Source organism: Acinetobacter sp. NIPH 817, from assembly GCF_000368405.1.
Classification (GTDB): Bacteria; Pseudomonadota; Gammaproteobacteria; order Pseudomonadales; family Moraxellaceae; genus Acinetobacter.
Genome location: NZ_KB849418.1, coordinates 147,013 through 240,383, shown reverse-complemented (window position 1 = coordinate 240,383; position 93,371 = coordinate 147,013). Strand labels below are relative to the sequence as shown.

At 38.5% G+C, this 93,371-nt stretch carries 81 protein-coding genes, 2 tRNA genes and 2 pseudogenes; 35 read left to right on the top strand and 50 right to left on the bottom strand.

Annotated elements, in window-relative coordinates; translation table 11 throughout:
• The coding region (locus tag F968_RS01110) for a PT dipeptide repeat lipoprotein (RefSeq protein WP_004789385.1) at nucleotides 1-1,447 on the top strand (1,447 nt) is incomplete at its 5' end.
• 60 nt (nucleotides 1,448-1,507) lie between these two features.
• Here the strand turns inward: F968_RS01110 and F968_RS01105 are convergent.
• From F968_RS01105 to rplU, 7 genes are all read right to left on the bottom strand, one after another.
• A complete protein-coding gene (locus F968_RS01105) occupies nucleotides 1,508-1,981 on the bottom strand; it encodes a tRNA (cytidine(34)-2'-O)-methyltransferase (RefSeq protein WP_002116042.1) in 474 nt (157 codons plus the stop codon).
• A 43-nt stretch (nucleotides 1,982-2,024) separates the two neighbouring features.
• Nucleotides 2,025-3,398: a siroheme synthase CysG gene (gene cysG, locus F968_RS01100; protein ID WP_004789383.1), complete on the bottom strand. Its 1,374-nt coding sequence runs from the start codon at nucleotides 3,396-3,398 to the stop codon at nucleotides 2,025-2,027.
• 67 nt (nucleotides 3,399-3,465) lie between these two features.
• Nucleotides 3,466-4,737 carry a serine--tRNA ligase gene (serS, locus tag F968_RS01095; protein WP_004789381.1) on the bottom strand — a complete coding sequence of 424 codons (1,272 nt, stop codon included), beginning with the start codon at nucleotides 4,735-4,737 and terminating at the stop codon, nucleotides 3,466-3,468.
• Nucleotides 4,738-4,855: 118 nt separating this feature from the next.
• The gene (locus tag F968_RS01090; RefSeq protein ID WP_004789380.1) at nucleotides 4,856-5,656 is read right to left on the bottom strand and encodes an RsiV family protein; all 801 of its coding nucleotides are present in this window, start codon (nucleotides 5,654-5,656) and stop codon (nucleotides 4,856-4,858) included.
• 114 nt (nucleotides 5,657-5,770) lie between these two features.
• Complete coding sequence (gene lolA / locus F968_RS01085; protein ID WP_004789378.1) at nucleotides 5,771-6,466, bottom strand: outer membrane lipoprotein periplasmic chaperone LolA; 696 nt, start codon at nucleotides 6,464-6,466, stop codon at nucleotides 5,771-5,773.
• A 241-nt stretch (nucleotides 6,467-6,707) separates the two neighbouring features.
• Nucleotides 6,708-6,965 (bottom strand): 50S ribosomal protein L27, encoded by a 258-nt coding sequence (gene rpmA, locus F968_RS01080; protein WP_002116037.1) that lies wholly within the window; start codon nucleotides 6,963-6,965, stop codon nucleotides 6,708-6,710.
• A gap of 18 nt (nucleotides 6,966-6,983) precedes the next feature.
• The gene (gene rplU, locus F968_RS01075; protein WP_004639133.1) at nucleotides 6,984-7,295 is read right to left on the bottom strand and encodes a 50S ribosomal protein L21; all 312 of its coding nucleotides are present in this window, start codon (nucleotides 7,293-7,295) and stop codon (nucleotides 6,984-6,986) included.
• Nucleotides 7,296-7,738: 443 nt separating this feature from the next.
• Between rplU and sdsA the strand changes: the two genes are divergently transcribed.
• From sdsA to F968_RS01035, 8 genes are all read left to right on the top strand, one after another.
• Nucleotides 7,739-8,716 carry an All-trans-nonaprenyl-diphosphate synthase gene (gene sdsA, locus F968_RS01070; protein WP_004789377.1) on the top strand — a complete coding sequence of 326 codons (978 nt, stop codon included), beginning with the start codon at nucleotides 7,739-7,741 and terminating at the stop codon, nucleotides 8,714-8,716.
• A gap of 14 nt (nucleotides 8,717-8,730) precedes the next feature.
• A complete protein-coding gene (locus tag F968_RS01065; protein WP_004789376.1) occupies nucleotides 8,731-10,791 on the top strand; it encodes a site-specific recombinase in 2,061 nt (686 codons plus the stop codon).
• Nucleotides 10,792-10,977: 186 nt separating this feature from the next.
• A complete protein-coding gene (locus F968_RS01060) occupies nucleotides 10,978-11,604 on the top strand; it encodes a phosphatase PAP2 family protein (RefSeq protein WP_004789375.1) in 627 nt (208 codons plus the stop codon).
• Nucleotides 11,605-11,627: 23 nt separating this feature from the next.
• Entirely contained in the window at nucleotides 11,628-12,875 is a 1,248-nt protein-coding gene (adeI, locus tag F968_RS01055) for a multidrug efflux RND transporter periplasmic adaptor subunit AdeI (RefSeq protein WP_004789373.1), read from the top strand.
• 12 nt (nucleotides 12,876-12,887) lie between these two features.
• Nucleotides 12,888-16,064 (top strand): multidrug efflux RND transporter permease subunit AdeJ, encoded by a 3,177-nt coding sequence (gene adeJ / locus F968_RS01050; protein ID WP_004789370.1) that lies wholly within the window; start codon nucleotides 12,888-12,890, stop codon nucleotides 16,062-16,064.
• Complete coding sequence (gene adeK, locus F968_RS01045; RefSeq protein WP_004789369.1) at nucleotides 16,064-17,518, top strand: multidrug efflux RND transporter outer membrane channel subunit AdeK; 1,455 nt, start codon at nucleotides 16,064-16,066, stop codon at nucleotides 17,516-17,518. The genes adeJ and adeK overlap by 1 nt, the downstream gene beginning before the upstream one ends.
• 109 nt (nucleotides 17,519-17,627) lie before the next feature.
• Complete coding sequence (locus F968_RS01040; RefSeq protein ID WP_004789368.1) at nucleotides 17,628-17,978, top strand: YbjQ family protein; 351 nt, start codon at nucleotides 17,628-17,630, stop codon at nucleotides 17,976-17,978.
• A 7-nt stretch (nucleotides 17,979-17,985) separates the two neighbouring features.
• Nucleotides 17,986-18,420: a YbjQ family protein gene (locus F968_RS01035; RefSeq protein WP_004789366.1), complete on the top strand. Its 435-nt coding sequence runs from the start codon at nucleotides 17,986-17,988 to the stop codon at nucleotides 18,418-18,420.
• Here the strand turns inward: F968_RS01035 and F968_RS01030 are convergent.
• Genes F968_RS01030 through F968_RS01020 form a run of 3 tightly spaced genes read right to left on the bottom strand, consistent with a single transcriptional unit; the run spans nucleotide 18,417 to nucleotide 20,410 of the window.
• Nucleotides 18,417-18,851, bottom strand: a complete 435-nt coding sequence (locus F968_RS01030) for a nuclear transport factor 2 family protein (protein WP_004789364.1) — start codon at nucleotides 18,849-18,851, stop codon at nucleotides 18,417-18,419. The two genes, F968_RS01035 and F968_RS01030, sit on opposite strands and share 4 nt — an antisense overlap.
• Nucleotides 18,852-18,904: 53 nt before the next feature.
• Nucleotides 18,905-19,711 (bottom strand): SDR family NAD(P)-dependent oxidoreductase, encoded by an 807-nt coding sequence (locus F968_RS01025; RefSeq protein WP_004789363.1) that lies wholly within the window; start codon nucleotides 19,709-19,711, stop codon nucleotides 18,905-18,907.
• A gap of 27 nt (nucleotides 19,712-19,738) precedes the next feature.
• The gene (locus F968_RS01020; protein ID WP_004789361.1) at nucleotides 19,739-20,410 is read right to left on the bottom strand and encodes a hypothetical protein; all 672 of its coding nucleotides are present in this window, start codon (nucleotides 20,408-20,410) and stop codon (nucleotides 19,739-19,741) included.
• A gap of 196 nt (nucleotides 20,411-20,606) precedes the next feature.
• Between F968_RS01020 and F968_RS01015 the strand changes: the two genes are divergently transcribed.
• Nucleotides 20,607-23,504, top strand: a complete 2,898-nt coding sequence (locus tag F968_RS01015) for a valine--tRNA ligase (protein ID WP_004789358.1) — start codon at nucleotides 20,607-20,609, stop codon at nucleotides 23,502-23,504.
• Nucleotides 23,505-23,826: 322 nt separating this feature from the next.
• Here F968_RS01015 and F968_RS01010 read toward each other — a convergent pair whose 3' ends face one another.
• The 3 genes from F968_RS01010 to F968_RS01000 form a co-directional block, all read right to left on the bottom strand.
• Entirely contained in the window at nucleotides 23,827-24,228 is a 402-nt protein-coding gene (locus F968_RS01010; RefSeq protein ID WP_034596031.1) for a hypothetical protein, read from the bottom strand.
• A gap of 202 nt (nucleotides 24,229-24,430) precedes the next feature.
• A complete protein-coding gene (locus F968_RS01005) occupies nucleotides 24,431-25,447 on the bottom strand; it encodes a hypothetical protein (RefSeq protein ID WP_004789355.1) in 1,017 nt (338 codons plus the stop codon).
• Between the two features lie 125 nt (nucleotides 25,448-25,572).
• Entirely contained in the window at nucleotides 25,573-26,478 is a 906-nt protein-coding gene (locus F968_RS01000; RefSeq protein ID WP_004789353.1) for an AEC family transporter, read from the bottom strand.
• 120 nt (nucleotides 26,479-26,598) lie between these two features.
• Here F968_RS01000 and F968_RS00995 point away from each other — a divergent pair, with 120 nt between their 5' ends.
• Together F968_RS00995 and F968_RS00990 are read left to right on the top strand one after the other, a co-directional pair.
• Nucleotides 26,599-27,483: a LysR family transcriptional regulator gene (locus tag F968_RS00995; RefSeq protein WP_004789352.1), complete on the top strand. Its 885-nt coding sequence runs from the start codon at nucleotides 26,599-26,601 to the stop codon at nucleotides 27,481-27,483.
• Nucleotides 27,484-27,785: 302 nt separating this feature from the next.
• A complete protein-coding gene (locus F968_RS00990; protein WP_004789350.1) occupies nucleotides 27,786-28,973 on the top strand; it encodes an ammonium transporter in 1,188 nt (395 codons plus the stop codon).
• Between the two features lie 139 nt (nucleotides 28,974-29,112).
• On the opposite strand, the pseudogene F968_RS20180 reads toward F968_RS00990, so the two are convergent.
• Nucleotides 29,113-29,193: pseudogene (locus tag F968_RS20180) on the bottom strand (hypothetical protein); the annotation flags it as partial.
• A gap of 79 nt (nucleotides 29,194-29,272) precedes the next feature.
• Between F968_RS20180 and F968_RS00985 the strand changes: the two are divergent.
• Nucleotides 29,273-29,981 (top strand): annotated as a pseudogene (locus tag F968_RS00985) (phosphatase PAP2 family protein).
• Nucleotide 29,982: 1 nt separating this feature from the next.
• Here the strand turns inward: F968_RS00985 and F968_RS00980 are convergent.
• From F968_RS00980 to F968_RS00955, 6 genes are all read right to left on the bottom strand, one after another.
• A complete protein-coding gene (locus tag F968_RS00980; RefSeq protein WP_004789348.1) occupies nucleotides 29,983-31,317 on the bottom strand; it encodes a two-component system sensor histidine kinase PmrB in 1,335 nt (444 codons plus the stop codon).
• A 30-nt stretch (nucleotides 31,318-31,347) separates the two neighbouring features.
• Entirely contained in the window at nucleotides 31,348-32,016 is a 669-nt protein-coding gene (locus F968_RS00975; RefSeq protein WP_004789346.1) for a DNA-binding response regulator PmrA, read from the bottom strand.
• Between the two features lie 14 nt (nucleotides 32,017-32,030).
• Nucleotides 32,031-33,680, bottom strand: a complete 1,650-nt coding sequence (locus F968_RS00970) for a phosphoethanolamine transferase (protein ID WP_004789345.1) — start codon at nucleotides 33,678-33,680, stop codon at nucleotides 32,031-32,033.
• Between the two features lie 180 nt (nucleotides 33,681-33,860).
• A complete protein-coding gene (locus tag F968_RS00965) occupies nucleotides 33,861-35,186 on the bottom strand; it encodes a DcaP family trimeric outer membrane transporter (protein WP_004789344.1) in 1,326 nt (441 codons plus the stop codon).
• A 272-nt stretch (nucleotides 35,187-35,458) separates the two neighbouring features.
• The gene (locus tag F968_RS00960) at nucleotides 35,459-35,650 is read right to left on the bottom strand and encodes a hypothetical protein (RefSeq protein WP_034591627.1); all 192 of its coding nucleotides are present in this window, start codon (nucleotides 35,648-35,650) and stop codon (nucleotides 35,459-35,461) included.
• A gap of 73 nt (nucleotides 35,651-35,723) precedes the next feature.
• On the bottom strand, nucleotides 35,724-36,983 hold the full coding sequence (locus tag F968_RS00955) for an MFS transporter (protein WP_004789343.1): 1,260 nt from the start codon (nucleotides 36,981-36,983) through the stop codon (nucleotides 35,724-35,726).
• 128 nt (nucleotides 36,984-37,111) lie between these two features.
• Here F968_RS00955 and F968_RS00950 point away from each other — a divergent pair, with 128 nt between their 5' ends.
• The 4 genes from F968_RS00950 (at nucleotide 37,112) to F968_RS00935 (ending at nucleotide 40,170) form a co-directional block, all read left to right on the top strand.
• Complete coding sequence (locus F968_RS00950) at nucleotides 37,112-37,738, top strand: lysophospholipid acyltransferase family protein (RefSeq protein ID WP_004789342.1); 627 nt, start codon at nucleotides 37,112-37,114, stop codon at nucleotides 37,736-37,738.
• A 66-nt stretch (nucleotides 37,739-37,804) separates the two neighbouring features.
• The gene (locus F968_RS00945; RefSeq protein ID WP_034596030.1) at nucleotides 37,805-38,722 is read left to right on the top strand and encodes a patatin-like phospholipase family protein; all 918 of its coding nucleotides are present in this window, start codon (nucleotides 37,805-37,807) and stop codon (nucleotides 38,720-38,722) included.
• A 104-nt stretch (nucleotides 38,723-38,826) separates the two neighbouring features.
• The gene (locus tag F968_RS00940; protein WP_004789340.1) at nucleotides 38,827-39,288 is read left to right on the top strand and encodes an NfeD family protein; all 462 of its coding nucleotides are present in this window, start codon (nucleotides 38,827-38,829) and stop codon (nucleotides 39,286-39,288) included.
• Nucleotides 39,289-39,315: 27 nt separating this feature from the next.
• Nucleotides 39,316-40,170 (top strand): SPFH domain-containing protein, encoded by an 855-nt coding sequence (locus F968_RS00935; protein ID WP_004789339.1) that lies wholly within the window; start codon nucleotides 39,316-39,318, stop codon nucleotides 40,168-40,170.
• 63 nt (nucleotides 40,171-40,233) lie between these two features.
• Here F968_RS00935 and F968_RS00930 read toward each other — a convergent pair whose 3' ends face one another.
• From F968_RS00930 to prpF, 3 genes are all read right to left on the bottom strand, one after another.
• Complete coding sequence (locus F968_RS00930) at nucleotides 40,234-40,602, bottom strand: MmcQ/YjbR family DNA-binding protein (protein ID WP_004789338.1); 369 nt, start codon at nucleotides 40,600-40,602, stop codon at nucleotides 40,234-40,236.
• Between the two features lie 59 nt (nucleotides 40,603-40,661).
• A complete protein-coding gene (locus F968_RS00925; protein WP_004789337.1) occupies nucleotides 40,662-41,573 on the bottom strand; it encodes a polyprenyl synthetase family protein in 912 nt (303 codons plus the stop codon).
• 162 nt (nucleotides 41,574-41,735) lie between these two features.
• Nucleotides 41,736-42,923 (bottom strand): 2-methylaconitate cis-trans isomerase PrpF, encoded by a 1,188-nt coding sequence (prpF, locus tag F968_RS00920; protein WP_004789336.1) that lies wholly within the window; start codon nucleotides 42,921-42,923, stop codon nucleotides 41,736-41,738.
• A 378-nt stretch (nucleotides 42,924-43,301) separates the two neighbouring features.
• On the opposite strand from prpF, the gene F968_RS00915 reads away from it, so the two are divergent.
• The gene (locus F968_RS00915) at nucleotides 43,302-44,681 is read left to right on the top strand and encodes an amino acid permease (RefSeq protein ID WP_004789335.1); all 1,380 of its coding nucleotides are present in this window, start codon (nucleotides 43,302-43,304) and stop codon (nucleotides 44,679-44,681) included.
• A 101-nt stretch (nucleotides 44,682-44,782) separates the two neighbouring features.
• On the opposite strand, the gene F968_RS00910 is transcribed toward F968_RS00915, so the two are convergent.
• Nucleotides 44,783-45,037 carry a TIGR03643 family protein gene (locus F968_RS00910; RefSeq protein WP_003655360.1) on the bottom strand — a complete coding sequence of 85 codons (255 nt, stop codon included), beginning with the start codon at nucleotides 45,035-45,037 and terminating at the stop codon, nucleotides 44,783-44,785.
• Nucleotides 45,038-45,347: 310 nt separating this feature from the next.
• Between F968_RS00910 and F968_RS00905 the strand changes: the two genes are divergently transcribed.
• Nucleotides 45,348-45,420, top strand: a tRNA-Arg gene (locus F968_RS00905).
• Between the two features lie 620 nt (nucleotides 45,421-46,040).
• Here F968_RS00905 and F968_RS00900 read toward each other — a convergent pair.
• The 7 genes from F968_RS00900 to F968_RS00870 all read right to left on the bottom strand — a co-directional run bounded on the left by F968_RS00900 (nucleotide 46,041) and on the right by F968_RS00870 (nucleotide 55,852).
• Nucleotides 46,041-46,337: a hypothetical protein gene (locus tag F968_RS00900; RefSeq protein WP_034596049.1), complete on the bottom strand. Its 297-nt coding sequence runs from the start codon at nucleotides 46,335-46,337 to the stop codon at nucleotides 46,041-46,043.
• Nucleotides 46,338-46,372: 35 nt separating this feature from the next.
• Nucleotides 46,373-51,175, bottom strand: coding sequence for an RHS repeat-associated core domain-containing protein (locus F968_RS00895; RefSeq protein WP_004789332.1), 4,803 nt, complete (start codon nucleotides 51,173-51,175; stop codon nucleotides 46,373-46,375).
• Nucleotides 51,176-51,281: 106 nt separating this feature from the next.
• On the bottom strand, nucleotides 51,282-51,524 hold the full coding sequence (locus F968_RS00890) for a hypothetical protein (protein ID WP_004789331.1): 243 nt from the start codon (nucleotides 51,522-51,524) through the stop codon (nucleotides 51,282-51,284).
• Nucleotides 51,525-51,852: 328 nt separating this feature from the next.
• On the bottom strand, nucleotides 51,853-52,728 hold the full coding sequence (gene hchA / locus F968_RS00885) for a glyoxalase III HchA (RefSeq protein WP_004789330.1): 876 nt from the start codon (nucleotides 52,726-52,728) through the stop codon (nucleotides 51,853-51,855).
• 208 nt (nucleotides 52,729-52,936) lie between these two features.
• The gene (locus tag F968_RS00880; protein ID WP_081399424.1) at nucleotides 52,937-53,947 is read right to left on the bottom strand and encodes an NAD(P)H-quinone oxidoreductase; all 1,011 of its coding nucleotides are present in this window, start codon (nucleotides 53,945-53,947) and stop codon (nucleotides 52,937-52,939) included.
• Between the two features lie 32 nt (nucleotides 53,948-53,979).
• Complete coding sequence (locus tag F968_RS00875) at nucleotides 53,980-54,876, bottom strand: AraC family transcriptional regulator (protein WP_004789328.1); 897 nt, start codon at nucleotides 54,874-54,876, stop codon at nucleotides 53,980-53,982.
• A gap of 157 nt (nucleotides 54,877-55,033) precedes the next feature.
• A complete protein-coding gene (locus F968_RS00870; protein WP_004789327.1) occupies nucleotides 55,034-55,852 on the bottom strand; it encodes an undecaprenyl-diphosphate phosphatase in 819 nt (272 codons plus the stop codon).
• Between the two features lie 349 nt (nucleotides 55,853-56,201).
• Between F968_RS00870 and F968_RS00865 the strand changes: the two genes are divergently transcribed.
• Nucleotides 56,202-57,002, top strand: a complete 801-nt coding sequence (locus F968_RS00865; RefSeq protein WP_004789326.1) for a PaaX family transcriptional regulator C-terminal domain-containing protein — start codon at nucleotides 56,202-56,204, stop codon at nucleotides 57,000-57,002.
• A 105-nt stretch (nucleotides 57,003-57,107) separates the two neighbouring features.
• A complete protein-coding gene (locus F968_RS00860; protein WP_004789325.1) occupies nucleotides 57,108-58,100 on the top strand; it encodes a fatty acid desaturase family protein in 993 nt (330 codons plus the stop codon).
• 42 nt (nucleotides 58,101-58,142) lie between these two features.
• Here F968_RS00860 and F968_RS00855 read toward each other — a convergent pair whose 3' ends face one another.
• Complete coding sequence (locus F968_RS00855) at nucleotides 58,143-59,168, bottom strand: AraC family transcriptional regulator (RefSeq protein ID WP_004789324.1); 1,026 nt, start codon at nucleotides 59,166-59,168, stop codon at nucleotides 58,143-58,145.
• A 157-nt stretch (nucleotides 59,169-59,325) separates the two neighbouring features.
• On the opposite strand from F968_RS00855, the gene F968_RS00850 reads away from it, so the two are divergent.
• Complete coding sequence (locus F968_RS00850) at nucleotides 59,326-60,024, top strand: NAD(P)H-dependent oxidoreductase (protein WP_004789323.1); 699 nt, start codon at nucleotides 59,326-59,328, stop codon at nucleotides 60,022-60,024.
• A 598-nt stretch (nucleotides 60,025-60,622) separates the two neighbouring features.
• Nucleotides 60,623-62,053 (top strand): OmpP1/FadL family transporter, encoded by a 1,431-nt coding sequence (locus tag F968_RS00845; RefSeq protein ID WP_004789322.1) that lies wholly within the window; start codon nucleotides 60,623-60,625, stop codon nucleotides 62,051-62,053.
• A 58-nt stretch (nucleotides 62,054-62,111) separates the two neighbouring features.
• Here the strand turns inward: F968_RS00845 and thrH are convergent, their stop codons facing one another.
• The gene (gene thrH, locus F968_RS00840) at nucleotides 62,112-62,729 is read right to left on the bottom strand and encodes a bifunctional phosphoserine phosphatase/homoserine phosphotransferase ThrH (protein ID WP_003655338.1); all 618 of its coding nucleotides are present in this window, start codon (nucleotides 62,727-62,729) and stop codon (nucleotides 62,112-62,114) included.
• Nucleotides 62,730-62,913: 184 nt separating this feature from the next.
• On the opposite strand from thrH, the gene F968_RS00835 reads away from it, so the two are divergent.
• Together F968_RS00835 and F968_RS00830 are read left to right on the top strand one after the other, a co-directional pair.
• Entirely contained in the window at nucleotides 62,914-63,648 is a 735-nt protein-coding gene (locus F968_RS00835; protein ID WP_004789321.1) for a phosphoadenylyl-sulfate reductase, read from the top strand.
• A 171-nt stretch (nucleotides 63,649-63,819) separates the two neighbouring features.
• A complete protein-coding gene (locus F968_RS00830) occupies nucleotides 63,820-65,205 on the top strand; it encodes a WS/DGAT/MGAT family O-acyltransferase (RefSeq protein WP_004789320.1) in 1,386 nt (461 codons plus the stop codon).
• A 26-nt stretch (nucleotides 65,206-65,231) separates the two neighbouring features.
• Here the strand turns inward: F968_RS00830 and F968_RS19485 are convergent, their stop codons facing one another.
• From F968_RS19485 to F968_RS00805, 6 genes are all read right to left on the bottom strand, one after another.
• A complete protein-coding gene (locus F968_RS19485) occupies nucleotides 65,232-65,405 on the bottom strand; it encodes a PA1571 family protein (protein ID WP_002116397.1) in 174 nt (57 codons plus the stop codon).
• A 139-nt stretch (nucleotides 65,406-65,544) separates the two neighbouring features.
• Complete coding sequence (gene rng, locus F968_RS00825; protein ID WP_004789319.1) at nucleotides 65,545-66,999, bottom strand: ribonuclease G; 1,455 nt, start codon at nucleotides 66,997-66,999, stop codon at nucleotides 65,545-65,547.
• Nucleotides 67,000-67,106: 107 nt separating this feature from the next.
• Entirely contained in the window at nucleotides 67,107-67,667 is a 561-nt protein-coding gene (locus F968_RS00820) for a Maf-like protein (RefSeq protein ID WP_004789318.1), read from the bottom strand.
• On the bottom strand, nucleotides 67,655-68,146 hold the full coding sequence (gene mreD / locus F968_RS00815) for a rod shape-determining protein MreD (RefSeq protein WP_004789317.1): 492 nt from the start codon (nucleotides 68,144-68,146) through the stop codon (nucleotides 67,655-67,657). Before mreD ends, F968_RS00820 begins: the two co-directional genes overlap by 13 nt.
• Nucleotides 68,133-68,990, bottom strand: coding sequence for a rod shape-determining protein MreC (gene mreC / locus F968_RS00810; RefSeq protein ID WP_004789316.1), 858 nt, complete (start codon nucleotides 68,988-68,990; stop codon nucleotides 68,133-68,135). The genes mreD and mreC overlap by 14 nt, the downstream gene beginning before the upstream one ends.
• 16 nt (nucleotides 68,991-69,006) lie before the next feature.
• On the bottom strand, nucleotides 69,007-70,047 hold the full coding sequence (locus F968_RS00805; RefSeq protein WP_004789315.1) for a rod shape-determining protein: 1,041 nt from the start codon (nucleotides 70,045-70,047) through the stop codon (nucleotides 69,007-69,009).
• 133 nt (nucleotides 70,048-70,180) lie between these two features.
• Here F968_RS00805 and gatC point away from each other — a divergent pair, with 133 nt between their 5' ends.
• The 4 genes from gatC (at nucleotide 70,181) to F968_RS00785 (ending at nucleotide 74,243) form a co-directional block, all read left to right on the top strand.
• Nucleotides 70,181-70,495, top strand: a complete 315-nt coding sequence (gene gatC, locus F968_RS00800; RefSeq protein ID WP_004789314.1) for an Asp-tRNA(Asn)/Glu-tRNA(Gln) amidotransferase subunit GatC — start codon at nucleotides 70,181-70,183, stop codon at nucleotides 70,493-70,495.
• Between the two features lie 53 nt (nucleotides 70,496-70,548).
• The gene (gene gatA, locus F968_RS00795; RefSeq protein ID WP_004789313.1) at nucleotides 70,549-72,027 is read left to right on the top strand and encodes an Asp-tRNA(Asn)/Glu-tRNA(Gln) amidotransferase subunit GatA; all 1,479 of its coding nucleotides are present in this window, start codon (nucleotides 70,549-70,551) and stop codon (nucleotides 72,025-72,027) included.
• Nucleotides 72,027-73,496: an Asp-tRNA(Asn)/Glu-tRNA(Gln) amidotransferase subunit GatB gene (gatB, locus tag F968_RS00790; protein ID WP_004789312.1), complete on the top strand. Its 1,470-nt coding sequence runs from the start codon at nucleotides 72,027-72,029 to the stop codon at nucleotides 73,494-73,496. Before gatA ends, gatB begins: the two co-directional genes overlap by 1 nt.
• A gap of 168 nt (nucleotides 73,497-73,664) precedes the next feature.
• Nucleotides 73,665-74,243: a DJ-1/PfpI family protein gene (locus F968_RS00785; RefSeq protein ID WP_004789311.1), complete on the top strand. Its 579-nt coding sequence runs from the start codon at nucleotides 73,665-73,667 to the stop codon at nucleotides 74,241-74,243.
• 80 nt (nucleotides 74,244-74,323) lie between these two features.
• Here the strand turns inward: F968_RS00785 and F968_RS00780 are convergent, their stop codons facing one another.
• The 3 genes from F968_RS00780 to F968_RS00770 form a co-directional block, all read right to left on the bottom strand.
• Nucleotides 74,324-74,842, bottom strand: a complete 519-nt coding sequence (locus tag F968_RS00780) for a hypothetical protein (protein ID WP_004789310.1) — start codon at nucleotides 74,840-74,842, stop codon at nucleotides 74,324-74,326.
• 110 nt (nucleotides 74,843-74,952) lie between these two features.
• On the bottom strand, nucleotides 74,953-75,696 hold the full coding sequence (locus F968_RS00775) for a hypothetical protein (RefSeq protein WP_034596046.1): 744 nt from the start codon (nucleotides 75,694-75,696) through the stop codon (nucleotides 74,953-74,955).
• A gap of 63 nt (nucleotides 75,697-75,759) precedes the next feature.
• Entirely contained in the window at nucleotides 75,760-76,824 is a 1,065-nt protein-coding gene (locus F968_RS00770) for a DUF1176 domain-containing protein (protein ID WP_004789308.1), read from the bottom strand.
• Nucleotides 76,825-76,945: 121 nt separating this feature from the next.
• On the opposite strand from F968_RS00770, the gene F968_RS00765 reads away from it, so the two are divergent.
• On the top strand, nucleotides 76,946-77,695 hold the full coding sequence (locus F968_RS00765) for a DUF4850 domain-containing protein (protein ID WP_004789307.1): 750 nt from the start codon (nucleotides 76,946-76,948) through the stop codon (nucleotides 77,693-77,695).
• A gap of 39 nt (nucleotides 77,696-77,734) precedes the next feature.
• On the opposite strand, the gene sbmA is transcribed toward F968_RS00765, so the two are convergent.
• From sbmA to F968_RS00740, 6 genes are all read right to left on the bottom strand, one after another.
• Nucleotides 77,735-78,931: a peptide antibiotic transporter SbmA gene (sbmA, locus tag F968_RS00760; RefSeq protein ID WP_004789306.1), complete on the bottom strand. Its 1,197-nt coding sequence runs from the start codon at nucleotides 78,929-78,931 to the stop codon at nucleotides 77,735-77,737.
• Nucleotides 78,932-79,168: 237 nt separating this feature from the next.
• Nucleotides 79,169-80,404: a threonine ammonia-lyase gene (locus tag F968_RS00755; protein WP_004789305.1), complete on the bottom strand. Its 1,236-nt coding sequence runs from the start codon at nucleotides 80,402-80,404 to the stop codon at nucleotides 79,169-79,171.
• A gap of 204 nt (nucleotides 80,405-80,608) precedes the next feature.
• Nucleotides 80,609-81,583 (bottom strand): patatin-like phospholipase family protein, encoded by a 975-nt coding sequence (locus F968_RS00750; protein WP_004789304.1) that lies wholly within the window; start codon nucleotides 81,581-81,583, stop codon nucleotides 80,609-80,611.
• Between the two features lie 168 nt (nucleotides 81,584-81,751).
• A complete protein-coding gene (locus tag F968_RS00745) occupies nucleotides 81,752-83,227 on the bottom strand; it encodes an alanine/glycine:cation symporter family protein (protein ID WP_004789302.1) in 1,476 nt (491 codons plus the stop codon).
• Nucleotides 83,228-83,326: 99 nt separating this feature from the next.
• Nucleotides 83,327-83,494: a hypothetical protein gene (locus F968_RS20175; RefSeq protein ID WP_116772752.1), complete on the bottom strand. Its 168-nt coding sequence runs from the start codon at nucleotides 83,492-83,494 to the stop codon at nucleotides 83,327-83,329.
• A gap of 157 nt (nucleotides 83,495-83,651) precedes the next feature.
• Nucleotides 83,652-83,855 (bottom strand): hypothetical protein, encoded by a 204-nt coding sequence (locus F968_RS00740; protein WP_004789301.1) that lies wholly within the window; start codon nucleotides 83,853-83,855, stop codon nucleotides 83,652-83,654.
• 508 nt (nucleotides 83,856-84,363) lie between these two features.
• Between F968_RS00740 and F968_RS00735 the strand changes: the two genes are divergently transcribed.
• Nucleotides 84,364-85,071: a nitroreductase gene (locus F968_RS00735; RefSeq protein WP_004789299.1), complete on the top strand. Its 708-nt coding sequence runs from the start codon at nucleotides 84,364-84,366 to the stop codon at nucleotides 85,069-85,071.
• Nucleotides 85,072-85,096: 25 nt separating this feature from the next.
• Here the strand turns inward: F968_RS00735 and F968_RS00730 are convergent, their stop codons facing one another.
• Nucleotides 85,097-86,311, bottom strand: a complete 1,215-nt coding sequence (locus F968_RS00730) for a multidrug effflux MFS transporter (RefSeq protein ID WP_004789297.1) — start codon at nucleotides 86,309-86,311, stop codon at nucleotides 85,097-85,099.
• Between the two features lie 127 nt (nucleotides 86,312-86,438).
• Between F968_RS00730 and yccS the strand changes: the two genes are divergently transcribed.
• From yccS to F968_RS00710, 4 genes are all read left to right on the top strand, one after another.
• Nucleotides 86,439-88,613 carry a YccS family putative transporter gene (gene yccS / locus F968_RS00725; RefSeq protein WP_034596023.1) on the top strand — a complete coding sequence of 725 codons (2,175 nt, stop codon included), beginning with the start codon at nucleotides 86,439-86,441 and terminating at the stop codon, nucleotides 88,611-88,613.
• 100 nt (nucleotides 88,614-88,713) lie between these two features.
• Nucleotides 88,714-89,289: an SdpI family protein gene (locus F968_RS00720; protein WP_004789292.1), complete on the top strand. Its 576-nt coding sequence runs from the start codon at nucleotides 88,714-88,716 to the stop codon at nucleotides 89,287-89,289.
• Nucleotides 89,290-89,444: 155 nt separating this feature from the next.
• Complete coding sequence (locus F968_RS00715; protein WP_004789289.1) at nucleotides 89,445-92,027, top strand: PepSY domain-containing protein; 2,583 nt, start codon at nucleotides 89,445-89,447, stop codon at nucleotides 92,025-92,027.
• A 114-nt stretch (nucleotides 92,028-92,141) separates the two neighbouring features.
• Complete coding sequence (locus F968_RS00710; protein WP_004789287.1) at nucleotides 92,142-92,927, top strand: YdcF family protein; 786 nt, start codon at nucleotides 92,142-92,144, stop codon at nucleotides 92,925-92,927.
• 367 nt (nucleotides 92,928-93,294) lie between these two features.
• On the opposite strand, the gene F968_RS00705 is transcribed toward F968_RS00710, so the two are convergent.
• Nucleotides 93,295-93,370 (bottom strand) — tRNA-Val (locus F968_RS00705).
• Between the last annotated feature and the right edge of the window lies 1 nt (nucleotide 93,371).

The following is a 93,371-nucleotide window of genomic DNA, read 5'->3' as shown; positions in this document are numbered from 1 at the left end:
ACCAACACCAACACCAACACCAACACCAACACCAACACCAACACCAACACCAACACCAACACCAACACCAACACCAACAAGTGTAGCGGATCGCTTTGTTGGAAGTTGGTTAGCGGGTAAAGGAGCTTGTATTAACGGCTCTGCTCTAAAAATGAACGTCATTAAGGTTTCTGATAACAGCGTTCGATTTACCAGTGAAACAGTACGTTATGAGAATGAATCGAACTGTACAGGTAACATTGTTGCAAGTTACCGCCAAGCTGAAGATTTTAGTCTGGTTTCAAATATTGGAGCACCACAGACTATACAAACCTCAAGCTATAACAAAGTAGATTGGCAGCTTGTAGTAGCTGGAGAATTAGAGCAAAAACAGCCAGCTATTCTAGGGTTTAAAAATGCAAACCAATTCTGTCTAGTTCCTACAGATGAACCGAATGCGATACATAATTATTTGCAGCAAGCAAACTTTGATCTCATAAATACTTGCTTCACAAAAACAACACCACCAGCAAGCATGCAAAAGCCGACACAAGTATTGGCAACAGCAAGTTATAGACTAGGAGATAATAAGGAATCTTGGGCAGATCTATTAACCCAACTTAATGACCAAGGACGTCAAGGCTATGCCCTTCTCACACCATCTGTAAGTTTAGATAATCCTGACGGCAGTTTTGCCCTATATAAAAACTTATATGTTAAAAACAATAAGTCTGCTGATACATACACCTATAAGACAGTTGATGTTAAAACGAACTCGGTAGCAAACCGTTATTTACTATGGGTGAATGAGCTAAATAAACAAGGTAGCTTAGGCTATATATATAAACTCTCATTTGGAGAAGTTACATCTAATACAGATAAATATCTATTTGTGAAAAATGATAAGAAACCAGCAACTTATACTTATTCTAATCGATTCTTAACCAATACCTCTCGCACAACAATTTTAAATGCCTTCAACGAACTTGGTGCACAAGGTTGTAAACTCATTTACGCAAACACCTCGTTCACTAATAATGGCACAACGAATGGAACCTTCTATGTACCTACTTGCGTAAATAGCAGTACACATAACGGAACCTATGCGTATCGTTATTTTGAAGTTCCGCGACATATTCCGTTTAACAAGGAAGATGCAATAAAACTTGAAAAACTTCTTAAAGAGCAGGCAGCTGAAGGTTATAGACTGGTTGATGCAAACAATAATCTAGGCTTCTTTAATATTGATGGTTATCTATTTGAGCGTGATAGTGAAAATACGGGACCTATTGAATACAAAGTATTTATTGAAGATGCTGCATCCGAAACAGATGAGCCATATCTCGTTGAAAATCGAATTCAAGACCAAGGTAAATTAGGTTGGTTCTTTGCAGTTCGACTTGGATCGGTCTATACCAACTCACCAACAAATTATGATTTAGCAAGTGGTGTTGTTTTCCCTAAATAAGACATCTAAAAACAAATAAGGCCACAACTGTGGCCTTATTCTTACTTAAAATTAGATAACTTATCCTAAATTTTTAAACCCCTGCTGACGCCATGCCTCATAAACAATCACTGCGGTTGCATTAGATAAATTTAAACTTCTTGAGTTTTCAGCCATTGGCAAACGGATCCACTGTTCTTGTGGAAACATTAAGCGGACATGCTCAGGCAAGCCACGTGTTTCTGGCCCCATCAGTAAAGCCACAGGCCGATTCAAATCGACTGTATGTGGAGTTGCAGAACCTTTAGTGGTGAGTGGAAAAACATGCTCAACACCTTTCGCTTTTAAGTCTGCAAGGCACAGTTCAATGTTGTCCCAAATCTGCATACGTGCCCATTCATGATAATCAAGGCCTGCTCGCTTGAGCTTTTTATCATCTAGCTCGAAACCCAAAGGTTTGACTAAATGTAACTGTGCGCCCGTATTAGCACATAAACGAATGATATTGCCTGTATTGGCAGGAATTTCAGGCTCGTATAGAACAACATGAATCACAAATTTTCTCGACTTTAATAACCAGCAATAAATTCAGATGAACTTATTGCCATTTTAACTGTTCACGTAAACTCACCACTTCACCAATAATGGTTAAAGTCGGCGCCACGATATGATGTTCAGACACTTTAGTTGCAATATCAGCTAATGTTCCAACAATAACTTTCTGTTCTGGTGTGGTTCCTTTAGAAATTAAAGCCACCGGCATATTGGCACGCTGACCATGAGCAATAAGTTGCTCACAAATGCGTTCTAAACCAACTAACCCCATGTAGAGGACTAAAGTTTGATTTTCATAAACCAGTTCATTCCAAGGGAGTTCAGGTGAACCTTCCTTTAAATGTCCAGTCAAGAAACGTACACTTTGCGCATAATCACGATGAGTTAATGGAATCCCTGCATAAGCTGAACAACCTGATGCTGCTGTTATGCCCGGTACAACTTGGAAAGTGACATTCGCCTCAACCAGCTCTTGAATCTCTTCACCACCACGCCCAAAGATAAATGGATCACCACCCTTTAGACGACAAACACGCTTTCCTTTTTGAGCATATTCAACCAATAAAGCATTGATACCATCTTGGGGAACAGAGTGATTTGAACGGGCTTTACCAACATAAATTTTGGTCGCATCACGACGGCAAAGTTCTAAAATTGGTGCAGACACCAAACGATCATAAATCACCACATCTGCTTGTTGCATAAGACGCAATGCTTTTAGTGTCAGTAGCTCAGGATCGCCGGGTCCAGCCCCTACCAAATAAACCTCACCTTTAGGTGCAGTCCATTCTGTTAAGGCTTGCTGAATCAAATCATTTGCAACTTCTAAATTATCATTAAAAACTTGTTCTTTTAATGGGCTAGCATAGAGGTTTTCCCAAAAGATTCGACGCTCATCGGGGTTAGTAATCTTTTCTTTTACTTGCTTACGCCATTGACCAGAAAACTCAGCCAATTTACCCATGCCATGTGGAACAATCGTTTCGATTTGAGTACGAAGTTGTCTAGATAAAACTGGCGATGCGCCATTTGAGGCAACAGAAATGATCAATGGAGAACGATCAATAATCGCTGGAACCATAAAACGGCAGTGTGGAATATCATCGACACTATTTACCAGTAAATTACGCGCTTCACATTGTTCAAAAACAGCTTTGTTTACTTGCGCATCATTAGTGGCAGCAATAACTAATCTGTAAGGAGTATTTAAAAAAACTTCGGCAAAAGTCTCAGCAAAGTACTGCCCTCCAGTTGCCTGAATCAACGATAAAAGCTGATCTTCAATTGCTGGAGCAATAATATCAATTACTGCTCCAGCTTTGGCTAAAAGATTTGCTTTGCGCAAAGCGATATGCCCACCACCCACAATCAGACAACGTTGCTGTTGCAACTTTAAAGAGATTGGAAAAATATCCACCTTAAACCTCTACATTAATCATCTGATTTGGATTAAGCAAAAACCGTGCACAATTTAGATGCAAAGCTTAGTCAATAAATGTTAAACCACCCATATATGGGCGTAATACTTCTGGAATCTCGATAGAACCATCTTCACGTTGATAATTTTCCATTACAGCAAGCAAAGTACGTCCAACTGCAAGACCGGAACCATTTAGTGTATGCACCAATTCGGTCTTCTTTTGATCCATTCTGTAGCGTGCTTTCATGCGGCGTGCTTGAAAATCACCCATATTAGAGCAACTTGAGATTTCACGGTAAGTATTTTGGCTTGGAACCCAAACTTCTAAGTCGTAAGTTTTAGTCGCACCGAAGCCCATATCACCACCACAGAGCAAAATTTTGCGATATGGCAAGCCAAGTGCCTGCAAAATGCCCTCGGCATGTGCAGTAAGTTCTTCAAGTGCCTGCATAGAAGTTTCAGGTTTAACGATTTGCACCATCTCAACTTTATCAAACTGATGCTGACGAATTAAACCACGTGTATCGCGACCATAAGAACCAGCTTCACTACGGAAACACGGTGTATGCGCTGCATATTTTAATGGCAAGCGTTCGGTATCAATAATCTCATCACGAACGAAGTTAGTAACAGGAACTTCTGCTGTAGGGATGAGGTAATATTCTTTTTCGCCTTGAAGTTTGAACAAATCTTCTTCAAATTTTGGTAATTGACCAGTACCACGAAGTGAATCAGCATTTACCAAATAAGGCACATAAGCTTCTGTATAGCCATTCTTTAAAGTATGGGTATCAAGCATGAACTGCGTTAAAGCACGTTGTAGGCGCGCTAAAGAACCTTTCAACACACTAAAACGTGAACCAGTCAGTTTAGTCGCAGTTTCAAACTCTAAACCGCCCATCCACTCACCTAAATCAGTATGATCTTTGATTTCAAAATCAAACTGACGAGGCGTACCCCATTTTGAAATTTCAACGTTATCATCTTCATCTTTACCAGCAGGAACAGACTCATCTGGTAAGTTAGGAATGCTAAGCGCTTTTTGTTCAATCTCATTTTGGAGCTCTGACAAAGCTACTTCAGCAGCTTTGATTTCATCACCAATCGCCTGCATACGCGCCATGATTTCAGAAGCATCACCACCGGATTTTTTAATCTGACCCACTTGTTTTGCACCGGCATTACGTTCTGCCTGCAATTTTTCAGTTTTTGATTGCAAGTCTTTACGGCGAGTTTCTAAAGAAGCCCATTCTTGAACATCTAATTGAACACCACGTTTTGCCAAAGCCGCATTAACAGCTTCAATATTATTTCTGAGTAACTTAGGGTCGATCATAATCAATCATAATATGGGTAAAAAACTGGCTATAGTGTAAGGCCTTCACACTAAAAAATATAGTGATCATCTTCATAACGAATAGCTTTCACACAATTGTTAGAATAGATCACCTATTTTAGAACTTATAGTTTGGCACGCTCGGTAAATACTCAGGTTTAATGAATTTACTCGCTTCAAAATACGGCAACGTTAATTCAGACATTCCTTCAGCATAAGAAGCCAACTCATAAATTGGATAGACAAAAACAATCCCATTTGCGCCATAGTAGAAATTATCACTTAATTGAAGTTTTTCACGATTGATATTGTGCTCTTGAAGCCAATTTGTATTTGCATCATAAAGGGCATCAACCAACTGTTTTTCAACATCTGGTTGAATAAGTTCAGCAACAGTAATGTGCTTCTTATTTAATAAGTCAAAATTTACAAATTCTTGATGAGACATGCCGTGTGCAGCACCAGCTGAGTACGAATAAGTCTGTAATGCAAAGGTGGCAAGATTATAGTTTTGCCCTAAATAACGAACATAGATTGCACTTTGACTTGAACTTGGTTCACCTTCAGGTACTTCAACTGGTTGATCAGCTAAATTTGCAAAAGCATTCGGATCTGCTTTCTTTATACGATTGGTGAAGTAATCATTAATCCATTTTTGATTGGTCTGTACTGTTTGAAAATCATACTCAGTACAACCATCTTCTAAGCAAACTTTTGATTTCGGCAATTTTACTGGGATTACTTTTGCCTGAATTACAGGAACAGCAGCCTCTTTTGTTTCTTTAACTTTGGCACTTGAAGCGGCTTGCTCCTCTTTAGCTGCCGACTTTGGTTGGCAACCACTCACAATTGCCATTGCAGCCATTAATGGAAGAATACAAATAATTTTTTTATCGTAAAGTCGCATAATAATCCCCATGAATTTACCTCTATCACTATACAAAGCGTCCGATCGAGGTGGGGTTAAAAAATGTATCTATTTCTCTTATATAAAAAAGCTACCGTGAAAGGTAGCTTTTTTTAGAAGGACTAATTATTGGTCAATAACATCTGTGCCTTTTGGCGGCGTAAAGTTAAAGACAGATGCTGGAATTGAAGCATTTACTTTAACATTCTTAAAGCGTACATAGGTGGTTTGACCTAATGAGTCTTGTAATACCATAAGTGTAGGTGCTTTATTTGCTCCAAAGCTAATCGTTAAGCTTTGGAATGCCCCATCTTCTTTTTTAGGGAATAATGTGAAATAAAGTTTAGATTTATCGGGTTGTGTTACACGATAAGACTTCATGATTTGGTTGGTATTACCAGAGAGTAATAATGCTGGTGTATCTGCAACCTGATCATCTAAGCTTTGGCGAACCGCTTGTTGTAAATCTGGATCATAGATCCAAACTGTTTTTCCGCTCGTTACAATAGTTTGTTTAGCAGGACTTACTGTTTCCCAATAAAATTTCCCCGGACGCTCAACTTTCATTGAGCCTTTAAATGTCTGGTTCATATGCTGTGCACTTAAACTCTTTTTCTGTGCCACAGTTTTTGTATTAGCTTTAGTTGTTTGTTCAAAGTCGGCAGTCAAACGCTGTAAACCTGATAACTGATTAACCAGGTTCCCAATTGCCTGTTGCTCCGGTGCTGCTACAGGCGCAGCAAACACTGTAGTACTCATTACAGGAGCAAGCACAGACGCGCTGAGTGTAATAGCACACATAGTTTTACGAAGCATATTCATGTCATCACCTTTTTAGTTGCTGTAAGACAACTTGCCATCTTCCAAAGTTATGAAACTTAGCAAGCTCTTAATTCAAGACTCATATTAACCGACAAACTCTGTGCTAATCATTGAGAAAATAAGATATTTTGTTATGTTATTCATGTTGTTTGTAGAATTTCATTCATCATGATGAAGATACACAAGATTAAATTCCATAAAAAAAGCCCACAAAATGTGGGCTTTTTTTTGAAGCTAAAACTTATACAGTTTCAACTTTTACGTAGCGACGGCCAAATTGACCTTTCACTTCGAATTTTACTACGCCGTCAGCAGTAGCAAATAAAGTATGGTCACGGCCCATACCAACATTTGCACCAGCGTGGAACTCAGTACCACGTTGACGAACGATGATGTTACCAGCAGTTACAGCTTGACCGCCGTAAACTTTAACACCTAACATTTTTGGGTTTGAATCACGACCGTTCTTCGTCGATCCACCGGCTTTTTTAGTTGCCATGTCTCTTACTCCTCGTGATTAGCCTGAAATACCAGTAATTTTCAACTCAGTGAACCATTGACGGTGACCTTGTTGTTTACGGTAGTGTTTACGACGACGCATTTTGATAATGCGGATTTTGTCGTGACGACCATGGCCAACCACTTCTGCAGTTACTTTAGCGCCAGCTACAACTGGAGCACCGATTTGAATGCTGTCACCGTTTACAACCATCAATACATCATCAAATGTAATAGTCGCGCCAGATTCAGCTTTCAATAATTCAACTTTAAGGGTTTCACCCTCAACTACACGGTGCTGTTTACCACCGCTTTGGATTACTGCGTACATAATGTACTCCAATGAGCCCGTGTCGACGTGCCGATAAGGGATATATCGATCTTAAAACGCTCGCCACTGGGGTTATATAAGGCGACAGATTTTAAGTGAAATTTGATCAAACGACAAGTATTTTCTATTTATCAGTGACTCCTATTCCCCTCTTTTTACAAAATCAACAGACAGCTTAGATTGGAATTTAGCAGTTTTCATTGATTCTGAATGAAAATTAAAATACAGTTCCAGACACAAATTGCGACAAGAACAAGTTGTATTAATGCTGATGTCATTAAATTTATTGTTTTGCCGGAAATATCATGTTTTGCTTAAATAAAGAACAAAGAACGCATAAAGACAATAGAAATGATTAATATCAGCCACTTGTTTACCTGTGCAACACACCTTTAATTGATACACTAACGCCACTTATCTACCAATACGGGGTTTTTCTTCATATGGTCATCGATTTCAAGCAAGACATTCTTGCGCCTGTTGCCTCAGACTTTGCTGCGATGGATCACTTGATTAATGAAGGAATTAGCTCAAAAGTCGGTTTAGTCATGTCTGTCAGCAAGCATGTTGTTGAAGCTGGCGGAAAGCGTATGCGCCCAATCATGTGTTTACTTGCAGCCCGTGCTTGTGGTTTAGATAACATGCAAAACGCACAACGTTTAGCTGCAATCATTGAAATGTTGCATACCGCGACATTGGTCCATGATGATGTGGTAGATGAATCTGGCCTTCGACGTGGTCGACCTACAGCAAATGCGACATGGAATAATCAGACCGCTGTATTAGTCGGTGACTTCCTGATTGCCCGTGCGTTTGATTTACTGGTCGATTTAAATAACATGACTTTATTGAAAGACTTTTCAACAGGTACATGTGAAATTGCTGAAGGTGAAGTATTACAACTTCAATCACAGCATCAACCCGATACAACCGAAGAAACATATTTAAAAATTATTCACGGTAAAACATCTCGCCTGTTTGAACTCGCTACAGAAGGCGCTGCTATTCTGGCTGGACAAGAGGCGTATCGTGAACCATTAAGATTGTTTGCAGGTCATTTTGGTAATGCATTCCAAATTATTGATGATATTTTAGACTACACTTCAGATGCTGAAACATTAGGTAAAAATATTGGTGATGATTTAATGGAAGGTAAGCCAACTTTACCGTTAATTTCTGCATTAGCACACTCAACAGGTGAAGAGCATGCGATTATTCGTCGCAGTATCGCCACTGGTGGAGTAGACCAATTATCTCAGGTCATCGAAATTGTACAAAAGTCTGGTGCTTTAGATTATTGCAACCAACGTGCCCAAGAAGAAACAGAAGCAGCACTGCAAGCTTTATCAAACCTACCCGATACACCGTATCGTCAGGCATTGATTAACTTAACTCAGCTTGCGTTACATCGAATACAATAGATATTATTTTGCCTATGCATGTAAATTTTTCAGAACTTTTTTTAAAAATAGAGAAGCAGCTTGAGGATCCTCAAGCTGTCATTGATGAAAATCTACTGATTGAACTCGTCAATGTCGTTCGCCCATCCGATCCAGAGGATACGGATGAAATTAAGAACAAAATACAGGCTTTAATTGAAAGTCTTTTACGCACACCTACAGCACCCTTTGTATTACAAACTTTCTTATTACGTTTGATTAATCGCTATAAGCAAGTCAGCTTATATGCGGACAGCGGGATTTTGTCTTTAGATGGTTTCTGGAACCAGCTTGGACAAAGACTCGGAGCACATTTTTTACCGCTAATCGAAGACTCAAGCCAACTCAAAATATTAATTGGAAAAATTTTCTATTTAGAAAGTGACAAAATCTGGCTCAATAATATTGCTGATGAAGATTGGTCAAATTTATTTAGTCTTATTGGGCAAAGCCAAAGTAATGTCGATGAAAAGTTAGTCATTCAAAATGAAATGATTAAAGCCATCACTGTCTTATCCTATCGAATTAGTGGAATTGGTCTTTATCCCGAATTTATTAATGCTCAACCAGAATTAACGGAATATGAATCCCCGTTTCTAGTTCAGAATCGTGAAATTATTGAATTTATAGAAAAATATAAAAAACAAGAACTTTCTGATCATGAGATTGCAGTTATTGCTCCTCCCGATGCATCACAAGCATTTGTTATGTTGGAACAATGTCGGGATGTGGTGTTAAAGATTCGCCGTGCTACTAAAAGAATTGGTGTAAGTTTAAGTTTGACTTATTTGTTGTCATTACTTGAGCAATGTCTTGATCGTATTGAATTATTACTTTATTTGGTTGTAGATAATACTCACGGAAAGTATGTTTCGTTAGGGCACCTTATTTCCGATTTAACCAAGGCGCACTATAGTGAAAAAAGTGTTCGCTCTTTACTCAGCACAACCAGTGAACTTATTGCCTTTCAAGTGACTGAAAATGCCAGCCGAACAGGTGAACATTATGTAAGTACTGATACCAAAGGCTTTTGGGGCATGTATAAAGCTGCTGCTGGAGCAGGCGTCATTATTGCCTTTATGGCATCTTTAAAAATTCTTGCAGCACGAATGACCATGGCTCCGCTCATGCAAGCCTTTACATTCAGTATGAATTATTCTCTAGGTTTTATTCTGATTCATGTTCTGCACTTTACTGTTGCTACCAAGCAACCCGCAATGACGGCGGCGGCTCTTGCTGCAACAGTGCAGCAGCGTAGAGGTTCTAAAACAGCTCAGATTGCAGAGTTAGCAGCGCTTATTATTAATATTATCCGAACTCAATTTATTGCTATTTTAGGCAATATTTCGATTGCGATTCCTACTGCCGCACTCATTACTTTTGCTTGGCAGTTTTATCTTGATGAACCGTTATTAACCCATACTAAAGCAACGTATTTGTTGCACAGCCTAAATCCATTCACTTCCTTAGCAATTCCCCATGCAGCAATTGCCGGAGTTTGCTTATTTTTGTCGGGTCTCATTGCTGGCTACTTTGACAACATGGCTGTTTACCGAAAAGTCGGTCCACGCCTAAGAGCGCATCGCCGCTTAGCAAACTGGTTTGGGCAAGATCGCCTCAACCGTTTTGCTGATTATATTGAACGTAACTTAGGAGCGTTAGCGGGTAACTTCTTATTCGGGATTATGTTAGGAAGTATGGGTACCATAGGGTTTATTTTAGGTTTACCTTTAGATATCCGTCATATTGCTTTTGCTTCGGCTAACTTTATCCAAGGTTTAATGACTATTAACGGCAGCCCAGACATCGGACTGATTATCGTGTCCTTTCTAGGCGTGCTATGTATTGGTCTCACTAACTTATTTGTTAGTTTCACCTTAACGATTATTGTGGCTCTACGTGCACGTCGTGTTCGCTTCGAACAATGGAAACCTTTAGCCAAACTCGTTATGACCCATTTCCTGACTCGCCCAAGCGATTTTTTCTGGCCCCCAAAACAGCCGCTAGAACTTGAAGAAAATACGACTACAAATAACGGAAAAAAAGCAGACCACTAAGAATTTTGCTTTGTACACAAAATGTGATTTTCGTCAATTTTGTTGTGATTGTTTTTCCAAATGTTAAAAAATTTTCAAAATGAATTTACGATGATCTATCAGGCTTGAAAAAAAGTGTACTGGCAAGTACACTTTTAGCGGCTTTCAGTAGTGGACACTGCTTGAATAAGCAAAGGTATTTTTTATATGCCCTATTTGTTGCTTTTTATTGGTTGTATTTTTTTAGGATTAGGTGTTCTTGGTCTTTTTGTACCAAGACTTCAGTCTTTGGATCTTCTCAGCGTTCAAATATTGAGTGAATATCGTTCAGATTATCTTAACTCTATTACGATCTTCCTAGCACGGATAGGTGGTATGCCTTTTGTACTTTTTTTATCCTTTCTGGTGTGTATATATCAGGCATGGTATAAAAAATATATTACTGTTATTTTCATTAGCGTGGGAGTTCTTGGCAGTATCACCATGGGTTGGCTGCTCAAGTGGTGTGTTGATCGCCCAAGACCCCCACAGGTATATCATATTGTCGAAAGTTACGGTGCATCGTTCCCAAGTGCACACAGTGTTTATGCATCAACACTGGCTTGTCTGGCAATGATAATGTTATGCCATAAGCCCAACATTAACTCTCCTTATATCATTTTGATTTCTTGCCTTTGGTTTATCTGCATGGGGCTTTCAAGAATATATGCTGGAGTTCATTTTCCAACAGATGTACTCGCCGGTTGGGGCATAGGTTTTATTTGGATTGCACTGCTTTGGCTCTGGTTATTACAAACACAAAGTAGGTTAAGTAAAAAACAAATATATTTTTAGATTTTATCTAACGAGGTGGAACAATGATGTCGGCTAAGCTTTGGGCTCCTGCCCTTACTGCTTGCGCATTAGCAACAAGTATCGCGCTTGTTGGTTGTGGCAAAGGCTCCGATGAGAAACAGCAAGCTGCTGCTGCTCAGAAAATGCCGCCTGCTGAGGTAGGTGTTATTGTTGCTCAACCACAAAGTGTTGAACAAAGCGTTGAGCTTTCTGGCCGTACTTCAGCATATCAAATTTCTGAAGTTCGTCCTCAAACAAGTGGTGTAATTTTAAAACGCTTGTTTGCTGAAGGAAGTTATGTGCGTGAAGGTCAGGCTCTTTATGAACTGGACTCTCGAACAAACCGTGCAACGCTTGAAAATGCAAAAGCATCTCTTTTACAACAACAGGCAAATCTAGCTTCACTACGTACCAAGCTAAACCGTTATAAGCAACTTGTTTCGAGTAATGCTGTATCTAAACAAGAATATGACGACTTACTTGGTCAGGTTAATGTTGCTGAAGCACAAGTTTCTGCTGCGAAAGCTCAAGTAACGAATGCAAATGTAGATCTTGGTTATTCTACAATCCGCTCACCAATTTCTGGTCAATCTGGACGTTCTTCTGTAACAGCTGGTGCTTTAGTTACAGCAAACCAAACTGATCCTTTAGTGACGATTCAACAGTTAGATCCAATCTATGTTGATATTAACCAGTCTAGTGCCGAGTTATTACGTTTACGCCAACAACTCAGCAAAGGCAGTTTAAACAACAGTAACAACACGAAAGTGAAGTTGAAGCTTGAAGATGGTTCGACTTATCCAATCGAAGGACAACTTGCTTTCTCTGATGCTTCTGTAAATCAGGATACAGGAACGATTACTTTACGTGCCGTATTCTCGAACCCGAACCATCTGTTACTTCCAGGTATGTATACAACTGCGCAGATTGTTCAAGGTGTAGTTCCAAATGCTTATCTGATTCCTCAAGCCGCAATTACGCGTTTACCGACAGGTCAAGCTGTAGCAATGCTTGTTAATGCTAAAGGCGCTGTTGAGAGTCGTCCTGTTGAAACCTCTGGTGTTCAAGGACAAAACTGGATTGTGACTAATGGTCTCAAAGCTGGTGAAAAAGTGATTGTTGATGGTGTTGCCAAAGTTAAAGAAGGGCAAGAAGTGTCAGCAAAACCTTACCAAGCTCAACCAGCGAATCCTCAAGGTGCAGCTCCAAATGCTACAAAACCGGCTCAATCAGGTAAACCTCAAGCAGAACAGAAAGCATCTAATGCATAAGGGGTAGATTGAATGGCACAATTTTTTATTCATCGCCCCATTTTTGCGTGGGTGATTGCATTAGTCATTATGTTGGCGGGTATTCTCACGCTAACTAAAATGCCTATTGCACAGTATCCGACGATTGCACCACCGACAGTTACAATTGCTGCAACTTATCCTGGTGCATCGGCTGAGACTGTTGAAAATACTGTAACCCAGATCATTGAACAACAAATGAATGGTCTAGATGGTTTACGTTATATTTCATCTAACAGTGCGGGTAACGGTCAAGCTTCTATTCAATTAAACTTTGAACAAGGTATTGATCCGGATATTGCACAGGTTCAGGTTCAAAACAAACTGCAATCTGCAACTGCGCTTTTGCCTGAAGACGTTCAACGCCAAGGTGTGACGGTTACTAAATCTGGTGCAAGCTTCTTGCAAGTTATTGCATTCTATTCACCAGACAATACCCTGTCAGACTCAGACATTAAAGATTACGTAAACTCGTCAATTAAAGAACCACTTAGCCGTGTTGCTGGTGTTGGTGAGGTACAAGTCTTTGGTGGTTCATACGCAATGCGTATCTGGCTCGACCCTGCAAAACTTACCAACTATCAGTTAACACCAAGTGATATTGCGACTGCTTTACAAGCGCAAAACTCACAAGTTGCTGTAGGTCAGTTAGGTGGTGCACCAGCGGTTCAAGGTCAAGTGCTTAACGCAACAGTAAATGCGCAAAGCTTGTTACAAACACCTGAACAATTTAAAAATATCTTCTTAAAGAACACAGCATCAGGTGCTGAGGTTCGTTTAAAAGATGTTGCTCGTGTAGAGTTAGGTTCTGATAACTACCAGTTCGATTCGAAGTTTAATGGTAAACCTGCTGGCGGTCTCGCAATTAAAATTGCAACTGGTGCTAACGCACTTGACACCGCTGACGCTGTTGAACACCGTTTAGCAGAATTACGTAAGAACTATCCAACAGGTCTTGCAGATAAACTGGCTTATGACACGACTCCATTTATTCGTCTTTCAATTGAAAGTGTTGTACACACATTAATTGAAGCGGTAATTTTAGTGTTCATTGTTATGTTCTTGTTCTTGCAGAACTGGCGTGCAACGATTATTCCAACACTTGCTGTGCCTGTTGTTGTATTAGGTACATTTGCTGTTATTAATATCTTTGGTTTCTCAATTAACACCTTAACCATGTTCGCTATGGTATTGGCAATTGGTCTTCTGGTCGATGATGCCATTGTTGTAGTAGAAAACGTTGAGCGTGTGATGAGTGAAGAGCATACCGATCCGGTGACGGCAACTTCACGATCAATGCAACAGATTTCTGGTGCCTTAATTGGTATCACAAGCGTATTGACAGCGGTATTCGTACCAATGGCATTCTTTGGTGGTACAACAGGTGTGATTTACCGTCAATTCTCGATTACCCTTGTAACAGCAATGGTTCTATCGTTAATTGTAGCGTTAACCTTTACCCCTGCACTTTGTGCAACCATTTTAAAACAGCATGATCCTAACAAAGAACCAAGCAATAATATTTTTGCTCGTTTCTTCAGAGGATTTAACAACGGTTTTGACCGCATGTCGCATAGCTACCAAAATGGTGTTAGCCGCATGCTTAAAGGCAAAATCTTCTCTGGCGTACTTTACGCTGTAGTGATTGGCCTACTAGTGTTCTTGTTCCAGAAACTCCCATCTTCATTCTTACCAGAAGAAGATCAGGGTGTGGTTATGACACTTGTTCAATTACCACCAAACGCAACGCTTGACCGTACAGGTAAAGTGATTGACACCATGACAAACTTCTTCATGAATGAAAAAGATACTGTGGAATCTATTTTCACCGTTTCGGGCTTCTCATTCACGGGTGTTGGTCAAAATGCTGGTATTGGCTTCGTTAAGTTGAAAGACTGGAGTGAACGTACTTCACCAGAGTCTCAAATCGGTGCTTTAATTCAGCGCGGTATGGCATTAAACATGATCGTCAAAGACGCATCTTACATTATGCCATTACAGCTTCCTGCAATGCCTGAACTCGGTGTAACAGCTGGATTTAACTTGCAACTTAAAGATTCAAGTGGTCAAGGCCATGAGAAACTTATTGCAGCGCGTAATACGATCTTAGGTTTGGCTTCACAAGATAAACGTCTTGTAGGGGTACGTCCTAATGGTCAAGAAGATACACCTCAGTATCAAATTAATGTAGATCAGGCTCAAGCTGGTGCTATGGGCGTTAGCATTGCTGACATTAACAACACTATGCGTATTGCATGGGGTGGTTCATACATTAACGACTTCGTTGACCGTGGTCGTGTGAAAAAAGTTTATGTTCAAGGTGATGCGGGTAGCCGTATGATGCCTGAAGACTTAAACAAGTGGTATGTGCGTAATAGCAAAGGCGAAATGGTACCGTTCTCTGCATTTGCTACTGGCGAATGGACATATGGTTCTCCACGTCTTGAACGTTATAACGGCGTGTCATCGGTTAACATTCAAGGTACACCTGCACCTGGCGTAAGCTCTGGTGACTCTATGAAAGCCATGGAAGAAATTATTGCGAAGTTACCATCTATGGGCTTACAAGGTTTCGACTATGAATGGACAGGTTTATCACTTGAAGAACGTGAGTCTGGTGCTCAAGCTCCATTCTTATATGCGCTTTCATTGTTAATCGTTTTCCTTTGCTTAGCTGCATTGTACGAAAGCTGGTCTATTCCGTTCTCGGTTTTACTTGTAGTACCACTTGGTATTATTGGTGCAATCGTATTGACTTACTTGGGTATGATTATTAAAGGAGATCCAAATCTCTCAAATAACATTTACTTCCAGGTAGCGATGATCGCGGTCATTGGTCTTTCTGCAAAAAATGCGATCTTGATTGTTGAGTTCGCAAAAGAGTTGCAGGAAAAAGGTGAAGACCTACTTGAGGCAACATTACATGCTTCAAAAATGCGTTTACGTCCAATTATCATGACTACCCTTGCCTTCGGTTTCGGTGTACTTCCACTTGCCCTTTCAACAGGTGCCGGTGCAGGAAGTCAGCACTCAGTCGGTTTCGGTGTACTCGGTGGCGTACTCAGTGCAACGTTCTTAGGTATCTTCTTTATCCCTGTATTCTATGTGTGGATTCGTAGTATCTTTAAGTACAAACCAAAAACCATAAACACTCAGGAGCATAAATCGTGATGCAAAAAGTATGGTCTATTTCAGGTCGTAGCATTGCGGTATCTGCACTTGCGCTTGCTTTGTCAGCTTGTCAAAGCATGCGCGGCCCAGAACCAGTCGTGAAAACCGATATTCCAGAAAGCTATGCATATAACAGCGCTTCTGGTACGTCTATTGCTGAACAGGGTTACAAACAGTTCTTTGCTGACTCTCGTTTGCTCGGAGTGATTGATTTGGCGCTTGCCAACAACCGCGACTTACGTACAGCAACGCTCAATATTGAACGTGCCCAACAGCAATATCGAATTACGCAAAACAACCAGCTTCCAACAATCGGAGCAAGTGGTAGTGCAATTCGTCAGGTTTCTCAAAGCCGTGATCCGAATAACCCCTACTCTACTTATCAAGTAGGTTTGGGTGTAACTGCCTATGAACTCGATTTTTGGGGCCGTGTACGTAGCTTAAAAGATGCTGCACTAGATAGTTATCTTTCGACGCAAAGTGCACGTGATTCGACTCAAATCAGTCTGATCAGCCAAGTTGCTCAAGCATGGTTAAACTATTCTTTCGCAACAGCGAATTTAAGACTTGCAGAGCAAACGCTTAAAGCACAACAAGACTCTTACAATCTCAACAAAAAACGTTTTGATGTGGGCATCGACAGTGAAGTTCCACTACGTCAGGCACAGATTTCTGTAGAAACTGCGCGTAATGATGTAGCGAACTACAAAACACAGATTGCTCAAGCACAAAACTTGTTGAACTTGTTAGTAGGCCAATCAGTTCCACAAAACTTGTTGCCAAACCAACCTGTAAAACGCATTACTCAACAAAATGTATATACAGCTGGTTTACCGAGTGACTTGCTTAACAACCGTCCAGATGTAAAAGCTGCCGAATATAACTTAAGCGCCGCTGGTGCGAATATTGGTGCTGCAAAAGCACGTTTATTCCCAACCATTAGCTTAACGGGTTCTGCAGGTTATGCATCAACTGACTTAAGTGATCTATTTAAGTCTGGTGGTTTTGTTTGGTCAATTGGTCCAAGCTTAGACTTACCAATCTTTGACTGGGGCACGCGTCGTGCCAATGTGAAAATTTCTGAAACCGATCAGAAAATTGCATTATCTGATTATGAAAAATCAGTTCAGTCTGCGTTCCGTGAAGTTAATGATGCGCTTGCAACTCGTGCCAATATTGGTGAGCGTTTAACAGCTCAACAACGTCTAGTAGAAGCGACTAATCGCAACTACACACTGTCAAATGCCCGCTTCCGTGCTGGTATTGATAGCTACTTGACGGTTCTTGATGCACAGCGTTCATCTTATTCAGCAGAACAAGGTTTATTGTTGCTTCAACAAGCTAACTTAAACAACCAAATCGAGTTATACAAAACTCTAGGTGGTGGTTTAAAAGCAAATACTTCAGATACAGTGGTTAATCAACCATCAAGTGCTGAACTTAAAAAGCAATAAGTTTTAAATCACTTAATTTATAAAAGCTCACTTCGGTGGGCTTTTTTATTGCATCTGATGTGAATATTTTTTATCTTGAAACTTTAAGAATTTAGATTGATAAAAAACAATGTTACTGAGTAATTTAGAAAGTGTTCCGGGCCACCAGATTGTAAAGCAACTTGATGTTGTTTATGGAAGTACCGTCCGTAGTAAGCATGTTGGCCGTGATTTGATGGCAAGTTTAAAAAATATTGTAGGTGGTGAACTTACAGGTTATACCGAATTATTAGAAGAATCCCGCCAAGAAGCGATGGATCGTATGATTGCCAAAGCTCAGCAACTTGGTGCGAATGCAATTGTTGGTATTCGGTTTTCAACTTCAAATATTGCCCAAGGTGCTTCTGAATTATTCGTATATGGTACGGCTGTGGTTGTTCAACCTCAAGCACCCCATCTACCAGATCCATTTAGTGCATAGGTAGAAAATGGACAATCTTATTTTTCAGCTTATTATTTTTCTGATTCTTTTCAGTATTGGTTGGGGTTTTGGCCGCCATATTGAGCGAAAACATTTGAAAGAACTTCAAGAAAAAGAACAGCAATTTGCCCATATCAGAATTGATACCAATCGTTTTGCAACGAGTGATCAGCTAGGTCATTTGATTAGTAGTAATGTCGTGATTTCTCATGACTACTTTAAATATGTATTGGCATCCATTAAGAATGTTTTGGGCGGAAGACTGACCAGTTATGAAAGTGTAGTTGAGCGTGCTCGCCGTGAAGCCATTGTTCGCTTAAAACAACAAGCACATACCGCAGGAGCTAACCATATTATGGGAGTTCGGCTGAGTACAACAGAACTTGGTATGCAAGGTGGCATGGTTGAAGTATTTGCTTATGGTACAGCAATAAAAGACTAGCACTGCCCCATAGCGGAAAAATGAATGCGCGGATTGCCAATATTTTTAGTTAAGTGTTGGCAAATTCCGGTAATTTTCCAACTCTCTTGTTGTTTTGCCAAAGTAAAATAATAACGACCAAATGAATGAAAATAATCATTTTCCGAAAAACGATAAATTTGATAATTACATTCTAACCATGCTTGATCTTGTTCAATACGAATCAGAGGATTACTCAAATTGTGCTGTAGCCGTAAATGCGATAAAGCTTGTTGCCGAGAACCTTTATATTCATGACAAGACACGACACACAAAGGCTCTCCCCTAAACTGGAAATAGTCCACCTCAAGTTGATCTGCCAATAACTCATCAAAAGCGTCCCAATTTTTCTGGTCAAAGACCAATTGAAAACGCGTAATGACGTCTAAAATACGGTGATAATCTTGATCCATGGTGAACCTTCTATGCGGGTTTTCCACCAATTTAGCACGGCAAAATCACTTTTTTATTTTACTTTTGTTTTCCGAATCATTTTATAAAGAAGTTTTGGTGACATGCGAGAAACCATCACACCTAGTTTTTCTTTCGCTCCACCAACAATAATATATTCTTGCCCCTGCATTAATGCTTTTACAGATTGCTCTGCAAATACATCTGCCTCTAAACCATTCTCGATAGCCTCATCTTGATGACCTTGAGGTTGCCCAGCACCATTTAGCGCATTGAACGAAACGTTAGTTTTTACAAAACCAGGGAAAATAACTGAAACTTCGACACCTTGATCGGAGACTTCAGCACGTAAACTATTTGCCCACATATGAATTGCCGCTTTAGCAGCCGAATAACTTGCACGGTACTGAGTCCCTAATAAACCCGCTACACTCGACACAAATACAACTCGGCCAGACTTTTGTTTTAGCATGGTCGGCAGCACAGTTTTGGTTAATGCCACTTGAGAGAAATAGTCGACTTCCATAATGGCCCGTTCGGTTGCCATTGTCGTGTCTTTAATTAAAGCACGTTGGCTTAAGCCAGCATTATTGATGAGCCAATCAATACGGCCTTTCGCTTTTAAAATCTGCTTATAAGCTTCGTTTACTTGCTTTTCATCAGTAATATCAGCAACCACTGACAAATGACGGTCAGCGTTTAACAAACCAACACGAACTTCTTCTAATTCTTCAAAACGACGCGAGGTCAAAATTACTTCGGCCCCTTGCAAAGCCAACTCACCTGCTAAGGCCTTACCCAAACCAGAAGATGCACCCGTAATCCATACCACTTTATTTTGCAAAGTATCAAGTTTGGCCATGCTTTATGTTCCTATTATCTTTTTAAATTATGCTGCTTGATGCATGAAGGCCAAAAAGTGGTTTATATAATGAGTTGCTGTGGTCTGATCGACCTGTGTACCTAACTTTTCCAAACGTTTATAGCCTAAATGCGTCGTCATGTTGATCACTCCGTTAAGAGTTTTATCGACAACTAAATTAAATTTTAAACGCTTTTTAGGCTCACGTACTAGGCTTGTTACGCCTAAATCTACAATTTGTATTAAGGTTTCAAAAGCCGCTGTAATACTTTGCATATTACCGTCACAAATTTGCTGCGTAAGGTTTTGAGCTTGTTGTACGAGTTGTAGGGTAACTGGGTAAGTAATATAAACTTGTTGGCCCTGTTCTTTCATTAGAGATGTCATGTAATCAACTAAAGGTAAAAGACGCTCATTTCCAAAAAATGAAACTGACCAAGGCATATATTTTCGAAAAGTCTCTAAAACTTGCTGAACCACTTTTTCAGACTCAGCTTGTTGTTTTGGCGACATGGTTGAACTTCCTGACTGTAAAAGCACAGAAAAAACCTGCTCAATAATTTCACAAGAAAGGTCAGACAACACATCCCCTAAGGGTTTTGCCTGACTTTGACTTACCCCATCATGCAATTTCTGCCGAATGGTCTCGAATTGGGTATAAGTTGAATCGGAAATTTTCAAAAAAACTTCATAACTCATGAGCAACATCCTTTTTCAATTCGTTTGTAATTTTTGTGCCGTGTGTCTACACGATTAAATTGTGATCCATCTTTCATAAATCTACCGTTTTTTGAAAAAAATACAAAACCGTTTATCTGTTTTCAGCACATTAATTTCGAGGCATTTTTTTGCTACAATAGGTGCAATTTTTTATGCATATTCGATCTAAGCTACTATGACTGACGCTCAAACCGCTCAAAATATTGCGACCACATACGATCCAACCGAGATCGAAAAGAAGTGGTACCAAACGTGGGAAGAACAAGGTTACTTCAAACCTTCTGGTCACGGTGAATCATTCTGTATCATGATTCCACCACCAAACGTCACAGGTAGTTTGCACATGGGCCATGGCTTTAACAATGCCATTATGGATGCCCTCACCCGTTATAACCGTATGATGGGTAAAAACACTTTGTGGCAACCGGGTACTGACCATGCTGGTATTGCAACGCAAATGGTTGTTGAGCGTCAACTTGGCTTACAAGGTGTGACTCGTCATGACTTGGGGCGTGATAAGTTCATCGAAAAAGTTTGGGAATGGAAAGAACAATCTGGCGGCACAATTACGAAACAAATTCGTCGCTTAGGTTCATCTGTAGACTGGTCACGTGAACGCTTCACGATGGACGAAGGTTTATCAAACGCAGTTAAAGAAGTATTCGTTCGTTTGCACGAAGACGGTTTAATTTACCGTGGTAAGCGTCTTGTAAACTGGGACCCTAAACTTCAAACTGCTCTTTCTGACCTTGAAGTAGAAAGCAAAGAAGAAAAAGGCTCACTTTGGCACTTTAAATATTTCTTTGAAGACAAATCAGTTAAAACTCAAGATGGCAAAGACTATTTAGTCGTTGCAACAACTCGTCCTGAAACTCTACTTGGTGATACTGCAGTTGCTGTTCACCCTGAAGATGAGCGTTATGCACACCTTGTTGGTAAAAACATTGTATTGCCAATTACTGGTCGTTTAATCCCGATCGTTGCTGACGACTACGTTGAAAAAGACTTCGGTACTGGCTGTGTAAAAATCACGCCTGCTCACGACTTCAATGACTATGACCTAGGTAAACGTAATAGCTTGCCAATCATTAATATCTTCAACAAAAATGCCGAAGTTTTAGGCGAGTTTGAATATATTGCAAAAGCTGGCGAACAAATTTCTAAAACTATTACTGCACCTGCGGAATATGCTGGTTTAGAGCGTTTTGAAGCACGTAAAAAATTAGTTGCTCAAGCTGAAGCTGAAGGCTGGTTAGATCAAATCCAACCGTATGACTTAAAAGCGCCACGTGGCGACCGTTCAGGCGTGATCATTGAGCCATTATTGACTGACCAATGGTACGTAAAAATTGCGCCGCTTGCTGAACCTGCAATTGAAGCAGTTCAAGATGGCCGTATTAAGTTTGTTCCAGAGCAGTACAGCAACATGTACATGGCGTGGATGCGTGACATTCAAGACTGGTGTATTTCACGTCAGCTTTGGTGGGGTCACCGTATTCCAGCTTGGTACGATGCAAATGGCAACATCTATGTTGGCCGTAACGAAGAAGAAGTCCGCGCGAAAAATAACATCGCTGCTGACGTTGAACTTAAACAAGACGAAGACGTTCTTGATACATGGTTCTCATCTGCACTTTGGACTTTCTCAACTTTGGGTTGGACTGGCGACGACAAAAAAGATGAACTAAATGATTTCTTAAAAACCTTCCACCCAACAGATGTGCTGGTGACTGGTTTTGACATCATTTTCTTCTGGGTTGCCCGCATGATCATGATGACCCTACACTTCATGAAAAATGAAGATGGTTCATCGCAAGTTCCATTTAAGACTGTTTACGTTCACGGTTTGGTACGTGATGGTGAAGGTCAAAAAATGTCGAAGTCTAAAGGTAACGTACTTGACCCATTAGACTTGATTGACGGTATTGATTTAGAAAGCTTAGTTGCAAAACGTACGACTGGCCTAATGAACCCGAAAGATGCTGCGAAGATTGAAAAATCAACGCGTAAAGAGTTCCCAGAAGGCATTAATGCTTATGGTACTGACGCAGTTCGTTTCACGTTCTGTGCGCTTGCAAACACGGGGCGTGACATCAAGTTCGACTTAAAACGTGTTGAAGGTTACCGTAACTTCTGTAACAAAATCTGGAACGCGACTCGTTTCGTTCTCATGAATGTTGAAGGTCAAACTGTTGGTACCGACGCTCGCCCTGATCTATGGGAACTTCCAGAACAATGGATTATGAGCCGTCTGCAAAAAGCAGAAGCTGCTGTACATCAAGCGTTCGCAACGTATCGTTTAGACCTTGCTGCTCAAGCGATTTACGACTTTATCTGGAATGAATACTGTGACTGGTACGTTGAGTTAACTAAACCAGTTTTAAACGATGCAGAAGTTTCAGAAGAGCGTAAAGCTGAAGTACGCCGTGTATTGCTTGCTGTAATGGAAGCTTCTTTACGTTTGGCTCATCCGCTTATGCCGTATTTGACAGAAGAAATCTGGCAGACGCTTGCACCAATGCTTGGTCAAGGCGGCCCAACGATTATGACTGCTCAGTACCCTATTCCTGAGCAAGCAAAAATCAATGAACAAGCTGAAGCAGATATGCAATGGCTTCAAGGTTTGATTGGTGCGGTACGTAACATTCGTGGTGAATTAGGCTTAGGTAATGCGCGCTTGTTGCCAGTATTACTTCAAAACACATCTGACGCTGAACGTGAACAAATCATTCGTATTGAAGCATTGTTCAAAGCATTGGCTAAAGTTGAAAGCATTGAGTTCTTGAATAAAGACCAAGAACCGCCTCTGTCTTGCTCTAGCGTTGTTAGTCATGCATCGGTATTTGTACCAATGAAAGGCTTAATTGACCCTAAAGCTGAGCTTGCTCGTTTGCAAAAAGACTTGGATAAAATCCAAAAGCAACACAACCAAATCGCGGGCAAACTTGCAAACGAAGGCTTTGTTTCTAAAGCACCAGCGGCTGTTGTTGAAGGTGAAAAAGCGAAGCTTGCTGAGTTTGCTGCTCAGTTAGAGAAAGTTAAAGCGAATATGGAGCAGATTGCTGCGCTTTAATGCAGTAATTTGTTTCAAAAAATCCCCTCAAATGAGGGGATTTTTTTATTTCCAATATGTTTGGATAATTTCTTTTATCCAATTAAATATAGGAACTATCAATACCACTAACATTTGCTGCCAATATCGCGGACTTTTTGGTTGCTCGTTAATAATGATGATTGAATGAGGTTTAGCAATCTTAGTTCTTTTTTTAGCTTTTGACTTTTTACGCCTAGCCATAAATTCTTTACCTTATAAATAGAATTTTGGACTACACGTTTGAGTTTTAATGATATGTCCCAAACGTGTAAATGAATACAGTTTGGTCATAACTAAAGTCTCAAGCAGAAATAGAGAGATTTTTTTGAATGGAAAAACTACGAGTGGTTATAAAAATAATTGGTAAAAATATTAATAGAAATAATTTAAGAATTAATAAAAGTATACCTGCACTTAATGCACGTTTTTCTAAATTTTTAAGACATACAACCAAGGCTGACTTTGCAATATCTTGTTTAATTTCAGACTCGAAATCAAAATAAGATAAAAGTTCAATTCGTCTAGAATATTTCGAATAAATTTGGTTGCTTAGGTATTCTCGATCTTCAAAAGCCCTAAAACTCCGATCTAAAATATGTGATAAAACTTCTAAGTGCGATAAAACGTCTAAGTAATGTTTTAAAGATCGAACTGGTACACCATCCCTAGCCTGTTTAAGCTGATGGCTTTCTTTCTCTTTCAATCTAGTACTTCTATAAGAAATCCAAGATTGTCTGAAACTTATAGCTCTTTCCAAGTTTAATATTCTCCAAGTTTAAAAAAATTAAAGTTAAAGTATAAACTCCCTATATTGTTATCAGGTTAAACAATAAATACTATATATAGGAAAATCAATTTTCAAAATTATACATGGAATCTCTTCCACTCTACCTGAGAGAGTTAAACTAAAGCACCCCATGCTCCAACAACATCTCCACCCCACTTACCTTTTTCATATGCTTTAAACGCTCCTTTTCCCATTTCACCTGCTGCTTTAACTCAGCACAATCAGCATCGACAGCTTTATAAACATCACTAATATGCACATGCTCTGCTTTCACATTCTTGGCTAACTGAAAAGAATCTAAAATCTCAGCTATTTGACTTTCAAGCTGCTGACTTTGTGCATCTAAAGCAAGTTTATAAAACCGCAACTGCTCGGCAGATAATTCTTTAGCACCTAGCCCTTTATTCTGCTCAAGCTGTAGCTGGAGTTTGAGTAAATAAAACAAATCCTGTTTTTCATAGGCCTGACTTGCTTGTTGGAACAACTCAGTTTTTTCTTCTTTTTTGGTTTCATCTTGCTCACGGTCTGGGTGAATCATCGCGGCAATTTTTAAATAAACTGTTTTAAGTGACTGCGCTGCCATTTGCTCAGCTTGTTCACGTTTCTGTTGCTGTCTTTCCTGTTTGGCTTGCTCCCGCGCTTGTTGTTGCTCGGCTGCATATTGTTCAAAGTCTTCTTCTAACTTTAAACTTTGATCAGCACTTTCTTCATATCCAAATTCTATTGGTTGAGCTTTTTTATTCTTTCTTGCTGACTCTTGTACATGTTGCTGATAAAAGGTATCGATTTGCTTCACCAACTCTAACTGTTCAGCAGAAAGCATTTTGGAGCGCTTCAACATTTGTGCAAGCTGAGCAATTTTTTCATCTAGTTGTTGCATATCCGCTTTGGAAAAATCATGGCTATGCAACATATTCCAGAGTTGCTCTAGCTGCTGAAATAGCACTTCATGTAAATCGCTATACACAGGCATCAGTTTTTGACGTATGTGCTGTTGAATCTCAGCTTGCGCATTTTGCCATGTGCTAAGGCTAACTTTTTGCTGCTCTATTTTATCAATCAGGCGATTAAGTTTTTTCTGCTGTGCAGACGGCTCAGACCTTTGCTGTAAGCTCACTTTGAGATCAAAGGACATACTCATCCACCTGAAAAAGAAAAAGTGTAGCAATAATCAGATAAGGAAGGTAGCAAAGCATTCTTTAAGTCAGAATCGGCTTATTAATTTTTAGAAAATAGAAGGTGACTTATCTAAGTTATAACCTAAGAGATCCACCAAATCACTAATGGCAAGGTCACGGCAGCACATAAAGTTTGAAAGCTAATCACGGCTGCCATGAGTTGGCTGTCGCCACCCAAAACCTTAGTTAAAATGTATGAAGCAGAGGCTGTCGGTAGTGCAAAGAAAATCACTAAAATTTGTGTTTGTAGGCTTGGTAAACCAAACCACATGCAGATCATATAAGCCAAGGCAGGCACTGCTAAAAGTCGTGCAAAAGTGTCTGCCGCCAATATCACAATGTCTTTTTTAATTTGCATAAACTGTAAAGCTGCACCCACACATAACAGACCCAGTGGCAAACTCGACACTGAAAAAAGCTTAATAAAGCTAGAAAATCCTTCCCAAATCGGGATGTGAAGTGCATTGACTGCCGCTCCCACCACACACGATGCAATTAACGGGTTTTTAAGGAGCGCAATCAAAACAGGTTTAATTGCCATGTGTTCTTTAGAGGTTAAAGCAAGTACCGAAATAACGTTCACAAGTGGAATGCAAAGCGCCAATAAAATCGCCAGTATTGCCATTCCTTCACTTTTAAAAAGCGAAGTCACTAAAGCCAAACCAATATAAGTATTAAAGCGAACCATACTTTGTACGTGTACACCAAAGCGTGCGGGCGGTATGTGCCAAAACACGCGAAGTAGGTACAAGAAAATGGTGACTGCCAAAACCACAATCAACATGGCAATAATGGCTGTACTCAAGCTTTGTAAGTCAATTTTCGCAGTCGATAGCGTACTAAAAAGCAAAGCGGGAAATAAAATATAGTAATTGAGCTTCTCTGCCCCAGCCCAAAACTCATCGCTAAAAAAACGATATTTTTTAAACAGGTATCCCGATGCAATTAATGCAACTAAGGGAAAAAGAGATAAAACAATGCTATTCATTTCTTTACTCGAGTTTGGTTGAAGGGCTTGCTATTTTTTGGCAATTCCTTTGGCTTACTCATATATTAAAGATAATGAAAACTCATGATAAAATGAGTTTTTACTCATAATAAGTACAACATGACATTTACCCAGCTTGAAATTTTCGCACTTATTGCTGAACTAAAAAGCTTTACTGCTACAGCAGAAAAGCTGGGAATTTCACAGTCGGCAGTTTCTCATGCGCTTAAGTCATTAGAACAACAATGGGGGATTAACCTCATTTCAAGAACTCAAAGTGATATTGAGCTGACTACAACAGGTCAGCAGTTACTCACTCATGTAAAAGAGCTATTGAGTATTTCCAATACATTAGAAAAAGAAGTGGCTGCGATCCATGGATTAAATGAAGGCACATTACATATCGGATCTTTTGGGGCTTCATCATCCATTTATCTATTGCCTGAAATTTTAGAAGCCTTTCGGCAGCGCTACCCTAAAATCGAAATTTATATTGATGAAGGTGAAGATAAAGAAGTTGCCCAGTGGTTATTGGAACGGCGCATCGAGGTTGGTTTTTTGATTATGCCAGATGAGCGATTCGATACATTCCCCTTAATTGAAGACCGTTTTGTTGCCCTAATTCCAAATGGTTACCCACTCGCAGAGCAGCTTTACATTGATCCAGCACAGCTAGAAAACTGCCCTTTTATTATGACGATGGCTGGTAGTCGACATCAGGTCGAATTAATTTTAAAAAACTTTAATGTAAAACCAGACATCAAATTTTATGTGTCACAAATTTTAAGTATCGTCAGCATGGTTCACAATCAATTAGGGGTGTCCATTGTGTCTGATATGGTCATCACCAAAGAGTTACTCTCACTTTATCCAAATGTAGTTAAGCGCCCTTTTAAACCGAACCTTAAACGTTCTATTGGTCTTGCAGTAAAAAACAAAAAACATATCAGTCCAGCCGTAAAGGCATTTATTGAAGTCGCACAATCAGTTTGGTCAGATCATTAAGAATATGAACGATTCTTTTTAAACTTTAATAACGAACTCTTTCAGGTCAATTTATCAGCACATTAGATGACTTGTAACGTAAAAAGCGCCATAAATGTCCCATGCTGACCAAATCGGCGCACCATTTATCGCCAAAAACCACTTTTCTAATTCAAATTGGTGCACTTATTGCATATTCACTTTTATGCAATTGAGTTTGTTTCGACAAACTTAGGTTTTTAGATTCCTTAAATCTATTTTGGTGCAATTTACAGACCCAGATTTGTTCCAAAATGGAATTTAGCACTTTTTTCGAGCATGCTATGCAAAATGTAGATCTATTTTTCTTATTACTTGGTGCAGTTTTGGTTCTTGCCATGCACGCAGGTTTTGCATTCTTGGAACTTGGTACGGTTCGCCATAAAAATCAGGTGAACGCACTAAGTAAAATTCTGACTGACTTTGCCCTCTCTGCAATCGCATATTTCTTTGTTGGCTACTACATTTCTTATGGCCAGCATTTTTTCCACGATGGCACAAGCCTCGCGAGTGATCATGGCTACAACCTCATGCGTTGTTTCTTTTTACTCACATTTGCTGCGGCAATTCCTGCCATTATTTCGGGTGGTATTGCTGAACGTGCAAAAATGCGTTCACAAGCGATTGCAACACTCGCTTTAGTTGCGCTGGTTTATCCATTTTTCGAAGGGATGGTCTGGAATGGCAACTACGGTCTGCAAAAGTGGTTAGAAACCACCTTTGGTGCAGCTTTTCATGACTTTGCCGGTTCAGTCGTGGTACATGCGATGGGTGGTTGGATTGCACTTGCTGCCGTGATTTTATTGGGTGCACGTTCTGGTCGTTATAAGAAGGATGGTCGTGTAAGTGCTCATCCGCCATCTTCTATTCCATTTTTGGCGCTTGGTTCATGGATTTTAATTGTAGGCTGGTTTGGCTTTAACGTGATGAGTGCGCAACGTGTTGATGCAATTTCTGGTCTGGTTGCCATTAACTCGCTCATGGCAATGGTCGGCGGCACCATTACAGCAAATGCGATTGGGAAAAATGACCCTGGTTTCTTACACAACGGCCCACTTGCAGGCTTAGTTGCAATCTGTGCGGGTTCTGACATTGTTCATCCAGTCAGTGCGCTTGTGATTGGTGGTGCAGCTGGTGCAATGTTTGTGTACCTATTTACCTACACACAAAACAAGCTCAAGGTTGATGATGTGTTGGGTGTATGGCCTTTACATGGCGTATGCGGCGCATTTGGTGGTATTGCAGTGGGTTTATTTGGTCAAAAATGGCTTGGTGGTTTAGGCGGTGTATCTTTTGCTTCACAGCTCATTGGTACAGTACTTGCGATTGCTATTGCGCTCGCTGGCGGCTTTATTGTTTATGGTTTACTTAAAGCAACTATTGGCATTCGTTTATCTCAAGAAGATGAGTTTAGGGGTGCAGATTTATCCATTCACAAAATTTCTGCAAACTCTGAAGAAGGTATGTTTTAATTTTGTATAGGCACGACAGAGTCTTTTCTTCTGTAATAGCAAATAACATCAGTCAATTACGTTACTTTTGTTTCGGCATGAGTAGCGTCTAAAGCTACGCAAGACCAAAACCATTTCCATTCACAAAACCTGTTCCCTATTGATTACTATCCAAATAATTTGCAAAAACTTTAAACTTCTTATGCTCAACAGGTTGTGAATGGATATATCCATTCATCATTTTGATCACGAAATTAAATTTAGTTTAAGAACAATTTAAGTTTTATTTTATGTAATGCCTTCAACTCACATTTAAATTGATGTTGCATGGCAATGAATCAACAAAAACAATTTTTCCAACTTCAGCTTATTTTTCTTGTCCTTAGTTTTTTTATACTTTTATTCATATTTCCAGTGGGTGGGAACATTGATATGTACTTCATTCACCCTTGGATGGATTCAACGGGTCATTTCTTTAATCGAGACAATTGGTACCTTGTCAGGGTTAACCATGAAATCGTAAAACAAATTATAACCACTGTTTATGTCATATTTTTAAGTCTATGGATTGCATCATTCAAAGTAGAAAAATTGAAGCTTTATCGCTGGCAATATGGCTATATGTTTTTTGTGAGCATGATTGGTAGCGGTGTAGTTGGCCTATTAAAATCACAATCTGCTCACGCTTGCCCTTGGAATATGGTTCATCCGACTGCTTTAAGTTATGTGTGGGACTTTACCTCTACGCATGGTCATTGCTTTCCAGGTGGTCACGCAAGTGCAGGCTTTATTTTAATGACAGGCTTTTTTGTTTATCGCCTTGAACAGCCTAAACGTGCCTATTTTTATCTCATCGCTGGCATCATCTTAGGCTTTCTAATGGGCTGGGGACAAATGATGCGTGGCGCCCATTTCCTTAGTCACAATTTATGGACTGGCTGGGTCGTTTGGGCAGTGAATATCTTATTTTATAGAATTTGTGTTCACCGCTTTGAGTTTGAAAAACGAATCAAACAAGAACTTGCTTAAATCAAGTTCTTGCTTCATGAATATGTAGAGCTTTTGGCAGTTTAACTAAAACAGAGAGTCCGCCAAGCTCTAAGCTTCGATCGAGCGTCAAAGTTCCACCTAAACGCTGAGTCGCTCGGTCAACAATTGATAAACCTAAACCACTACCCACTTCTAGATGGTGGTGTACACGATAAAAACGTTTTAAAACTTTATCGTAATGTTCAGGGTCAATCCCTGCACCACTATCTTCAATTTGTATACACGCATCGCCATCTGTAGCAGTAAAGACTGAAATATTAATCATTCCTTCATGAGGCGTGTATTTGATTGCATTATCAATTAAGTTAAAAATAATTGAGTGTACTGTTGGCTCAATACTATGCATTTCAATCGGTTCGTTACGGACAAAACCTAGGTCAATATCTTTTTGCATAGCTAAATTAACCAGCTGTTCAACACAATTTAAAGCGACATCATTGAGTTGAAAAGTCTTCGTCGGTTCAATCACACTTAAAGAGACATCTTGCTTAGCCAAAGCCAAGAGCTGTGTGACCAAATGCTGAATACGTGCTAATCCTTTACTCAAATTTTGCAAAGACTCGTGTTCAGGAAGCTGACTGATTAGAATTTTCGTTTGCAAATTTAGAGCTGTAACTGGGGTTCGAAGTTCATGTGCAGCATCGGCAATAAACTGTTTCTGTTCCATTTGAGCCTTTGATATACGCTCAAATAAACGGTTCATTTCATCAATAGTTGGCAATAACTCTTGCGGGTAGTCCGCAACTTCAATAGGTGTCAGTTCTTCAGAATCACGATGAGTTAGTTCATTCTTAAAGTCATCTATTGGCTTTAGCCCTCGACGGATAATTGCTGCTAGAGCAAAAATCGCAAATGGCAAAATAATTAAATATGGAATGAACATACTTCCAGCAAGTTCCCAAGCAAAAGCTTCACGAACCCGCTCTTGTTGACTGACCTGAATCTGGTAATCTTTTAAAGGTAAAATATAAGTTCGCACTACACCTTGGCTGGTTTTATGTGAATAAAAACCAGCTTGTGTAACTGGTGCAACCAACAGATGTAAATGGTGAGATAAATGAGCCTGATCTTTATAAGCCCAAATATCTACAAATAGATCTTCTTCATGATAAGTCTTATGAAAATCAAACTTACTACTTACCGTTTTCAATGGATATTCAGCTGTTCGTTCTGCTAAATATTGCATTTGAGTATCTAAAATTTCATCAACTTCTTGAAGTGCAACCTTATAAGCACTAAAAATTAATATACAACCTAAGATGACACTGAAAATTGAGGTGCCCCAAATCAGTCGTTTTTTTAATGAATAATGCACTTTTATAAAGTTCCAAAATTGAAGCGAGGATTACCCTAAACGGTAACCCAACCCTCGAATAGTTCGAATAAAGTCTTTTCCAAGTTTAGCTCTCAAGTGATGCACATATACTTCAATCGTATTACTGGTCACTTCACTATCAAAATCATATAACTTATCTTCAAGATTTGCTTTAGAAAAGATTTTATTTGGGTGGCTCATTAAAGGAATAAGAATCGCCCATTCACGGTTCGACAAATCAATCCGCTGACCTTTAAAGGTTGCAATATGTTGTTCAACATTTAAAACCAGATCGCCATTTTGTAAAAGTTGCTCATGGTTCGTAAGCTGAGCTTCTACTCCTGTACGGCGCAATAGTGCATGAATACGGGCAAGTAACTCATCGAACTCGTATGGTTTAATTAAGTAATCATCTGCCCCGTGGTTTAATCCATCTACACGGTTTTGTAACTGGTCTCGTGCCGAAATAATTAAAACCGGAGTGACAGCTCTTTGACGGATTTGCTTTAAAACCTGCATGCCATCCATCATGGGCAAACCTAAGTCTAATAAAATGATATCAAACTTATTTTTGGCCAATTGAGCTAGACCATCTAAGCCATTATTGACCCACTCCACCTCAAATTGATGATATTGCAGCAACGTTATTGTTGACTCTGCAATCATAAAATCATCTTCAATCATCAAGATTTTTGTCATGTTCTAGGCTCGCTTTAATTCACATGGGCACAAGAGTGCAGCATATCCAGTTGAGGGTTGATGACCTGAGTTTTTACATCTAACAAACTTAATAAGCTTGGGAATAAATTATCCTGACTTAACTTTTGTTTCGTTTGTTGGCCTAAACAACTCACTTGTGCAAGATTGTGCTGCTTCCATTTATCAGAGAACCACATAATCATTGGTACATGTGTTTGTTGACTCGGTGCGATTGCATAAGGTGAACCATGTAAATATAAACCATGTTCACCAGTTGATTCACCATGATCAGATAAATACCATAAACCTGTTTGATATTTCGATACTTCTTTTAAATTATTAATCATCTGACTTAACACATGATCTGTATATACAATCGTGTCATCATAACTATTTAATAACTCTGTTTGAGAGCAGCCCTGTATCGCATTAGTATCACAAGTCGGTTTAAATGGTTGATATGCATCAGGTGCACGCTTGTAATAAGCTGGGCCATGACTTCCGACTTGATGTAAAACAATTAAACGTGGACGTGTATCTTCTTTAGGAATAGTGGCTAAATACTCATTTAAGCTATCAATTAAAATATCATCAAAGCATTCGCCATCTTTACACCATTTTTGCTTTAACTTTTCTGAAATTTGATATTGCTCAACCCGATCACATGCGCCTTTACAACCAGAATTGTTATCAATCCAAGTCACCTGATAACCCGCACGCTTTGCAATATCCAACAAGCCTTCACGATGACTTGCTAATTGCTCATCATAGTCAACACGTGGCATGCCAGAGAACATACATGGAACTGAAACAGCGGTTGCTGTACCACATGAACTTACTTGAGAAAAATTCAAAATATCTTGTTTAGAAAGCTCTGGATTCGTGTTTTTGGCATAACCATTGAGTGAAAAACTTTCCGCACGAGCTGTCTCACCAACAACCAGCACCATTAATTTAGGCAGGTTCTTTTGTACTGACTGGACCTGATGAGCATCTTCACCATATTTCACAAGAGGAAGATTTTTCTTAGGTGCCTTTTTATGATAATAAGACATTAAAGAAGAAATAGTGTTTTGAGGAGAAATCATGCCTTTTAAATCACGATGCTCTCTAAATATTGCTGCAAAATCCACATAATATGTAAAAAGCAGAATACCAACAATTGCAAAAGAAGCGATAATTGAACCGACTTTTTTCAACAATAAATGGGATACTTTTTCTCTTTTAAACTTTACTTGAGTAATTAAAATAATAGGTAAAACAACAAAGAAAACGGTCCAAAGTCCAAAGCGTAATGAAACTAAATCAGAAACTTCAGATACATCTGTTTGTATCATATTTTGAATCTGATCAGGCGAGATGATTACACCTAACGTATTTACAAAATAAGAGCTAAACCCACCAATAAAGACCAACAAAATTGCAAAAAGTTTGGCCGTCCATTTCCAGTTTAAAATTTGTAAAAGCGCATAATACGCAGCAACAACAATAATCACTGTAGCAGCTAAAAATAGAATAGCCTTTACTCCAAAATATGGAGTTAAAAGATGTACTTTGTTATAAAAACCAATATTTAAAACTGCACCTAACCAAATGGCTATAATGAAATTAAACATAAACAGTGAAATCTGTTTATTCTTTAAGGTAGAAAAAAAATTCAGCATCTTGGGGGAACTACAATCTTTTTATGATGCTTTACTGTAGAAATTGAAACTTAAAAATGACTTAAATAAAAAATGATCTAATACATAAATCTTAAAAAATACTTATTTCAAAATTTTTCCAACAAAAAGACGAGGTTAAGTTTAACCCCGTCTTTTTTGACTTTTAACTAGATATTGCTCTTAGAAACTATATTTAGCCATTAAACCAACACGGTTATCTTTGTAAGACTTACCATCAAATGTGTCACGCTTACCGTTAACGTATTCAACACCTAAATCAATTGGTTTAACTGGTGTATAAATCACGTTAAGCCATGCTTGTTGAACTTTTTCATTCCCTGCTGCATAGGCTTTAGCATAATCAGTACCATCATCAGCGAATTGAGCACCATATGCTAGTGTAGAACGTAAGTTAGGTAAGATCTTATATGTTCCACCCACTTGTACTGCTACAAATTTATTTTGCTCGATATCACCATCTACTACGGTATAAGCCTTGTTGCTACCATATAAATAATTACTATTACCTACCACATAAGATGCATCAGCAAAGAGTTTTAAAGGATCTGATACTTTAAAGTCAGTACCAACCGCAACACCCCAACCTGTTTGGTTGTCACTACCAGCTTTAGATTTATAGTTTTCAACTAATGCACGAGCTGAAGCAGAACCCTTACCATCTGCATAACCTTGAGTAATTTTAGCAGTTAATACTGGTAAGCTATATTTAATACTGTCATTTACCCAAGCACCATCTGCATCTTTTTTACCAGTGAGACCAGTGCTATCGCCTTTTTCAGCAGCTACAAACAATTGTGTTGTTGGTCCTAGTTTGTAGTTATAGCGTACTTGTGGAACGCGAGTAGTACCACCACCAATGTTTGTCGAGAAATCGATCATTTCTGGTGCATGATTAGCCAAGAAGTTTGAAGTCGTTTGACCAAATAACCAGTTATTATATGTTACATAAGCATGGCGAACACGCAATGAACCGTTTGAGTCTGTTGTGGAACCAGCAAAGTCGACTTCGAGTTTACCACCGACTTTGGCATCATTTACTGGAGCAGTAAAATCTAAACCAAGACGTGTTGTTTTAGCAGTTGCACGAATTTTATCAGTTGCTTCGCCTTTTGATTCAGCTACTTTACCAAAGTCGTTATCCGCACCTTCAATAATATAGTTAGCATCGCCACGAACAAAACCATATAGGTTCACATCAGCGCCAGCTTTAGATTTAAATCCTGCTAAAGGTGAAACTGGTGCAGCAACTGGTTGCGCCTTAACTTCAGCGAGTTGAACTTGTTGTTGTTGCTGTACTTGCTGCTGTTGTTGCTGCACTTGGCTTTGTTGTTGAATTAAAGCTTTTAAAGCCTCAACTTCTTTACGAAGCTGTTGAATTTCCGCTTTGTCGGAAGTCGCAGCATGTGCCCCACTCATCATTAAAGCTGTAACTGTAAGCGCTAAACTTTTAACAACGAAAGATTTACGATTAAGGAATAGATCCATCAAAAACTCCAAAAATATATTTTATGTTGCCTATCCATGCCAAGTTGATTTACGCCATTAAATTAAGGGGCTAAAAAATCAACTCTCCTCCACTTTGGTTACATTAATTTTATTACCGCAACCAAAACCAATTTCAACGTTATGCAAGACCAAAACCAATAACCAAAGACATAAAAAACATACTTTGACTTACAGATTTTTACCCTAACTTCATGTTGTAACGAATCCTACACAACTCTCTTATCTTATAGAATGATTAAATCGTTATTTCATTATTCTTTTTTAGACTTTAGGCTAATATCCAATCTACTTGAACATTTTTCTACCCATTTTAATTGATTCACATGATTTTTCTTGTTAACGAAATCCATTTTTACTCCAGTTAGCTTCCATTTGCTACCCAAACAAGATGGCACAATTAATAGAGCATTTAAATAGCTAAAAACATACATTTTTAGAAACATAGACAAAGGTAGTAGATAATGACTAGATCATTCCTTAATCGATATTAAATTTCTTTATTTCATTTAGTTAACATTATTTTTCTTGTAGTTTTGCATGTTTCCAGAGAGAAATAGGGAGCAAAGTAACAGTGCCAATAATGACAATAGCTATCAAATAATGGAAATAACCGAAAGCATCTCCAAACACACCACTCAAGCTATAAAGCCCCCCACTCACAGTCGCCATGACTGAAACCTGAAAGGTGAAATCTGTACCTGCATATTCTTTTCGACTGTAGTGCATGACTAAGGTCAACATCACCACCAACAACATTGCCGAGAATGCATCCTCTAAAGCATTGACTGTATAGATAGCCCAGACATTGAGTTGAATTTTCTGTTCGTAAGCATAAGCTAAATAGGCATAAGCCGCTAAACTCATGATTTTAAATACTGAAAAAATAATTAAAGTGGTAGGTCTAGAGAAGTATTTAAGCACTCCACCAGCTATTGCTGCCCCTGCCAGTGCTGCCACTGCACCGAGCATGGTGATATAAACGCCAATTTGAGTAAAACTTAGCCCCATATCGACCAGTAAAGGTTTAAGTAATGGTCCGGCTAAACCATCTGCTACTTTAAAAGTAATAAGTACAACTAACCAAGAACGAAGCTCTTTATTTTCAGAGAAATAACTCAAGTAGGCTTTAATTTTTATGACTAAATTTTGCTGGCTAGATTTAAGTTGATGAGCTGAATAAGCTGCATGTTTAGGTTCTTTAAATAATAAAACGGGTAAAGTATTTAAAAACACCAAGACCGCTAATAGTAAAAAAGTGGGTTGCCATGTTAACCAGTCTAAACACCAGAGTACGGCACCTCCCCCGACAATAAAACCGAGTCGGGAACCAATCACCTGAAATGTATTTCCCCAATGTTGTTGGTCATGCTGTAACAAATTGACGGCCAAAGCATCGGTCGCAATATCTTGTGTTGCTCCTGTTAAGTTCATTAAAAGAAGCGAAATAAAAAAGGCAAATAAATAAAGAGGCTGATCTAAAACCTGAACTGGGAAAAAAGACAAAATACACAGCACAGCTACCGTCAAAAACTGAGTAGGTAAAATCCAACTACGATAATGCCCCAAACGGGAAAGTGCATGTCGGTCAACCCAGGGCGCCCAAAAGATCTTAATTGACCAAGGCAACATTAATAGACCAAAAACACCAATATAAGCGAGTGACACACCTTGTGCCCTTAAAATAACAGGTAAAGCATGAGTCATAAAACCCACAGGTAGCCCTTGTGCCCAATATAAGGAAAATAGCAGAAGATAAAGATTTTGCTGCCGAAACATATATACCTACTTTTTATTTCTTTAATGAGGAATAACATCAAATGTCATGTTGTTCTTACATTTTGCCAATGAAGCATATATTTCAAAAGATTAAGATAAAACTAGGACAAGTTAAAATTTAAAAAAATATGGATCAACATTTCCCTAATTTACCTGATTTGGTACCCCAACGTGGTACTGCTTTAAGCCGGGCACTATTTAAAAAACTTTTTTTAGCGCAAGGTTGGACAATTGAAGGCGAAGTTCCTAATTTTCCAAAAGCAGTCGCGATTATCTCGCCTCATACTTCAAATATTGATGGATGGTATGGGTTTCTCGCTATTTTCGGATTAGGCATTCAAATTACGGTATTAGGTAAAGATGCTCTATTTAAACCACCGTTTAAGCGAGCGTTAGACTGGGCTGGCGTTATTCCTGTTAAACGTGACACAGCCAATGGACTGACAGAACAAGTCGTCACCACAATTCAAAAATATGACAAGATCTGGATTGGGATGGCGCCCGAAGGCACACGTAAAAAAGCAAAAAAAATGAAAAGTGGTTTTTACCATATTGCCGCAAAAGCCAATATTCCCATTGTGATGTTTTCTTTTGATTATGACCGTAAGACGATTCACTGCTTAGGTCACTTAGACCCAAGTGGTAACTATGATGAAGATCTCGCCAAGATTTTTGAGCGTTATAAAGGAAAAATTTCACCTAAAAATCACAATTGGCTTGCCGAACCTTTACAAAATCTAGTGAAAAAAACCTAGCAAAAATTGAGCGAATCTGGTCTTATGGCCCTTCTTAATTTATCTCGACATAGATTATTTTTAAAGATGAAAATTGCTCAATTTGCCAGTATTGGATTTATCTCTCTAGCACTCTTTGGCTGTGATAAATTTAGCAAAACACCAACGCCGACTACCTCAATTAAAGCCCGTGAACCTGTAATTGCGCTTGCTTTAGGTGGCGGTGGAGCAAAAGGATTTTCACATATTGGTGTGATCAAGGTTTTAGAGTCTCATGGAATTAAGCCTAAAATTGTAACGGGTACTAGTGCCGGTAGCTTTGTGGGAAGTATCTACGCAAGTGGACAAACACCTTATCAATTGCAAAGTCTGGCTCTGAAATTACAAGAGTCTGATATCCGTGATTTAACGCTTAACCGTCAAGGCATTATTCTCGGGCAAAAGTTACAAGACTACGTTAACCGTAATGTTGGCAATAAACCGATTGAGAAATTCCCAATCCGTTTTGCGGCTGTGGCAACTCGTCTTGATAATGGTCAAAAGGCAGACTTTATTAAAGGTAATGCAGGCCAAGCAGTACGCGCCTCTTGCAGTATTCCAAATGTGTTTGTACCAGCAACTATTGGTAATCAAAAATATGTAGATGGCGGATTGGTGAGTCCAATTCCTGTTAAAACAGCTCGTGATATGGGTGCAGATATTGTGATTGCCGTTGATATTTCAGCGCGTCCAGCAGGTAATCGCCCAGCCAATATGTGGGGATTATTAGATCAAACCATTAACATTATGGGCCAACAAAGTATTAATGAAGAACTCAAGCAAGCCAATGTTGTGATTCAGCCTAAAGTGGGTCATTTAGGTACACTTGACCTCAAATCAAGTAATCAGGCAATTTTGGAAGGTGAAAAAGCTGCTCAAGCTCAAATTCGCCAAATTGAAACTGCAATTGCAACTTTCAAAAAATCTCCAGCAGCATTTAAGCCCGCGCCACGTTCTAAATTCTAATTGAAGTGGTTTTTTTCTATCCACATTTCCTATCATCTGCTACAGTGGTAAAAGTGATATTAGTCACTTTTACCCATCATAAAGATATATAAAAGAGCAGATTTATGGAGTTTGTTGTACAACCTTGGCACTGGTTTGTATTGGGTATCTTACTTATTCTTTCTGAACTGATTCTACCTGCCTTTGCCGCACTCTGGTTTGGTATTGCCGCCATTATGGTGTGCATTCTCTATTGGTTATTTCCAGATATTAGCCTCACAACACAAATTGTATTGTGGATAATACTATCAGTGCTATGCACCATTCTTTGGTTCAAATTTATTAAACCCTTATCGATTGATAAAACTAAAGCGGGATTACCCCGTGAAGCAACGATTGGTCAAATTGGAATGGTGATTCAAACTGGTCTAGACCATGATCAAATTATTGTTCGTTTTCCAATGCCTATTTTAGGGGCCGATGAGTGGAATTGTCGGAGCACCACTCCTGTTAAAGTGGGCGATCGAGTTAGAGTTATTGATATTTCGGGTAATGACTTAATTGTTCAAACCCACGGTACTTCATAAACATTAAAGATAAAGAGAGGGTATTTTATGCCAGTCGGTACTATTATTGTTTTAGCCTTTTTGGCTTTTGTTGCTGTTACCATTTTTAAAGGGGTCCGTATTGTTCCTCAGGGCTATAAATGGATTGTTCAGCGTTTAGGTAAGTACCATTCTACGCTAAATCCAGGGCTTAATTTTGTTATTCCCTATGTAGATGAAGTGGCTTATAAAATTACCACGAAAGATATTGTGCTCGATATTCCATCACAGGAAGTCATTACACGTGATAACGCTGTATTGCTTATGAATGCTGTAGCCTATATTAATTTAACTACACCGGAAAAAGCAGTATATGGTATTGAAAACTATACATGGGCTATTCAAAACCTTGTACAAACCTCATTACGTTCTATTGTTGGTGAAATGGATCTAGATGATGCATTGTCTTCACGCGATCATATTAAAGCTAAATTAAAAGCCGCTATTTCTGATGATATTTCGGATTGGGGCATCACCTTAAAAACAGTTGAAATTCAGGACATCCAACCTTCTCATACCATGCAAGCTGCTATGGAAGAACAGGCTGCTGCAGAACGTCAACGTCGTGCGGCTGTCACTAAAGCAGATGGTGAAAAACAGGCTGCTATTTTAAGTGCAGAAGGTCGTTTAGAAGCATCACGTCGTGACGCAGAAGCTCAAGTTGTTTTAGCTGAAGCATCTCAAAAAGCGATTTCAATGGTGACCAGCGCAGTCGGTGATAAAGAGATTCCAGTTGCTTACCTTTTGGGTGAACAATATGTTAAAGCAATGCAAGATATGGCGAAATCAAGTAATGCCAAAACTGTGGTTTTACCTGCCGATGTCTTGAATACAATTCGCGGTATTATGGGAAAGCATAATTAATTTCATTACTTCAAATAAGTAATTGAAATCAAAACGGTGACTACAATGTCGCCGTTTTTTATATTATTGGTTTTTTAATCTTTTCTGATCTTTCAACGGTAGCTTCTTTACGACCAAATCATAAGAATCATGAATTAAGTCTTGAAGTAAATCGCTTGTTAAATTCCTATGCGGCGTAATCGAAATCCAGTGTTTTTTATTCATGTGATAACCCGGAATAATAAATGAATAAAGCTCCTGATATTCCTGACTTTTATAAGGGTCACATTTGACATTAATCATTTTGACGCCTGCCACTTCCGTTGTCAGGATGAATATTTTTTCTAAGATTTTAAAAACTTCATACTCTGGCCCAAATGGGTGGGCCTGTTGGCTGAATGGAAGATTTCTCGCAATTTCAATTGCTTTTTGATGGAGTTGGTCACCATTCATTCTTATCTCCTTTATTCATTGAATATGAATATAAGCAGGATTATTGATTTAATTTTTTATTAGTTGGTACGTGCTAAAAGGAATTGTGAGATATCAACCAATTCTTTTGCATTGTCACCAAAATGAGCTAAGGCTTCAAAAGCTTGATCATGCAATTCTTTAGCATAAATCTGTGCTTGCTCAAGCCCCATTAAAGCTGGGTATGTTGATTTTTGAACTTGCTCATCTTTACCAGCAGTTTTACCCAAAGCTTCAGTACTCGAAGTAATATCGAGAATATCGTCTAATACTTGAAAAGCCAGTCCAATGGTCTGCCCATATTGGCGCAATTTTGGAATTGCTTGATCTGTTCCAGAGAAAATAGTGACTGCACCCATCATAATTGCAGCCTGAATAAGCGCACCAGTTTTATTACGATGGATATTTTCAAGTTCGTCTTGAGTAATTTGCTTGCCTTCAGATTGTAAATCTAAAACCTGTCCAGAGACCATTTTAGAAGTAGCTGTAGCTAAAATCTGAATTTGTTTTAATACAATTGCAGCATCGGTGCCCTGCCCTTGCTCATCGAACAAACGACTACCTAAAACCTCAAAAGCCATTGATTGTAATATGTCACCTGCAAGTAAAGCAGTATCTTCGCCAAATGCAACATGACACGTCGGTTGACCACGACGAAGCAAATCATTGTCCATACAAGGCAAGTCATCGTGCGCTAGCGAATAACAATGAATTAACTCTACAGCAACCGCCGCACGACGAGCCGCCGCAAAATTTGGATTTGGCTGTAAAGAAGCAGTGGCATAACACAAAGCTGGACGCACACGTTTTCCACCAAGCATGACTGCATGGTGTACTGCACTTTTTAAAGGCTCTGGAATTGAGAACGCGGCCAGTGTCGTCAATAAGTCTTGTTGAATACGTTGTTGAGCTTGTTTTAAAACATCCGCATTAACTTGAGAGAGTGATGACACAGTCGCCTCGATAAAATCAGTAGAGAAATTTTATTGAATGTAATGAAGCATTCATGCGCTACATCATACACGATTCACTGTGAAAAGTGGGTGATGAGTTTTTGAAGGCAAACGTAAAAAAGCCTCTACATGATTGAGAGGCTTTTTCTTATTTAACGACTTTTAGAAGCTGTCACCTTGGACGCGTACCCAACCTTCCATTAACACACGTGCACTACGGCTCATAATGGCTTTTTTAACGACCCATTGATCGTTAATAAGTTCCGCTTGAGCCCCAACACGTAATGTTCCAGATGGATGACCAAAACGTACCGCTTCACGCTCACCACCGCCCGCAGCTAAATTTACTAAAGTACCCGGAATAGCGGCTGCCGTGCCAATCGCCACGGCCGCTGTTCCCATCATGGCATGATGTAGTTTACCCATCGACAAAGCACGGACTAGTAAATCGACATCAGTCTCTGAAACTGACTTACCACTTGAAGCAGTGTAGTTTTTCGGTTTAGAAACAAAAGCAATTTTTGGTGTGTGCTGACGTGCAGCCGCTTCTGAAATATCTTTAATTAAACCCATCTGTACCGCACCATACGCACGAATTTTTTCAAAACGTGCCAGTGCAGCTGCATCACTATTAATATGATCTTGTAATTCAGTACCTTGATAACCCAAATCTTCTGCATTTAAGAAAATGGTTGGAATTCCGGCATTAATAAAAGTCGCTTGGAAACGACCAATATCAGGAACATCTAATTCATCAACAATATTCCCTGTAGGGAACATATCACCGCCTTCTTCCCCATCATCGGCTGGGTCTAAAAACTCAATTTGAACTTCAGCGGCAGGAAATGTCACCCCATCCAGCTCGAAATCACCAGTTTCTTGAACTTGACCACTGGTGATAGGTACATGCGCAATAATGGTTTTTTGAATATTTTTTTGCCAGATTCGAACAGTACATAGGCCATTTTCCGGAATACGATCTGCATCTACCAAGCCATTTGAAATCGCAAAAGAACCAACCGCAGCAGTCAAATTACCGCAGTTACCACTCCAGTCTACAAAAGCCTGATCAATTGAAACCTGACCAAACAAATAATCAACATCATGATCTGGCTGAGTACTTTTAGCGAGAATAACTGTTTTGCTGGTACTCGAAGTGGCTCCGCCCATCCCATCAATTTGTTTTCCATAAGGGTCTGGGCTACCAATGACACGTAGTAAGAGCTGATCTCTTGCTTGTCCTGCAACTTGGGCTTTTTCTGGCAAATCATCAAGCTTAAAAAAGACACCTTTACTGGTTCCACCACGCATATAAGTTGCTGGAATTTTAATTTGCGGTACTGAGCTCATATCAACTGTTATCCTTACTATTATGTTCTTCTATATCAAAACAAGCATTCTTGTTTACCCTTCTCTGCATCTTAAATTGTTTTAAGGCCAAGAGATAGCAATCTGCTTTATACATCAATCGTATTGACGCGAGCATATTTTGAGAATTTAGCAATATGCTTGCAATGACTTAATCTAAGCAAAATCTATGAAAAAAAGTCTATATGAAATTATATTTTTTAGAGCACTTTTCACTCTATATTGAAATATTAAAAGTAAACCAATGATTTTAAATATATTTTAACATTACTTTTCAGTCACAGCTTATTAATTTGTAGTCTAGGCTAAAATAACTCCATCTATTAGAATAATTTACTTATTCATTGTGAGTGAAGACCTTTGACCAACGAATCTTCTACACTGCAACGAGGACTAAAAAATCGACATATCCAATTAATTGCTATGGGTGGAGCAATTGGTACCGGATTATTTTTAGGCTCGGCGCAAGTGATTCAATCTGCGGGACCATCCATTATTTTAGGATATGCCATTGGCGGCTTAATCGCGTTTTTGATTATGCGTCACTTGGGAGAAATGATTGTTGAAGAACCTGTTGCAGGATCGTTCAGCCATTTTGCGTATAAATATTGGGGGAAATTTCCCGGATTTTTAACCGGATGGAACTATTGGATACTCTACGTTCTGGTGGCGATGAGTGAGCTCACCGCGGTAGCCAAATATATTAATTATTGGTGGCCTCATATTCCAGCGTGGACTTCTGTCTTATTTTTCTTTGTCGTAATTACGGCGATTAACTTAACCAACGTCAAATTTTATGGGGAGTCCGAATTCTGGCTCGCTATTATTAAAGTTGCTGCGGTTATCTCTATGATTGTGTTTGGGCTTTATTTGCTCTTTACAGCAGATGTAGGTTCAAGTATTTCATTTAGTAACCTTTGGTCTCATGGTGGATTTTTTCCAAATGGATTTAGCGGCCTGTTCTATATGTTGGCTTTCTTGATGTTCGCTTTTGGTGGTATTGAACTGATTGGTATGGCCGCAGCAGAAGCAAAAGATCCGAAAAAAACCATTCCAAAAGCAATTAACCAAGTCGTTTTCCGTATCTTGATTTTCTATATCGGTTCATTGGCAATCTTACTTTCATTAGTGCCATGGAACCAATTAGATCTTGGCGGTCTCGACAAAAGTCCATTTGTTATGATTTTTAGCCAAATGGGAATTGGTTGGGCTGCACACTTACTGAACTTTATTATCTTAACTGCTGCCCTCTCTGTTTATAACAGTGGGATGTTTGCAAATAGCCGTATGCTCTACAGTCTCGCTCAACAAGGGAATGCACCAAAAGTTTTTGCAAAAACCAATAAACAGGGGGTTCCTATTCCCGCTGTTCTGCTTTCTGCTTTATTAATCTTTGGTTGTGTTCTTTTAAACTACTTTGTACCTGAAGATGCCCTTGGACATCTTATGTATGTTGTGGTTGGTGCACTTGTTCTAAACTGGGCAATGATATCAATTACACATTTGAAGTATAGACGCTTTGTTAAGCACGCGAATATTAAGACATCTTTTCCAGCGTTATGGTCGCCATTTAGTAATTATTTAGTTTTAGCGTTTATTGCTGTGGTTCTCTATATTATGTGGACTCAAGGCTTTAAAGAGTCAGTAATGATGATCCCTATTTGGATTACGGCAATGCTCGTACTTTTTGACTATTTAAATCCTAAAAAGTTAGATTCCATTGAGAATCCTGAAGAATAAATAAATCTAAAAAGCCATTGTCTAGACAGTGGCTTTTTTATTCATCATTAGAAAATTACGCGTTGTAAGAATTAAAATTTCATCGACAATGAAACTAGACGTTATGCATATTTATACTGACGCGAACAGTAAGCTCGTTCAATTTCTGGTGAACGTAATTGCTGATGCTTGGTTTTACGCCCTGCCATACGTTTACGCCAAAGTTTAAAACTATTGGTTTTCAGGTTATATCTCATTAAACGAATAACTTCGCTTTCACTTAAGCCATATTCTCGCTCAATTGCTTCAAATGGAGTGCGATCTTCCCATGCCATTTCAATAATTCTAGATAAGTCCTGTTCATCAATTTTTTTCATGTTATGCCCTTTTGAATTATACGATAGCCAAATCTGATTTTTAACAAAGAACCTTCTAGGAATAACTTCACCTACCTGATTGCTTGCATCAAACCTTTTCGTGTTTTGCTTCAGATCATAGAAAGATCAACATGAATTTTTTGTGATTTTTTAGCTTTCTAAACTGTTTTTCTACAAGACATAAGTGTTCGAAACCATTGAATGATTCAACTTTATCTTTATTGCCCACTCTGGCAAAAGTTTTAATAACTAAAACGTAAAAAAGCCATTGCCTTCGCAATAGCTTTTTTGTTTATAATCATAAAATTATGCGCCCTTAGCTTAACTGGATAGAGCAGTTGCCTCCTAAGCGACCGACGTGGGTTCGAGTCCCGCAGGGCGCACATATAATCTAACAAATAGATATGCTAGCAATGATTATAGAAAAGGATCAATTAAAGTATCATATAGAACAAAGAGCTAAAAAGAATTACACACCATCTTCTATAAACCTCGCCTGTACTACTATTAACATCTATAGCAAATACAAAGGTAAAAGTTCCATTAAACCAAGCATATAAGCAAAAAAAAGTTGATGAAAATACAACCAAAACAGAAGATATAGACAAAACTTCTTTGATATATTGCAAAAATAATCCAAAAGCAGAAATTAATGTATATATCAAAAATATTGGAAATTTATATTTTGTATATATTAGAAGATAAGTCTCTTTCACTTCCTACCTCTTGTTCTTTTATTAGATTATTTTTATAGAAAAAGATAATAAATAAGATGTGCTAATTATATTTTCTATAAATTTTTCAATATTCCTTAAATTTACTTTTGGCAATACAACCATATTTTCATAAAAAAATATTGATTTGAGTTTAAATAATTTTCTATATTTTCAAAAAACACCCAACACAATCAACAATAAAAACCATTTAAAATACAGTTAATCATTATAAAAAAACCAACTAATCATTAATGATTAGTTGGTCAAGAAGATTATTCATCAAAAAATCAGAGTAATTCCCCAATCATTAAAACAAATAAAGATAAAAGAAAAACCACTAGTAATATACATCTTGCATATACCAGATGATCATCACTATCTTCTTTAACTTCTGGAATAAGTGGAAATCTATAATTTTTTAATACAAAAAAAATAACAAAGTAACCTGCAATAGTCGCAAGTACAAAATCAATTTTAAGTCCTCCCTTATAAAAGATAGCAATTAATAATGCCATCATCAATATTCCTAATATTAATAAAATATAATTCTTAACAGAAGAGTTATATATAAAAAATGATTTCATCATTGTAAATCTACTCCTAATTAAATCATTTAATTTTATTTACATCCTTTTTGCTTCCAGTCTGAATTAACACATTCATATGTTGCATCAATTGTTTTTCCCGTAACTTTATCAACATATAGACCATAAGCATCTATTACAAAACCCTTAACTTCTGGAATAGTAGTCATAAACTTTACTGCTCCTAATGATACTAGTGGAGGTACAGCTATACTGATAGCTTTTTGTGGGCCCGAAGCATTTTGATCCAGGAGAGTGCCATATGCACCAACCGCTCCCCCAATCGCGCCGATTTCGCCTGCTACAGGGAGACATATCACTGTAGATGCACATCCCAATGCGAATATATCTATAGCCGTACCAGCAGCCTGTAAATTTTCCGCTCTTTGTTGTATTTGAGCAGTATTTGGGTAAAAAGTACTATGATAATATTTTGATAATTGAGTTGTATCTTTAACACTTAAACTTTTTAGATAATTATCATTACTAACTTGATTAATAAGATTCGATGCCATTCTTTCAAATGATAATTGCGCTCTATTCAGATCTATATTGTTTAAATTATTAACAATTGAATTTCCCATCATAAAGTCATCCATTCGCGTCAATGATAACCCACTCGGATCAATATTCATCACTGGGTTACTACCTGCATATGCATATGGATTTAAGCCACCTTCTAACCCAATCGGGTCCGGTTCCATATAACGACCCAGCTCTGGGTTATAGAACCGGTTGTAGTTATAGAACTGGTTAGTGCCCACATCATAATATTGACCTGGGAAACGTAAGTTAAACGTGATTGATCCAGTCGGGTTACCTACACCAAATGCTGTTGAATCCCAACTCCATACCACCGCATGAGTTACGCCATCAACTAAACGTCTTGGAGTATTTTGAGCATCTGTAATGATGTAATAGATCTTGGTTGCCGCACCACTGCCATAAATCGCTGCTACTGGTTTATCACCCATCCATACATATTCTACCAATGCTCCAGTTTTGTCATATTCTCCAATTAAATGACTTTGTTCATCGTAGATGTATTGAGTCATTGTAGCCACAGCACCATTAACGACTTTATCCCTAAAACTACGTTCATTTTTATGGTTGTAGTTCATGAAATAATAATCTGTGCTTGAACGGTCTACTTTACGGCGACCTGCATAATCGTAAGTCGGTAAATAAGTACCATAACTTAGCTCACTGTTAGCAGTATGACTGAAAGTCTGCGCAACGCCTCCTTTTGTAAAACTCGCTAACTTATTTGTATTAGCTGTATAGGTATAGGCAGCACTAGCAGCAGGCTGCATGTGTTGTCCCGTAGCATTTAAAGTTAAACGATTGCCATTTTTGTCATAGGTATAGCTAATACTGTAAGTCGCTGCTGTACCTGTGGTACGGGTTTCGCTAAGTAAACGGTCTACAGCATCATAGGTGTAAGCATCTTTAGTTCCATTATTACGGGTAACTAGAGTAATACGCCCATCTTTATCATAAGCATAAGCTAATGAATAGTTGACTGCTGACGCATTATCTTTATTTGTTAAACTCGCTATAGAACCATCATTATTATAACTTTGAGTGTAACCCGCATTACCTGATGCTCCCCATTGCCAGCCCGTGACCCGGTTAGCTCCGTCATAGCTAATACTACGAACAAGCGCACTACCGTTTAAGTTAATACCCGTCAGCATTCCCGTTGTGCTATAGCTATAGGTAACACTACGACCAGATGGTAAGGTCATTGAAGTCAGTTTACCGCCCGTACTATAGCCATAATTAACATTGAGGGTATTACCAGGGGTATTGGCATAACGGTTAAATAACTGGTTAGTGGTACCTTTTTGGGTAACTCGGTCATATGCATCATATGTATATAATGTATCTACATCATAGCCTGTCACGCCAGTTGTAACTTTATCAAGACGACCATAACGGCTTTGGTCATAGGTGTAATTATTATTTACTTGATATTCACTGGCTGTAGTTCCACTATTTGCAGCACATACAAATGCCTTATAACGACCTAATTCATCTAGCGTGTTATAGTTACACTTACGTGGACCATGTAAACGTTGAATTAACTGATCTGCTTCGTTATAACTATAAGTCTTCGTTCCATAATCAGTGTTCACTTCTTGAGTTAATACATTACCATTGCGATAACTAAACGGGTTACTTCCTGCATTTAAAGCGTCTTTTGAAAGCACGATATTATCATTAACATCATAACCTTTTGTATCGATGTTACCGGAACCATCCGTATGACTTGTTACACGGTTAAGTACATCATAGCTCCATTTTTCAATCACACCTGCTGCAGTCGTAGTTTGAATAACATTACCATTATTATCATAAATAAAAGTAGTGTATTGACGTGTAGAATCACTGCCTTGTTGAGTTTTACTAATTCGCCCTTTGGTATCTAAATATTGATAACTTTCTGTAGCGACTAAGCCTGCACTGGTCACGCTTTTTTCACTCGCCACCGCTCCAATTGAATAGTAAGTTTTTTGAATACGGTTACCATTTGGTAATGTAATTTGAATTAATTGACCAGCTAGATCATATGCAAATTGTGTTACCTCGGCGTCTGGGTTTGTTTCACTGATTTTTTGCTTAAGAGTATTATAAGTATAAGAAGTTGTTTGACCTGTAATCGTACCTGTCGCTCCACCAACACCAGTAGTTTGGCTTTTTAATGTTCCATCAGCATTATAAATAAATTGGTTTACAAGGCCATTTGGATTTAAGTTTCGTTCAGGCTCACCAAATGTATTATATCCCAAATACTGAGTTACACGTGCAATACCATTAACTGTTTGAGTTTGACTCGCTAAATTACCGTAAACATCATAACTATAAGTAATTTTATCTGCTGTACCAGAGCGTGGCCCATCAACACTTAATAGGCGGCCAAAATGTTTACTTGTGGTCGTCTCATCATACGCGTAAGTAGTTACCTTACTTGTACTTCCAGTCTGACTTGAAGCCTGAGTTTGGGTAACAATCTGACCTCTTGGGTTAACTACATTAGTAATAGTAAGATTAGGTGTAACAACGCTCGTTGGAGTCAAAAATAAATTAACACCATTATTATTTAATAGCCCATAAGTGTATGTCGTTTTACGGCTTAACGTGGTGCCATCAGCATCAGTTATTCCCGTAATACGCGCTTGTGTATCATATTCATAACTCGTAGCGACATTATTGGCATCGGTAACTTTCACTAATCGACTACGATCTGTTTTAAACTCAGCGCTACTCACAGGTGTACCATTAGATGTTAAACATGGATAACCTGATGCTGTAATAGTCAAACTATTATCTGCATTTACTGTACTTTGAATAGAACTAGTTGCTGTGCTATTAGCAAGCTGTAACGTTAAATTAATTGTTTTAGCGTTATCATCATATACCGTAGTAAAGTCTTGAGCTGTTCCAGACGAAAGTGGTGTATAAGACCGTAGTGTAGTTTGTGCAGTTGAATAGCTTGTTCCATTCAACACATAATTTTGAGTTACATCCCATTGCCGTACGATTTGCCCAGAAGTATTTTTCACCTGTCTTAATACTGGATAATAATAACTTGAGTCTGCTGTCCTACCACGGCTTGCGACATATGCTTTAACCGGCCCCAACTCAGTCATCTCATTCACATAGCTGTAAGCTCCTGCAGCTGTAGAGTTTGAACTAATTAAAGCAAATACAGTTGTCGTCACCCCTGTACTTGGGACCTTTGATGTATAAGCTTTATAGTTAAAATTCGCAACTTGCGTGCCACCTTGAGCAGCCGTATAAGTAACTTTAGTTATTAACCGAGATTCATCAATAGTTTGGGTTGTACCTAAAGTTGCGTCATGGAATGTACGCTCAAATACTAATTTATTATTATATTGATCATTGACTTGAGTCAGGTTCATTTTACTATCATATTGTAAATTTAGAACACGACCTTGATCTTCAATTTTTGCTACTCGATACAATTCCATTGAAACTGTTGTAGTATTTTTTATATAAGGTGCAGTATTTGAAATAGCTATTGGATATAATCCATTAGTGTTCCATTGACTCGTAGTTGTTCTAAAATTACCATAATTATCAATATAGAGGTTTATACTACTAACAGAATCTTGAGCAGGTACTAAAGTATAAGAAGTATCAGTTATCGTATATTTCACACCATTTTTGACAATAATTAAATTATTTCCAACTCGACTCAGCTGATATTCTCCCAGATCTGAACTCCAAGGCAGCTGCGTAAGTGCTGTATTATTCATCTCTCTAATAGCATCAGCTGAATATAAACGAGTAAAACTGCCATTTTCTTCTTTAAACAACGTAGCAACACTTTCTCCAGGTAACCTAACTATAATTTCCTTAGCGGAGAAACTAGATGTAGTAATTGGATTATACGTAGTTAAATTATAAGAAATAGGATTAGATGACACCTGAGTTGCTGTAAATTGCTGAAACTCTTGAGTAACAGATTGAATATTTTGAACGAAAACATGAGCCTGATAGTTATCAGTCCACCCCAGAGAGCTTTCTTCAGGTTGAACAAATACCTGTGCAGCTGAAAGATTCTGGCGCAAAGGTGCCTTATAATTAAGACTAAAAGGTAAAGCTCCTGTAATTAAATTTTGTCCATAACTTATATCACCTGCCATTAAATCATAACCTACAGTACATGATTGAACTCCAGGTGAACGAGCAGCAGAATAGTTTTGTGCTACAATATCGGGCGCGGCGTAGGTCAGTTGACTTAACAAGCTCAACATCCCCCCTATACATAGCCATAGACTATGTATAAATATACTGGCTATTTTTTTCATACTTTAAATTTCCATTATTTTTTATAAATTTGTTATTCTCTAACAAAAGAAACTACTTTCTTTTCAGAGTTTTTTTAGGTTGATTATCCTTACTAATAGTCGAAAATTAATTTTGTTTATTAATTTGTTGAACTGACCCATCAGTTATCACTTTTCCTTCAGGTAAAGGTGATTTTTTTAACTGTTGTTGGCTTGCGAATTCAGCTTGTACCTTTGCATGTTCCTGTGCATATCCCACCATTGCATTATTTTGCGAAGTTTGCTCAGTTTCACAACCCGATATTATTAGTCCTCCTCCTGTAACAAATATTAAAAAAAATATTTTCAACACAGTGTTTTTCATAGACATTTTTATAAAATCCTCTTTTGCTTTTTTAACAAAGATATTCCTACATAGAAAGAACAGTCTTTCCACAAAAGATAACATTCTTGATCAATAAAGCAACATATGCCTCATATTTATTTTAATTATCAATTCCATAAAAGAGATTTAATTTAATAGAAATTAAATATATAATATTAATTTAAGTCACTTATTTTAATTAAATTATTTTTTAATAATAAAGATATTTTTAATATTTTCTTATTAATTATCGAATCATTTAGTAAAAAATATTTTTAATTTACATAAATTACAATAGGACTTAATAAAGCCCTATTTCGATAAAACAATATACTTAATCCTTCACTTCAGCCAACAATGTTTCAGCTGCAAGTTTTCCTAAATTATTAGAAGCAAGCGGACTATCACCAGTTAGCAATTTACGGTCTCTATGACATTGACCTGTAATGCCCTTATTTAAAATTTCTACACCGAGTTTTTCAAGGTTTTCACCAACTAGCCAAGGTAAAGCTCCAGGCATATAACCAATATCAATATTTGCTCCCTTATCTAATGAATCAGGAAATACACAAATTTGATAGCCTTTAAAAATATAGTTTTCTGGCTGTTCATCTACTGCCGCAGCAAGTAATGAAGCTGGACCATGGCATAATGTAATAATAAATTTATCTTGTTCAACCGCCCATTTAAGAACTTTCTTTACCTCAAGACTATGTGGAATTTTAGCTAATACGCCATGCCCACCCGGAATAAATACAGCCGCATATGGTGAGTTTTCCGCCACTGCATTTTCTAAAATATCAGTTAACTTTAATGGATTTTTTAATTTGTCTGCATATTTCTGAAAGGTATCTAATACAACTTGTTCTTGCTTTGGCATTGCCCACATTTCAAGTTTAGCAGGGTTCCCAGAAAGTGTCGCAACATCAATTTCAAAGCCTGCATTATCTAAATGAAACATTGGTAAAAGCATTTCTACAGGATGGTTGCCTGTTGAAAAGAACTTACCATTTTGCATCTGGATATAACGCTCATCGGTTGCAATCATTAAAACTTTTTTATTGCCCGTATACGGCGTTGAATAAGTCGTGCCATCGTAATCGGTTTTAGGAGCAGTATATTGACTCAGAGAATAAGGTGATGGGAAAAAGGCATTATCTTCAGCCAAATCTGGAGTAGGATTTTTATCATCAATATTTGCGGTATTCATTGTTACTATCCTTTTTCATCAGTATGGAAAGAAATAATAAAGTTGGAACCAATTGTTATTTCTTACTCAATTTATAGGTGAAGTCATGCAACTGGTGCAAACTGCCAATAGAATTTGGCAATTTTTATAGAGAAATAGGCATAATTTAGAATTATAAAATTCAGTTTAGGCGAACCTGTCGTTCGCCCAAACTTTAATGATTACAGCGTTACGCATTCATTTCTAAAACGATCTTTCCAATATGATCACCTTGCTCCATACATGCGTGAGCACTTTGTACATCTGAAAAAGCATACGTTTTATAGATTTGCGGTAAACATTTATCTTGTGCCAATAATGGCCATACATGCTCATGCAAAGATTGGGCAATCTCTGCTTTTTCTTGGCTATTACGTGCTCGCATCGTTGAACCCGTAATTGTGGCACGTTTTAAAATCAGTTTTTGTAAGTCAAATTCTTTTGCGATTCGACCACCCATAAAACCAATAATGACAAGTCGGCCATCACGTTTTAATAGATTTAAATTTTTCGTGAAATAAGAACCACCCACAATGTCCAAAATGACATCAACACCTTGATCTTGTGTATGTTTCAAAACTTCTTGCTCAAAATCTTGGGTTTTATAGTTAATTGCTGTCGTGAAACTAGAGAGTGCTTCAACTTTATCTTCACTACCAACGGTAGCAAAAGTTCTAATTCCTAAAGCGTGGCAAATCGCTAAAGCTGTGGTTCCAATACCACTTGCACCGCCATGAATTAGTGCGGTTTCATCTTTCTTTAAACGGCCGATATCAAACAGGTTTGCCCAAACCGTAAAGAATGTTTCCGGAATCGCAGCAGCTTGTGTAAAAGATAGATTTTCAGGAATTGGTAATACTTGAGTTGCAGTTACCGCGCAGTATTCCGCATAACCGCCGCCATTTGTTAGCGCACAAACTTTATCACCAACCTTGAATTGATCTACTTGGTCACCTACAGCAACCACAACACCAGCGACTTCAAGTCCGGGTATTTGAGTAACACCTTTAGGCATTGGATATAATCCCATACGTTGCAAAACGTCAGGACGGTTAATTCCAGCAGCCTTTACCTCAATTAAGACTTCATCTGCTTGAGGTACTGGGAGACTAGCATCTTGAACTTTTAGAACCTCAGGTCCACCAGGAGCCGTAATTTCAATAATTTTCATGGTTGTTGGAAGGGTCATATAATGCTCCATGTTTGATTTATATTTCAAAATACTAATCTACGTTAAATAATTGAGGACTTGGGAGGAACGCCAAACAGTCGCTTAAATTCTCGGCTAAATTGTGAAGCACTGACATAACCGACCTCATAGGCGGCTTCTGCTACACCCATTTTATTGCTCATGATCAATTCACGAGCCTTATGTAACCGAGTAATTTTGATGTACTGTAAGGGCGAATAATTCGTCACCTTTTTAAAAGTCTGATGAAAAAGCGAGATGCTCATGCCTGCTTGTTTCGCCAACTCTTGAACCGTTAAGTTATGATAATAATCACGCTGAATAATTTCACAAATGGTATAAATCACGCCATTTCGACTTGCTATAGCCGATAAACTCTCGACTAGATTGCCACCTGAAGCTTGCACCACACGATAAACCAATTCTCTTTTGACTTGCTCACCCAATATAAAAGTATCTTGTTTAGAGCGAAGTAAATTGAGCAATCTGAGAGCAACCTCTGAAATGGTGACATTCATGTCAATCACTCTAAGCCCGCAGCTTAATTTTAAATCTTCTGAATGAGCATCTTCAGTAACCACTTGTTGTTGTTTATCCATTTTAGTAATGAGATCAGTCATCATTTGTGGTTCAAATTTTATTGCAATCGCCAACATGGGTTCATTATTTTCAACAACAGTATCGCAATCAAAAGGTATTGCAATTGAGATGAATAAGCACTGCCCTTGTTGAAATTGAAAGATTTCTTTACCAATATATCCTCGCTTCAACCCCTGTATAACTAAAACAATTGAGGGTTCTTGCAGCACGGCAACAGGAGGTGTGGAATGATCTACACGCATCAAAGTAATGTTAGAGATAAAAGTAGGATAGAGTCCTTCTGCTGGAGCCAAGTGCAAAAATGCATCGACCAAATGTTCTGTAAGATGATTTTTCGGCATAATTTTATTGTGAGAAGTAATCTAATAATCAATATAACAATGAACCTAAAATGAAAACATCTGTCTTACGTTTACTTTGTATAAATAGGCAATTCAAATCAATTTTTAGGCATAAAAAAACCTAGAACATTCTAGGTTTTTCACTTCATCAGATTATTTAAGCCGATAAATTAAAGAACATTGCGGCAATCAAAATGATTACACCGAGTGCAATTCGATACCAAGCAAATACACGTAATGTATGGCGCTCTACAAACAGTACCAATGCTTTTACAACAAACAGCGCAGCAATAAAAGCAGCAACGAAACCTACCCCAATATTAATCATATTGTCTGAGGTGAGTACGTCAGCATTTTTAATCAAGTCAAAAGTTGCAGCACCCAACATGGTTGGCATCGCAAGGAAGAAAGAGAATTCTGTGGCAGCTTTACGTGATAAGCCCGCAAACATTCCACCCACAATTGTTGCGCCTGAACGTGAAGTACCCGGAATCATAGCTACACACTGAGCAAGACCTACTAAAAGCGCTTGTTTAAAAGTAATTTTAGTTGCATCCATTGTCTTATGCTCAAATTGTCTAGATTCAACCCAGAAAATGATAAGAGCACCGACAATCAAAGCAATCGCAACGACGATTGGGCTGAATAAAACACTCTTAATGAAGTCGACAGCTAAAACCCCAATAATAACTGCGGGGAAGAATGCAATAAGCACACTAATCGCAAAATGACGTGATTCTACATCGCCACTAAAGAATCCCTTAATCAAGTTAATAATTTTTTGACGGTATAACCAGCACACTGCCAAAATAGCACCTAACTGGATTACGACCTCAAATACACGACCGCCGTCTGAATGGAAATCGATAATATGACCAAATAAAATTAAATGGCCTGTACTCGAGATTGGTAAAAATTCAGTTAAGCCTTCGACAAAGCCTAAAAACAGTGCTTTTATAACTTCAAAATTTTCCATCACTTGCTCAAAAAGTTAATCACCAGAAAAGTCTAAAAATTTGTTTTATATCATGTACAAACCATAATTTTGGCTTAGTTCATGCCCAATATCAGATCATTTCTAGCATTTGTGGTTATTGCCCTTAGCAAAAGGCGGTTTATTTAAAGGGGAATAATGTATCACATCATCATGACAATCTTAGGTTAACTATCGTAAAAAGATGAACTTGGTTAAGAACTACAAAATTTCTAATTCTATAGCTAAAGATTTTTACGCCTATTGACCCTAAGAAATGATCTTAAAAAGACATTACAAAAACATGATATTATTTTTCTTACATGCAACTCATATCAAAAATTCTATCTGAATGAAAAATACCAAAATTAATGCACGTCATCTTATTATCGATTTATTTCTTTCCTCTGCTTACCCTCAACTTACCATTAAACAAATATTGATTGCCGCTAAACTTTTTAATATGAGTGACAACGGTATTCGTGTGGCTACGACTCGGCTATTAAATGAAGGCATGATAGAAAGCGTCGAGCGCGGTATTTATCAACTTTCGCCATCCACCAAAGACTGGGCAAAAGTCATTTTGAATCGTAAAAATGGCATTAAACAGACCAAAGAATGGCAACAGAATTATCTGGCAGTATTTACGGGGACATTGGGTCGTATTGATCGGACCGCTTTAAAAAAGAGAGAACATGCTTTAAGTCAATTTGGTTTTAGAGAGCTTGAAACTGGAATTTATATACGCCCAGATAATTTAGCGTATAGCTTTGAAAAAACATGTGAAGAACTCGTTTTAGCGGGTCTTGAAAATGAAGCCAAAATTTCTATTATTCAAAAATTTGACTCAAAAACAGTTTCGTTAATTCCTTCTTTATGGGATACGAAGCAGCTTGAAGAAAATTATGAGATGTATAGTCAAGATATCCAAGAATGGCTTTTGAATTATAAAAATTTACCCTTAAATGAGGCTGCTACTCAAGCTTTGTTATTAGGACGTGAAACAATTACCCTACTCATGAATGATCCTCTGTTACCCCCTCCATTTGTTGATGAAGATGCCCGCAATCAGTTTGCTCAAAATGTACAGCAGCTCGATTCGATTGGACAAAAGCTATGGCAAAAACTTTATGAAAATGAATTAGCCCATTAAAAGGCGATTTATTTTTTTACAAACAAATATTTCACTTTTTAAAATTTTATGATTATATTTGTAATATAAAAGATGAATGCCAAAATCTGATTTGGGAGAATAAAAATGAATGCACAAGTCAGTGTGACCGATCTCTTTAGCAGAGAAGAAATACATGAACTCACACAACCCTCAGATGCATATGGTGCTTGGGCTGTTGCAAGTACGTGGGCTGTTATTGGCGGAACATTTGCCAGTTTAATCATGATGTGGGATTACTTACCGAGCTGGGGTAAATTACTTGCTTGTATGCTTGCCTTAGCAATATTAGCTGGTCGCCAGTTATGCCTAGCGATTTTGATGCATGATGCATCGCATAAAAGCTTGTTCAAAAATAAAAAAATAAATGACTTTGTAGGTGAATGGCTATGCGCCCGTCCCATCTGGAATGATCTACAAAAATATCGCGTACACCATGTTCGTCATCATGCAAAAACGTCTACTCCAGATGACCCAGACCTTTCTTTAGTTTCTGGTTTTCCTGTAAGCAAGAAATCGCTTACTCGTAAATTCTTACGCGACTTAACAGGTATGACGGGATTAAAGTTTAGCTTTGGTCGAGTGTTAATGGATCTCGATTTAATGAAATGGACTGTTGCCAATGATCAAGTCTGGCTAGACCGAAGTAATAAAGACTTCGTTGACTATGCTAAAAGTCTTATAAAAAACAGTAGTGGAGCCATTGCAACCAATGTAGCACTCTATGGGGTTTTAAAAGCTTTTGGTCAACAACGGTTTTATTGGTTATGGCCTCTAGCTTATTTAACACCCTTCCCATTATTTTTAAGAATTCGCTCAATGGCCGAACACGCAGGGATGCAAACGAGCAATACCGCTTTAACTAATACCCGTACAACACGTGCAGGTTGGATTGCTAGAAGCTTTGTAGCCCCTATTCATGTCAATTACCACATGGAGCACCATTTAATGGCTTCGGTGCCCTACTTCAAATTGCCGCGCATGCATCGACTATTAAGAGACCGCGGTCATGTTCCGGCACCACCTAGCTATTTTGAAGTAATTGAATCACTATCATCTAAGCCAGAACAATCTACTTAATTAATTCATATGATAAATAAAAGGCCATAAATTTATGGCCTTTTAACTTAAAACATCCATCTTATGTTTGGTTTGGAAATATTTAGGCGTAACACCCATCCAGCGCTTAAATGCACGGGTAAAGTGAGAAGTCTCGGCATAACCCAGCATTAAAGCCACTTTTTCAATCGACATGTTATTTTGAGCTAAAAGTTTCTGAGCATGCTCTTTTTTCAGTGAGTCCACCAAAAAGGTAAAACTAGTGTGATCAAGAGCTAAATAGCGTTGCAGGGTTCGCTCTGACATATTCATGATTTGAGCAACTTGCCCAACTTTCAATGCCTTAATCTCCCCATTCAAAAGCAATTTTTCAGCAACTTCTTTGACTTGCCCTTTCCAGCCACTTTTTAACTTTAATTTCTCTATATCCCGCTTACATTGTGCATTTAACAACGGCGCTAGCATTGGGTCCGCCGTTAATACAGGTTGTGCTAAATACTCTTTTGGAAATATCCAGCGATTACACTTTTGATTAAATAAACAAGTGACCGCCAGTTGATGACTTATTTGGGAAAAACCTATCGGTTCTGGTATTTGTAATTCAACTTTTCCTAAATGAGAAAGTCCTGTTAATTTTTTTGCAATTTGAACAAAACCAACTAACAAAAAAATGTTGGCATTTGGACTCAACTGAAATGCATTGACGGGCTGATGAATTGACCAATATACATCATTATTTTCTTGTTTTAATTCTGGTTTAAAAACCTTACAACGTGAGCCAATGAACTGTTCAAGTATTTTCAGCGCTTCTCCTAAATTTGGAGAGACTATAGCAGCCATTCCGACTGAACCATAACAAGAGGCCGTCATGTTTAAAGCTAAATACCCAGCTAATGCTGGCTCTTTGCATAACTCAATCGCCCGTTCAATAAGCTCATTTAAGATGTTGAACTCAACATACCAATAAGGCTTTTTTAATTGGTCTAAAGCTATTCCACTTCCATCTAAAAGTTGCTCACCAGAGACACCCCATCGCTTAACAGTCTCGACTAATAAGTTAATATAAGTTCCGGGTAATTCTGGATTCATAAGCAACCCAATGAGCAAAATAAAATGGCGTGAAATGGTAAAAACTGTCAGTTCATGAACTATGCCATGCTTTTAAATTGATGCATAGTTATTCAAAACAAAATCTGCTGAATTGCACGAGACAGCACAATTTCTGAAAAAGAATACAGGTCGCCTTATGAACATTCTGATTGTCCATGCTCATCCAGAACCACAGTCTTTTACCACTGCTCTAAAAAGTACAGCCAAGCAAACCTTAGAAAAATTGGGGCACACAGTAGAGGTTTCAGATTTATATGCAATGCAATTTAACCCTGTTGCGTCCAAAGAGGATTTTTTGGAGCTTAACCAACCTGATTATTTTAACTACGCATTAGAGCAAAGAAATGCCAGCAAAAATCAACTTCTAGCTCCTGATATTCAAGCAGAAATTGAAAAAGTAAAAAAAGCTGATTTAGTTATTTTAAATTTCCCCCTTTATTGGACATCTGTTCCAGCAATTTTAAAGGGCTGGATTGATCGTGTTTTCGTCTCTGGACTTTTTTATGGGGGTAAGCGGTTTTATAACCATGGGGGAATGTCTGGAAAAAAAGCGATGTTATGCTTAACACTCGGTGGTAGAACACACATGTTTGGAGAGAACTCAATTCACGGCCCAATTGAAAATTATTTATCACCGATTCAACGTGGTACTTTGGCATATGCCGGTTTTGAAGTTTTACCACCATTCATTGCTTATCACGTACCTTATATTAGCCAAGAAGTACGAGAAACCCTTCTCGAAGACTATGAGATTTATCTCTCTCACTTGGACCAGATTGAACCACTAAAATTTCCTAAGCTTGAGCAATTTGATGAAAAATTATATCCACTCTAATGCTGTGTTTAAGCTCTAAAAATTAAATAGCCGAATTTAGCTTATTATTTTCGGTTATTTTCTTGCTCATAACTTTCAAAAAGAAATCCAAATACGTTCAAAAAATAGATCAAACGGTAAAAAAATTAAGCTAAACTTTTTTATAAAATTAAGAATATAAAAGTTAATCAATAATATACAGATGTAGAGAAACTAGACTTATCAACTAAAAATGACAACTATTACTCATTTCATAATCGATTAATTCATATTTTTACAAAAAAATCTTTGACCATTTTTCTTGGATTTGTGACAAAAATGTCACTAAAACAAACTTCTTTACTAATAGATTAAAAATATAAATATCAATCAATTAAAATAAATTACCAACGAAAATATTCCTTCATATTTCATTCATTATTGGCAATATTTGTATAAAAAGTGAGTACTCCTCAGTTCATATAACAGATTTACTCTTATTGTAATTATGCTATTTTTGTTACATGGAGTTATCAAAGCTTTTATAAGTTGTAATTAGAAGCTTTGAAGGCAACACAGTTTAAACGGTTTAACTCTGTTACTTTTAAAAAAATGTCTTGAAGTTCAAGGAAAGATTAAAATGAAATTAAAACATCTGAGCACTGCAATGATTTTAGCAACGCTGCCTGCAACTGGGGTTTTTGCAGCAGCATTGGATCGCTCTGGACAATCAATGTCTGCATTTTTGCAGCCTGGTAACTACTTTGAAGCTGGTATTTCTGTTTTAGACCCAGATGTAGCGGGTAAAGAAGCGGGTACAAGTGCGACTCGCCGTGATATTGGTGATATGGCTAATGATTATTACTTTCCAAGTGCGGCGTTAAAACTACAACTCAACGATAAATTCTCTTTCGGTCTACTCTATGACCAACCATTTGGTTCAGATTCAGAATATTCAGGCAACAACGTATTCGTTTCTCAACCTGGTACTGATACTGTTTTATCAGCAGCAGCTGTTGATGGAATCGTGACTAAAAAAGCAACAGAAGCGTTAGAGGCAAAGGGTATACCTGTTAACGACCAAACTTTGACTTTAGCAAAAGGACAAGTTTTAGCAAGTAAAGAGTTTCAAACGTTAGCTGGTGCTCTTGCTGCGGCAAACAACTATTTAGGGACTGGCGGAACCAAAGTTAAAGTTGATACACAAAACTTATCTTTTGTTTTTGGTTTCCAACCGACTCAAAACTTTAATTTCTACGCAGGTCCTGTATTACAAACTGTTAAAGGTAATGTAAGTTTACGAGGTCAAGCTTATAGCCTTTATAATGGTTATGATGCAAATATTAAAGAAACTACAGGTGCTGGTTGGCTAGCAGGTGCAGCCTATCAAATTCCTGAAATTGCACTTAAAGCATCTGTAACTTATCGATCTGAAATTGATCACAAAGTGAATATTAATGAAAGTTTATCTTTATTAAATTTCCCTGGTCTTACTTCAGTACTTGCTGGTTTAGATGTTCCTGCATCTAAACTTCAGGCTATTAACACAGAAGGCAAAACTACAATTACTACCCCTCAATCTGTAAACCTTGATTTCCAAACAGGTATCATGGCAAATACAGTCGCATTCGCCAATGTACGTTGGGTAAACTGGAAAGATTTCTCTATCCAACCATATAAATTTGGTAAAGTTTCAGAAGCTGTAGGCAATCTTGTTGGACGTCCAAATGGCTTTAACCTAGTTGAATATGCTGATGACCAATGGTCTGTTAATGCTGGTGTAGGCCGTAAACTTAACGATAAATGGGCGGGTAACGTTTCTGTAGGTTGGGACTCTGGCGCAGGTAACCCTGTAACTACTTTAGGTCCAACTGAAGGTTATTGGAACGTAGGCCTAGGTGTTCAATATAGTCCTACCCCTCAAACGTTTATTGCTGGCGGCGTAAAATATTTCTGGTTAGGTGATGCTAAAGCTCAAACTGGCGCACAAGCTGGTAGTGATCAATATGTTGCAGACTTTTCTGACAACAACGCAATCGCTTATGGTTTAAAACTTGGCTATAAATTCTAAGTTTCAAAACTATTCCGATAAAAAAGGCGCTCTAAGCGCCTTTTTTATTATTTATCTCTTATGCTGGAATGCTACGCTTTGAAACTGAACGGATTGCTTCTTTTAATGCATCATAGCCGTGGATTGCAGGGAATTGTGGGAACTCGGCAATTACATTTGCAGGTGCATCAAATAAGAAACCATGATCAGCTTCACCCAACATGGTTGTATCGTTATACGAATCGCCAGCTGCGATTACGCGGAAATTTAAGCCATGTAGTGCTTTAACAGACTCACGTTTTTGATCTGGTTGACGTAATTTATAAGCTGTAATCATTCCCTCTTCATCTGTCTCTAATTTATGACAGAAAATTGTTGGCCATCCTAATTGCTTCATTAATGGATGTGCAAACTCATAAAACGTATCTGACAAGATCACAAGTTGGAAATGTGTGCTCACCCATTCAACAAATTCTTTTGCACCAGGTAATGGCCCCATCTCGGCAATGACTTCTTGAATGTCATTTAAGCCTAAACCGTGTTGTTTTAAGATATTAAGGCGCTGAGTCATTAAAACATCATAATCCGGAATATCACGAGTTGTTGCTTCGAGTTCTTTGATCCCTGTTTTTTTAGCGAAATTGATCCAGATTTCAGGAACTAAAACCCCTTCAAGATCTAGGCATACGATTTCCATGAATGCTTCCAACGTTGGTTAAAAATTGCTGTATCATACCACTAAGATTTTCAGTTTTGCGTTGTTATTGATCAAATCAATTTTATTCATAAGGATCGAAATTAAAGTGCTAAGCACTTTATTCACTATCCATTAGAATATTTTTCATAACTCAATGAGCCCAAGCCTTTTGCCAGGAACACACATGACCGTTATTCCGACTATTGATATCGTAGATGCTCTTGCAGCCGAATATGCGACCAAAAGCCCGCGAGAAATTTTAGAGCTTGCCTTAAGCCAGCAAGGTGAAATCGCAATTTCTTTTTCGGGAGCAGAAGATGTTGTCTTAATTGATATTGCTTCACGTTTGGGTAAGCCCTTCCGTGTCTTTAGTCTCGACACTGGTCGTCTCCATGCCGAAACTTATCAGTTTATTGAAACTGTCCGTAAACACTACAATATCAATATCGAAATTTGTTTCCCTGAATCTGAAGCTGTTCAAAACATGGTAAACGAAAAAGGTTTATTCAGCTTTTTTACAGATGGGCACCAAGAATGTTGTGGTATCCGAAAAGTTCAGCCTTTGCGTAAAAAACTTGCGACTTTAGATGGCTGGATTACGGGCCAACGTAAAGATCAAAGCCCTGGTACACGTACAGAAATTCCAGTAGTACAAGCTGATGCAGGTTTCTCTGGTCCAGGTAAGCAACTCATTAAATATAATCCTTTAGCAAACTGGACAAGTGCTGAAGTATGGAGCTACATCCGTATGATGGAGATTCCATATAACCCTCTTCACGAACGTGGTTTTGTTTCTATTGGCTGTGAACCATGTACACGTGCTGTATTACCGAACCAACATGAGCGTGAAGGACGCTGGTGGTGGGAAGAAGCGACTCAAAAAGAGTGTGGATTACACGCAGGTAATATGAAAAAGTAATTTGTTATCAAAAAACCACTGCTAAATCAGTGGTTTTTTTTATGTCATGTTCCGTACACAAAGTCATATTTTATCTACTCTAAACGCTATATACTTAATTTTACGGTTCTATAATTCTAATAAGAGCTCAGATAAGGGCTTCTTAGAAAAATGCATGAGGCACAATGATTTATGCGTCCATTACACCCAATTGATTTCATTTTTCTGTCACTTGAAAAAAGACAGCAACCCATGCATGTCGGTGGATTATTTTTATTTGAAATTCCTGAAAATGCACCTGAAACATTTGTACATGATTTAGTTGAAGATATTAAACGCTCAAAAAGCATTCCTATTCCTCCGTTCAATAACCGTTTAAATGGCTTATTTTGGGATGAAGATGAAGAGTTCGATATCGATCATCACTTTCGCCACATTGCTCTGCCTCATCCTGGCCGTATTCGTGAACTTCTGGTTTATATTTCACAGCAACATAGTTCGTTAATTGATCGTGCTAAGCCTCTTTGGACTTGTGACATTATTGAAGGAATCGAAGGCAATCGCTTTGCCATGTATTTTAAAATCCATCATGCAATGGTCGACGGCGTTGCGGGTATGCGTTTGATTGAGAAATCACTTTCAAAGACACCAGAAGAAAAACACGTTGTTCCTTTATGGTGTGTTGAGAGCAAAAGAACTAAACGACTAAAAGTACCAACGCCAAGCACAAGTAAAATTAAGAGTATTTTAGGCGGTATTAAGTCTCAACTCGATATCGCTCCTAAAGTCATGCAAGAGCTATCTCAGACAATTTTTAAAGAAATGGGCAAAAATCCTGATTATGTTTCTACTTTTCAGGCGCCAGTGTCGATTTTGAACCAAAGAGTGAGTGCTTCACGTCGTTTTGCAGCCCAATCATTTGAACTGAGTCGTCTTAGAAAGATTTCAAAAGTGTTAGGCGTAACAATTAATGATGTTGTACTCGCAGTATGTTCTGGTGCTTTACGCGAATATTTGATTAGTCAAAATAGCTTACCTAAAAAACCACTTATTGCCATGGTTCCAGCTTCGTTACGCACCGATGACTCTGATATGAGTAACCGGATTACCATGATTTTGGCAAATTTAGGAACTCATAAAGACCAACCATTAGAACGTTTAGAAATCATTCGTCGCAGCATGCAAAATTCAAAGCAACGCTTTAGCCGCATGACTGCGAATGAAATTTTAAACTATAGTGCGGTTGTTTATGGTCCGGCAGGATTAAACATCATGTCAGGAATGCTTCCTAAGCGTCAGGCGTTCAATTTAGTCATTTCCAATGTACCAGGACCACGTGAGCCGCTTTATTGGAATGGCGCGAAATTAGACGCTCTCTACCCTGCTTCAATTGTCATGGATGGACAAGCACTAAACATTACTATGACGAGTTATTTAGATAAGCTTGAAGTTGGATTAACAGCTTGTCGAAATGCCTTGCCAAAAATGCAAAACCTTTTGACTCACTTAGAAGATGAGATTCAACGGTTTGAAGAAATTATTGTAGAGAAGCAGCTGAAACATCATTCAGCAAGTTAGAAAACTAAGGGGCTTAAATTGGCCCCTTATTTTTTGATTGTGCGGCACTGGTTAAGTAACTGATGACATACTGAACGAATCATTGCAGTTGTGATCGGTACTTCTTTACCTTGGTCATTCAACATATAGCAGCTATTTACTGGCGTGCTTTCTAAAACATGTTTAAGACCGTTGCTAATTAAGTTTTCACTTACATTCATGGGTTATACCTCTTATTGTTTGCTAAGACGTTAAATAGGGAGAACGTCTACGGCTACTGTATGTAAGTAGTATTTAAAATTCATGAATGAAAGTAAAATTTCAGTTGTAACAAGGATTAAGCGATATCTTGTTACAACTTTAACTTAAAATGATATCGTATTGCTCTTGCGTATATAAATTTTCGACTTGAAATTTAATGACACGGTTGATGAAATGCTCTAAATCTGCCACTGCTGGCGCTTCTGCTGTTAATAATCGGTCAATCACAGAAGGATGAGCAACAACAGTAAAGCCACTCGTTGACTCAAATGCACGGGTATATCGTAATATCTCACGAAATATTTCGTAACACACTGTCTCTGCTGTTTTGACAAAACCACGTCCTTGACAGGTTGGACATGACTCACACAGCAAATGTTCTAACGATTCACGTGTGCGTTTACGCGTCATTTCAACCAACCCAAGTTCTGACACTTGAGTAATTTTGGTCTTAGCGTGATCACGCTCAAGCATTTTTTCAAACTGACGCATCACCTCTTCACGGTGAATTGCCTCTTGCATGTCAATAAAATCAATAATGAGAATACCACCCAAATTACGCAGTCTAAGTTGACGCGCAATCACTTGAGTCGCTTCCATATTGGTTTTAAAAACGGTGTCTTCAAGACTACGACCACCGACATATGAACCCGTATTAACGTCAATCGTTGTCATGGCTTCAGTCTGATCGATCATCAGATAGCCGCCTGACTTCAAAGCTACGCGGGTTTGTAAGGCTTTTTGAATATCTTCTTCTACATTATAAAGATCAAATAGTGGTCGCTCGCCCGGATAATGAATGAGTCGACTCTGCATATTCGGGACAAATTCTTCAACAAACTCAAGAAGCTTGGCGTGAATCTCTCTCGAATCGACATAAATCTTTGCAGTTTCGTCGCTAGCCAAATCTCGAATAATACGTTGAGGTAATGGAAGCTCTTCAAAAATTAAGGAAGGGACAGCAACATCAATTTGTTTTCTTTGAATGTATTCCCATAATTTACTCAGATAGCACATATCCTGTGCAATTTCTGCCTCATCGACACCTTCAGCAGCTGTACGTACAATCACGCTACCCGGCAAATTATGTTCAGATTGAATACCTTCGATAATATTACGTAGTCGCTCTCGCTCTTCTTCAGACTCAATACGCTGAGATACACCAATATGATTTCCATATGGCATGAGAACCAGATAACGAGAAGGGATTGAAAGGTCAGTACTCAGACGCGCACCTTTTGTACCCAACATATCTTTCATTACTTGGACAGTAAGCGTTTGCCCGGGATGTAAGAGTTCAAAAACATTTGGGGTAGGCTGTGAACGAGGCCAAACCATATCATTGATATGTAAAAAGGCTGTTCGAGACAAACCAATATCAACGAAGGCAGCTTGCATGCCCGGAAGCACCCGCACGACTTTACCTTTGTAAATATTGCCGACTAGACCACGTTTGACTGTACGTTCAACATACAGCTCATTAACAGTTCCATTTTCGATTAATGCCACCCGACACTCCATAGGCGTGACATTAATAAGTAATTCTTCTGACATACATAAACTCAAAGCATTATAAAATTTTTATTAAAGAGTCAGAGAAGCTGTTAACTTTGCCTAGTGTTCATCGACAATGCTATTCAATTAAGAATGATAACAACCTCTTATGTCTTTACTCTTTTTAATAACTGTGCAAATTCGTATAAAGGAAGTCCTACCACATTACTATAACTTCCTTGAATTTGGGGAATATATTGAGAAGCAATCCCTTGAATTGCATATCCACCGGCCTTCCCCACAGGCTCACCTGTAGCCCAATAATCTTCCATATCTTGCGTAGTCAGGGGTTGAAACTCAACTTGAGTTTGCACCACCTGACTTAACATTTTTTGTTGCGTAGCTATACATAATCCAGAAAACACATCATGCCAACGTCCAGATAACTGTTTCCAGATTTCAAAGGCATGATTTTTCGATTCAGGCTTACCAATAATTTGGCCATCAAGCCCAAGACTTGTATCGGCAGCAATAACGATTGCGTCTGGAAAAAGCTTCAATACAGTTTGTGCTTTTTCTCTAGCTAACCGTTCAACATAATGGTGAACCAGCTCATTTTCATGAATAGACTCATCAATATCCGGACTATAGATTTCAAAATCCAAACCCAGTTGCTGCAATAGCTCCTTTCGACGAGGAGAGCTAGATGCTAAAACTATATGCGCCATTTTGCCAAACAATAATAGACGATTGGCCAAGTGATGATACTTGTCATCAATGGTTGCCAATGTCTAGCAATCGAAAAATGAATTCCACCCATGGTCTGCGTTACCCACATAAACGCTAAATGAGCAATAATGACCAGAGTTGCAATTGTCCATAAATTACCAAAGGTTAAAATACGGCGCTCGCGAATTAAAAAACGGGTAAGAAAAGTCACAATTACAAAACTTAAAGCATTGAGGCCTAAAGGCGCATCAAGCAAAAGGTCTGTAAAAATTCCCATTCCAAATGCAAACCAGACCCCACACCATGTTGGCTGACATACCACCCAAAATAGCATAATCATTAACATGAATAATGGGCGCCAACCTGAAATATCGTAGGATAGCGGATAAACCATGAGTACTGAGCCAACAATTACAGAGAGGATAATTCCCCATAATGGATCATTTCGTTTTTCTCGTTTCAATTTAGCGATCGGCATATGGTTGCTCCTTCGCTAAAGAATCCGAGAAAAGTACGACTACATGATGCCCTGTTGCTAATTGTGCGGCTGGTGTAACATCAATTTCTGCAAACTCACCCGAATTATGACGTCTTATTTTGGCAACTGTACCCACTGCGTACCCTGCTGGGAAATGTTCACCCAAACCTGAGCTAAACACTTTATCACCCACTTGAATATTCGCACTCGTTGGGACATATTCCATTTTCAAGCGACCCAAATCACCAGTACCAGAAACAATCGCCCGCATTCCAGTGCGTTCAAGACGTACTGAAAGTGAATGTTCTTTATCTGATAACAACATTACACGTGAGCTATGAGGGTATACATTAATGATCTGTCCCATAATTCCTTTATCATCCAGAACCGTTTGACCGACCTTTAGATGGTCCATAGATCCACGGTTAACAATGATGATATGACGCAATGGGTCTGCATCTGTCCCAATTACTTCGGCAATCTCCATACGTCCATCAATAATCAATGGAGTATCAAGAAGACCTCGCAAACGGGTGTTTTCAGCGGACAGTTCAGAAAGCTTTTGTAAACGAACCTGAGCTTGTAAAAGCTCAGCCTGCATCGCAGTATTTTCACGACGCAGTTGTGCTTCAGATTTTGTTTGTTGATTCAGCCATTCTCTCGACAGTACTGGATAACTGGCCAATGCATAAATTGGGTTATATGCAGCGTACAAGACATCCCTTGCTGGCTGAATTACATACGGCATGCGCCAATCAAAAAACAGCACAACCAAGCATGTAATGACCGCAATAATGAACGAGCGGAAAGATGGCGGCTGTCTTGAAAAAATATTCGGTTGCACCGCCTAATCCTTAAACTTAACCAACAAAAAGCATGTCATGGTTCGGGTTGTCGAAGAATTCCAATACCTTACCACCACCACGGGTCACGCAAGTAAGAGGATCTTCAGCAACTACAACTGGTAAACCAGTTTCTTGAGCTAATAATTTATCGAGGTTACGAAGTAATGCACCACCACCTGTCAACACAATACCGCGTTCGGCAATATCAGAAGAAAGTTCTGGAGGAGTTTGCTCAAGTGCAGATTTTACTGCGCTTACAATATTTTGTAATGGATCAGAGATTGCTTGAGTAATTTCGTCAGAAGTTACAGTAATTGCGCGAGGCACGCCTTCTGCAAGGTTACGACCACGTACTTCAATTTCTAATGTTGTGCCATCAGAAACAGCCATACCTACTTCTTTTTTAATAATTTCAGCAGTGGTTTCACCAATTACACAACCGTGAGCTTTACGAACATAATTGATGATTTGCTCATCAAAAACATCGCCACCAATGCGTAAAGAGTCAGCATAGACACAACCTTGCAATGAAATAATTGCAATTTCAGTTGTACCACCACCAACATCCACAACCATAGAACCACATGCTTGTTCAACTGGCATACCTGCGCCAATTGCAGCAGCCATAGGTTCTTCAATGAGACGAACATCACGGGCACCAGCATTAAATACTGCTTCGCGAATCGCACGACGCTCGACCAAAGTTGATTTACATGGTACACATACAACTACACGAGGTGCAGGTGGGAACAAACGTTTTTCGTGAACTTTACCAATAAACTGATTCAACATGGTTTCAGTCACTTCAAAATCCGCAATTACACCGTCTTTCATTGGACGAATTGCAGAAATATTCGCAGGCGTACGGCCCAGCATTTGCTTAGCATCTAGACCTACAGCAGCAACAATTTTTTGTGAACCACTGTGACGAATTGCCACAACTGTTGGTTCATTTAATATAATGCCGCGGCCTGGTGCATAAATAAGTGTATTTGCTGTACCTAAATCAATGGCTAGATCCGGCGAAAACAAGCCAATTAGTCGTTTTAGAATCACGGTTCGTTCTCAGTTAAACTTTCATGTGGATGCAAGGTGGCAACTTTAAACTAAATGTGATGATTTGAACAAGTCAATCGCTTATTATAACGCACGATATTTTGAAAATTTTTAATACTGATTAGGTGATGTTATGTCTACATCGGATGCACAGCATTCAGCAGATTTAAATGCACAAACAGTTTCAGCAATCGCCAATCTTGCTCGATTGTCGCTCAATAATACGCAATCTGCTGAATATGCTCAAAGTCTAAATAAAATTTTAGGCATGATGGAAACCTTAAAAGGCATTGATACGGAAGGCGTAGAACCTTTAAAAAGTCCTTTTGACAATCCTCAACCTTTACGTGCTGATGTGGTAACGGAAAGCAATCATCGAGATGAATACCAAGCAGTTGCACCTGCAACTCAAGATGGTTTGTATCTTGTTCCTCGCGTGATTGAATAACTTTTACTCAATTAACCCATCTTCCCTATTTTGAATGTAAAGAAATTTTACTCATGACTGATTTACATCGCTTATCAATTCGTGAACTTGCTGAGGGCTTAAGCCAAGCGAAGTTTTCATCTCGCGAACTGACTGAACATTATTTGCAACGTATTGCTAAAATTGACCCACTGGTAAAAAGCTATGTGACGGTTACACCTGAACAGGCGCTCGCGGAAGCTGATGCTGCCGATGCTGCTTTAAAAGCAGGTAATGCAACTGCTCTAACGGGTATTCCACTTGCTCATAAAGATATCTTTTGTACCAAAGGCATTAAAACAACTGCTGGTTCAAAAATTCTAGACAACTTCATCTCTCCTTACGATGCAACTGTTGTTGAAAAAACTAAAGCTGCTGGTCTGGTCACTTTAGGTAAAGTGAACATGGACGAGTTTGCGATGGGCTCAACATCTGAAAGCTCATATGTCGGTGCAACGAGCAACCCATGGGCACTTGACCATGTTCCGGGAGGTTCATCAGGTGGTTCTGCTGCGGCCGTAGCTGCTGATTTAGCGCCTTTTGCTACAGGTACTGACACAGGTGGTTCAATTCGCCAACCTGCTTCTTTCTGTGGTTTAACAGGCTTAAAACCAACCTATGGTCGTGTATCTCGTTTCGGGATCATTGCCTACGCATCATCTTTAGACCAAGCGGGCCCAATGGCACGCTCTGCTGAAGACTGTGCTTACCTGATGAATGTAATTGCAGGTCACGATGCAAAAGACTCAACTTCGGTTAAAAAGGAAGTTGATGACTACGTTGCGAACTTAAATGGCACATCTGTAAAAGGCTTACGCATTGGTATTCCTAAACAGTACTTTAACGTTGCAGGCTTAGATGCAGACGTAAAAGCTCGTGTAGAAGAGTCTTTGAAAAAGCTTGAAGAAATGGGTGCAACGCTTGTTGAGATTGACCTCAACATGACTGAAGCCTATGTACCAACGTATTACCTGATTGCGCCAGCAGAAGCATCATCTAACTTGTCTCGTTATGACGGCGTTCGCTATGGCTACCGCTGTGAAAACCCAGCTGATTTGATGGATCTTTACAAGCGTTCACGTTCAGAAGGCTTTGGTCCAGAAGTTCAACGTCGTATCTTAATTGGTACCTATGCACTCTCTGCGGGTTATTACGATGCTTACTATGTGAAAGCACAAAAAGTACGTCGTTTAATTCAACAAGACTTCTTAAAAGCATTTGAAAGTGTAGATGTAATCGCTGCTCCTTCTGCACCAACAACTGCTTATAAAATTGGTGCAAACTTAAGCCCAACTGAAATGTATTTAGGCGATATCTATACACTTGCAGTGAACTTAGCAGGCTTACCAGCGATTAATGCTCCTGTTGGTTTTGATAAAGACAGCTTACCTGTAGGCTTACAATTAATTGGTAACTACTGGTCAGAATCACAACTGTTGTCGATTGTTCATCAATACCAACAAAATACCGATTTCCATACTCAACGTGCGGCAATTGCTGAGGAGAATGCATAATGGCTGAAGCTCAAAAGTTGAAATTGATTGACGGTTGGGAAGTCGTTATTGGTATCGAGATTCACACTCAGCTTGCAACCAATTCTAAAATTTTCTCTGGTTCATCGACTGAATTTGGTCAAGACCCAAACACGCAAGCCAGCCTTGTCGACTTGGCTATGCCAGGTGTACTCCCTGTTTTGAATGAAAAAGTGGTTGATCTTGCTATCCGCTTTGGTTTGGGTATCGATGCATACATCGACCAAGCATCTGTGTTTGCACGTAAAAACTACTTCTACCCAGACTCTCCAAAAGGCTACCAAATTAGCCAAATGGATAACCCAATTGTGGGCTTGGGTCATATCGACATTCAGCTTGAAGATGGCACAACAAAACGCATTGGCGTAACTCGTGCTCACCTTGAAGAAGATGCTGGTAAATCGATTCATGACCAATTTGAAGGCATGTCTGGCATTGACTTAAACCGTGCTGGCACACCTTTACTTGAAATCGTTTCTGAACCGGACATGCGTTCAGTTGAAGAAGCAGTGGCCTATATCAAATCAATTCACACCCTTGTACGTTGGTTAGGTATTTCCGACGGTAACATGGCTGAAGGTTCATTCCGTGCCGACTGTAATGTGTCTTTACGTCGTCCAGGTCAACCGTTTGGTACGCGCTGTGAGCTTAAAAACCTCAACTCATTCCGTTTCATTGAGCAAGCGATCAATGTTGAAATTGAACGCCAAATGGAAATTTTGGAATACGGTGGAAGCATCGATCAAGAAACTCGTTTGTTCGATCCAAATAAAATGGAAACGCGTTCAATGCGTTCGAAAGAAGAAGCGAACGATTACCGCTACTTCCCAGATCCAGACTTGTTACCAGTAATTATTGCAGATGAGCAAATCGAAGCTGCTCGCGCTGCACTTCCAGAGTTACCTGCTGCACGCCGTGCACGCTTTATCGCAGACTTTGGTGTAACTGAATACGATGCACATGTACTTACGCTTTCACGCGAAATGGCGGACTTCTATGAGGCTGTTGTGGCTGCTGCTGGCGGTGCTGCACAAGGTAAAGTATCTGCAAACTGGGTAATGGGCGAATTCTCAGGCGCATTAAACAAAGCGGGCTTAGATTTGGCTGACTCACCTGTTTCTGCTGAACAGTTAGGCGGCATGATTGCACGTATTATTGACAACACCATTAGCGGTAAGATTGCAAAACAAGTCTTTGGCTTTATGTGGGAATCGGAAGGTAAATCTGCCGATGACATTATTGCAGAAAAAGGCTTAAAGCAAGAAACTGACACTGGCGCAATTGAAGCAATCATTAAAGAAGTACTTGCAGCCAATGAAAAAATGGTTGAAGAGTACAAGTCTGGTAAAGAAAAAGCTTTTAACGGTCTTGTTGGTCAAGTCATGAAAGCTTCTAAGGGTAAAGCTAACCCTGCTCAAGTAAATGAATTAATGAAGAAGTTGATAGGTTAATTTCATTCGTCAACTCAACAAAAGCCTCGATTTATCGGGGCTTTTTTATATCCGTCTAAAGCATCCTTCGACTAAAGAATGCACTTTTTTCCTAAAAAATTACTTAGTGACTGTGCTAATTTAAATTAAGAATTTAGATCACTTATATTTTAAAAAGAGAGATAAATCATGTCTAAAAAGATTTTAATGTTGGTCGGTGACTATGCAGAAGACTATGAAACCATGGTTCCTTTTCAGTTCTTAACTGGTTTAGGTTATACCGTCCATGCTGTTTGCCCAAATAAAAAGAACGGCGACCATATTGCGACTGCTATTCATGATTTTGAAGGTGAACAAACTTATAGCGAAAAACGTGGCCACAACTTCGCCATTAACTATGATTTTGATGCCGTTAATACCGAAGACTATGTAGGTATAGTTATTCCGGGTGGTCGAGCACCAGAATATTTACGCATGAATGAACGTGTTGTCGAAATTGTGCGTGAGTTCGATAGGGTGAAAAAACCAATTGCAGCCGTATGCCATGGCGCTCAGTTACTCGCAGCGGCAGATGTATTACAAGGCCGCCTCTGCTCAGCTTATCCAGCATGTGCTGCCGAAGTAAAATTGGCAGGTGGACAATATGCGGATATTGCTGTGACTGAAGCAGTTACAGATGGACATTTGGTGACTGCACCAGCTTGGCCTGCACATCCTGTTTGGTTAGCTCAGTTTGTAAAAGTCTTAGGTGCTAAGATTACTATCTAAATAGATCTCTTCATCCCAATTAAAATAAAGCCTGCTGATTAAATAGCAGGCTTTATAACTAAAATAGAAAACTAGATTTTTTAACGTGTAATTCCCAACTTATTCCAAATCTCTGGTGTTAAAAACGTAGTCACTAATTTATTTAAATCGATATAGCGTAATGTGCCTTGCAACTGCTGTTTAACTGCCGGGTCTTTAACAATATCTTCACCAGCACTTTGACCTAACTGCTGGAAAGCCTCCCCAACTGCCTTCACACCTTCAGCTTGAATCACAGCTTTAGTTTGGGTAGAACATTGCTCCACAATCACCCGTTGTAAAACTTGAGCCAGTTTTTGATCTAACTGATCCTTTTGCTCAGGTGTTACATTGCTAAATGCTTTTAAATCGGGATGGGCAGCTAAAGCCGTAAATGTCCATTGAAGCACAGTGGTTTTGTCTGAAGCCGTTGTAGCCTTAACTAAACAGTCACTTAACTGATCAACTGTTGGACCCGCCATCGCAATTTGTGTTGTACCCAGTACAGCAACTGCCATACAAACTGAACGGCTCAAATGTGAAAACTTACGGCGGGCAATCGCATAAACTTGACGTGACATGGGTCTAGCTCCAATAAACAATCTGTTCTTTGTATCACAGAGCTAGTGGTGTTACCTGTTATGACTCTGTAAATCGTCTATTTCTTCAAATTTAACAATTACTTTGATAATTAGCCCATTCCCGCATAATTCCATGCTTCTGGAATATTGGGCTGTTCTGGTGCTTTATTTAAATCAATATTTAAATTTCTAGTGCCCTGATAAGATTTTTCACCTGAATCTGAGGCAGGTGATACGCTTAAACTATAACGATAGCGGAATTGCCACAACATAGGTTTAACTGGACGAATATCTAGACTGAGACTATCCTCATCGTGACAGTTTCCTTGAGAACTTTCATAATCTTGCTCAGAAAAACATGCCCGAATCATCCGATTAAAACTAAAAGGATAATTTTTAATAAAAGAACGCTCATTACCTGACTCTTGTAACTCATAAAAACTAGCACGCTCAATATTCGCACCGCCTCCTGAGTACATTTCAGAAAACTGATCAATTATTGCAATTGCATAACGCTGTTGAGTGAGTGGAAAAAGCTTAGGAAATATATATTGTTTATGAAAGCCATCTTCGCTTCCTGTTGTCACAATATTCCATTTGCTGACTAATTTAAAACCTGTAGATGTAGCTTTAAACTGTGCGATATCATTACGGCTCGATAATATCCATAAATTTTGGTCTGGAGTTTTTAGACTACGCCATTGCGCGCTTCGCTGGCATAAATCTTTTATTTGTTTACACAATTGACTTTGTTCTGTTGAACTCAGTTGCCCTTTCTTAAATTCCAAAATTTGTAATGGCGCAGCAAAAACGGTTATAGCCGAACAACTTAATACAGCTGCTAAAGCAACCATTTTTAAATTAATTTTATAATTCAAAATCTTATTTCCTTAGACTATTCTTATATATTCAATGTGTTATTTTACAATAGCTTCAATTCGATCAAGCTCCCACACCCCACCTGTTGCCAAGCCTTTGCACATCCCTGTCCACATATCTTTTGTGTGTACAAAACTCTTGCCGTCCCAGACCCATTCTTCACTTGCCCAGCAATCGCCTATGCCTCTTCCCTTTTGAGCACTACTAATAATACCACTATCGAAATCAGAAGCTGTCTCTGTCACAAACGTTGCCTTACCAGTCAAAGACTCATCGAGTACCCATGCCCCATATCCTTCGTTATAAGCACCTCTCCAACACAACGTAGTCGCCAAAACTTTCTTATTGGTTAGTTTATATAGCTCAATTTTCTGTGGTTCAGCTCCATCACTATTCCCATCATAAATTCCTTCACAAAAGTCTTCTTTAGGATTTGGATTAGCTGCCATTAAGCTATGGTGTATTGCTTGATACTGCTTGCTTTTAAGCTGTAATGTTAAATAAGGTTTGTTTGAAGTCTTAATACGTTTAACAAGTAGTTTTGGCTCAGGCATAAGTACTTTAGTTTCATTGGCGCTACCCTTTTTAACCAAAGCACCAACTGTTCCTATACGCTTCTGAAAATCATCCATTTTTAATAACACAGCGGTCATTCCTGCATCGGAAATTTTCCATTGATGCTGCGCATTTTTAAATACAATTTCAGTTTTCTGTTTAGACTGTTGTAGTACAGCGTTGACTTGTGAATTATTCAATTTCCCCATCAATGGCAAATCGGTACCATCTATAGTCACAGTGCCTAAATCTTTGCCATTTATATAAAAATGAATATTTTTAAGCTGATTGGCTGGCAAGCTTTGCTCATAGGCTGATAAAGCAAATTCAGCTTGCACAGCTTGTTTTGGCCCTGCTTTACGCACTAATAAAAGCGATGCTGGATTATCGCCATTTTCTTCATTTTGATAGCCTGCGGCTTTACATGTACCCGTATTGCTACACGAGATTTCCCACTCTTGGTGTGAAAATGAAATACCTTTTATTTCTTGAGCAAAACTATAAGAACTCATTACCGTCAAACAGCAAATTGAAAGCATTTTTTTCATTTTTCATGTCTCTGCTGGTCTGTTTTATTATTAAGTTAAAACAGTTTAAAATTTTGGACTAACATCTAGTTTAAAAGAATATGCTAGGTTTATATAAAATTTAAATGATTACTTTTTTAAAATGAAAAAACTGAATTTTTTATTAAGCACAGCATTGGTCAGTCTAACTTCATCTGCTTATGCAGAAGTAAAAAGCTTTACACCTCATTTCCCCAAGTTTTATAGCTCTGCTGCAACACGTAAAGCAGACAATCAATTCTATGCTCTAGGAGAGGCAAAGTTTTTAAACGGCGTTACAGTCCCATTTTATGGTGTTACAGCACAAAGCCCAACAGAGAATGGTTTACTTAAAGACTTTGAAACCTGTACACCTAAAAGCTGCCATTTTAATTTTAAACTCGATGCTCAACATGCAAAACAACTCAAGCTTCTTGCATTACCTGAAACAGGTTTGGTGCTCGTTCCAAGAAATTGGCAAGATGTGCAAGCAAATGCAGGCGCTAATGGGACTGGTTTTGCTCTAATAATGAGTACAGATCAAAAACAAGCAATAGAACTCTATGATTCTTCATTTTGTGTTGGCTGTGGACTACCAAATGCAACACTTTATTTTCCTGAGCTGCTAAAAGAAAGTCTTGAAAATGAATTCGGTGGCTATAAAGACCCTAAAAAACTCATCAATATTGTTCACCCTTCTAAGAAAGTGGCTTTTTTTAGTTATCAAATTCCACAAGTGAACAATAAAACGCATGGTATTGCTAAATATGATGATGAAGACACTTTTAACTATAAAGAGATTCAAGTCACCTTAGATAAATCCCAACAATCTTTAGTTGGCCCTATCCTTAATTTTTATAACGCGACTCATTAATCCAATACTTATAAAAAACCCGCTTTCGCGGGTTTTCTTTTATTTATGTAGTATTGATTCAAAAGCCTTTAAACGCTTATAAATCGAAAGTAGTTCAATAATTGTTTTCCATGAAGTAATTAAATATTGAAATGATTCACGGACCTTATCAAACACATTGCTTATTTGTGTAATTAAGCCTAATGTCATTTTACCCGCTGCAATAGATGGGAATAAAACAACTAAGCTATATAAAATATCTAATTGTAGATACCAGATACTGACCAGATTAAAATAAGAATAATGCAAATATAATCTAAAATAATTCAGCTTAACACTCGAGAAAAGTTCTTTTAGTGTTTTTGGTTGCGCTCTTTCCTCATAATCTTCGCCATAAACCAGTTCTTTACGGTAAGCAGCTTCTACTTTTTGATTATTAAATTGTAGACCAGGCAATTTAATACCAACCACCATTAATAGAACTGTACCAAAAACAGCCCATACTATTGCCGCCCACACCAATGAATGGTCAATTTCTCCTACCAGAGGAAGTACCTTAACTTGCTTAGAAAGCTCAAACAGAATAGGTAAAAATGCAATTAATACCATAATTGCCTTTATAAAATTTACCCCTAAATCCTCTAAAACAGATGCGAAACGCATGGTATCTTCTTGTACACGTTGTGAAGCACCTTCTACATGACGCAGCTTATTCCAATGCTCTGTGTAGTATTCGTTCATTGCTGTACGCCAACGGAATACATAATGGCTAGCAAAAAATGAATTAATTACAGCTAAAGTCACACCAACCATAGCAATTAAAAGGAATGTAACCGTTCCCATATAAAGTTTATTAATGTCACCACCACCGTGATCTAACATACTTTGAATGAGATTATAAAAAGGTCCATACCATGCATTAATAGCAACACTAACCTGAACGCTAAACCAAATGTTGAACAAAATAAATGCCGAACCCCACACAGACCAACGTTGCCATGGATTATTCGATATAGCCTTCCAAAACCCAGCAAACAGTGCTGTAGAGATTAAAAACCAAAGGTAAAACCATAAGAAGGTTGGAGACCAAAAACGGCTAACACCTATTGGCAACTGTGCATCATGGTAGCCTTTAGCAAACCCAATAAAAGTTCCCCATGTGTTCCCACCGGAGTACCAGAGCACCATATTTAGCACGATCCAAACAACCGCAGATATAAAAAAATACCGTGGTGATGGAAAAAAAGATTTGAACATTGAGCGTGGATATCCTTATATTTCTTCAAATTTACAATGGAAGGAATACTAAAACCTAAACCTTAAAATTGTGAAGGGCAAAGTTTAGAGAATTGTCAGTTTTTCCCGTTTCATTGAAGGATTTGATCGTTTTTTTGTAAATTCATCCCTTTTTGGCAATTTAATCCTTTTAAATTACCTTGTATATGACTCCCTTAAGAGCCATATACGGCTTTTATAACACAGCAATATCAGAGATTAAATCTCTTCTTTACGAACAATATAGCCTTCCAACTGCATTGCCTGAATGAGCAAATCTAAGTCGGAAGCACTTTTAAGCTCAACATCAACACTCACAGCGCTTTCTTTGGCACGGCTTGTTGCGGCAAAGCGCTCATGACGCAATTCATAAATATTACCGCCTTGCTCAGCAATGATTGCTGTTAAACGGGCTAAAGCACCTGGGTTATCTGGTAATTCAACACGAATACGAACCATACGCCCTGTACGCGTTAAATGACGTTGTAATACAGAGACCATAACGCGTGTATCAATATTGCCACCAGAAAGCACTACACCAAGTTTATGACCTAAAAATAAATCAGGACGAGACATAATTGCGGCAATACCTGTTGCACCGGCCCCTTCACATACTGTTTTCTCAATATTGAGTAACAGCGCAATTGCCTCTTCAATCATGTCTTCAGTGACAACAACAATGTCATCAACATATTCTTTAGCAACTTGAGTTGTAAGCTCACCCGGAGTTTTTACCGCAATACCTTCTGCAACTGTAGAGCCCATTGAAACGGCATGCTGATAATTGCAAAGAAGTTTCGCCATACTTGGATATACAACCGATTGCACCCCAATCACTTTAATTTTGGGATTGATAGCTTTAGCAGCAATCGCAATACCAGAAATTAGACCACCACCGCCAATTGGCACAACTAAAATGTCTAGTTCAGGAACAGCTGCAAGCATTTCGAGTGCAATGGTTCCCTGACCTGCAATAATTTCTGCATCATCAAATGGGTGGATAATCGTTAAAGATTCTTCTTGTGCAACGCGGTGCATTTCAGCAGCAGCTTCTGAAAAGTCTTGTCCATGTAAAATGACTCGTGCCCCATATTCACGCACTCGTTGTACTTTTACATTAGGTGTCGATTTCGGCATTACAATAGTTGCTGTTACGCCTGTGCGCTGAGCATGATACGCTACGCCTTGCGCATGATTACCTGCCGAAGCTGCAATAACACCATGTTGTTTTTCTTGGTCAGATAAACACAACAGTTTATTCAGTGCACCCCGTTCCTTAAAAGAAGCTGTAAATTGTAAGTTTTCAAATTTCAGCCACATCTCAGCCCCTAAGGTTTTAGAAATGGTTTCTGAGAAAACAAAAGGAGTTTTTACGACTAAACCTTCTAAACGCTCTGCGGCAGCATGAACATCATCTAATGTTGGAAACCCATTTTTAACCTGTTGCTGTATCATTTATCTAGTCAGCCTCAATACATTACAAATCAATTATTTTTTAAAAATGACATCAATATTTTATATTGATCATCAGAGTTTTCAGCATATCCAACATATACTTAATATACAAAAATTTTTATTCCAAAAATTAAGGATTTAAACTTACATAAAAAAAAGCCCTATTCAGGCTTTTTAATTAATTTTCAAATAATTAACGTCAAATTATTGAGTTTGTGCACTTAATCCTTCAGTAGACATATTCTGTTCAGCTATTTTTTCATCAATAGCAAACTGAATATCGGAAAGTTTGGCATTGGCTGCATCGATGCCAGATTTCATGGTGGCTTCACGGCCTTTCACATCAAAAATATGCGCTTTTTCTCTTAAATCTGGCTGAATAACAACATCCGCATATTGTAATTCTTCTGCCGCCAAACGACCTTGCATAATATTAATATTCTGGTTAAACAGTCCCCAGACATTCGAGGTTTCTGTGTAAATAGGCTGAGCTAAAATATCAACAGCAATAATGACATCAGCACCTAAATCTCGTGCGACTTCAACCGGCACAGGACTCACTAACCCACCATCGACATATTCAGATTTACCAATTTTAGTGGGTACAAACATACTTGGAATTGAAGCAGATGCTCTTACGGCTTGCCCAGTATTACCATAGTTAAATACGGTTTTAGTGCCATGCTTTAATTCAGTTGCAACCACATACATTGGGATTTTCATTTTTTCGAGTGGCATGTTGTTTACTTGCTGGTTAACGTAGTTTTCTACTTTTTTACCATCAAAAAAACCTTTTAGTCCTATACTAATATCACGCACATCACCAGCTTTCATTTTTAAAGCCGTATCACGTAATTGAGCAGGACTTTTACCACTGGCATAAAGTGCTCCAACAATACTACCAGCACTAGTACCTACAATAAAATCTGGTCGAATACCATGTTGTTCCAAAACCTCAATAACACCGATATGAGCATAACCTCGTGCTCCACCGCTGCCCAATACAAGCGCAACAACTGGACGCTTTTGCTGTTTTTTAATTCGTGCAAATGGCTGTTCAACAGAGCGAGCATAAGCTTCCGTTGTTTGCGGTTTTAGAGCAGCAGACAAGTGTGTAGTGGTCTGGCATCCTGCCAACACTATAGAGAGTCCGAGAACCCACAATTTAAGCTGTTTCATGGCCTATATTCGCACTATGAGGTTTAAGTTCGGATTGCAATTTTAGTTGCTAGTATCGTTAAAAGCTGTATTGAATTTATTTAATTTGTCATGTTTAAAATTTAGACTCAAGTATTTTATCTATCCCCTATAAAAAAGGCCCCTTATTTATAAGAGGCCTTTTGTAACTTACCAGATATCTGAATCAACTTTTTTCTTCAACTCTGGATACTTATCAATTTTAAACTCAGGCTCTTTAATGCCTTTTTTCAATTGTTCACGGTAATCTTTTAACAATGTGCGTGCCATCGGTGTTAATAGTACGATTGCAATCAAGTTAATCGTTGCCATGATACCCATAAACAAGTCAGCCATAGACCAAACGAGTGGAACACTACCAATTGCACCGAAGTACACCATCACCAATACAAAAATACGGAAGATGAACATGACTTTCGGGTTGTTATTAATAAACTGCACATTACCTTCAGCATAGGCATAGTTACCTAATACAGCTGAATAACAGAACAAGAATAATAGAACAGCAAGGAAGTCCGATCCCCAATGCCCAACTTGAGTTTCTAAAGCACGTTGAGTTAATTCAACACCGACAAAACCTGCATCTTGGTAAACACCAGAAACCAAAATAATGATTGCAGTACTTGTACATACAATGAAAGTATCTACAAACACACCGAGCATTTGTACCAAACCTTGGTTTACAGGATGTTTTACATCAGACGCAGCTGCTGCGTTTGGTGCAGAACCCATACCAGCTTCGTTAGAGAACAAGCCACGCTTAATCCCTTGCATCATTGCCATTGATACTGCCGCACCAAAGAAACCACCTGCTGCAGAATTAAAGTTGAAAGCTTCAGTCACAATCAACTTTAAAATATCAGGCAAAATCGCATAGTTACTGATTGCAATATAGAGAGCAACAGATAAGTAAAGACCTGCTTTTAAAGGTACAAACATCTCTGCAAATTTAGCGATACGCTTAATACCACCAAAAATTGCCAATGCAACCATAACGACGAGCGCAAGACCAACCCATGAAATTTCTAGATCAACGCCACCTAGATGAGCAATAACATTGGCTTTATCCCAACCCCAAGCATGTGAAGATGCATTAGCAATCGCGTTGATTTGAACTGAGTTAAATACGAAACCGTAGGTAAAGATCAATGCAAGTGCGAAGACCACACCAAAGGTTTTACTGCGCAAACCTTGAGTAATATAGTAGGCTGGTCCACCACGGAACTGTTTACTCTTACTATCTCTAACTTTAAATAGCTGAGCAAGCGTAGACTCAATAAAAGCAGAGCTCATACCAAGAACAGCAGTTACCCACATCCAGAAAACTGCACCTGGGCCACCAATTGCGATAGCAATTGCTACACCAGCAATATTACCTACCCCAACACGGCTCGCAAGGCCAGTTACAAACGCCTGAAAAGGTGTAAGACCATGCTCATCTTCCCCTTCTGTACGACTACTTTTCATCACTCGGATACTTTGCAAGAACATGCGAATTTGCACAGCTCCTGTTAAGACCGTATAAAAAATACCTACAGCTAGCAAGAAAATAACCAAAAAGTCCCATAAAGGGTCATTAAAAAATTTTACCCACGACATCAGTGTGGCATTGAGTTGTTCATTCATACTCGGTCCGCTTACGTTCCTTGCTAATGTGCTAAAAGCACATGCCAAAATACTGCAATAAACAAAAAAGCCCCTAGAAACCGGGACTTTTCAGTAAATTCAAGAAAAAACTTTTAATGTCAATTGAATAGCAATTACCGTCACAAGTTTAAGCAACATCATGCCCAATACTAAGCCTTTGAAGGTTGCATGAGAGAAAGCGACCTTCAGATAAAATAATATCATTGCACTACTGAATTTTTCCGCTTTCGGAAAAACAGTATGCATCGACTCAGCTACAAACTTGGAGACTAACAAATGACCACCGCTAAATAAACTCGTCTAATGATTCCCATCAGTTAAACGAGTTTTACAAAATCTGGATTTAAGCCAATAAGCATATTTACATATACTTTTGAACAAATGTCTAAACTGGATATAAATTTCAAAGACTGTAACGAGCCATCGCTATAACGCGATTATCTGCGCCCTTTTCTCCATGATCAAAGAAGAGTGCGTTTAGACCTGTACTAAGCTGTTGTATTTTTTGTGACTCAGTAGCTGCTTGAGTTACGTTCATTTTCATGGTTGCAATGGTAATCGCCAATCCTTGTTTCATGAACTGCTTGTTGATGAGTGGTAAACTCATGTAAAGCTCCTATACCTCGTGTATTTCTCCATTTCTGCATTTAAATCCTTTTTGTAAAAGGATTTTGTTTGCAGCCACTATTTCCTAACGTGAGTATGGAGAAATCATACCTGCGTAAAAAAGTCGGTATTATGCAGAAATTTAAAGTTTTGTGTATATTTTTCATTAAAATTTTATATAAAAAATGGTCATATTTTATATAAAACTATCCGTTTTGTACTGTTTTTAAACATATTATACCTTTATTTCAATTGAATATTTTTCACCCACTCCCTGTTATGCTTTTATTTTTTATAACCGACAAAATCACACTATTTTGTCTATTTAAATCTAAAGTGGCATATTCGAATTATAATTAATCAGACAATATGTCTAAACTAATTAAATTATCATACCTGTAAGGATATCTCTTTTCTAATATTTTTTGCTTATAAATGAAGTACTTTCAAAGCATGAAATTAAGCTTCAAAAAGTATGAAATATTTAAGAAAAAGATATAGGAGTACTCATGAATCTGGAACAAGTTCGTTTCGTTGATGAAGCTATCACTTCTCGACATTCTGTCCGCGCTTTTTTAAATACTCCAATTGAGTCAGAAGTCATTAAAGATATATTACAAGTCGCAAGTCGAGCACCTTCTGGAACAAATACTCAACCATGGAAAGTCTATGTAGTAACAGGCAACAAGCGTGATGAAATGGTAGAGCGTGTTTGTGCAGCACAAATTGAAGTTTCAAAAAACCCAGAACTTGCAGAAAAATATAAAGAAACCTTTGCCTATTATCCTGAAAAATGGATATCGCCGTTTATTGATCGCCGCCGTGAAAATGGTTGGGGGCTCTATGGCCTACTCGAAATCAAAAAAGGCGAAAAAGAAAAAATGGCGGAACAGCAGTTACGTAATTTCAAACTGTTCGATGCTCCAGTCGGCCTTTTCTTTACTGTAAATAAAACAATGGGAATCGGGTCTAAAATGGATATTGCAATGATGATCCAGAATGTGATGGTCGCTGCTAAGGCACGTGGTTTAGATACATGCCCACAAGCAGCTTGGAACCATTTTCACCCTGTTGTTTTAGATATCTTGGGTGCATCAGATGAAGAAGAGCTTGTATGTGCAATTGCGTTAGGTCATGCTGATCCTAACCACATTGTAAATACCTTTATTACCCCTAGAGAACCAGTTGAAAATTTCGCAGTTTTTCTAGACGAATAATATATAAGTGGCCATTCTCTTAAAACTATGAGAATGGCTTTATTGTTACCTGTTTCGTCGCTTTTAATACGACAATAAAACCGCTTAGTGTAAATAACACCATCATCACGCCCATATTAAGCGATGCAGACCAAATAAGAAAATTAAGTAATACACCACCTAAAAGACCACAAGCGAACTGCATACTTCCCATGATTGCACTCGCTGTCCCTGCGCGAGCCCCCTGTTTAGACATTGCCAGCGCCATTGCATTTGGTCCTGTTAAACCAATGCCTGAAATAGCTAAAAATAGCCCTAACATTACAAGCCATAAAGGTGCTGCTGGGATTAAACCCGCAATAAATACAATAATCGCTCCAGTTACTTGGACAAGCGAACCCGCCTTTAGCCGTTTAGTGATTTCAACACGTGTTGTTAAGTGCTTATTTAAAGATGACATCAGCATAATGCCAAAAGCATTTAGCCCAAATACATAAGCAAACTCTTGTTGATTGAGTCCGTACTGATCCATAAAAACTGCTGGGGCTGAGCTGATATAACAAAATAGCGCTGCTCCTGTTAAACACCCTGCAAACATAGGTAAACGGAAGCTCGTATCTTTGAAAATAGCCCCATAGAGGGTCACTACTTGATAGAGCGATAGCTTAAGCCTTTTATCGGTTGCTAAGGTCTCTTTAAAGAAGAAATGTACACACAACCAACATATGACGCCGACAATTGAAAGGGCAATAAAAATAGCTTGCCAAGGGAACCAGATTAAAATCCATGCCCCGATCATCGGTGCCAAAATTGGTGCAAGCCCCATTACAATCATCATGCTTGAAAAAGCTTGTGCCGAGCCTTGAACATCTAATTTATCGCGTATGGCTGCACGAGCCATTACCACACCGACACAGCCGCCTAAAGCTTGCAAAATACGAGCAGCAATTAAACCCCATTCATTTGTCGCCAATACGCAAAATAAGCTTGCGACTGCATAAAGCGCGAGGCCAAAGTAAAGTGGTTTTTTTCTACCAATACGGTCGCTTAGAGGACCATAAACCAATTGCCCAATAGCTAAGCCAAAAAAATAAGCTGGTAATGTATTTGCCACCATTTGCGTACTCACCCCGAAATCATGAGCCATTTGTGGCAAAGCAGGTAAGTACATATCGATGGATAATGGCCCTAAAGCCGTAAGCAAAGCGAGCAGCATAATCCAGCCAATAGAGTATTGACGCTGGGCTGTTTGTTCAGACATAACGATATTTCATTTTTCAATCATTTGCATACAGACAAGCTTACACTGTCTATCGTATGATTTGTGCAACATTGGTGTAGAAATACACAAATCCTTTACCACTCAGGTTGATCAGCAAGGACTTCCTTTGAAATCTTGGTTTAAACGCCTAAAAAGAGCGACTTATAACACAACATTTATGTATAACGTGCGAATGCTGATAGCCTTTTCAGGAACTGCTTTCGTGCCTTATTTTTTAGGCTATCAATTAGCAACAATTCCACTCACTTTAGGTGTAGTCGCAGCAGGTTTAAGTGATATTGATGATCGCTTTTCCGTGCGAATCATGAACCTGATTTATACTTATATTGGGTTCTTCGTTACCGCTGCTTCCGTACAACTACTTTTTCCCTATCCAATGGCTTTTGCTTTAGGGTTAATTGCATCATGTATTGGCTGGATTTTACTCGGTTCATTAGGACGTCGTTACGCAACCATCTCTTATGGCTGTTTAGTTGTTTCAGTCTATACCATGCTAGGTGTTCACCTTTTTGATCATTGGTATATCCAACCTGCCCTTTTAGTTGCAGGCGCTGCATGGTATGGCCTCATTGCTACTATTAGCTTTTTATTATTTCCGGTTCGACAACTACAAGACAAACTGGCTGCGTCTTATGCATCCCTAGGCGATTTTCTTTTTGCAAAATCAAATTTGTTTGATGTAGATATGACTCCTGCCAGCTATCAGCAAAGTATGATTGAGCTGTCGTTAGAAAACGGTAAATTAATTACGATTTTTAATGACTTAAAAACAGCTTTACTGACTCGTTTAAAAGGTGACCGTGGACAAAAAGATACACGCCGAAGCTTACATTATTATTTTGTTGCTCAAGATATTCATGAACGTGCTGACTCAGCCCATATTGACTATCAAAAATTAGCCAAAATTTTTCAGCACAGTGATATTTTATTTAGATTCCAACGAATTTTGGCGGTTCAAGGTAAAGCTTGCCAAGAGTTAAATGAATGTATTTTGCAACGTAAACCTTATAATCATAATAAAAGGTTTAAACAAAGTTTTGAAAACCTACGCCTCTCATTAGAAAAGCTAAGACGCGATCAGCATTATGACCTTTTATGGGTAAATGCTCTTTTCGCTTTATACCAAAATTTAAAGTCTATCGACTCCCAATTACTCAACTTGGAAACTGAACAACACATTCAATCTGACAAAGTTAAACAAGCTGAAAACCAGCTAAAAGACGATGATTTACAAGGATGGAATGATATTGTCATCCGAATAAAACAGAATTTAACTCCCGAATCTGTACTCTTCCGCCATGCAATTCGCGTCTCGATTGTGCTTTTCATTGGTTATGTATTTATTCAAATGACCCATATTGAATATGGCTATTGGATTATGCTTACAGCTCTATTTGTAAGCCAACCCAACTTTAACGCGACCAAGCGCCGCTTACGTTTACGAATTGTTGGGACATTAGTTGGTATTGTCGTTGGACTTGCGATTATCTTCTTAATTCCTTCGACAGAAGGACAACTATTCATGTTGATATTAAGTGGAGTCCTGTTTTTTGAGTTACGCAGTAAACAATATGCGCAGGCAACTGCCTTTATCACCATTTTGGCATTAATTAACTTTAATCTAGACGGTTCAGCGATGGCTGCTGCCATTCCTCGATTTGTAGATACTTTAATGGGATGTGCTTTAGCTTGGTTTGGGGTGACCTTTATTTGGCCTGACTGGAAGTTTCGACGTTTGCCTCGTAACATCAGACGCTCACTGCAAGCTCAATGTAATTATTTAGCCGAAGTTGTCAAACAATATCATGAAGGCCGTAATCATGCGCTAAATTACCGAATTGTACGTCGAGCTGCACATAATACAGATGCTGAAGTTGCTTCACTTATTTCAACTTTAGCGACCGAACCAGACTTTGACCCGACTCGTAAATCCGATATTTTTGAATTTTTATGTTTAAACCATACATTTTTAAGTTATATCGCGGCACTTGGAGCACATCGAGAAAACATTCAGGATCAAGCCGTCCTTAAACTATTAGACCAAGCCCTTGATGATATTCAAGGGGCGCTATTAAGAGACGAAATGCCTGATCTTACAGCACAAAATATGCTCCAAACGATACGTCAACGTCTAAGCCAAAATGATGAAGATGACCAAAAATCACTCATTATTTTACAACAGCTCTCGCTTATGCTTGGTGTATTAAACCGATTTAGTATGTTAAAACAACGACTAAGTCATGATCTTGATAATGATGCCAGTGAGCTTGCATCATTATAAATTCGCCTCGGAATTTAGTATTAAATTGGCATAATATCCTTTCCTGACTTATGCCAATTAGTGCTAAACTTAAAACAGTTTACAATTTGTTATTTGCACTATGACCGCGAAAACTTTATACGCTTATACGCTTCAGCCTGTTCCATATGATGTGTCAGAAGCTGAGCAACGTAATGCACAGCTTCTTATCTGGCGCAGCACTAATAAAATCAGCACAAAAATTTGGGCAATTATGGGTGTCGTTTTAGCCCTAGCTATATTAGGTCTTATTTTTATTAAGAACTACTCTACTGTTTTTTGCTGGGTTGCTATTGTCGCTGTAGTACTTTACTACCTAGGTCGTAAATACGGATTAGAATGGTACGTTAAACGCAAAATGAATGAATTTCCGGTACAGGAAATCAAAGGTATTCGTTTAGGTGTACAACCTCATGGCATCGTGATGCGTCAGCAAATGGGCCATCAAGAAGGCGTTGGTACAATTGGATGGAAAAATATCTACGAATGGTACAATGCACCTGATTTCATTTTGGTCAATTTCAAAGTAAAAGATCCAAAAGGTCAAGAGCAGCAAGGTGCTTACATTCTACCTAAGCGAATGGATTCTAAGAATTTTTCTTTCAATACGATTCGCACTCACTTAAAAGAATCTGTAGGTGAACCAAAAACCTTGTAATTCTCTATTCTATAAAAAGCCTCCTCAGGGAGGTTTTTTAATAAGCTAAAAATAAATGATAATGAAAATTAATATTATCTCCAAAATCCATATTATCTCCCCAATCTTCGGCTATACTTCGTTACAAGATCTCCATCATATTTACATTTTCGACCATGTTTAAAAAAATTTTATTTCAAATTCATTGGTTTCTAGGTATTACTGCTGGCCTCATCTTATCCATTATGGGTGTAACAGGTGCAATTTATTCTTATGATCAACAAATTTTAAAATGGGTGAATTCTGATAGTTATGTTGTTCAAGCTGAAAATACTCCAAAATTAACTCCTGCTCAGCTATATCAACATTTCAATACAACTCAGCCTGAAATTAAAATTAATAGCATTACGATTGCCAAGGACCCCACCTCTTCTTCTGTTGTGAATATTGAAAAAGAAGGTGAACGTCGTGGCTATAATATGATGGTGAACCCTTATAACGCTCAAGTTCTGCCAGATGTAAAAGGGCGAAATTTGTTGTTACTCATACAACAAATTCATCGTAATTTAACAGCTGGTGAAGTTGGTAAACAAATTACTGGTGCATGCGCACTCATGTTAATTTACTTCGTGCTCAGTGGGTTATATTTACGCTGGCCTAAAAAGCATTCTGCTCGTCAATGGCTCGCTGTTAAGCCGAAGTTGAAAGGCCGAAATTTTATTTGGGATCTACATGCTGTTGTGGGTACATGGGTCATTGTTTTTTATCTTCTTTTCGCTTGTACAGGTCTATATTGGTCTTATGACTGGTGGCGTAGTGGCATGTTCAAAGTGATGGGCGTTGAGCAACCTAAACCACAAGGTCATGGCGCTACTCCTCAAAATCGTGGAATGCAACAAGGCAAACGATCTGACCGTAATAATGATAAAAAATCAGAGCCTCAATTAGATAATACTCAGCTCATTACAGCACTTAATCAAACATGGAGTGGCTTCAATAGTCAGGTCGGGCGTGATTATTCGACACTAACATTGAGCTTACCGAAAAAAGATGATGGAAAAGTTGAGTTAAGCTTTGTCGATGCTACGCCGCAACATGAGCGTGCACGTAACCAAGCCATCTATAATTATCAAACTGGTAATATCGAAAAGATGGAGCTTTACGAAGATAAAAAGCTTAATCAAAAGATCATGAGCAGCATGTTACCAGTGCATCGTGGTAGTTTCTTTGGACCAATTTATCAATTTGTTGCAATGCTTGCTTCACTGGCAATGCCTTTGTTCTTGGTTACAGGATGGATGCTTTATCTTAAACGCCGTAAACAGAAAAAATTAACACAGGCGGCTCGTCAGTCTTTAGCTGGACAATACATTGATCCAAATGCGAAACCTTGGCTTATTACCTATGCAACTCAAACAGGTGTAGCCGAACAACTTGCGTGGAGTACAGCAACAAGTTTACAAGAAGCTCATCAACCTGTTCAGGTTAAACCAGTACAACAGCTCACACAGTCTGATTTAGAGCAGCATGAGCAGGTTTTATTTGTAATCAGTACTTATGGTACTGGTGATGCACCTGATCTCGCCACAAGCTTTGCTAAAAAGCTTTTAAAAGCAAATCTAGATCTTAAACGCATTAACTATGCTGTTTTGGCGTTAGGTTCTAAAGAATATCCTGATACTTATTGTAGCTTTGGACATGCGGTAGACCTCTGGCTTAAAACTAATGGTGCTCATACCCTTTTTAGTACAATTGAAGTTGATAATGCAAACTTAGCGGATATTCAAAACTGGAATCAGGCACTCGCGAAAGCAACTAAATTAGATTTGCATGCTGTAAATTTAGAAAAAGTATTTGATACATGGGTGCTGCAACAACGTGACCTACTCAATCCAAATAGCTTAGGTCAACCTGCTTATAATATTGAGCTTAATGCAAAGCACGAAGCACTATGGCAAGCGGGTGATATTGCTGAAGTTCAACCTGGTAATAGCCCTGAACGTATTCACGACTTTTTGCAGAAGCATCATATTCTTAAAAATACAAAAGTTGATTCTTTACAGATTCCGATCGAAAAAGCCCTTTGGAATAAAGATTTAACTGGAGAAATTGAACCATTTGCGAATCTTGACCATTTATTAGAACAGCTTCCTAACTTACCAACGCGAGAGTATTCGATTGCGAGTATTCCTTCTCAGCAAGTGCTTCGTTTGGTTGTTCGTCAACAATATGACGCGTCTGGTAACCTGGGTTTAGGTTCAGGTTGGCTCACTCAACATACGCAAGTTAATAATGAAATTGCTTTACGTATTCGTACCAATGAATCATTCCATCTTATTGATGACAACCGTCCTATTATTTGTATTGGTAACGGAACTGGTATTGCTGGCTTAATGAGCCTATTACACACCCGTACTCGTCATGATTACAATGAAAACTGGTTAATCTTTGGTGAGCGTCAAAGAGCATGGGATTTCTTCTATGCATCAACTATTGAGGCATGGCAAACAACAGGAATGTTAAAACGCCTTGATTTAGCATTTTCAAGAGATCAAGAAAAACGTATGTATGTTCAGGATGTAATCCGTCAGAATGCAGCAGAATTAGTAAGGTGGATAGAACGCGGTGCTGTTCTTTATGTATGCGGCAGTATTGATGGTATGGCAAGTGGAGTCGATCAAGCACTTATCGAAATTCTAGGTGAAGAACAGGTAGATGAGTTAAGACAACAAGGCCGTTACCGCCGTGATGTGTATTAAAGGTCAATAAAAACAAAAACCGAGTAATAGCTTAAATGCTTTACTCGATTTTTTATTGCATTCAGATTGATTTTGCATACACTGTCTGCAATTTAAATTGCAACTCTAAGCACAATGCAAGTCAGTAAGTGGATCCGTATTTTCCTAGCAATCATTGGTTCGATTTTATTTCTAGATGGATTAGTTCTAATTTGTCTCAATAAAATTAATGTAGGCACAATTATTCCTGTAGTTTTAGGTGTTTTTTTCTGCCTCTATTCTTTATTTTATTATCATTTAGAGCGCTTTTTCTTCTATCACTACCGCTTACACACATTTTGGCGTTTTGGATGGTTATGCTTCTGGATATGGCTAATTGGCTTAGGCTATTTCTTTAGCTTTATTAAAGAAAATAAAGATACTTCAGATAATATTCCTCCAGTAAAAGCAATTATCGTCTTAGGAAGCGGTGTCGAAAATGGTCAACCATCTACAATTCTTGCAAAACGTTTAGATACAGCTGCCCCTTTAGCGCTTAAACAACAGCACGCAAAAGTTGTTTTAACAGGCGGTTTAGACTTTTCTGAAAAAGAAAGCGAAGCATTAGTTATGTCTCGTTATCTTCAGCAAAAGTATCATATTGCAAAAGAACGAATAATTCTTGAAGATAAAAGTACCAGTACTGAACTTAATTTAAAAAATAGTAAACCACTATTAGCACAGCAGCACATTAACTTAAACCAACCAATTGCTATTGTTACAAGTGATTTTCATATTCCTAGAGCAGAAGCAATTGCAAAGAAACAGGGCTATACCCAAGTTTATGGAGTAGCGGCCGAGACCCCATTAGCTACTCGCTATAATGCATGGTTACGTGAATATTTTGCGTATGCGAGTGGATGGCTTCTAAACGAATATTAAAAGTAATTTAGTCGAAAAACTGCTATTCAAAAAATAGCAGTTTTTTATTTGCCAAAATATTAGCAATCAGTACAAATATAAAGTCGATCTAAGCTGAAGATAATAAATTACAGATTAAATTCTTATATTTAGTCTCGAATAAAACAAATTTAATGAGGATCAGGAACCCATCGAAGGCATAAGTATAGAAGTACTAAAGTTAAAAAATTGAAATCAATAGAAAAATAACTTAAAGGAGTAAAACTTTATTCTTTTAGAATAGAAAATTTGAACCCATACTTGATCACATAATAAATAACTTTATATGCAAACATAAAATATTTATGGAAGAATTAATTTAGGAAATTAAATTTTCTGAAAGAAACAATGGTGGGCGCTGACGGGATCGAACCGCCGACATTCTGCTTGTAAGGCAGACGCTCTACCAACTGAGCTAAGCGCCCT

What these genes read in the sequence shown, in the direction of transcription:
- F968_RS01025 (WP_004789363.1), bottom strand. Translation starts at nt 19,711, where the DNA reads ATGGCCAAACTTGATACTTTGCAAAATAAAGTGGTATGGATTACGGGT.
- F968_RS00710 (WP_004789287.1), top strand. Translation starts at nt 92,142, where the DNA reads ATGCAAGTCAGTAAGTGGATCCGTATTTTCCTAGCAATCATTGGTTCG.
- F968_RS00940 (WP_004789340.1), top strand. Translation starts at nt 38,827, where the DNA reads ATGGAGTTTGTTGTACAACCTTGGCACTGGTTTGTATTGGGTATCTTA.
- F968_RS00970 (WP_004789345.1), bottom strand. Translation starts at nt 33,680, where the DNA reads ATGCTGAATTTTTTTTCTACCTTAAAGAATAAACAGATTTCACTGTTT.
- F968_RS01015 (WP_004789358.1), top strand. Translation starts at nt 20,607, where the DNA reads ATGACTGACGCTCAAACCGCTCAAAATATTGCGACCACATACGATCCA.
- adeK (WP_004789369.1), top strand. Translation starts at nt 16,064, where the DNA reads ATGCAAAAAGTATGGTCTATTTCAGGTCGTAGCATTGCGGTATCTGCA.
- F968_RS00975 (WP_004789346.1), bottom strand. Translation starts at nt 32,016, where the DNA reads ATGACAAAAATCTTGATGATTGAAGATGATTTTATGATTGCAGAGTCA.
- F968_RS00780 (WP_004789310.1), bottom strand. Translation starts at nt 74,842, where the DNA reads ATGTCACGTCAAGTTTATGCGATTGCCCGCCGTAAGTTTTCACATTTG.
- F968_RS00770 (WP_004789308.1), bottom strand. Translation starts at nt 76,824, where the DNA reads ATGAAAAAAATGCTTTCAATTTGCTGTTTGACGGTAATGAGTTCTTAT.
- adeJ (WP_004789370.1), top strand. Translation starts at nt 12,888, where the DNA reads ATGGCACAATTTTTTATTCATCGCCCCATTTTTGCGTGGGTGATTGCA.
- F968_RS00750 (WP_004789304.1), bottom strand. Translation starts at nt 81,583, where the DNA reads ATGAAACAGCTTAAATTGTGGGTTCTCGGACTCTCTATAGTGTTGGCA.
- F968_RS00960 (WP_034591627.1), bottom strand. Translation starts at nt 35,650, where the DNA reads ATGTTTCTAAAAATGTATGTTTTTAGCTATTTAAATGCTCTATTAATT.
- F968_RS01000 (WP_004789353.1), bottom strand. Translation starts at nt 26,478, where the DNA reads ATGAATAGCATTGTTTTATCTCTTTTTCCCTTAGTTGCATTAATTGCA.
- F968_RS00865 (WP_004789326.1), top strand. Translation starts at nt 56,202, where the DNA reads ATGAAAAATACCAAAATTAATGCACGTCATCTTATTATCGATTTATTT.
- F968_RS00740 (WP_004789301.1), bottom strand. Translation starts at nt 83,855, where the DNA reads ATGAGTTTACCACTCATCAACAAGCAGTTCATGAAACAAGGATTGGCG.
- F968_RS00820 (WP_004789318.1), bottom strand. Translation starts at nt 67,667, where the DNA reads ATGGCGCATATAGTTTTAGCATCTAGCTCTCCTCGTCGAAAGGAGCTA.
- F968_RS00835 (WP_004789321.1), top strand. Translation starts at nt 62,914, where the DNA reads ATGACCGTTATTCCGACTATTGATATCGTAGATGCTCTTGCAGCCGAA.
- F968_RS00870 (WP_004789327.1), bottom strand. Translation starts at nt 55,852, where the DNA reads ATGGAAAATTTTGAAGTTATAAAAGCACTGTTTTTAGGCTTTGTCGAA.
- gatB (WP_004789312.1), top strand. Translation starts at nt 72,027, where the DNA reads ATGGCTGAAGCTCAAAAGTTGAAATTGATTGACGGTTGGGAAGTCGTT.
- F968_RS00860 (WP_004789325.1), top strand. Translation starts at nt 57,108, where the DNA reads ATGAATGCACAAGTCAGTGTGACCGATCTCTTTAGCAGAGAAGAAATA.
- F968_RS00850 (WP_004789323.1), top strand. Translation starts at nt 59,326, where the DNA reads ATGAACATTCTGATTGTCCATGCTCATCCAGAACCACAGTCTTTTACC.
- F968_RS00945 (WP_034596030.1), top strand. Translation starts at nt 37,805, where the DNA reads ATGAAAATTGCTCAATTTGCCAGTATTGGATTTATCTCTCTAGCACTC.
- rplU (WP_004639133.1), bottom strand. Translation starts at nt 7,295, where the DNA reads ATGTACGCAGTAATCCAAAGCGGTGGTAAACAGCACCGTGTAGTTGAG.
- F968_RS00935 (WP_004789339.1), top strand. Translation starts at nt 39,316, where the DNA reads ATGCCAGTCGGTACTATTATTGTTTTAGCCTTTTTGGCTTTTGTTGCT.
- F968_RS00845 (WP_004789322.1), top strand. Translation starts at nt 60,623, where the DNA reads ATGAAATTAAAACATCTGAGCACTGCAATGATTTTAGCAACGCTGCCT.
- F968_RS00775 (WP_034596046.1), bottom strand. Translation starts at nt 75,696, where the DNA reads ATGGTTGCTTTAGCAGCTGTATTAAGTTGTTCGGCTATAACCGTTTTT.
- F968_RS00755 (WP_004789305.1), bottom strand. Translation starts at nt 80,404, where the DNA reads ATGATACAGCAACAGGTTAAAAATGGGTTTCCAACATTAGATGATGTT.
- F968_RS00910 (WP_003655360.1), bottom strand. Translation starts at nt 45,037, where the DNA reads ATGAAAAAAATTGATGAACAGGACTTATCTAGAATTATTGAAATGGCA.
- F968_RS00715 (WP_004789289.1), top strand. Translation starts at nt 89,445, where the DNA reads ATGTTTAAAAAAATTTTATTTCAAATTCATTGGTTTCTAGGTATTACT.
- F968_RS01035 (WP_004789366.1), top strand. Translation starts at nt 17,986, where the DNA reads ATGGACAATCTTATTTTTCAGCTTATTATTTTTCTGATTCTTTTCAGT.
- prpF (WP_004789336.1), bottom strand. Translation starts at nt 42,923, where the DNA reads ATGAGCTCAGTACCGCAAATTAAAATTCCAGCAACTTATATGCGTGGT.
- F968_RS19485 (WP_002116397.1), bottom strand. Translation starts at nt 65,405, where the DNA reads ATGAATGTAAGTGAAAACTTAATTAGCAACGGTCTTAAACATGTTTTA.
- F968_RS00955 (WP_004789343.1), bottom strand. Translation starts at nt 36,983, where the DNA reads ATGTTTCGGCAGCAAAATCTTTATCTTCTGCTATTTTCCTTATATTGG.
- gatC (WP_004789314.1), top strand. Translation starts at nt 70,181, where the DNA reads ATGTCTACATCGGATGCACAGCATTCAGCAGATTTAAATGCACAAACA.
- F968_RS01060 (WP_004789375.1), top strand. Translation starts at nt 10,978, where the DNA reads ATGCCCTATTTGTTGCTTTTTATTGGTTGTATTTTTTTAGGATTAGGT.
- F968_RS00875 (WP_004789328.1), bottom strand. Translation starts at nt 54,876, where the DNA reads ATGCCGAAAAATCATCTTACAGAACATTTGGTCGATGCATTTTTGCAC.
- F968_RS00830 (WP_004789320.1), top strand. Translation starts at nt 63,820, where the DNA reads ATGCGTCCATTACACCCAATTGATTTCATTTTTCTGTCACTTGAAAAA.
- F968_RS01020 (WP_004789361.1), bottom strand. Translation starts at nt 20,410, where the DNA reads ATGAGTTATGAAGTTTTTTTGAAAATTTCCGATTCAACTTATACCCAA.
- F968_RS01005 (WP_004789355.1), bottom strand. Translation starts at nt 25,447, where the DNA reads ATGTCCTTTGATCTCAAAGTGAGCTTACAGCAAAGGTCTGAGCCGTCT.
- F968_RS00895 (WP_004789332.1), bottom strand. Translation starts at nt 51,175, where the DNA reads ATGAAAAAAATAGCCAGTATATTTATACATAGTCTATGGCTATGTATA.
- F968_RS00890 (WP_004789331.1), bottom strand. Translation starts at nt 51,524, where the DNA reads ATGTCTATGAAAAACACTGTGTTGAAAATATTTTTTTTAATATTTGTT.
- F968_RS00745 (WP_004789302.1), bottom strand. Translation starts at nt 83,227, where the DNA reads ATGAATGAACAACTCAATGCCACACTGATGTCGTGGGTAAAATTTTTT.
- sbmA (WP_004789306.1), bottom strand. Translation starts at nt 78,931, where the DNA reads ATGTTCAAATCTTTTTTTCCATCACCACGGTATTTTTTTATATCTGCG.
- thrH (WP_003655338.1), bottom strand. Translation starts at nt 62,729, where the DNA reads ATGGAAATCGTATGCCTAGATCTTGAAGGGGTTTTAGTTCCTGAAATC.
- rpmA (WP_002116037.1), bottom strand. Translation starts at nt 6,965, where the DNA reads ATGGCAACTAAAAAAGCCGGTGGATCGACGAAGAACGGTCGTGATTCA.
- F968_RS00990 (WP_004789350.1), top strand. Translation starts at nt 27,786, where the DNA reads ATGCAAAATGTAGATCTATTTTTCTTATTACTTGGTGCAGTTTTGGTT.
- F968_RS00880 (WP_081399424.1), bottom strand. Translation starts at nt 53,947, where the DNA reads ATGGAGCATTATATGACCCTTCCAACAACCATGAAAATTATTGAAATT.
- F968_RS00930 (WP_004789338.1), bottom strand. Translation starts at nt 40,602, where the DNA reads ATGAATGGTGACCAACTCCATCAAAAAGCAATTGAAATTGCGAGAAAT.
- F968_RS00735 (WP_004789299.1), top strand. Translation starts at nt 84,364, where the DNA reads ATGAATCTGGAACAAGTTCGTTTCGTTGATGAAGCTATCACTTCTCGA.
- lolA (WP_004789378.1), bottom strand. Translation starts at nt 6,466, where the DNA reads ATGAATATGCTTCGTAAAACTATGTGTGCTATTACACTCAGCGCGTCT.
- F968_RS00765 (WP_004789307.1), top strand. Translation starts at nt 76,946, where the DNA reads ATGAAAAAACTGAATTTTTTATTAAGCACAGCATTGGTCAGTCTAACT.
- F968_RS00855 (WP_004789324.1), bottom strand. Translation starts at nt 59,168, where the DNA reads ATGAATCCAGAATTACCCGGAACTTATATTAACTTATTAGTCGAGACT.
- serS (WP_004789381.1), bottom strand. Translation starts at nt 4,737, where the DNA reads ATGATCGACCCTAAGTTACTCAGAAATAATATTGAAGCTGTTAATGCG.
- F968_RS00785 (WP_004789311.1), top strand. Translation starts at nt 73,665, where the DNA reads ATGTCTAAAAAGATTTTAATGTTGGTCGGTGACTATGCAGAAGACTAT.
- F968_RS01040 (WP_004789368.1), top strand. Translation starts at nt 17,628, where the DNA reads ATGTTACTGAGTAATTTAGAAAGTGTTCCGGGCCACCAGATTGTAAAG.
- F968_RS20175 (WP_116772752.1), bottom strand. Translation starts at nt 83,494, where the DNA reads ATGCATACTGTTTTTCCGAAAGCGGAAAAATTCAGTAGTGCAATGATA.
- F968_RS01090 (WP_004789380.1), bottom strand. Translation starts at nt 5,656, where the DNA reads ATGGGGATTATTATGCGACTTTACGATAAAAAAATTATTTGTATTCTT.
- F968_RS00720 (WP_004789292.1), top strand. Translation starts at nt 88,714, where the DNA reads ATGACCGCGAAAACTTTATACGCTTATACGCTTCAGCCTGTTCCATAT.
- sdsA (WP_004789377.1), top strand. Translation starts at nt 7,739, where the DNA reads ATGGTCATCGATTTCAAGCAAGACATTCTTGCGCCTGTTGCCTCAGAC.
- hchA (WP_004789330.1), bottom strand. Translation starts at nt 52,728, where the DNA reads ATGAATACCGCAAATATTGATGATAAAAATCCTACTCCAGATTTGGCT.
- F968_RS00730 (WP_004789297.1), bottom strand. Translation starts at nt 86,311, where the DNA reads ATGTCTGAACAAACAGCCCAGCGTCAATACTCTATTGGCTGGATTATG.
- F968_RS00995 (WP_004789352.1), top strand. Translation starts at nt 26,599, where the DNA reads ATGACATTTACCCAGCTTGAAATTTTCGCACTTATTGCTGAACTAAAA.
- F968_RS00965 (WP_004789344.1), bottom strand. Translation starts at nt 35,186, where the DNA reads ATGGATCTATTCCTTAATCGTAAATCTTTCGTTGTTAAAAGTTTAGCG.
- F968_RS00950 (WP_004789342.1), top strand. Translation starts at nt 37,112, where the DNA reads ATGGATCAACATTTCCCTAATTTACCTGATTTGGTACCCCAACGTGGT.
- F968_RS01065 (WP_004789376.1), top strand. Translation starts at nt 8,731, where the DNA reads ATGCATGTAAATTTTTCAGAACTTTTTTTAAAAATAGAGAAGCAGCTT.
- F968_RS01030 (WP_004789364.1), bottom strand. Translation starts at nt 18,851, where the DNA reads ATGGATCAAGATTATCACCGTATTTTAGACGTCATTACGCGTTTTCAA.
- mreD (WP_004789317.1), bottom strand. Translation starts at nt 68,146, where the DNA reads ATGCCGATCGCTAAATTGAAACGAGAAAAACGAAATGATCCATTATGG.
- rng (WP_004789319.1), bottom strand. Translation starts at nt 66,999, where the DNA reads ATGTCAGAAGAATTACTTATTAATGTCACGCCTATGGAGTGTCGGGTG.
- F968_RS00900 (WP_034596049.1), bottom strand. Translation starts at nt 46,337, where the DNA reads ATGAAATCATTTTTTATATATAACTCTTCTGTTAAGAATTATATTTTA.
- gatA (WP_004789313.1), top strand. Translation starts at nt 70,549, where the DNA reads ATGACTGATTTACATCGCTTATCAATTCGTGAACTTGCTGAGGGCTTA.
- adeI (WP_004789373.1), top strand. Translation starts at nt 11,628, where the DNA reads ATGATGTCGGCTAAGCTTTGGGCTCCTGCCCTTACTGCTTGCGCATTA.